The sequence below is a fragment of the Achromobacter sp. FW305-C-13 genome (assembly GCF_058783475.1).
Genome location: NZ_JBYSYN010000004.1, coordinates 789,201 through 873,967 on the forward strand (window position 1 = coordinate 789,201; position 84,767 = coordinate 873,967).

76 protein-coding genes and 3 tRNA genes (1 of these 79 only partly in view) are annotated in these 84,767 nt (G+C 64.5%); 37 read left to right on the top strand and 42 right to left on the bottom strand.

Translation table 11 applies throughout. From position 1 onward, the window contains the following. The 3 genes from AC3WMU_RS27250 to AC3WMU_RS27260 form a co-directional block, all read right to left on the bottom strand. On the bottom strand, positions 1-156 hold the 5' portion of the coding sequence (locus AC3WMU_RS27250) for a hydantoinase B/oxoprolinase family protein (RefSeq protein ID WP_492283241.1). 1,566 nt of this gene lie to the left of the window's left edge; only the first 156 of its 1,722 coding nucleotides appear in the window; its start codon is at positions 154-156; its stop codon lies beyond the left edge, outside the window. Beyond that, positions 153-2,207 carry a hydantoinase/oxoprolinase family protein gene (locus AC3WMU_RS27255; RefSeq protein WP_492283242.1) on the bottom strand — a complete coding sequence of 685 codons (2,055 nt, stop codon included), beginning with the start codon at positions 2,205-2,207 and terminating at the stop codon, positions 153-155. The genes AC3WMU_RS27250 and AC3WMU_RS27255 overlap by 4 nt, the downstream gene beginning before the upstream one ends. Positions 2,208-2,346: 139 nt before the next feature. Beyond that, on the bottom strand, positions 2,347-3,327 hold the full coding sequence (locus AC3WMU_RS27260; RefSeq protein ID WP_424624746.1) for a Bug family tripartite tricarboxylate transporter substrate binding protein: 981 nt from the start codon (positions 3,325-3,327) through the stop codon (positions 2,347-2,349). Between the two features lie 174 nt (positions 3,328-3,501). Between AC3WMU_RS27260 and AC3WMU_RS27265 the strand changes: the two genes are divergently transcribed. Beyond that, positions 3,502-4,383 (top strand): LysR family transcriptional regulator, encoded by an 882-nt coding sequence (locus AC3WMU_RS27265; RefSeq protein WP_006227740.1) that lies wholly within the window; start codon positions 3,502-3,504, stop codon positions 4,381-4,383. A gap of 9 nt (positions 4,384-4,392) precedes the next feature. Here AC3WMU_RS27265 and AC3WMU_RS27270 read toward each other — a convergent pair whose 3' ends face one another. The 9 genes from AC3WMU_RS27270 to AC3WMU_RS27310 all read right to left on the bottom strand — a co-directional run bounded on the left by AC3WMU_RS27270 (position 4,393) and on the right by AC3WMU_RS27310 (position 13,888). Beyond that, positions 4,393-5,226 (bottom strand): AraC family transcriptional regulator, encoded by an 834-nt coding sequence (locus tag AC3WMU_RS27270; RefSeq protein ID WP_492283243.1) that lies wholly within the window; start codon positions 5,224-5,226, stop codon positions 4,393-4,395. Between the two features lie 855 nt (positions 5,227-6,081). After that, the gene (locus AC3WMU_RS27275) at positions 6,082-7,017 is read right to left on the bottom strand and encodes a 2-hydroxyacid dehydrogenase (RefSeq protein ID WP_006227738.1); all 936 of its coding nucleotides are present in this window, start codon (positions 7,015-7,017) and stop codon (positions 6,082-6,084) included. 96 nt (positions 7,018-7,113) lie between these two features. Then, positions 7,114-8,184, bottom strand: a complete 1,071-nt coding sequence (locus tag AC3WMU_RS27280) for an ABC transporter substrate-binding protein (protein WP_035214210.1) — start codon at positions 8,182-8,184, stop codon at positions 7,114-7,116. After that, positions 8,181-9,353 (bottom strand): NAD(P)/FAD-dependent oxidoreductase, encoded by a 1,173-nt coding sequence (locus AC3WMU_RS27285; protein WP_492283244.1) that lies wholly within the window; start codon positions 9,351-9,353, stop codon positions 8,181-8,183. The genes AC3WMU_RS27280 and AC3WMU_RS27285 overlap by 4 nt, the downstream gene beginning before the upstream one ends. Next, on the bottom strand, positions 9,350-10,735 hold the full coding sequence (locus AC3WMU_RS27290) for an FAD/NAD(P)-dependent oxidoreductase (protein WP_424624743.1): 1,386 nt from the start codon (positions 10,733-10,735) through the stop codon (positions 9,350-9,352). Before AC3WMU_RS27290 ends, AC3WMU_RS27285 begins: the two co-directional genes overlap by 4 nt. Then, on the bottom strand, positions 10,732-11,073 hold the full coding sequence (locus tag AC3WMU_RS27295) for a (2Fe-2S)-binding protein (protein WP_088589872.1): 342 nt from the start codon (positions 11,071-11,073) through the stop codon (positions 10,732-10,734). Before AC3WMU_RS27295 ends, AC3WMU_RS27290 begins: the two co-directional genes overlap by 4 nt. A gap of 37 nt (positions 11,074-11,110) precedes the next feature. Further along, the gene (locus AC3WMU_RS27300; protein ID WP_006227733.1) at positions 11,111-11,905 is read right to left on the bottom strand and encodes an ABC transporter permease; all 795 of its coding nucleotides are present in this window, start codon (positions 11,903-11,905) and stop codon (positions 11,111-11,113) included. Between the two features lie 26 nt (positions 11,906-11,931). Beyond that, positions 11,932-12,819 (bottom strand): ABC transporter permease, encoded by an 888-nt coding sequence (locus tag AC3WMU_RS27305; RefSeq protein ID WP_492283245.1) that lies wholly within the window; start codon positions 12,817-12,819, stop codon positions 11,932-11,934. Position 12,820: 1 nt separating this feature from the next. Next, the gene (locus AC3WMU_RS27310; protein WP_006227730.1) at positions 12,821-13,888 is read right to left on the bottom strand and encodes an ABC transporter ATP-binding protein; all 1,068 of its coding nucleotides are present in this window, start codon (positions 13,886-13,888) and stop codon (positions 12,821-12,823) included. A 214-nt stretch (positions 13,889-14,102) separates the two neighbouring features. Here AC3WMU_RS27310 and AC3WMU_RS27315 point away from each other — a divergent pair, with 214 nt between their 5' ends. Next, entirely contained in the window at positions 14,103-14,945 is an 843-nt protein-coding gene (locus AC3WMU_RS27315; RefSeq protein ID WP_006227729.1) for an IclR family transcriptional regulator, read from the top strand. A 138-nt stretch (positions 14,946-15,083) separates the two neighbouring features. Here the strand turns inward: AC3WMU_RS27315 and AC3WMU_RS27320 are convergent, their stop codons facing one another. Beyond that, positions 15,084-16,247 carry an alpha-hydroxy acid oxidase gene (locus tag AC3WMU_RS27320; protein WP_280027097.1) on the bottom strand — a complete coding sequence of 388 codons (1,164 nt, stop codon included), beginning with the start codon at positions 16,245-16,247 and terminating at the stop codon, positions 15,084-15,086. 206 nt (positions 16,248-16,453) lie between these two features. After that, entirely contained in the window at positions 16,454-17,350 is an 897-nt protein-coding gene (locus AC3WMU_RS27325; RefSeq protein WP_088589877.1) for a phytanoyl-CoA dioxygenase family protein, read from the bottom strand. A gap of 161 nt (positions 17,351-17,511) precedes the next feature. Here AC3WMU_RS27325 and AC3WMU_RS27330 point away from each other — a divergent pair, with 161 nt between their 5' ends. After that, a complete protein-coding gene (locus AC3WMU_RS27330; RefSeq protein ID WP_006227726.1) occupies positions 17,512-17,808 on the top strand; it encodes an acylphosphatase in 297 nt (98 codons plus the stop codon). Between the two features lie 72 nt (positions 17,809-17,880). Here the strand turns inward: AC3WMU_RS27330 and AC3WMU_RS27335 are convergent, their stop codons facing one another. From AC3WMU_RS27335 to AC3WMU_RS27360, 6 genes are all read right to left on the bottom strand, one after another. Continuing rightward, positions 17,881-18,786 carry an EamA family transporter gene (locus AC3WMU_RS27335; RefSeq protein WP_035214204.1) on the bottom strand — a complete coding sequence of 302 codons (906 nt, stop codon included), beginning with the start codon at positions 18,784-18,786 and terminating at the stop codon, positions 17,881-17,883. 41 nt (positions 18,787-18,827) lie between these two features. Next, a complete protein-coding gene (locus AC3WMU_RS27340; protein WP_280027094.1) occupies positions 18,828-19,886 on the bottom strand; it encodes a threonine aldolase family protein in 1,059 nt (352 codons plus the stop codon). 5 nt (positions 19,887-19,891) lie between these two features. After that, positions 19,892-20,626 carry an amino acid ABC transporter ATP-binding protein gene (locus AC3WMU_RS27345; protein WP_006227723.1) on the bottom strand — a complete coding sequence of 245 codons (735 nt, stop codon included), beginning with the start codon at positions 20,624-20,626 and terminating at the stop codon, positions 19,892-19,894. Between the two features lie 66 nt (positions 20,627-20,692). After that, positions 20,693-21,382 carry an amino acid ABC transporter permease gene (locus AC3WMU_RS27350; RefSeq protein WP_006227722.1) on the bottom strand — a complete coding sequence of 230 codons (690 nt, stop codon included), beginning with the start codon at positions 21,380-21,382 and terminating at the stop codon, positions 20,693-20,695. A 9-nt stretch (positions 21,383-21,391) separates the two neighbouring features. Continuing rightward, the gene (locus tag AC3WMU_RS27355) at positions 21,392-22,141 is read right to left on the bottom strand and encodes an amino acid ABC transporter permease (protein WP_454675924.1); all 750 of its coding nucleotides are present in this window, start codon (positions 22,139-22,141) and stop codon (positions 21,392-21,394) included. Positions 22,142-22,224: 83 nt separating this feature from the next. Beyond that, positions 22,225-23,136, bottom strand: coding sequence for an amino acid ABC transporter substrate-binding protein (locus AC3WMU_RS27360; RefSeq protein WP_006227720.1), 912 nt, complete (start codon positions 23,134-23,136; stop codon positions 22,225-22,227). Positions 23,137-23,307: 171 nt separating this feature from the next. Between AC3WMU_RS27360 and AC3WMU_RS27365 the strand changes: the two genes are divergently transcribed. Next, complete coding sequence (locus AC3WMU_RS27365; protein ID WP_052017959.1) at positions 23,308-24,240, top strand: LysR substrate-binding domain-containing protein; 933 nt, start codon at positions 23,308-23,310, stop codon at positions 24,238-24,240. A 24-nt stretch (positions 24,241-24,264) separates the two neighbouring features. Here AC3WMU_RS27365 and AC3WMU_RS27370 read toward each other — a convergent pair whose 3' ends face one another. Beyond that, positions 24,265-24,933: a flavin reductase family protein gene (locus AC3WMU_RS27370; RefSeq protein ID WP_006227718.1), complete on the bottom strand. Its 669-nt coding sequence runs from the start codon at positions 24,931-24,933 to the stop codon at positions 24,265-24,267. An 18-nt stretch (positions 24,934-24,951) separates the two neighbouring features. Further along, on the bottom strand, positions 24,952-25,440 hold the full coding sequence (locus tag AC3WMU_RS27375; RefSeq protein WP_492283246.1) for a VOC family protein: 489 nt from the start codon (positions 25,438-25,440) through the stop codon (positions 24,952-24,954). Between the two features lie 163 nt (positions 25,441-25,603). On the opposite strand from AC3WMU_RS27375, the gene AC3WMU_RS27380 reads away from it, so the two are divergent. Continuing rightward, positions 25,604-26,509: a LysR family transcriptional regulator gene (locus AC3WMU_RS27380; protein ID WP_035214206.1), complete on the top strand. Its 906-nt coding sequence runs from the start codon at positions 25,604-25,606 to the stop codon at positions 26,507-26,509. 80 nt (positions 26,510-26,589) lie between these two features. Here AC3WMU_RS27380 and gyrB read toward each other — a convergent pair whose 3' ends face one another. The 3 genes from gyrB to dnaA form a co-directional block, all read right to left on the bottom strand. Then, positions 26,590-29,037, bottom strand: coding sequence for a DNA topoisomerase (ATP-hydrolyzing) subunit B (gene gyrB, locus AC3WMU_RS27385; RefSeq protein WP_006227715.1), 2,448 nt, complete (start codon positions 29,035-29,037; stop codon positions 26,590-26,592). Positions 29,038-29,132: 95 nt separating this feature from the next. After that, positions 29,133-30,242 (bottom strand): DNA polymerase III subunit beta, encoded by a 1,110-nt coding sequence (gene dnaN, locus AC3WMU_RS27390; RefSeq protein ID WP_006227714.1) that lies wholly within the window; start codon positions 30,240-30,242, stop codon positions 29,133-29,135. 2 nt (positions 30,243-30,244) lie between these two features. Next, positions 30,245-31,696 carry a chromosomal replication initiator protein DnaA gene (gene dnaA / locus AC3WMU_RS27395; protein ID WP_006227713.1) on the bottom strand — a complete coding sequence of 484 codons (1,452 nt, stop codon included), beginning with the start codon at positions 31,694-31,696 and terminating at the stop codon, positions 30,245-30,247. A 404-nt stretch (positions 31,697-32,100) separates the two neighbouring features. On the opposite strand from dnaA, the gene rpmH reads away from it, so the two are divergent. The 5 genes from rpmH (at position 32,101) to AC3WMU_RS27420 (ending at position 36,433) form a co-directional block, all read left to right on the top strand. Further along, positions 32,101-32,235, top strand: a complete 135-nt coding sequence (rpmH, locus tag AC3WMU_RS27400) for a 50S ribosomal protein L34 (RefSeq protein WP_006228069.1) — start codon at positions 32,101-32,103, stop codon at positions 32,233-32,235. 111 nt (positions 32,236-32,346) lie between these two features. After that, on the top strand, positions 32,347-32,718 hold the full coding sequence (locus AC3WMU_RS27405) for a ribonuclease P protein component (protein ID WP_088589884.1): 372 nt from the start codon (positions 32,347-32,349) through the stop codon (positions 32,716-32,718). Further along, positions 32,718-32,990, top strand: coding sequence for a membrane protein insertion efficiency factor YidD (yidD, locus tag AC3WMU_RS27410; RefSeq protein WP_081534447.1), 273 nt, complete (start codon positions 32,718-32,720; stop codon positions 32,988-32,990). Before AC3WMU_RS27405 ends, yidD begins: the two co-directional genes overlap by 1 nt. Positions 32,991-33,038: 48 nt before the next feature. Beyond that, positions 33,039-34,718 carry a membrane protein insertase YidC gene (gene yidC / locus AC3WMU_RS27415; RefSeq protein WP_006228066.1) on the top strand — a complete coding sequence of 560 codons (1,680 nt, stop codon included), beginning with the start codon at positions 33,039-33,041 and terminating at the stop codon, positions 34,716-34,718. Positions 34,719-34,987: 269 nt separating this feature from the next. Further along, positions 34,988-36,433, top strand: a complete 1,446-nt coding sequence (locus tag AC3WMU_RS27420; RefSeq protein WP_088589885.1) for a catalase — start codon at positions 34,988-34,990, stop codon at positions 36,431-36,433. Positions 36,434-36,649: 216 nt separating this feature from the next. On the opposite strand, the gene AC3WMU_RS27425 is transcribed toward AC3WMU_RS27420, so the two are convergent. The 10 genes from AC3WMU_RS27425 to AC3WMU_RS27470 all read right to left on the bottom strand — a co-directional run bounded on the left by AC3WMU_RS27425 (position 36,650) and on the right by AC3WMU_RS27470 (position 47,602). Further along, entirely contained in the window at positions 36,650-37,528 is an 879-nt protein-coding gene (locus tag AC3WMU_RS27425; RefSeq protein ID WP_492283247.1) for an ABC transporter permease, read from the bottom strand. 16 nt (positions 37,529-37,544) lie between these two features. Further along, positions 37,545-38,387 carry an ABC transporter ATP-binding protein gene (locus AC3WMU_RS27430; protein WP_492283248.1) on the bottom strand — a complete coding sequence of 281 codons (843 nt, stop codon included), beginning with the start codon at positions 38,385-38,387 and terminating at the stop codon, positions 37,545-37,547. 1 nt (position 38,388) lies between these two features. After that, positions 38,389-39,432: an ABC transporter substrate-binding protein gene (locus tag AC3WMU_RS27435; protein WP_035214318.1), complete on the bottom strand. Its 1,044-nt coding sequence runs from the start codon at positions 39,430-39,432 to the stop codon at positions 38,389-38,391. Positions 39,433-39,478: 46 nt separating this feature from the next. Next, entirely contained in the window at positions 39,479-40,387 is a 909-nt protein-coding gene (locus AC3WMU_RS27440; protein ID WP_492283249.1) for a TauD/TfdA dioxygenase family protein, read from the bottom strand. 198 nt (positions 40,388-40,585) lie between these two features. Beyond that, positions 40,586-41,785, bottom strand: a complete 1,200-nt coding sequence (locus AC3WMU_RS27445; RefSeq protein WP_492283250.1) for a M20 aminoacylase family protein — start codon at positions 41,783-41,785, stop codon at positions 40,586-40,588. 278 nt (positions 41,786-42,063) lie between these two features. Further along, entirely contained in the window at positions 42,064-43,083 is a 1,020-nt protein-coding gene (locus AC3WMU_RS27450; RefSeq protein ID WP_006228059.1) for an ABC transporter ATP-binding protein, read from the bottom strand. Beyond that, on the bottom strand, positions 43,080-44,090 hold the full coding sequence (locus AC3WMU_RS27455) for an ABC transporter ATP-binding protein (protein ID WP_492283251.1): 1,011 nt from the start codon (positions 44,088-44,090) through the stop codon (positions 43,080-43,082). The genes AC3WMU_RS27450 and AC3WMU_RS27455 overlap by 4 nt, the downstream gene beginning before the upstream one ends. 11 nt (positions 44,091-44,101) lie before the next feature. Further along, complete coding sequence (locus tag AC3WMU_RS27460; protein WP_006228057.1) at positions 44,102-45,022, bottom strand: ABC transporter permease; 921 nt, start codon at positions 45,020-45,022, stop codon at positions 44,102-44,104. Continuing rightward, positions 45,019-45,993 carry an ABC transporter permease gene (locus AC3WMU_RS27465; RefSeq protein WP_006228056.1) on the bottom strand — a complete coding sequence of 325 codons (975 nt, stop codon included), beginning with the start codon at positions 45,991-45,993 and terminating at the stop codon, positions 45,019-45,021. Before AC3WMU_RS27465 ends, AC3WMU_RS27460 begins: the two co-directional genes overlap by 4 nt. A 22-nt stretch (positions 45,994-46,015) precedes the next feature. Next, a complete protein-coding gene (locus AC3WMU_RS27470; protein WP_035214317.1) occupies positions 46,016-47,602 on the bottom strand; it encodes an ABC transporter substrate-binding protein in 1,587 nt (528 codons plus the stop codon). Between the two features lie 115 nt (positions 47,603-47,717). On the opposite strand from AC3WMU_RS27470, the gene mnmE reads away from it, so the two are divergent. Both mnmE and AC3WMU_RS27480 read left to right on the top strand, forming a co-directional pair. Then, positions 47,718-49,070, top strand: coding sequence for a tRNA uridine-5-carboxymethylaminomethyl(34) synthesis GTPase MnmE (gene mnmE / locus AC3WMU_RS27475; RefSeq protein ID WP_006228054.1), 1,353 nt, complete (start codon positions 47,718-47,720; stop codon positions 49,068-49,070). Position 49,071: 1 nt separating this feature from the next. Then, positions 49,072-49,533 (top strand): GNAT family N-acetyltransferase, encoded by a 462-nt coding sequence (locus tag AC3WMU_RS27480; RefSeq protein ID WP_280027055.1) that lies wholly within the window; start codon positions 49,072-49,074, stop codon positions 49,531-49,533. 10 nt (positions 49,534-49,543) lie between these two features. Here AC3WMU_RS27480 and AC3WMU_RS27485 read toward each other — a convergent pair whose 3' ends face one another. After that, positions 49,544-50,920 carry a ClcB-like voltage-gated chloride channel protein gene (locus AC3WMU_RS27485; protein ID WP_315140119.1) on the bottom strand — a complete coding sequence of 459 codons (1,377 nt, stop codon included), beginning with the start codon at positions 50,918-50,920 and terminating at the stop codon, positions 49,544-49,546. 489 nt (positions 50,921-51,409) lie between these two features. Here AC3WMU_RS27485 and AC3WMU_RS27490 point away from each other — a divergent pair, with 489 nt between their 5' ends. The 5 genes from AC3WMU_RS27490 to AC3WMU_RS27510 all read left to right on the top strand — a co-directional run bounded on the left by AC3WMU_RS27490 (position 51,410) and on the right by AC3WMU_RS27510 (position 56,755). Then, positions 51,410-52,087 carry a response regulator gene (locus AC3WMU_RS27490; RefSeq protein ID WP_088589892.1) on the top strand — a complete coding sequence of 226 codons (678 nt, stop codon included), beginning with the start codon at positions 51,410-51,412 and terminating at the stop codon, positions 52,085-52,087. Beyond that, on the top strand, positions 52,077-53,561 hold the full coding sequence (locus AC3WMU_RS27495; protein ID WP_492283252.1) for a sensor histidine kinase: 1,485 nt from the start codon (positions 52,077-52,079) through the stop codon (positions 53,559-53,561). Before AC3WMU_RS27490 ends, AC3WMU_RS27495 begins: the two co-directional genes overlap by 11 nt. 139 nt (positions 53,562-53,700) lie before the next feature. Then, complete coding sequence (locus AC3WMU_RS27500) at positions 53,701-54,675, top strand: Bug family tripartite tricarboxylate transporter substrate binding protein (protein WP_085946979.1); 975 nt, start codon at positions 53,701-53,703, stop codon at positions 54,673-54,675. Between the two features lie 119 nt (positions 54,676-54,794). Further along, the gene (locus AC3WMU_RS27505) at positions 54,795-55,232 is read left to right on the top strand and encodes a tripartite tricarboxylate transporter TctB family protein (RefSeq protein WP_006227190.1); all 438 of its coding nucleotides are present in this window, start codon (positions 54,795-54,797) and stop codon (positions 55,230-55,232) included. After that, on the top strand, positions 55,229-56,755 hold the full coding sequence (locus AC3WMU_RS27510) for a tripartite tricarboxylate transporter permease (RefSeq protein ID WP_424624731.1): 1,527 nt from the start codon (positions 55,229-55,231) through the stop codon (positions 56,753-56,755). The genes AC3WMU_RS27505 and AC3WMU_RS27510 overlap by 4 nt, the downstream gene beginning before the upstream one ends. 132 nt (positions 56,756-56,887) lie before the next feature. Here the strand turns inward: AC3WMU_RS27510 and AC3WMU_RS27515 are convergent, their stop codons facing one another. Further along, a complete protein-coding gene (locus tag AC3WMU_RS27515; protein WP_424624730.1) occupies positions 56,888-58,054 on the bottom strand; it encodes a pyridoxal phosphate-dependent aminotransferase in 1,167 nt (388 codons plus the stop codon). An 84-nt stretch (positions 58,055-58,138) separates the two neighbouring features. Here AC3WMU_RS27515 and AC3WMU_RS27520 point away from each other — a divergent pair, with 84 nt between their 5' ends. The 8 genes from AC3WMU_RS27520 to AC3WMU_RS27555 all read left to right on the top strand — a co-directional run bounded on the left by AC3WMU_RS27520 (position 58,139) and on the right by AC3WMU_RS27555 (position 68,664). Next, positions 58,139-59,203, top strand: coding sequence for an AbrB family transcriptional regulator (locus tag AC3WMU_RS27520; RefSeq protein ID WP_424624729.1), 1,065 nt, complete (start codon positions 58,139-58,141; stop codon positions 59,201-59,203). Positions 59,204-59,437: 234 nt separating this feature from the next. Beyond that, complete coding sequence (locus AC3WMU_RS27525) at positions 59,438-59,644, top strand: cold-shock protein (RefSeq protein ID WP_006216596.1); 207 nt, start codon at positions 59,438-59,440, stop codon at positions 59,642-59,644. Between the two features lie 2,796 nt (positions 59,645-62,440). Continuing rightward, positions 62,441-64,360 carry a tRNA uridine-5-carboxymethylaminomethyl(34) synthesis enzyme MnmG gene (gene mnmG / locus AC3WMU_RS27530; RefSeq protein ID WP_424624818.1) on the top strand — a complete coding sequence of 640 codons (1,920 nt, stop codon included), beginning with the start codon at positions 62,441-62,443 and terminating at the stop codon, positions 64,358-64,360. Beyond that, the gene (gene rsmG / locus AC3WMU_RS27535; RefSeq protein WP_006227952.1) at positions 64,357-65,070 is read left to right on the top strand and encodes a 16S rRNA (guanine(527)-N(7))-methyltransferase RsmG; all 714 of its coding nucleotides are present in this window, start codon (positions 64,357-64,359) and stop codon (positions 65,068-65,070) included. Before mnmG ends, rsmG begins: the two co-directional genes overlap by 4 nt. Further along, positions 65,067-65,867 carry a ParA family protein gene (locus tag AC3WMU_RS27540; protein ID WP_006227953.1) on the top strand — a complete coding sequence of 267 codons (801 nt, stop codon included), beginning with the start codon at positions 65,067-65,069 and terminating at the stop codon, positions 65,865-65,867. The genes rsmG and AC3WMU_RS27540 overlap by 4 nt, the downstream gene beginning before the upstream one ends. 8 nt (positions 65,868-65,875) lie before the next feature. Further along, on the top strand, positions 65,876-66,700 hold the full coding sequence (locus AC3WMU_RS27545; protein ID WP_492283253.1) for a GNAT family N-acetyltransferase: 825 nt from the start codon (positions 65,876-65,878) through the stop codon (positions 66,698-66,700). A 43-nt stretch (positions 66,701-66,743) separates the two neighbouring features. After that, positions 66,744-67,667 (top strand): ParB/RepB/Spo0J family partition protein, encoded by a 924-nt coding sequence (locus tag AC3WMU_RS27550; protein WP_006227955.1) that lies wholly within the window; start codon positions 66,744-66,746, stop codon positions 67,665-67,667. Next, on the top strand, positions 67,660-68,664 hold the full coding sequence (locus AC3WMU_RS27555; RefSeq protein ID WP_492283254.1) for an asparaginase: 1,005 nt from the start codon (positions 67,660-67,662) through the stop codon (positions 68,662-68,664). Before AC3WMU_RS27550 ends, AC3WMU_RS27555 begins: the two co-directional genes overlap by 8 nt. Here AC3WMU_RS27555 and AC3WMU_RS27560 read toward each other — a convergent pair. Further along, positions 68,658-69,551: a LysR substrate-binding domain-containing protein gene (locus tag AC3WMU_RS27560; RefSeq protein WP_006227957.1), complete on the bottom strand. Its 894-nt coding sequence runs from the start codon at positions 69,549-69,551 to the stop codon at positions 68,658-68,660. The two genes, AC3WMU_RS27555 and AC3WMU_RS27560, sit on opposite strands and share 7 nt — an antisense overlap. A 117-nt stretch (positions 69,552-69,668) precedes the next feature. Between AC3WMU_RS27560 and AC3WMU_RS27565 the strand changes: the two genes are divergently transcribed. The 4 genes from AC3WMU_RS27565 (at position 69,669) to AC3WMU_RS27580 (ending at position 74,235) form a co-directional block, all read left to right on the top strand. Further along, positions 69,669-70,256 carry a cysteine dioxygenase family protein gene (locus AC3WMU_RS27565; RefSeq protein WP_006227958.1) on the top strand — a complete coding sequence of 196 codons (588 nt, stop codon included), beginning with the start codon at positions 69,669-69,671 and terminating at the stop codon, positions 70,254-70,256. 2 nt (positions 70,257-70,258) lie between these two features. After that, positions 70,259-71,449 carry a cystathionine beta-lyase gene (metC, locus tag AC3WMU_RS27570; RefSeq protein WP_006227959.1) on the top strand — a complete coding sequence of 397 codons (1,191 nt, stop codon included), beginning with the start codon at positions 70,259-70,261 and terminating at the stop codon, positions 71,447-71,449. Then, positions 71,446-73,044 carry a rhodanese-like domain-containing protein gene (locus tag AC3WMU_RS27575; protein WP_006227960.1) on the top strand — a complete coding sequence of 533 codons (1,599 nt, stop codon included), beginning with the start codon at positions 71,446-71,448 and terminating at the stop codon, positions 73,042-73,044. The genes metC and AC3WMU_RS27575 overlap by 4 nt, the downstream gene beginning before the upstream one ends. 195 nt (positions 73,045-73,239) lie before the next feature. Continuing rightward, on the top strand, positions 73,240-74,235 hold the full coding sequence (locus AC3WMU_RS27580; RefSeq protein ID WP_006227961.1) for a Bug family tripartite tricarboxylate transporter substrate binding protein: 996 nt from the start codon (positions 73,240-73,242) through the stop codon (positions 74,233-74,235). A gap of 32 nt (positions 74,236-74,267) precedes the next feature. On the opposite strand, the gene AC3WMU_RS27585 is transcribed toward AC3WMU_RS27580, so the two are convergent. The 4 genes from AC3WMU_RS27585 to AC3WMU_RS27600 are packed head-to-tail and all read right to left on the bottom strand — an operon-like array spanning position 74,268 to position 78,818. Next, on the bottom strand, positions 74,268-75,029 hold the full coding sequence (locus AC3WMU_RS27585; protein WP_006227962.1) for a DeoR/GlpR family DNA-binding transcription regulator: 762 nt from the start codon (positions 75,027-75,029) through the stop codon (positions 74,268-74,270). A 17-nt stretch (positions 75,030-75,046) separates the two neighbouring features. Continuing rightward, on the bottom strand, positions 75,047-76,729 hold the full coding sequence (locus AC3WMU_RS27590; RefSeq protein WP_424624667.1) for an ABC transporter permease subunit: 1,683 nt from the start codon (positions 76,727-76,729) through the stop codon (positions 75,047-75,049). 22 nt (positions 76,730-76,751) lie between these two features. After that, complete coding sequence (locus tag AC3WMU_RS27595; RefSeq protein ID WP_006227964.1) at positions 76,752-77,759, bottom strand: ABC transporter ATP-binding protein; 1,008 nt, start codon at positions 77,757-77,759, stop codon at positions 76,752-76,754. Between the two features lie 48 nt (positions 77,760-77,807). Beyond that, entirely contained in the window at positions 77,808-78,818 is a 1,011-nt protein-coding gene (locus AC3WMU_RS27600; RefSeq protein WP_424624666.1) for an ABC transporter substrate-binding protein, read from the bottom strand. A gap of 149 nt (positions 78,819-78,967) precedes the next feature. Here AC3WMU_RS27600 and hisN point away from each other — a divergent pair, with 149 nt between their 5' ends. The 8 genes from hisN to AC3WMU_RS27640 all read left to right on the top strand — a co-directional run. Next, positions 78,968-79,774: a histidinol-phosphatase gene (gene hisN, locus AC3WMU_RS27605; RefSeq protein WP_006227966.1), complete on the top strand. Its 807-nt coding sequence runs from the start codon at positions 78,968-78,970 to the stop codon at positions 79,772-79,774. 58 nt (positions 79,775-79,832) lie between these two features. Next, the gene (locus AC3WMU_RS27610) at positions 79,833-81,218 is read left to right on the top strand and encodes a glutamine synthetase family protein (protein ID WP_424624665.1); all 1,386 of its coding nucleotides are present in this window, start codon (positions 79,833-79,835) and stop codon (positions 81,216-81,218) included. A gap of 29 nt (positions 81,219-81,247) precedes the next feature. Further along, a complete protein-coding gene (locus AC3WMU_RS27615; protein WP_424624664.1) occupies positions 81,248-82,636 on the top strand; it encodes an aldehyde dehydrogenase family protein in 1,389 nt (462 codons plus the stop codon). A gap of 24 nt (positions 82,637-82,660) precedes the next feature. Continuing rightward, on the top strand, positions 82,661-83,824 hold the full coding sequence (locus tag AC3WMU_RS27620; protein WP_280027039.1) for an iron-containing alcohol dehydrogenase: 1,164 nt from the start codon (positions 82,661-82,663) through the stop codon (positions 83,822-83,824). 112 nt (positions 83,825-83,936) lie between these two features. After that, a tRNA-Tyr gene (locus AC3WMU_RS27625) sits at positions 83,937-84,023 on the top strand. Between the two features lie 144 nt (positions 84,024-84,167). Beyond that, positions 84,168-84,241, top strand: a tRNA-Gly gene (locus AC3WMU_RS27630). 12 nt (positions 84,242-84,253) lie between these two features. Next, positions 84,254-84,328 (top strand) — tRNA-Thr (locus AC3WMU_RS27635). Positions 84,329-84,384: 56 nt separating this feature from the next. Then, positions 84,385-84,767 (top strand): GTP-binding protein (locus AC3WMU_RS27640; protein WP_492283260.1); only part of this gene is annotated, 383 nt, incomplete at its 3' end.

Sequence of the window (84,767 nt, forward strand, 5' to 3'; positions counted from 1 at the left end):
GCAGTCCTTGCGCTCTTTGATGTTGGTCGAGAACGAGGCGCGCACCAGCGTGTTGTTCATGTCCTCGGTGATGGACAGCAGGCGGTTGCAGAACACCTCCATGCCGATGGGGTCGGCCAGCGCGATGCTGGAGCCGGAATGATCGGGCGTAGTCATGCGTCGCCTCCTTGCAAACGGATGATCAGGTTGCCGTAGTCGTCCACGCTTGCGTGCTGGCCGACGCCGACAACGGTCGTGGAACTCATTTCCTCAAGCAGGGCAGGGCCGGTGAAGCGCGCGCCGGTGGGCACGCGGTCGCGGTCGTACACGGGCGTCTCCCGCCAGCCGTGCACCGGACCGAAGTAGGCCTTGCGCTGGCCCAGCCGGGCGTCTTCCAGCGCGCCGCCGATATGGCGCGGCGAAAGCGGCGCCTTCACCACCTGGCCCACGGCCTGCATGCGGCAGTTGATGATCTGCACCTTGCGGTCATCCACTGTGTAGCCGTATTCGCGTTCGTGCGCGTCGGCGAAGCGGCGCGCGAATTCCGCGTGGCCGCCGGCGCCCGTGTCGTCCAGGCTGACCTGCACTTCAAAGTTCTGGCCCTCGTAACGCGCGTCAATGGCGCTATGGCACACGCGCAGCGCGGGGTCCACGCGCTCCTCGGCCAACCAGCTTTCGGCCTGCGCGCGCAGCCCCTCGAAGATGGCCGCGATCGCGGGCCACGTGTCTTCGCCCGCCAGCGAGATCTCGCTACGCACGAAGTCGAACGAGATGTCGCTAAGCAGGATGCCGCGCGCGCACATGGTGCCCGGTTCCTGCGGCACGATCACGATCGGGATGCCGCATTCCTCCGCGACTTCCACCGCGTGCAAGGGCCCTGCGCCGCCGTAGGCATACAGCGCGAAGTTCGACAGGTCGTAGCCGCGCTCGGTGGACACCGCACGAATCGCGCGACTCATGTTCGCCGCCGCGATGCGCAATATTCCTTCGGCCGCGGATTCCAGATCCAGGCCCAGCGGCTTGGCCACGCGCTGCTCGATCACCTGCCGCGCCGCCTCCGCGTGCACCGGCATGCGGCCGTTCAGCAGCGCCACCGGGTTCAGCCGCTGCAAGGCGATCTCGGCGTCGGTGATGGTTGGCTCCTGGCCGCCGCGGCCATAGCCCACCGGTCCGGGAACCGCGCCCGCGCTGTGCGGGCCCACTTTCAGCGCGCCGGCATCGTCCAGCCACGCAATGCTGCCGCCGCCCGCGCCGATCACATGGATGTCCACCATCGGCGTCTTCACGGGATAGCCCGCCACGTGGCGATGCGAGGTGAACAGCGGGCGGCCATCACACACCAGCGACACGTCCGTGCTGGTGCCGCCCACGTCGAAGGTAACCAGGTTCAGGCTGCCGATGGCGCGCCCCACGGCGGCCGCGCCCACCACGCCCGCCGCCGGCCCGGACAGGCAGGTCCGTACCGGATACTGGCGCACCGTGGCGATCGACATCAGGCCGCCGTTGGAGTGGATGGTGTGCGGTTCGTGGCCGATGTCCAGGTCGCGCACCCGCTGCAGGAAGCGTTCCAGATAACGCGCCATCTTCGGTCCCACCGCGGCGTTGAGCACCGTGGTGGACAGGCGCTCGTATTCGCGGAATTCTGGCAGCACGTCGGATGACTGGCTGATGTAGACGCCAGGCATGGCGTCGGCCACGATCTGCGCAGCGCGGCGCTCGTGTTCAGGATTGCGGTATGCATGCAGGAAGCAGATCGTCACGGCCTCGATGCCGGCCGCAGCGAACTGGCGCGCCGCCGCCAGCACCTGCGCAGCGTCCAGTGGCGTCAGCACTTCGCCCGCCGCATTGACCCGCTCGTCGACTTCGATGCGGAATTCGCGCGGCACGGCCACGGGCGGCTTGCCCACGCTGTAGTCGTACAGATGCGGCCGGGTCTGACGGCCGATCTCCAGCACGTCGCGAAAGCCACGCGTGGTGATCAGCCCGACGCGTGCGCCCTTGCGTTCGATGATGAGGTTGGTGGCAACCGTCGTGCCGTGCCCCACGTGCGACACCTGCGACGGCGGCACGCCGTGGTCGGCGAGCATCTGCCCGATGCCCGTGGCGATGGCTTCCGAGGGATCGTGCGGCGTGGACGGCACCTTGTGAAAGTGCACCACGCCAGCGTCCTCGTCGATCATCGTGAAATCGGTAAACGTGCCTCCGACGTCTATCCCTATGCGATACATATCGTTCATTCCAAAAAGAGTCTTGCCATGCCACCCGGACAAACCGCGCGGCAACAGAAGTCCCGACCGCCGCGCGTGCCGGCGGGTCTGATGCCCCGGCGCGTGTTGACTACCGGCGGCGCAAACGGGTCGGGAAGGGTCAGTCCAGGCGAATATCGGCCTTCTTCACCACCTGGCACCACTTGCTGATTTCGTCCTTGATCATCGTGCCGAAAGCCGGTCCCGCCACGTCCGAGACCTGGGCGCCTTGCTGCTCCAGATAAGTCTTCATGGCGGGCGCGTGCAGGGTCTGCACCAGGCCGTCGGTAAGCTTTGCGCGCAGCGGTTCGGGCAGGCCGGCTGGCGCCAGCATGCCGAACCACACCATGGCCTCGTAGCCCGGATAGCCGGATTCCGCCACGGTCGGCACATCGGGCAACATCGGCGAACGCTGCGGCGAGGTCACCGCCAGCGCCTTGATCTTGCCGTCCTTGATGTAGGGGTAGGACGTCATCACCACGTCCACCATCATGTTGATCTGGCCGCCGACCAGATCGATCAGCGCCGGGCCCGAACCGCGGTAGGGCACGTGCACCATGGACACGCCGGCGGTGGTCTTGAAGAGTTCGGCCGCAAGGTGGTTGGACGTGCCCTGGCCATTGGACGCGAAGGAGTACTTCTCGGGGTCCTTCTTCAACAGCGCCACGAACTCCGGCAAGGTGTTGGCGGGCACCGACTGGTTGACCGACATCACGTTGGGAATCGTGGCCACCACGGTCAGCGGCGTGAAGTCCTTCACCGCGTCGTAAGGCAGCTTGGAATACACGCACGGCGCGCTGCCGTGCGTGCTGACCGAGCCCATCAGGATGGTGTAGCCGTCGGCCGGCTGCCGGGCGACGTACTCGGTGCCCACGGTGCCGCCTGCGCCGGGTCGGTTTTCGACGATGACGTTGGCGGACAGGCGCTGGGCCAGTCCTTCGGCCACCTTGCGCGCGATCAGGTCGGTGGACCCGCCGGCCGCGAACGGCACCACGATGCGAATCACTTTATCCGGCCAGGCGGCGCTGGCCGATCCGGCTGCCGCAAACAACGCGACCCCGGCGGCAATGCGACAGCAACTGCGTATCAGCCCTTGGTTCATGGCTTGGTTTCCCCTTGTTGATAGAACTTCCTTGTGGCCGGATCATGCGTGTCCGGCCTTGGTTCGCTGCAACAACAAGGCCATGCTAGGCCTGCCGGTTCAATGACAGCAGCCCTACAGGTTTATATTTGTATAACTGCCATTTATAGGTGCGCGGCCGTGAAGAATCCGGACTTGAATCTGCTTCTGCATTTCGATGCCCTGATGGCGTGCCGCAACGTGTCACGGGCGGCCGAGCAACTGAACATCAGCCAGCCGGCGATGAGCGCGGCGATGAACCGGCTGCGCCAGCTGTTCGGCGACCCCTTGCTGGTGCGCGAGGGCGGCGCGTGGCAGCCCACGTTGCGGGCGATGGAGCTGCATCAGAATTTCAAGCCGTTCCTGGAAAGCTGGCACCGGGCCACGCGCACCCGCGAGGCCTTCGACCCGGCGCACTCGTCGCGCACGCTGACGTTCTATGCCACGGACTATGTGCAGTTCACGCTGTTGCCCAAGCTGATCCCGCGGCTGGCGGTGGACGCGCCGCATTTCCAGTTGCAGATCGTGCCGGCGCGCCCGCAGCACGGCCTGAGCATGCTGGACACGAATCACGTGGAATTGATCGCAGGCTATTTTCCGGATCCGGCCCCGGATCTGCGCACGCGTTTCCTGTACCAGGAGCCGGCGGTCTGCATCGTGCGCGAAGGGCATCCGTGCCTGAGAAAGCGTTGGAACCTGGATGCCTATCTGCGCTATGGCCACCTGGACCTGGCGGCGCACACGCGCTATTTCAGCACCGCGATAGACCGCATCCTGATGGGACAGAACCGCAGCCGCAAGATCGTGGCGACGTTGTCCAGCTATCTGGTCTGCCCGTTCATCGTGGAAGGTTCGGACCTGATCGCGACGATGCCGGTCAGCATCGCGCGTGCGATGACGGGCGCGGCACGCATCGTCACGTTGAAGGTACCGCTGACACTGCCGCCGATCGCCGTGTCGCTGTACTGGCACGAGCGCTATCAGGACGATCCCGCGCACGCCTGGCTCAGGCAGTACCTGGCCGGCGTGCTGGGGTAGGCGCGGCGCCTATTTCAGCGGCAGGCAGATGCGCGTCTGCAATTGCGCGGGCGGGGTGGTACGGGGGTCGTTCATGTATTGCTCGAACATGGGGAAGTCGGCCGGCACCATGCCGCTGGCGGGCAGCCATTCCGAGAACAGCCAGTTATAGGGCTTGCCCATTTCGTTGTAGGGGCCGGTGTAGGTAAGCATCGCGCAGCGGCCGGCCGGGATCTCGAAGCGTTCCAGCTCACTGCCCAATTCCGCATCGGGTGCGACCGGCATGCCGGCCAACGAACGCAGCTGGCTTTCCGGCACTTGTTCGGGGTCGTCGAAGTACACGCCGAAGCCGACGGTCGCCGGGTTGGCGATGCCCCGGCCGATGGCCAGCATGAAGGCGCGGCTGAAGACGGTACCAATTTCTTGATAGCTGCCGCGGTGCGGCAGCGCGGCCAGCGTGACGCCGGGGAAGTGTTCGATGGCAACGGGGTACATGGCAAGCTCCTGGGAGTCGAAGGGTTGGGAGCGCGCCGCCCGATACCGGCCCGGCGGAATGCCGAAGACGGCGCCGAACGCCCGGTTGAACGCAGCGTCGGATTCGTAGCCGGCGCGTTGCGCAACGTCCCTCAACGGTGCCTGCGACCCCGCCAGCGCAACCGCGGCGCGATGCATGCGGATGCGCTGAACGGTGGCATTGACGGTTTCCCCCATCATGGCGCGGTAAACGCGATGGAAGTGATAGGGGGACAGGCAGGCCAGGTCAGCCAGACGGTGCAGGTCAGGGTCGGCGTCCGGGTGAGAGGCCAGCCAGCGCAGGACGGGGTCGAGGCGTTGAGAGTAGAGGGTTCGGGTTTCGGGCTTCATGCTTGCTCCTTGGAGGGCAATGTAGCTTTGGGGGGTTTGCAGATTTTGCGGTTTTTCTTGGAGGAATTGTTGTAGTTGTTTTGGTGCGTGACTTGGGGTTCTTTTGACGTCTGGTGGGGTGTGGTGGGGTCGGGGAGGGGTGTGTTCTTGTGACGCCTGGGGAGTGGTCTCGGAAAGGGGTGTGTTCTTGTGACGCCTGGGGAGTGGTCTCGGAAAGGGGTGTGTTCTTGTGACGCCTGGCGTGGTGGCTGCCGGCGGGGCGCGGGTCAACGATTGCGGTCCGGAGCCTCCGCTCCGGACTGCCCCGTCGTCATCTTCGTTGTTGCCTGCGGCAACTGCCTTCAGATTCCCTCGGGCTGATCGACTCCCCGCGCCCCGCCGGCAGCCACCACACCAGGCTCCGTCAATGGCAATCTCGCGTCAGCTGGGACGGATTTCTTGCTTGGGGTTCTCACCACGAACGGGGGATGGTGGAGGATCTTGCGGGGCCCGCCCCAGGCCGGCCGCCCGGGCGGCCTTTTGGGGCTTACGCGGTGTCTTGCGTCGGAGGGATGCGGGTACGTGCCCTCGAAGGCCGTTGGGTGTCCTGGGTCGTTGAGTTGTTGGACCGTTGAATCGTTGATTCGTCGCTGGGTTGATCCGTTGACTCGTCGCTGCGTTGATCCGTCGACCCGTCGTTGCGTCGATCCGTTGCCCCATCGTTACGTCGATCCGTCGACCCGCCGCTGCGTCGAATCGTTGCTCGGTCGATCCGTTCACCCGTAGGATGGGTGGAGCGCGTTCCGGTCGGGTTACTGCGACGATGCGGAACGCGCGTAACCCATCATGCTTGCGGGATCAACATCCGCCGCACAATCAATACCCGCGCTGCGGGTCGTAGATGTTCGGCAATGCTTCGCCGCGCTCGTTGGCCTCGATCAGCAATGCCGTGTGTCTCGCACGTTCCTTGCGATCGGGGATCGCGGCGCAATGCGGCGTGATGATGATGCCCGGGTGGGTCCACAGCGGGGAGTCTTCGGCCAGCGGCTCTTGTTCGAAGACGTCGAGCACGGCTTGCTGCAGTTGGCCGCTGTCCAGGGCGTCGATGACGTCTTGGGTGACCATGTGCGATCCGCGGCCGGCGTTGATCAGGCTGGCGCCGCGGGGCAATTGCGATAGCGTGGCGGTGTTGAGGATGCCCTTGGTGGCGTCCGTGGCGGGCAGCAGGCAGACGAGGAGGTCGGTGCCTGCCAGGAATTCGCCGAACTGCTCCTGGCCGGCGTAGGAGGGCAGGCCTTCCAGCGTGCTGGCGCCGCGTGACCAGCCGGTGACGGGGAAGCCGACGCGGGTCAGGAGTTGGGCGGCGGCGACGCCCAGGTGGCCCAGGCCCATGATGCCCACGCGCATGTCGGCGGCAACGCGCAGGGAGTCGAACAGCTCCCAGTGGCGGCGCGCCTGGTTGTCCACAACCCGCTTGATGTCGCGCGTCAGCATCAGCGCGGAGGTCAGCACGAACTCGGCCATTTCCGTGCGGGTGCGGGCCGTGACCATGCGGGCGATGGACAGGTGGCGCGGCAGGTGCGGGTCGGCCAGGATATGGTCGACGCCGGCGCCGGCGCTGATGATGAGTTTCAGGTGGGTGAAGGTGGCCAGACGGCCGGCGTCGGGGGCCCAGACCAGCGCGTAGTCGACGGTGGCGGGGTCGATGTCTTCATGCCAGCCCACCACGTCCAGGTCGGGTGCGAACGCGCGGAACTGCTCGCGCCACGCGTCGATCGCGGATGGGCCGCCGGAATTGATGATGAGCCGCATGCGGATCTTTCCCCTGTCTGCGGGCGCGCCAGGCGCCCAGGCTGTGCGCGGTGCGCACCTGCGGTTTATCCACAGGCGGCGCGCCGCAAGATCTTATCAACGTTCGACAGTCCGGTTCCAGCGCGCGTTGAATGCGGGCCGAGTCGTGTTGATCTGATCCCAGTCCAGGATCTTGGCATTTTCCATATAGCCCTGGAAGCGCTTGAGCGCGTCGGCGTTATCCGCCTGCGCCTGGACGTTCTTGTTGGACGGGAAGTGCCCGCCCATTTCCAGCGCCTTCGCCTGGGCGCTGGCCGACAACAGGTACAGCGCCAGTTTCTGCGACAGTTCGGGCTCGCTGTTCTTGGCGATGACGCATTCGCCCACCATCAGGATCACCGAGCCTTCCTTGGGCTGCGCGTATTCCACCGGGATGTCGCGCTTCTTCAAGCGGGCGATCGCCGTGGGCGTCAGCGGGAAGATGGCGGCCTCGTTGGACTGGATCATCTCGGCCAGCTTGGCCGAATTGGGGATGTATTCCAGCACGTTGGGGCCGATGGTCTCGGGCCACTTCTTGAAGCCCGGCTCGTAGTTCTTGTCGTCGCCGCCCTGGATGCGGTTGAACATCAGGAAGCCGTGCAGGCCGAAGGTGCTGCCGGAGGCGGACTGGAACACGACCTTGCCCTTGTACTTCGGGTCAGCCAGGTCCATCCACGACGTGGGCGGCGCCCAGCCGCGGTCGGCGAACATCTTGGTGTTGTAGCCCAGGCCCGTCATGCCGATGTCGATGCCGGCCGCCATGCGATCCTTCATCACGGCGGTGGGGTACAGCTCTTTCAGCACGGGATCGTCGTTCAGCTGTTCGCACAGGCCCATCGAGATCGCGCGCGCCATGATGCCGTCATCCAGGAACATGACGTGCATCTGCGGCTTGTCCTTGTAGGCCTGCGCTTTCGCCAGCACGTCCGTCGAAGTGCCCGGCACCACGACGATCTTCACGTTGTTGGCTTTCTCGAAATCCGGGAACACGTACTGCGTGAAGGCGCGCTCCATGTCGCCGCCGTTCATGCCGACGTACAGCGTCTTCTGCTGCGCCATGGCGCCCGCGGACAGCAACGTCATCATCGCCGCGCCCAGCAGCCACTTCCCCTTGCTCAGGCGCGATGCGCCCTGTTTCTTATCCATCATGGTGACTCCAGCGTTTGCTCACGAACACTCTCAGGCCGGCCCGCGGCGCCGTGAGCGGCGGCCGTGTACCGTTCAATGCGGAAGGCATCGATAGAAATGGAGGACTGGCCGCGCACGACCAGTTCGGACAGCACTTCGCCCACGGCGGGGCCGATCTGGAAACCCGCCCCCGACAGCCCGAAGGCGTGGAACAGGCCGGGCACGGTGGCGCTCGGCCCCAGCACCGGGTTGTGGTCGGGCATGTTTCCCTCCACGCCCGTCCAGAACCGGATGACTTGCGCACCGCGCAACACGGGCAGCAGCTTCGTGGCGTTGGCCATCAGCGTGCCCAGCCCGGCACGGCCCGGCCGCGCGAAATCGGGATCGGACGACACGCCGCGGCCCCCGCCGATGATGCAGTTGCCGCGCGCCACCTGGCGCGCATAGATGCCGCCGCCCTGTATGCCCAGGCTGACGCTCATGAACACCGGCAACGGTTCGGTGACCATCATCAGCGGATGAATGGAGGTTTCGGGCACGGGCTCGCCGAAGCCTTCGGCAAAGCGTCCGGCCCACGCCCCCGCGCAATTGAGCAAGAAGCGCGACCGCACTTCCAGCCCGTCGTCCGTGCGCAGGATGAAGCGCGCGCCATCATGTTCCGCGGACGCTACGCGTACGCCCTCGCGCACGTCCGCGCCCAGGGCCCCGGCCGCGCGCCCGAAGGCGGGCGACACCAGACGCGGATTCGCATGACCGTCGTCGGGGCAGAACGACCCGCCCGCAACATGCTCGCCCAGCCAGCCGAAGCGGCGCGCCAGGGCGCGGCGGTCCAGCATTTCCAGATGCATGCCAAAGCCCCGCGTGCGTTCGCGGTAGGCCTCCAGCAATGCCATGTCGGCCTCCGACGCCGCCAGCTTCAAATGGCCCGAACGCACGTACTCGCCGTCGATGCCGATCAACGCCGGCAACTGGCCCCAGAGTTCGTGCGCGCGCTGCGTCAGCGGCATCTGCTCGATCCCGCGGCCCTGGCGGCGCACACCGCCGTAGTTCACGCCGCTGGCGCGTGCGCCGCACAGCCCGGCTTCCAGCAGCACGACGGGCACGCCTTGGCGGCGCAGGAACAGCGCCGCGCTGCCGCCGACGATGCCCCCGCCGATGATGGCGACTTCGGTATCGATACGCTGCGTCATGACGGCACCTTTTCCCGGCGTTCCAGGCACACGACGCGTACCGGCACGGGCTTGACGGGCGGCTGGTTGCGCAGGCGCCCGACCTCGGCAGGTGAACGCCCGCAAGCATGGGCCAGCACCTCGGCCGCGGCCGCGCCGCACATGCGGCCCTGGCAGCGTCCCATGCCCACGCGCGTCAGCGCCTTCAAGCGGTTCAGTTCCTGCGCGGCCGTGTCGTTGACGGCCTGGCGCAACGTGCCGGCCGTGACTTCCTCGCAGCGGCAAACGACGGTGTCGTCGGCAATGCCTTGGGCCCAATCTTCGGGAAAGGGGAACGCGCGCTCCAGCGCCGTGCGCAGGCGGCTGTTGGCAGCCAGCTGCGCCTCCAGACCGCGGGCGCGCTGCGCATCATGCGGGTGATCGATATCTTCCAGCAGCGCCAGCGCAGCGCGTTCGCCCGCCAGTTCCGCGGCATCCGCCCCGGCGATCGCGGCGCCGTCGCCCGCCACGTACACGCCCGGCACGCTGCTGCGGCCGGCGGCGTCGCGGCGCGGTGTCCAGTTCCGGTCACGCGTGTTGAATTCGAATTCGCAGCCGGCAAGGCTGGCCAACTGGGTTTCGGAACGCAATGCCAGCCCGTAGGCCAGGGCATCGCATTCGACCGTGTGCGTGCGTGCGCCCTGGCGATAGGTCAGCCCCGTCACGCGTTCCTTGCCTTGCACCGCTACCGGCCGCACGCCGCTACGCAACGGCACGCCATGCGCGCGCAGCCACGCCATGTAATACAGCCCCTTGGCCAGCAGGCCGGGTGCACGCAGCATGCCCGGCACGGCGGCACGGCGGTCGGCCGCGCGCGACGTGTCCAGCACCGCCGCCACCTGCGCACCGGCCTTGGCATACTGATACGCCACCAGATACAGCAAAGGGCCCGTGCCCAGGAAGACGACGCGCGCGCCGATGGCGCAGCCCTGGTACTTCAAGGCCACCTGCGATCCGCCCAGGGTGTAGACGCCTGGGGTCAGCCAACCGGGAAAGGGCAGCACGCGGTCGGTGGCGCCCGTGGCCAGGATCAGGTGCGTGTACGGTACTGCCGTGCTGACCCCGTCCTGCAGGACGTCCAGCGTCTTGCCGTCCACGTTCCACACCAGGCTGCCGGGGCGGTAGTCCACCTGCGGCAGCAAGGCGGCCATGGCGCGGTGGACGGCGTCGGCCTTGCGGTGCTCGAAACCGTACAGTTCCTGCTTGGAGCGTTGGAATCCCTGGGGCGGCTGTCGGTAGATCTGGCCGCCTGCGCGCGGCGCTTCATCCAGGACCACGGGCCGCAGGCCCTGCGCCACCAGCGCTTCGGCCGCGCGCACGCCTGCCGGTCCGGCGCCGACGATAACGGGCATCACCATGCTCATGGCGCGTCGTCCTCGGGCCACGCCGCGGCGGCCAGCGTGCCGGGCGCCGCAGCGGGCGCGAGCGGCGTGGTCTGCAGGCGCATGCCCGGCTCGATCAACGTGGAACACGCGCGCACGCGCGACCCGTCTTCCAGCTGCATCCAGCAGTCCTGGCAGGCGCCCATCATGCAAAAGCCCGCGCGTGGGGCGCCGCCAAATTCCGAATGGCGTACGCGGTCGGCTTGCGTCAGCACGGCGGTCAGCACCGTGTCACCGGCCAGGGCCGTACAGGCCTGGCCGTCCAGCGTGAACGGAACGGGGGGCCGGGCCGTTTCGGCCAGGCGTTTCAGTATTGCCATGATGCCGGCGCCTCTCTCTTCGCCGTAAGCGGACGCTTCATTTCTGCCCCACCAGCACACGGTCCAGGCCATACACGCGGTCCAGCAGCAGCATGGTGACCGCGGTCAGCCCGATGACCAGCGCGGATACGGCCGCCATCATCGGGTCGATGGATTCGGTGGCGTACATGTACATGCGCACGGGCAGCGTGATGGTCGACGGCGCGGTAATGAACACCGACATCGTCAGTTCATCGAAACTGTTGATGAAGGCCAGCAACCAGCCGCCCGACACGCCCGGAATGATCAGCGGCAGCGTCACCTGGAAGAACACCGTGGCGCGGCTGGCCCCCAGCGACAGCGCGGCGTGTTCGATGGACCGGTCAAAGCCGACCAGCGCGCCGATCACGAGCCGCATGACGTACGGCGTGATGACCACGACGTGCGCGGCCACCAGCCACGGGAAGCTGCCTGCCATGCCCATCAGCGCGAAAAAGCGCAGCAAAGCCACGCCCAGCACCAGATGCGGGATCATCAGCGGCGACAGGAACAGGCCGTTCAGCACGTCGCGCCCGGGAAAGCGGTAGCGCGTGATGGCAATCGCCGCGGGCACCGCCAGGCACACCGCGATGGTGGCCGACAGGAACGCCAGCCACAGGCTGTTCTGGAAGGCCTGCATGAAATTGGGGTGGTCGAACACGGCGCGGAACCAGCGCAGTGAAAAGCTCGTGGTCGGCACCGTGAGCGTCGTGTCCGGCGTGAACGCCACGAGGCACACGATGACCAGCGGCGCCAGCACGAACGCCACCACCAGGAAATTGAACGCCAGCGCGATAGGACCGTTCTTCTGCATGTCGATGCTTTCCGTGTTGACGGGCCCTAGCCCAGGCTGCGGCGGTAGGAGCGTTCCACGACGCGGTTGTACGCCATCATGATGATCACGTTCACCACCAGCAGCACGATCGCGATGGCCGCGCCCAGCGGCCAGTTCAGCTCGGTCAGGAATTCGTCGTACACGACGGTTGCCACCATCTTCAGGCGGCGTCCGCCCAGCAACGCGGGAATCGCGAATGAGCTTGCCGACAGGCCGAACACGATCAGGCTGCCCGACAGGATGCCCGGCATCGCCTGCGGCAGCACGATGCGCGTCAGCGTCTGGAAGCGCGACGCGTTCAGCGACAGCGCGGCGTGTTCCACCGTGGGGTCCAGCTTCTGCAGGGACGTCCAGATGGGGATGACCATGAAGGGCAACATGACGTGCACCAGGCCGATGATGACGGCGGTGGGCGTGTACAGCAGCGGCCCCATCCCCAACGCGGCGGCCGCGCGGCCGATGGCCCCGCTCGGACCCAGCAGCATGCTCCAGCCGAAGGCGCGCACCACCAGCGAAATCAATAGCGGTGACAGCACGACCAGCAGGAAGATCGAACGCCAGGGCTTGCCCATGCGCGACAGGATGTAGGCCTCGGGTGCGCCGATCAGCACGCAGATCAGCGTGGTGACGCCCGCGATCCAGAACGTGCGCCAGAAGATTTCCAGGAAATAGCTGTCGGTGACGACCGCCAGATAGTGTTCGATGGTCAGGCCGGGCAGGACGCCCGCGCCATAATCGAACGGGCGGAAAGACAGCACGAAGGTCAGCGCCAGCGGCGTCAGCACCAGCGTCAAAAAGACGATGGCCAGCGGGATGGAGCCCAGGATGGCAAGCAGCCCTTCATTGCGCGGCTTGGGCCCGGTGGCGGCGCCCGGTTGCGTCAGCGTCGCCATGTCAGGCCTCTTCCTGCGCGGGCGCGCGCAGCACGCGCAAGACGCCTTCGGCCCAGTCCAGGCCGATGGCCTCGCCGTCGTCGTGCGGACGGCGGCCGTCGTTGGGCGTGAGCACGGTCAGTGCGCCCACCGGCGAATCCAGGTCGTACATCCACTGGCTGCCCAGGAAATAGCGCGTGTTGACGACACAGGACAGCTTGCCTTGGCCCGCCGGCACCGGCACCAGCTTTTCGGGGCGCAGCGACAGCTGCACGTTATCCCCATGGCGCAGGCCTTCGCCGTCCACCACGACGCGCAGGGCGCCGGTCTCGATTTCGGCCTGCGCGCCGCAGCGCGTGACGCGGCCCGCCAGCAGATTGGTCTTGCCCACGAAACGCGAAATGAACTCGGTCTGCGGATGCTCGTACATGCGGAAGGGCGCATCCACCTGCGTGGCGCGGCCGTCCTGCATCACCACGACGCGGTCGCTGATCGACAGCGCTTCGGCCTGGTCATGCGTGACCATCACCGTCGTCGTGCCGATCTTCTTCTGGATGCTGCGCAGTTCAAACTGCATCTCTTCGCGCAGCTTGGCGTCCAGGTTGGACAACGGTTCGTCCAGCAGCAGCACGGGCGGCCGGATGACCAGCGCGCGCGCCAGCGCCACCCGTTGGCGCTGGCCGCCGGAAAGCTCGCGCGGAAAGCGGTCGGCATGCTTGTCCAGCTTCACCAGCGCCAGCGCTTCGCGCACGCGCGCCTGGCGCTCGGCGCGTTCGACGTTGCGCATCTTCAGGCCAAAGGCCACGTTGTCGGTGACGGTCAGGTGGGGGAACAGCGCGTAGCTCTGGAAAACGATCCCCAGGCCACGCGTGTTCGGCTTGGCGTGGGTGATGTCGCGCCCGTCCAGCGTGATGGTGCCCCGGGTCACGTCGGCAAAGCCGGCGATCATCTGCAACGTCGTCGTCTTGCCGCAACCGGACGGCCCCAGCAGCGAGACGAACTCGCCTTGTTCAACCGCCAGGCTCAAGTCGGAAACGACGCGCAGGTCGCCATAGTTCTTGGAGACGTTGTCCAGCCGCAGAAATGACATATTCCAAACCCCGTAGCCCGTCGCAGGCCGTGCGCCCCAGGGTGGCCCCTTCACGGGCGCCCTGGCGGCTTATTCGATGAGGCAGTCTAGGTTTGGCCAAAACCTGGGGTCAATTAGGGTTTTCCGAAGAATCGAATTTTTTATCTAACAATTCCATTCAATCGAATTTCTTGATAAAAACATGGCTAGTAATTTTGATTATCGGAACCCAAGAATGAAGAAATCAGAAACCAGCGACGATTCCGCCGGCCAGGGCGTCTTGCAGCGGGCCTTTGCCGTCTTGCGCGTGCTGGCCGACGCCAAAGGGGAAAAGCTGCGCCTGACCGACATCGCCGCCCGCACCGGCCAGGCGCAGGCAACGGTGCATCGCGTGCTGCAGGGGTTGATGCAGGAAGGCGTGGTGGAGCAGCCCGCCCAAAGCAAGGGTTACCAGCTCAGCGTGGCGTTCTTCTCGCTGGCGGCAGCTGCCGGCACGCACCAGTCCAGCCTGCGCTCGCTGTACCGGCCTGCCTTGCTGCGCTTGTCGGGCATGCTGAACGACACGATCTTCCTGTTGGTGCGCAGCGGTTTCGACGCGGTCTGCGTGGACCGCGTCGACGGCGCCTTCCCGGTGCGCTCGCACACGGGCGACATCGGTGGTCGCGTGCCGCTGGGCATGGGTCAGGGCGGCCTGGTACTGCTGGCCGGCCTGCCCGAAGCCGAACGCGAAGAGGTCATCCGCTTCAACATCCCTCGGCTGCACCACCTGGGTTTCGTGGACGAGATCTCGATGCGCGTGCGCATCCGCGAATGCCTGGAGCTTCGATACGCGCGCAGCCAAGGGCAGGGCGTGTTCCCCAACATCGCCGGGCTGGCGGTGCCGGTCTACGACGCCAATGGCGTGACCGTGGCGGCGCTGAGCGTGGCCGCGCCCATCGAACGCATCAATGACGAGCGCCTGCCGCTGATCGTGGAAATGCTGCGCCGCGAGGCCGATGCCATCGGCGCGCAGATCAACCCGTTCGACCCGGCGCTACGGCGCCCGAGCCAGTTCCTGGGTGCGGGAAACGCCGGGTGAGGGGGGGTCGCGAAGGCGCCGACGCTGACCGGTAGGATGGGTGAAGCGCGAGACTCTTTAAGCAAGAATATCGCTGCCCCCCACGCGTAACCCATCAAGCGGAATCCGGAATCCGGCACGCCGCGCGCAGGCCCCGGTTCAGGTCGGATACGTGCCCGGCAACAGGATGCTGCGGTCGCCCGGTGCAATATTGCGGCGGCCGCACAGCGCCATCGTCGTATCCATTTCCTTGTACAGCAGCTCCAACACGCGGGTCACGCCCGCCTGGCCGTAAGCGCCCAGGCCGTACAGGAAGGCGCGGCCGATCATCGCGCCGCGCGCACCCAGCGCCACGGCCTTCAGGATGTCCTGGCCGGAACGGATGCCGCCATCCATCCAGACTTCGATCTTCGAGCCCACCGCGTCGGCAATCGACGGCAGCGCCGCAATCGACGACATCGCGCCGTCCAGCTGGCGCCCGCCGTGGTTGCTGACGATCAGCGCGTCGGCGCCGCTATTGGCGGCCATCTGCGCATCTTCCACATCCAGGATGCCCTTGATGATCAGCTTGCCACCCCAGCGCTGCTTGATCCATTCCACGTCGTCCCAGCTCAGGCGCGGGTCGAATTGTTCGGCCGTCCACGCCGACAGCGACGACAGGTCGCTCACGCCCTTGGCATGGCCCACGATGTTGCCGAAGGTGCGGCGCTTGGTGCCAAGCATGCCCATGCACCAGCGCGGCTTGGTCGCCAGGTTGATCAGGTTGCGCAGCGTGGGCTTGGGCGGCGTCGACAGGCCGTTCTTGATGTCCTTGTGGCGCTGGCCCAGGATCTGCAGGTCCAGCGTCAGCACCAGCGCGGTGCAGCCTGCGGCCTTGGCGCGGTCGATCAGGTTGGCCACGAATTCGCGGTCGCGCATCACATAGAGCTGGAACCAGAACGGCTTTTTGGTGGCTTCGGCCACGTCTTCCAACGAGCAGATGCTCATCGTGGACAAGGTGAACGGCACGCCGAAATCGGCGGCGGCCTTGGCCGCCAGGATCTCCCCGTCCGCATGCTGCATGCCGGTCAGGCCGGTGGGCGAAATCGCCAGCGGCATCACGACGTCATGGCCCACCAGGGTGGTGCGCAGCGACCGGCCTTCCATATTCACCGCCACGCGCTGGCGCAGCTTGATCTTCTGGAAGTCGCTTTCATTGGCGCGGTACGTGCCTTCGGTCCAGGCGCCGGAATCGGCGTAGTCGTAGAACATGCGCGGCACGCGCTTTTGCGCAATGGCGCGCAAATCTTCGATGCAGGTGATCGTAGAAAGGTTAGCGGTCATGGGAGGTCTGAGGAGTGATAGAGGTGCGCCAGCTGCGTTTCGTTTTTCTAGAGTCTGGTGCCGCCGGCTGCGGCGGCTTCGCCACTGCGCAGGGGCGGCAACGCCCCGCGGCGCCGCCCAGTATACGCGCCGAGGCCGGCAAGCGTCGCTTGCCGGCCTCGTTCGCCCCCCTCGGACCGGAGCTCTGCGGCCCCTGTCCACCCAAGCTATCTCGGCCAGACCTTGCTGACCGCCCGGATCGTCGCCCACGCCACCCAACGCGGGCTGGTCAGCCGCGCGCCCGGCAGGCGCCGCATCACGTCCACGGCCAGCCCGCCGCGCTTATGCCATTGCTTCTTGCGGGTCTGGCTGTCGGTCCAGCGGCCTTCCAGCCACGGGAATTCGCGCCGTCCCGGCTTGTAGACGGGCGGGGTGTTGTAGATGAGGATGTACGCCAGCCGCGGCGACGGCGAGGTATTCGGACCGGTGAAGTGCAGCGTGCGGGCGTCGTGCACGGTGATGCCGCCGGGGTCCAGCGGTTCCGCCACGGCCTGGTCGCGCGCAAAGTCGCCGCAGCACTCCAGCGGATGCAGCGTCTTGTCGCCGCCGGGCGAACGGTGCTCCAGCACGTCCCATTTGTTCGAGCCCGGGATGAACTGCATGCACCCGTTCTCGATGGTGGCCGGCTGCAGGGCCAGCCAGATGCTCAGTTCGTTGTAGATGAAATCGGGCGACCGGAACGCCTCGTCCTGGTGCCAGGGCGTTTCCGGGCCGTGGGGGCCGGGCTTGAGCAGCGCGTGTTCGCCGTACAGCGCGGCGTCCTCGCCCAGCAGCTGGCGCGCCAGGTCCAGCGTGCGTTCGTGATAGGCCGTCTTCAGCAGACCAGGGGCATAATGGCGCGGATCGTGCAGGCTGGGAAACTTGGCCGGCTTGGACGGATCGTCCCGGCTGACGAAGTCGTACTGCGCCCCCTCGTTGTATCCGGTCTTGTTCGCAAACAGGTCCAGCAGTGTCCGGCGGATGTACCCGACCTCGTCTTGCGGGCACATGTCCTTCAGGGCCAGGTAGCCCTGGTCCCTGTAACGCGCTGTCTCTGCTTCCGACAACAAACTGGTCTCTTCCATAATGGCTTCTCCAAGCTCTGGTAGCGGGTGTTCCCGTTGGCACGTTTTGACATGAGCTCTAACGTATCGCTTCGATGCCCACCGGGCCTATAGACCATCTGCCGTAGCCACAACCGCCTACGTTCATTGCGTCGGCGGCGCATCATCCGAAGGAAATATCCATGCAAGACCCTCGATCCGACACCCATATCGAAACCGTCCTCGTCACCGTCAGCGGCACGGTGCAAGGCGTGGGCTACCGCCACGCGACCGTACGCCGCGCCCACATGTTGGGTGTGACGGGATGGGTACAGAATCTGCTGGACGGCACGGTCGAAGCCCTGGTGCAGGGCTCGCCCGACCAGGTGGACCACATGCTGGAATGGTTGCGGCGCGGCCCGCCGGGCGCTTCCGTGCAGGAAATCACGACGCGCCGGGAGTACACCGACAAGCGTTACATCCGTTTCGAGCAGGTGTAAGCCCAGCAGCAAACGCCTATCGCCGCCTAGGAGCGATGGCGTAATCCGATCAGCCGAGGGCCAACCGGAAGGTCAGCGGGTGCGCATCCAGCGCCCGCCCACCTGATTGATGACCAGGCCGGCCAGCACGCAGCCCGCCCCGACCCATTGCAGCGGCTGCAGCCGTTCGCCAAAGGCCATGGACGCCGCCCACAGGCCCACCACCGGCACCAGCAGGGAAAACGGGGCGATCTTGGCGGCCGGATGGCGTGTCAGCAACTGCGTCCACAAGGTGTAGGCCACCAGCGTCGCCAGCACCGCCAGGTACAGCACGGACAGAGCCTCGCCCCAGCCCATGCCTGTCACCATGCCCACTACGGGGTCCCAGCCGTCGATCAGCACGGCCAGCCCCAGGAAGGGCAGCACCGGCGCGGCGCTGCTCCAGGCTATGAAAGCGAAGGGGTCGTAGCCGGGCGCCTTGCGGCTGGCCAGGCGCACGATCAGGTTGGAGACCGCCCACATGAACGCGCCGCCCAGCGTCAGCGCAAAGCCCAGCATCGTCATCTGGCCGGGGCCTTCGCCGCGGCCGCCGGCAATCACCGCCAGCCCCACCGCGGCAACACCCAGTCCGATCCAATGATGGCGGCGGGCGCGTTCGCCCAACACGGGCGCGGCCAGCAGCAAGGTGAAGAACGCCTGGGTCTGGATGACCAGCGAGGCCATCCCTGCGGGCATGCCGAATTTCAGCGCGGTGAACAACAGGCCGAATTGCCCCAGCCCCTGCACCAGCCCATAGGCCGCGATCCAGTGCCACGGCAGCTGCGGCCGGCGCACGAAGAGGATCAGGGGGAAGGCCGCCAGCGCAAACCGCAGCGCGCCGAGCATCATGGGGGACAAGCCCCGCATGCCGACCTTCATGACAACAAAATTCAGCCCCCAGATGACCACGACCGCCAATGCGCAGAAATAGTCTTTTCGGGTTAGGTGAGTCGTGGACATCCCTGCATTATCGCATCGCCGGCCCCCTCGGCGGCCCGATCTCAGTGCTTTTTCAACACCGCCGCAAAGGCCTGCACGGCGACGTCGATGTCCTCGTCGTCGATGTGGCGGTGGGTCACGCAGCGCAGGCGCGTACGGCCCCATGGCCGGGTCAGCAGGCCTTGCGCCTGCAGCGCGGCGACCCATTCGGCGTTCGTCATGCCGGTACCGGCGGTCTCGACCTGCACGATGTTGGTCTGCGGCACGGTGGCCGACAGCGCAGGCGCCAGGCCGTTGATGCCGTCGCTCAGCCGGCGGGCACGGGCATGGTCCTCGACCAGCCGTTCGGTCATCGACTGCACGCCTTCAAGCCCGGCCGCCGCCATGATGCCCGACTGGCGCTGCGTGCCGCCCAGCATGCGGCGCAAGGTGCGGGCGCGCGACATCACCGCCTTGCTGCCCGCCAGCACCGCGCCCACGGGCGCGCTCAGCCCCTTGGACAGGCACAGCGACACCGTGTCGGCGTACTGCGTGATCTCGGCCGCCGGCACGCCCAGCGCCACGGCGGCATTGAAGAGGCGCGCGCCGTCCAGGTGCACCGGGATGCCGGCGGCATTCGCCATGCCGTACACGGCCTGCATGTGGTCCAGCGGCAGCACGGCGCCCCCGGCGTTGTTGTGCGAGGTCTCCATCGCCACCAGCGAGGTCTTCAGCCGGTGGCCGCCGGACAGCAACGCGTCGTCCAGCCGGTTCAGGTCCATGGCGCCGTCGGTGCCGGACACGCCCTGGTAGAACAGGCCCGTGAAGGTGGCGGCGCCGCGCTCGGACGTGTACATGTGGGCGGACGACTCCAGCACGACCTGCTCGTTGCGCTGCGTCTGCGCCAGCACGGCCAACAGGTTGGCCATGGTGCAGCTGGGCACGAACAGGCCGGCTTCCTTGCCCAGGCGGGCCGCCACATGCGCTTCCAGCGCACGCACGGAGGGGTCGCCGTCCAGGCCGTCATCGCCGATCGGCGCGGTGCGCATGCGTTCGTACATGGCCGCGGTGGGGTGGGTGACCGTATCGCTGCGCAGGTCGACAGGGGCGCTGGGAAGGTCGGCGGGGGTCCGCTGGGTCATGGCTTTCAGTGCTGCAGAATTTTGGAAAGAAACTGGCGCGTGCGCGGGGCACGCTCCTCCACATTGCCGAAGAACGCGTCTTTCACGCAGTCTTCGACGATCTTGCCGCCGTCCATGAAAATCACACGGTCGGCGACGCGGCGGGCGAATCCCATTTCATGGGTCACCACCATCATCGTCATGCCTTCGCTGGCCAGGTCGGTCATCACGTCCAGCACCTCGTTGACCATCTCGGGGTCAAGCGCCGAGGTCGGCTCGTCAAACAGCATCACCACCGGGTCCATCGACAGCGCGCGCGCGATCGCCACGCGTTGCTGCTGGCCGCCCGACAGTTCGCCGGGGTGCTTGTCCTTGTGCGCCGACAGGCCTACGCGCTCAAGCAGCGACAGCGCCCGCACGCGGGCCTCGTCCTTGCTCCGGCGCAGCACCTTGACCTGGCCCAGGCACAGGTTCTCGGTCACCGACAGGTGCGGGAACAGTTCGAAGTGCTGGAACACCATGCCCGCCACCGACCGCAGCTTGGGCAGGTTGGTGCGGGGATCGCCCACGGAAATGCCGTTGACCACGATGTCGCCCTTCTGGAAGGGCTCCAGCGCGTTCACGGTCTTGATCAGGGTCGACTTGCCGGAGCCCGACGGCCCGCAGACCACCACGACCTCGCCTTTGCCGACCTTCGTCGTGCATTCATCCAGCACCTGGAAGGTGCCGTACCACTTGCTGACCTGGTTGATCTCGATCATCGGAGGCGTCGAAGAGAGTTGCATCGTAGAACCTGTGGATAACGGGTAGGAGCGGGGCCGGGGCGCTTAGCGCAACACCCGGGTGCGCTTTTCCAGCAGCTTGACCAGACGGGATGCCGTGAAGCAGATCACGAAATACACCACCGCCACGAAGAGATAAAGTTCCACCAGCCGGCCGTCGCGCTGGCCGATCTTGGAGGCCGCCCCCAGGAAGTCCGTCAACGACAGCACGTAGACCAGCGACGTGTCCTGGAACAGGATGATCACGCGCGTCAGCAGCGCCGGCACCATGTTGCGGAAGGCCTGCGGCAGCACCACGTAGCGCATGCCCTGCCAGGGCGACAGGCCGATCGCCATGCTGGCCGACACCTGGCCACGCGCAATCGACTGGATGCCCGCGCGCATGATTTCGCAGAAGTACGCGGCCTCGAACATGGTGAACGTGATCACCGCCGAATTGAACGCCCCCACGCGCAACGGCGTGGGCGACCCGACCACCCAGGCGGCGATGTACGGCACCAGGAAGTAGAACCAGAAGATCACCAGCAACAGCGGGATCGACCGCATCACGTTCACGTAGATGCCTGCCGGCACAGACAGGATCTTGAAGCGCGACAACCGCATCATGGCCAGCAGCGTGCCCAGCGCCAGCCCCATCACCGCGGCCAGCACGGTCAATGTCAGGGTGAACGTCATGCCCGTCTGGAACAGATAGGGCAGGGCGGTCCAGATCACATCGAAATCGAATTTACCCATGGCGATCCCCTAGCGACTCTTGCCGGCCGAACCGATCAGCCCGGGAACCGCGACATGGCGTTCAAGCAGGCGCATGCCCAGCACGACAATGCCGTTGATGATCAGGTAGATCACCGTCGCGGCGGAGAACGCCTCGAAGATGTGGAAGCTGAATTCCTGCATGGAGCGCGCCTGGCCGGTCAGCTCCAGCAAGCCGATGGTCAGCGCCACCGACGAATACTTGATGGTGCCCATGAACTCCGACGTCAAGGGCGGCAGCACAATGCGGAACGCCTCGGGCAGGATGATGTAGCGGTACACCTGCACCTCGGTCAGCCCCAGCGCGGTGCCCGCCTGGAACTGGCCGCGCGGCAACGACTGGATGCCCGCACGCAATTGTTCGGCGACCCGCGCCGACCCGTAGAAACCCAGGCACAGCACCGCGGGCACGAACTGCCCCCAGGGCTGCGGCATCTGCTTCATCGCCAGGCCCCACGCATGCGGCAGCAATTCGGGCAGCACGAAATACCAGAGAAACATCTGCACCAGCAGCGGCACGTTGCGGAAGATCTCCACGTACGTCGCGCCCACCACGTTCATCAGCCGGGACTGCGCCGTGCGCATCACGCCCAGCCAAGATCCCAGCAGCAGCGAAAAGACCCACGCCGTCAGCGCCAGCGCCAGCGTCCAGCCCACGCCGATCAGGATCGTTTCCAGGAAGGTATGCACGCCGTCAGGCGACATCTCCAGGAAAACGCTCCAACTCCAGTTGTAATTCATGCCTGTGCCCTAGATCGGCGCCGGCCGCGGCGCCTTGCCCCAAACCGCCGCGGGACGCGCCTGGCGTCCCGCGGACAACCTGCTTACTCGTATGCCTTGGGGTCGCCCGAATCCGTCGGGTTGGCCAGCGCACGCTTCAAGGCGTCGCTCATCGGATACTTCAGGTTGATCTGCTTGGGCGGGATCGGCGAATTGAAGTACTTGTCATAGATCGCGGCGACTTTGCCGGTCTTGATCAGGTCCAGCACGGCGTCGTCCACCACCTTCTTGAAGGCGGGGTCGTCCTTGGGCTCCATGATGCCGTAGGGCGCCATTTCCAGGCCCTTCTTGCCGATCACGAACGCGTCCGGGTTCTTCGACGAGGCCACGGCGCCGTAGGCGATGCCGTCATCGTTGGCCGAACCCGCGGCGCGGCCCGATTCCACCATCAGGATGGTCTCGGCGGTATCCTTCGTGGGCGCCATGGTGATGCCCAGGTTGCCCTTGGCGTTCAGGCCGGAAATCAGGCGGAAGGTCTGGCCGCCAGCCTGGGCCGCGATGGTCTTGCCGCGGAACGATTCCAGGTTGTTGGGATCCACGCCGCCGTCCTTGCGCGCCACCAGCACCACCTGTGCCACGAAGGTCGTGGGCGCGAACGACACCAGCTTGTGGCGGTCCAGGTTATTGGTGGTGTTGCCGCATTCCAGGTCGATGGTGCCGTTGGCCAGCAGCGGGATACGCGTGGCCGAGGTCGTCGGGTTGTAGCGCACGTCCAGCTTGGGCAGCTTCAGCGCGGTTTTCACGTACTGGGCGATTTCCTGGCAGATCTCCACCGTGTAGCCGACCGGCTTCTGGTTACCGTCGAGGTAGGCGAAGGGGACCGAGGTTTCAGGATGGCCGATGGTGATCACGCCGGTTTCCCGGATCTTGTCCAGGCGGCTGGGGCCCTCGGCGTGAACGGTGGCGGCGCTGCCCAGCAGGGCGGCGGCGACGGAGATCGCGGCAAATGCTTTCATCTGATTCCCTTGGCGCCGTGCGTGCGGCGCGTGTTTGTATTCACGATCGGCGGCGCCAGACTGTTTGGCGGCCGCCGCGTCCCGCGATGAGCCCCGCGGCTGGCAAAAAGTATCAACTAGCAGTATGGTTTTATCCAGTTCCAATCAGGTATTCCTCTATACGGATTTGATATGGCCATTCCACGGATGGGCTTAAGACACATCGAGGCCTTCCGAGCCGTCATGATGACCGGCTCGATGACGGCCGCCGCGCGGCGCGTGCATACCTCGCAGCCGCACGTTAGCCGCTTAATAGCGCAATTGGAAGCGATCACCCAGTTTCCCTTGTTCGACCGCAACGGCAGCCGCCTGAGCCCCACGCAGGACGGATCGCGCTTCTTCCAGGAGGTCGAAAAGACCTTCATCGGCCTGGCCGGCCTGGAGTCGGCGGCGGCCAGCATCCGCTCGTTCAGCGCCAGCCGGCTGAGCGTGGCCGCCATGCCGCGGCTGGCCGGCGGCATCCTCGCGCGCATCGTCGCGGCCTTCAAGACGGAATACCCGGACGTGATGGTCTCCATCCATTCCGGCAACGCCAGCGCGGTGCACAACTGGATCAGTTCGGGCTTCTGCGACACGGGGCTGGCCATGCTGTCGGGCGACAGCCCCGGCATCCAGGTCGAGCCGGTGCTCACGATGAGCTGCGTGGCGGTCCTGCCGAAAGGGCACCGGCTGACCAAGCTGAAAAAACTGAAGCCCGCCGACTTCGCGGGCGAGCCCTTCATCTCGTTTCCCAGCGCCACCCCGCTGCGCGAGAAGATCGACGCCGTCTTCAAGGCCGCCAAGGTGGAACGGCAGACGGTGGCCGAGGCCGGGCTGGGTTCGTCGGTGTGCGCGCTGGTGGGCGCCGGGCTGGGCGTGGCCCTGATCAACCCGCTGGCCGCCCGCGAGGAGTACGAGGCCAACGGCGTCGAGGTCCGGCCTTTCAGCCCGTCGGTGCCGGTCACGGTGGCGCTGCTGTATCCGCCGTATCACACCCGCACGCGGCTGGTCAGCGTGTTCTCGCGTTACGCCCATCAACTGATGAACGAAGAAATGGCCGACCTGAAGACGCGGCCGGCACGCTGACGGGACCGGCGCGCGCCGCCTTTCTTATATCAGCGACTGCTCCAGATAGCGGTCCGCTTCGCCGGACTGCTTCAGCGCCTCCCACTGGGCCAGGCTCAGTTGCGGCATCTGGAAGGCGGGCTGCGGGCGGCTGTACCAGCCCGGGTTGTGCAGGCGGGCCAGCAGGTCCATCTTCGGGCCGTCCAGGTACAGGTGTTCCCGGTCCGCCACCAGGTCATCCTGCACGTGCATGGCCACCACGTCGGCCACGACAAGGCTGCGCCCGTCGATGCGCAGCAATTCATGCACCCGGCACTCGAACGCCACGGGCGACTGCATCACCCGTGGCACGCCGATGCGCTCGGATGGCGACAGCACCAGGCCCGCTTCCACCGATTCGTCCACGCCGGCCGGGAAATCCACCGCCGTGACGTTCATCCGGGCCGCCAGCCGTACCGACACCAGGTTGACGGTGAACTCGCCGCGCTCGGCGATGTTGCGGGCAGTGTCCTTGGGCGCGCCGTCGCGCATCCCGATGCCCACGCAGATCAGCGGCGGGTCACCCGACATCAGGTTGAAGAACGAGAAGGGCGCGACGTTCGTCGCCCCCCGTGCGTCGCGCGACACGATCCAGGCGATGGGGCGCGGCACGATCGCCGCGGTCAGCAGCTTGTAGCGGGCCGGGCCCGCCAGCGCATTCAAATCGATGAACATGGCTTGTCCCCGGCCGCCTCAGTCTTGCCCGGCCGATTGGGTCGGCGCCGCACCGGCCGCCGCCTTCTGGTCGGCGAACAGGCGGTCGCTACGCTTGCAGCGGCAGCGGCCGATCTGGTGCAGTTCGATCAGGTTGCCCACCGGGTCGCGCAGGAACAGCTGCATCAGCTCGGGCGCCGCCACGTTGTCCAGCTTCCAGTAGTCCACGCCCTGCCGCTGCAGCTCGGCTTCGGCCTCGGCGATATCGCGCACCGCCAGCGCCACGTGGTTTTCCACCGGGTCGCAGCCGGGCCCTTGGGAATAGGGCGAGGGGCCGTCGCTGCCCAGCAGATGGATCTGGCAATCGTTGCCCAGGTCCAGGAAGTACCCCGCGATGCCCGGGATTTCCCAGCGGCCCTTATCCGTGTCCAGGCCCAGCACGTCTCCATAGAACGCGCCCATGGCCGCCACCTTGCCCAGCGGCATGCGCACCGCGTGATGATGCAGCTCCAGTACGTCCAGCGCCATTTGTCTCTCCTTGGTTTGTCCGGCTGGCGCCCATGCACCGCCAGGTGCGCCATGGTGGCGTCCGCTCCCGTCACGGGGAATGCCGGCACAGGCAATCCACGATTGCGTTTTGCGCAACCCTGGGCGCGCCGCCGTACCGCGCGTGCACGCTATGCTTGGCGGCATGAATACGCCAGACCTCAACCTGCTGCTGACCCTGGACGTCTTGATCCAGGAAGGCAGCGTCGCCGGCGCCGCGCGCCGGCTCAACCTGAGCACGCCGGCCATGAGCCGCACCCTGGCCCGCATCCGCGAAGCGGTGGGAGATCCGGTGCTGGTACGGTCAGGCCGGGGCCTGGCGCCCACGCCGCGCGCGCTTGAACTGCGCGACCAGGTGCGCAGCGTGGTCGAACAGGCGCAAACCGTGTTCTCCGCCTTCAGCCAGGACGTCAACCTGGGCACGTTGACGCGCGTCTTCACCTTGCGCGCCAATGACGTGTTCGTGGGAGCCTTCGGCGGCCGCCTGCGGGAGCACCTGCGCCGTTACGCGCCGCACAGCGTGTTGCGCTTCCTTTCCGAAGCTGAAGACGACAGCGACGCGTTGAGCGGCGACGCCGACCTCTACATTGGTTCGTCCCAGAAGTTCGGCGCGGACATCAAGGTGCAGACGCTCTTCACCACATCGTTCTGCGGCCTGGCGCGCGCCGAGCACGCCATCTTCAAAGGCGCCATCACCCCGCAGCGCCTGACGGCCTACGACCACATCAGCGTGTCGCGCCGCGGCCGGGCGCAAGGGCCCATCGACCTGGCGCTGGCCGATCTGAGCCTGACCCGCCGCGTCGCGCTGATCACCCCCACCTTCCACGCCGCCATCTTCGCCCTGGCCGATTCCGACCTGATCCTGCCGTCCATGCCGCAGCATCTGATGCCGGGGATTGAACGGCTGGGATTGGCACTGCGCAGCTTTCCCGTGCCGTTGCCGACGCCGCCCGTGCGGGTCGTGCAGGCCTGGCCGCCGCGCCTGGACAGCGACCCGGCGCACCGGTGGTTGCGGCAGACCATCAAGCAGGTGTGCGACGTGGCGATGTAGCGCCCGGCAATACGCCTAGAACAGAAAAAACAAAGGCCAGCCCGTCAAGGCTGGCCTTCGCTACGACACAGCGGCCGCGATCAAGCGTCGATATTGCCCGCCGACAGCGCGTTCCTTTCGATGAAGGCGCGGCGCGGTTCCACGTCGTCGCCCATCAGCGTCGTGAAGACCTCGTCGGCCGCGATGGCGTCTTCGATCTGCACGCGCAACAGACGGCGCACCTTCGGGTCCATCGTGGTTTCCCACAGCTGTTCCGGGTTCATTTCACCCAGACCCTTGTAGCGCTGCTTCGAGATGCTGCGGTCGGCTTCGCTGCGCAGCCACTGCATGGCTTCGCGGAAGTCGGACACAGTCTGTTCCTTGCGCTTGTCGCCTTCGCCGCGGGCGGCCAGCGACCGCGAACCGACCTTGCCCAGGAAGCTCTTGGCAGCCTTGGACAGGATGCCGTAGTCCGAACCGTTGACGAAGTCGGCGTCGATGATGCTGACGCGCACGTTGCCGTGGTGCATGCGCTGCACCGACAAACGATGGCGCTCGGTGGCTTCATCAAACTGCGGCACCACTTCCACGCCGTTGCCGCTGACCGGATCACGCATGGCGTCAGCCAGGCGCTTGGCGGAATCGGCGGTGGACTCGGCCGTTTCCAGATTGATCTCAACGCCTTCGGCCATGGCCGACAGGGCGCCCACGTCGAACACCTTCGCCAAACGCGCGATGACGCCGTCGGCGGCCACGTACTGGCTGGCCAGATCGGTAAGCTCTTCACCGCGGATGATGTTGCCGCCCGAGATGATCTCGGCATCCTTCAGCGCCAGTTGCAGCATGAACTGCGCTTCTTCCTGGTCGTCCTTCAGATAGCGTTCTTCGCGGCCAACCTTCACCTTGTACAGCGGCGGTTGCGCGATATACACGTAGCCGCGCTGCACCAGCTCAGGCATCTGGCGGTACAGCAGCGTCAGCAGCAGGGTGCGGATGTGCGCGCCGTCCACGTCCGCGTCAGTCATGATGATCAGGCGGTGGTAGCGCAGCTTGTCCACGTTGAAATCGGGGCCGATGCTCGTGCCCAGCGCCGTGATCAGCGTGGCGATCTGTTCGCTGGCGATCAGGCGGTCAAAACGGGCCTTCTCCACGTTCAGCACCTTGCCGCGCAGCGGCAGGATGGCCTGGAACTTGCGGTCACGGCCTTGCTTGGCCGAGCCGCCTGCGGAGTCACCCTCGACGATGTACAGCTCGCACAGCGCCGGATCCTTTTCCTGGCAGTCAGCCAGCTTGCCGGGCAGGCCAGCGCCTTCCAGCACGCTCTTGCGGCGCGTCATCTCGCGCGCCTTGCGGGCGGCTTCGCGGGCACGGGCGGCTTCGACGATCTTGTTGCACAGCGCCTTGGCGTCGTTCGGGTTCTCAAGCAGCCAGGTTTCCAGCGTGCGGGCCACGGCTTCTTCAACAGCCGGACGCACTTCGCTGGAGACCAGCTTGTCCTTGGTCTGGCTGCTGAACTTGGGCTCGGGCACCTTCACCGACAGCACGCAGGCCAGGCCTTCGCGCATGTCGTCGCCGGACGTCTCGACCTTGGCTTTCTTGGCCAGTTCGTTGTCGGCGATGTACTTGTTCAGGATGCGGGTCATGGCCGCGCGCAGGCCGGTCAAGTGCGAACCGCCGTCGCGCTGCGGGATGTTGTTGGTGAAGCACAGCACGCTTTCGCTGTAGCTGTCGTTCCACTGCATCGCCACTTCAACGCCCACCGACACGCCGCCGGCGGCGGACTCGGTGGTGACCGAAAACACGTTCGGGTGCAGCACGGTCTTGGTGCGGTTGATGTATTCGACGAAGCCCTTCACGCCGCCCGAGAACGCGAAGTTCTCTTCCTTGCCCTGGCGCTGGTCAACCAGGCGGATCTTCACGCCGTTGTTCAGGAACGAGAGCTCGCGCAAGCGCTTGGAGAGGATCTCGTAGTGGTATTCGATGTTGTTGAAGATGATCGGGTCGGCCAGGAAGCGCACTTCCGTGCCGCGCATGTCCGTCGTGCCCGTCACCGCCAGGGGCGCAACACGCGCGCCTTGGCGGAATTCCATCTGGTGGACCTGGCCGTTGCGGCGGATGGTCAGGCGCAGCCATTCAGACAGCGCGTTCACGCAGGACACGCCCACGCCGTGCAGGCCGCCAGACACCTTGTACGAGTTCTGGTCGAACTTGCCGCCGGCGTGCAGTTCGGTCATGACGATTTCCGCCGCGCTGCGGTGGAATTCGTCTTCCTTGTGGATATCGGTCGGGATGCCGCGGCCGTTATCCGTGACCGAGATCGAGTTGTCGGTATGGATCGTGACGACGATATCGTCGCAATGGCCGGCCAGGGCTTCGTCGATGGCGTTATCCACGACTTCGAACACCATGTGGTGCAAGCCGGTGCCGTCGGACGTGTCGCCGATGTACATGCCGGGGCGCTTGCGCACGGCCTCCAGCCCCTTGAGCATCTTGATCGAGTCAGCGCCGTAGCCGCTGTTCTCGGGAGTGGTGTTCTGCTGATCTGACATGTCTGTATCGATAACGCTTTAAAGAACGGCCTGGCGGCCGGACCGCCCGCAGGCCTAGGCCCGCAAGCGGCACAAACCCACAAATGGGGCGCGGATCAGATCCGCATGGGCATGACGACGTACTTGAACTGGTCGTCTTCGGGCAAGGTGATGAGCGCCGACGCGTTCGCATCGGGCATGACCGACCACTGGATGTTGTCGACCTTCACGTTGGCCAGCACGTCGAGCAGGTAGCCCACGTTGAAGCCCACGTCCAGGGCTTCATGGCCGTAATCGATGTCGATTTCTTCCTGCGCCTCTTCCTGCTCGGCGTTGGAGGACGAGATCTTCATCTGGTTCTGCGCCAGTTGCAGGCGCACGCCCTTGAACTTGTCGGTGGTCAGGATGGCGGCGCGCTGCAGGCTGCCCTGGAGCGCTTCGCGGCCCACCATGAAGTGGCGCGTGTAGTTCGTGGGAATCACACGCGTGAAATCGGGGAACTTGCCTTCAACCAGCTTGGACACCAGTTCCACGTCGCCGAAACGGAAACGGATCTGGCCCGGCGCCACATCGATGGAGACCACCTCGTCGGAGTCTTCCAGCAGGCGCTGCATTTCCAGCACGGTCTTGCGCGGCACGATCACTTCGTGGCGTTCGGCAATGCCGTCGGCCTCGGTCGAGCAATGCGCCAGGCGGTGGCCATCGGTGGCGACGGCGCGCACACGACCCGGTTCAAACACCAGCAGCATGCCGTTCAGGTAATAGCGGATGTCCTGTTGCGCCATGGCGAAGTGCACCATGTTGAACAGGTGGCGCAGCGTGCGTTGCGGCATGGTGAGCGAGACGTCCCACTGCTCGGGCTGAGCGACGGTGGGGAACTCGCTGGCGGCCAGCGTCTGCAACGCGAAGCGGCTCTTGGCCGACTGCACCGACAGCTTGTTGCTGGCCAGCGCCAGGCGCACGTCGCCGGTGTCCGGCAACGCCTTCAGGATGTCCAGCAGCTTGCGCGCCGCGACCGTGGTGGACTCGTTGTCCTGGCCCACGCCGAAGTCGGCGTGCGTGGTGATCTGTACTTCGAGGTCGGTCGCAATGAAAGCAACTTTGTTGCCTTCCTTGCGCATCAGGATGTTCGCCAGGATGGGCAGGGTATGGCGTCTTTCGACGATGCCCGCCACGGTCGACAGCGGTTTCAGCAATGCATCGCGTGTGGTTTGTACGAGTTGCATGTTCATCCTTTTAGAGTTTGTTCCAACACGTGCAGGGTATGGTTGAGCTCCGCTTGCTTTGCGCGGGCGTCGGAAATTTTGCGGACGGCGTGCAGGACGGTGGTGTGATCACGGCCACCGAACAGATCGCCGATTTCCGGCAGGCTTTTCTGGGTCAGCTCCTTGGCCAGGTACATCGCAACCTGGCGCGGCAACGCGATATTGGCGGGCCGGCGTTTCGAGTACATGTCGGCGACCTTGATCTTGTAGAAATCCGCAACCGTCTTCTGGATGTTTTCCACAGTGATCTGGCCGTTGGACACGGACAGCAGGTCCTTCAGGGCTTCCTTGCAGACATCCACCGTCAGCACGTCGCGGCCGTGGAAGCGGGCGTAGGCCAGGACCTTGCGCAGCGCGCCTTCCAGTTCGCGCACGTTGCTGCGCAGATGCTTGGCGATGAAGAAGGCCACTTCCTCGGGCATGGGCACGCCTTCGGATTCCGCCTTGCGCAGCAGAATCGCCACGCGCATCTCCAGCTCCGGCGGCTCGATCGCCACCGTCAGGCCGGAATCAAAGCGCGAGATCAGGCGGCTGTCGATGCCCGACAGTTCCTTCGGATACGTATCGCTGGTGATGATGATCTGCTTGCGCTGGGCCACCATCGCTTCGAACGCGTAGAAGAACTCTTCCTGCGTGCGGTTCTTGCCGGAGAAGAACTGGATATCGTCGATCAGCAGCAGATCCAGCGAATGGTAATAGCGCTTGAAGTCGTCGAACGCCTTGCGCTGGTACGCCTTCACCACGTCGGAGACGTATTGGTCGGCATGCACATAGCGCACGCGCACCCCGGTGCCCGCCGCGACCATGGCGTTGCCGATGGCGTGGATCAAGTGGGTCTTGCCCAGGCCCACGCCGCCGTACAGGAACAGCGGGTTGTACGAGGTGCCCGGGTTCTCGGCCACCTGCAGCGCGGCGGCGCGCGCCAGCTGGTTGGCCTTACCCGTCACGAAGTTCTCGAACGTCAGGTCCGTGTTCAGCCGCGAGCGCTCGTACACGATGTTGGCCGCGTCGGCCGTCACCGCCTGCGCCGCCACGGTCGTGGCGGGAGGGGCGGCCGGTGCCGCGGCCTGCATGGGCGGCGCGCCGCCTGAGGGCTGAGCAGCGGACAGGTGCGTTTGTTCCGGCGGCTGCGCACGCACGGGAGCGACCGGCATACGCGGCGCGGCTCCGTGGGACGGCAACTCGAACAAGACCTGTACCGGTCGCTTGAACCACTCCGCGGCCAACGCTTCGATCTGGTGGGAAAAGTTCTTACGCACCCAATCCAGCTTGAAGCGGTTGGGCGCGGCAACGCGCAGCACCGCCTGCGTTTCGTCGTACGCAAGCGGGACCAGCGGTCGTATCCACGCGCTGATTTGTTGGGGGGGGAGTTCCTGCTCAAGACGACTGACGCAGGTCTGCCAGAATTCTTTCATGTCGCTCTTATTCAAACCTCGATTCTACCTTGCCTGAGCACGGGTTATCCACAGGGTAGGACATAAGCGTCTACACTGCCCAGGCTTAACTGTTTGACAAGACAGGGAAAACTTGCTGAAATGGTGGGCTTTTCCGAATTCTGTCTGTCAGAAGGTTTCACAGAGAGCTTAGCCGGAGTTGTGGCAAGTACCCTCCTTTCATAGGTCGGGGCGCTTTCCGCACTGTCCGGTTTTTAGCTTTGCTGAATAGGTCGCCTGGGAAGAAATTCCCAGTCCAGAGCCCCGTCTACGAGTTGTTTTTGCACCTGTTGCAAAAATGCTCACTAGATACCCGCTTCTGAATGCGCGACCTGGAACCCTCCGGGCAGGTCCCTTCTGACTTTTGTTCTTTTTGTGGATCGTCCATGAAACGTACCTACCAACCTTCCGTTACCCGCCGCAAGCGCACCCATGGCTTTCGCGTGCGCATGAAAACCCGCGCTGGCCGCGCCATCCTGAGCGCCCGTCGCGCCAAGGGCCGCAAGCGTCTGGCCGTCTAAGTCCGGGATTTCCGGTTTTTCCGGAAACCTGACTATTTGCACGGACCGGCCATATTGCAAGACCTCTCGCAATCTCGTTCCGGTTCCGCGCAAACGCCTGACCCGCAGTCCATGCCGCGCTCCACGCTTCCCCCGGAGGCGCGGCTGCATCGCCCCTCCGAGTTCGCCGCTGCCCTAAAAGGCCGGCGTCTTGCCCGAGGGGCGTTATTCATTGTGACTTCAGCTCCCAATGATCTGCCCCCCGGCCAGGATGCCTGTGCGCGCTTGGGACTCATCATTGCCAAGCGGTTCGCCGCCCACGCCAGTACGCGCAACGCCATCAAGCGGGTCATCCGCGAAGCGTTCCGCCACCGGCGCCTGGCGCTGCCCGCCAAGGATTACGTCGTGCGCCTGCATAGCAAGGTCGCTCCCACCACGCTCACCTCGCTTAAACGCTTGGCTAGAGCCGAAGTGGATGCTCACTTTGAGCGGATCGCGCGATGATTTTCAAAGCACTGCTCATCGCCCCCATCCGGTTCTACAGGTTCTTCCTGAGTCCCTGGATAGGCAGGCAGTGCCGCTTCACCCCGACTTGCTCGGCGTACGCGATTGAAGCAATCGAACGCCACGGCGCCTGGCGCGGCTTCTGGCTGGGCGTCCGGCGCATTGGCCGATGCCATCCGTGGTCGCCCGGCGGCTGGGATCCGGTTCCACCGGCCCCGGGAACCAAAGGCACCCCGTGCTGCTCCCACAGCCACCGCACCGAGCACGATTGACGCTAAACTGGCGGGCTTTGCTGGCCCGTATTCACTTCAGTAGGCACCATGGATATCCGACGTACCGTCCTCTGGATGATTTTTTCCTTTTCGCTGTTGCTCCTTTGGAACAACTGGCAAATCCATAACGGCAAGCCGTCGCTGTTCGGGGGGCCCACGCCCGCGGCCAGCACGACGGATCCGCAGGCCGGCGCCAATAACGCCACGCCTTCGGTGCCCAGCGCGCCCGCAACCGCGGCCACCGCGCCGTCGGCGGTCCCTGGCGCCGCCACGCCCGCTGCCGCGCGCTCGGAAGAAGTCGTCATCACCACCGACGTGCTGCGCCTGACGTTCGACACGATGGGCGCCCAGCTGGTGCGCGCCGAACTGCTGAAGTACCCGGCAACCGGCCAGCCGGACAAGCCCACGGTTCTGCTGGATCGTTCGGCCGGCCTGAACTACGTCGTGCAGTCCGGGGTGGTCGGCGCGCCCAACGGCCAAAGTTTCCCCACGCACCAGACGCCTTTCCGCCTGGTGACGTCGGAGCGCCAGCTGACCGGCGACAACCTGGTCGTCTCGTTCGAAGGCGAATCGGGTGGCGTGAAGGTCACCAAGTCGTTCACCCTGCACAAGGGCCGCTACGACATCGACGTGCGCCACGACCTGGCCAACGTCGGTTCCGCCCCCGTGACGCCCGCGCTGTATCTGCAGCTTGAGCGCGACGGCAACGACCCGGCCGACACGTCCAGCTTCTATCACACGTTCACCGGCTTCGCCGTCTACTCCGAGCAGGACAAGTTCCAAAAGAGCACGTTCAGCGATATCGAGAAGAAGAAGGCCAACTACATCAAGCAGGCGGACAACGGGTGGATCGCCGTGGTGCAGCATTACTTCGCCACCGCCTGGGTGCCACCGCAAGGCAAGCCGCGCACGAACGAACTGCTGGAAGTGCAGAAGAACCTGTACGCCGCCCGCAGCATCGAAGCCGTCGGCGAAATCGCCCCCGGCGCCGCGTCACGCGTTGACTCGCACCTGTGGGTCGGTCCGCAAGACCAGAAGGCCATGGCGGCGCTCGCCCCTGGCCTGGAACTGGTGGTGGACTATGGCTGGCTGACCATCATCGCCAAGCCGCTGTTCACGCTGATGACCTGGCTGCATTCGCTCCTGGGCAACTGGGGCTGGACCATCGTTGCGCTGACCGTGCTGATCAAGGCCATCTTCTACCCGCTGGCCGCCGCGAGCTACCGCTCGATGGCCCGCATGAAGCAAGTGGCCCCGCGCCTGCAGGCCCTGAAGGAAAAGTACGGCGACGACAAGCAGAAGCTCAACGCCGCCATGATGGAGATGTACCGCACCGAAAAGATCAACCCGCTGGGCGGCTGCTTGCCGATGGTGGTACAGATCCCGGTGTTCATCTCGCTGTACTGGGTGCTGCTGGCCAGCGTGGAAATGCGCGGCGCGCCGTGGATCCTGTGGGTCCATGACCTGTCGATCCGCGACCCGTTCTTCATTCTGCCCGCCATCATGATGGCCACCATGTTCCTGCAGATCAAACTGAACCCGACGCCTCCGGACCCCATCCAGGCCAAGGTCATGATGATCATGCCGCTGGTGTTCGGTGGGATGATGTTCTTCTTCCCGGCCGGCCTGGTGCTGTACTGGTGCGTCAACAACACCTTGTCGATCGCCCAGCAGTGGTCCATCACCCGCGCCATGCAGCGCAAGACGGAAGCCTTGGCGAACCGCTGAGCCTAACGTTGCAAGTATGAAGAACCGGCCCTCAGGGGCCGGTTTTTTTACGCCCGCGGCAGCCGGCGCGCCTCGCATCCTGCTGCCGCATCGAGCGTTGATAATAGATAAATACTATTGAATTTGACATATCAATCAACTTCACAAGTGCAACCATGACCCCTATGATGTGTCGGACATATTCCCCAGGCGGCGACGCAGGGGGTATGCACGACACGGCGCGGGCCTACCAGGGCACGCGCATTCCAGAATCACGTAGGGAGTGTGCTATGACCGACAAGAAGCATCTGACCACCGCAGCAGGCGCGCCGGTGGCGGACAATAACAACACGCTGACCGCCGGCCCCCGCGGTCCCGCGCTGTTGCAGGACTTCTGGCTGATTGAAAAGCTTGCCCACTTCGACCGCGAACGCATCCCGGAACGCGTGGTCCACGCCAAAGGCTCGGGCGCTTACGGCACGTTCACCGTCACGCATGACATCACGCGCTACACGCGCGCCAACATCTTTTCGCAGGTCGGTAAGCAAACCCCGCTGTTTTTGCGCTTTTCCACGGTTGCCGGCGAACGCGGCGCGGCCGACGCCGAACGCGACGTGCGCGGCTTCGCCATCAAGTTCTATACCGATGAAGGCAACTGGGACCTGGTGGGCAACAACACCCCCGTCTTCTTCATCCGTGATCCGCTGAAGTTTCCCGACTTTATCCACACCCAGAAACGCGACCCCAAGACCAACCTGCGCAGCGCCACCGCCGCCTGGGACTTCTGGTCGCTCAGCCCCGAATCGCTGCACCAGGTGACGACCCTGATGAGCGATCGCGGCATCCCGGCCAACCTGCGCCAGCAGCATGGTTTCGGCTCGCACACGTTCAGCTTCGTCAACAGCAACAACGAACGCTTCTACGTGAAATTCCACTTCAAGTCGCAGCAAGGCATCGCCTGTCTGACCGACGAGGAAGCGGCGCAAGTGGTCGCTCACGACCGCGAAAGCTCGCAGCGCGACCTGTTCAACAACATCGCGCAGGGCAACTTCCCGAAGTGGACGCTGAAGGTGCAGATCATGCCCGAGGCCGAAGCCGAGACCTATCACATCAACCCGTTCGACCTGACCAAGGTGTGGCCGCACGGCGACTACCCGCTGATTGAAGTGGGCGTGCTGGAACTGAACAAGAACCCCGAGAACTATTTCGCGGAAGTGGAGCAAGCCGCCTTCACGCCCGCCAATATCGTCCCCGGCATCGATTTCTCGCCGGACAAAATGCTGCAAGGGCGCCTGTTCTCGTACGGGGACACGCACCGCTACCGCCTGGGCATCAATCACCACCAAATCCCGGTGAACGCTGCGCGCTGCCCCGTCCACAGCTACCACCGCGACGGCGCCAGCCGCGTCGACGGCAACGCCGGCGGCACATTGAACTACGAGCCCAACAGCGCAGGGGAGTGGAAGGAAACCCCGTCCGCCGGCGAACCGCCGCTGGCCCTGGACGGCCAGGCCGCCGCGCGCTGGAACCACCGCGTGGATGACGACTACTACTCGCAACCGGGCGCCTTGTTCCGCCTGATGACGCCGGCCCAGCAGGAACTGCTGTTCGGCAACATCGGCCGGCACATGGCGGGCGTGCCCGAAGAAATCCAGCGCCGCCAGCTGGAACACTTCAGGAAGGCCGACCCGGCCTATGCCGCCGGCGTGGCAAAGGCGCTGGGACTGAAGATCTAGGCGACTCGTCGCTCGAAAGGAAAGCGGCCCCTTCTTGGGGCCGCTTTTTTTTGGGTGGTTCGGGTAATGGGTTGCGCGCGCTGAGCGGCCGCTTGCGGGCAAACACTGCCGCGCGCTCCACCCATCCTACAACGCACGATCAACCTTCGTAGGATGGGTGAAGCGCGGCAATGCCGCCCAAAGCCGGCAAACGCCAAACGCGCGCAACCCATCACCTCAACGCTGCATCCCCCAGCGCCGCACCGTCAAACGCTCCAGATTGTCGAATCCCAGGTTTTCCACAAGCAGGCCGATGATGACCACCGCGGCCAGCCCCGCGAACACGCGGTCTGTGTATAACTCGTTGCGGTTCTGGAAGATGTACCAGCCGAGACCTCCCTTGCCGCTGGACGCCCCGAACACCAGTTCCGCGGCGATCAGGGTACGCCAGGCGAAGGCCCAGCCGATTTTCAAGCCCGCCAGGATGGCCGGCAGCGCGGCCGGCACCAGGACCTGCAGCACGTAGCGCAAGCCCGTCAGCCCATAGTTGCGGCCCGCCATGCGCAGGGTCTCCGACACGCCCAGAAAGCCCGCGTACATGTTCAGCGCCAGCGCCCACAGCACGGAATGGATCAACACGAACACCAGGCTGCCTTCGCCCAGCCCGAACCACAGCAAGGCCAGCGGCAGCAGGGCGATAGCCGGCAGCGGGTTGAACATGGCGGTCAGCGTGGACAGCAGGTCTCGGCCGAAGCGCGTGGATACCGCCAGCGTGGTCAGCACGAACGCGAGCGCGACGCCGGCCAGATACCCCTGCACCAGCACGCGCAGCGACTGTCCGGCGCGCGCCGGCAGCTCGCCATTGGCGATGCCCTGCACAAAAGCCTGCGCCGTCTGCCACGCGCCCGGCAGCAACAGGTCATTGTCGGTGTAGCGCGCCGCCAGCTCCCACAAGGCAGCCAGCAGCGCCAGGATCACCAGCTTGCGCAGGCTGGCGTGCTGCCATAGCCGTTCGTGCCACGGCAGCGGCGTTTCCGCCGCCTGCGTCGGCAAGGGCGGCAGCTCGTACTCGACTTCGGGACGAATGGGGGGCGAGGCGGGGTAGGCGGTGCTCATGGGGGGGTACTCATACTCAAGCCGCCGCGCGCTCGGCCTGTGCGGAATCGGACAGAGGCAGAGGCGACTCGAACAACAGGTCATGGATGCGCTTGGCCGCCGATTGGAAGGCGGCGGATCCCTGGCTGTGCAAGCCGAAGGCGTGCGCGTTCAGTTCGGCGCGCACGCGGCCGGGATGCGGCGACAGCAGCAGCACGCGGCTACCCAGCACCAGCGCCTCTTCGATCGAATGCGTGACGAACAGCAGGGTGAAGCGCACGTCTTCCCACAAGGCCATCAGCTCTTCCTGCATGCGGCGGCGGGTCAGGGCATCCAGGGCGGCAAAGGGCTCGTCCATCAACAGCACGCGCGGCTGCATGGCCAGTGCGCGCGCAATCGCCACGCGCTGCTTCATGCCGCCGGAAAGCGTGTGGGGATAGGCGTCCGCGAAGGCGGCCAGGCCCACCTTGTCTAGATAGTGCATGGCGCGCTCATCCGCTTCGCGCCGGCCCAGCTTGCGCGAGGCCAGCAGCGGAAACGCCACGTTCTGCCGCAGCGTCTTCCACGGCGGCAACTGGTCGAATTCCTGGAACACGACGATACGGTCCGGACCCGGGCCCTGCACCGTCTGCCCATCGATCGCGATGCGTCCTTCGGTGGGCGGCAGAAAGCCGGCCACGGCCTTGAGCAGCGTGGATTTACCGCAGCCGGAGGGTCCCAGCAGGATGAAACGGTCCGCGCCGTGGACTTCAAAACTGACCTGATGCGTGGCGCGAACCCGCCTTTCACGCGTCTTATATTCGATCGTCACCTTATCCACAGCCAGCAGCGGCGACGCCTGGTCAATGTTATCCACAGGCCTGGCGGCGGTCATCGACATATCAGCTGCCTTGCGCCGTCAGCGGATCATCGAAGAAGTAGTCGCGCCAGCTGGCCGGCGCGTTCTTGATGGCGCCCACCTTGTGCATGAACTCGGCCAGCGCAAAGGTGTTCTGCGGCTCCAGCTTGAATTGCACGTCGGGATTCTTGATCACTTTGATCAGGAAGTCGCGGTCCTGCTTGGCGCCGGTGACGCGCAGGTAGATGTCGGCGGCCTGCTCCGGATTGGCGGCGGCAAAGGCGGCGGCTTCCTTCAGCGCTTCCTGGAACGCCTTGTAGGTCTTCGGGTTTTCCTTGCGGAATTTCTCGGTCGCAAACAGCACGGTGGATGAACTGGGGCCGCCCAGCACATCGTACGAATTCAGCACGATGCGGGCCTTGGGGTTCTCGGCCAGTTCTTGCTCCTGGAACGGCGGATTGCCGAAATGGCCCGTGATTTCCGTGCCGCCGGCAATGATCGCCGCCGCCGCGTCCGGGTGCGGTAGCGCCACCGAGATCTTGTCCAGCTTGTTGAATTGCGCGTCGCCCCACAGCTTGGCCGACGCCAGCTGGAGCACGCGCGACTGCACCGACACGCCCACGGCCGGCACCGCGATGCGGTCCTTGTCCGTGAAGTCCGCAATGGTCTTCACATTGGGGTTGTTCGTGACGAGGTAATAAGGAAAGTTGCCCAGCGATGCCACGCCTTTCACGTTCTGCTTGCCGTGCGTGCGGTCCCAGATCGTCAGCAGCGGTCCGACGCCCGCCCCCGCGATATCCACAGCCCCCGACAACAGCGCATCGTTCACGGCAGATCCACCGGACAGCTTGGCCCACTCGACCGAGATATCCACACCTTCGGCCTTGCCGTGTTTTTCGATCAACTGCTGGTCGCGCGCCACGTTCAGCAGCAGGTAAACGATGCCGTATTGTTCCGCGATGCGGATGCGCCCTTCGGCCAAGGCGGGCGTGGGCGACGCCAGCGCCAACACCCCCAGAATCAACGCCAGGGCGGCGCCGGTAACGGTTTGGACCAATCGGTCCCGTAGTGCGGAGGACATACGCATGGTGTTCCCTGTGGATAAGTGCTTTGCGTCAGAAACCGCGTGTTTTTCAGAAAGGCGTATCGCCTTCGATGGTGGTCCGGTACAACTTGCGCCGCAGATGATCCGGCGTGCCGCCGGCAAGATGGATCAGCGAACGGTTGTCCCAGAACACCAGGTCGTGCGGCTGCCAGCGATGGCGATAGATGTTCTCGGCGCGCACGCTGTGCGCGAACAATTCGGCCAGCAGTGCGCGGCTTTCGTCTTCCGGCACATCGACGATGCGCGTCGTGAAGCCTTCACTCACGAACAACGCGCGGCGGCCGTTTTCGGGGTGCGTACGCACCACCGGATGCACCACTTCCTGCACCTGCGCGATCTGCTGGGCGCTCAGGTTGGGGCGCCAGTTGCCTTCCTTCTGCAACTGCCCGTACTGGGCCAGATAGGAATGCACGGCGCGCTTGCCCTCGATCGCGTTTCGCAGCGCGGCGGGCAACGTGTCGTAGGCCAGATGCATGTTTGCGAACAAGGTGTCGCCGCCTTCGGCCGGCAGCTCCTGCGCGTGCAGCAGCGAACCCAGGCTGGGCAGTTCCTTGTACGAAATATCCGAATGCCAGTACTTGCCCGCGTCGCCCAAGCCGAGCGGCTTGCCGTCTTCCACGATGTTGGAGACGATCAGAATTTCGGGGTGATCAGCCAGGTGGAATTGGTGCAGCACGTGGATCATCAAGCGGCCAAAACGGCGGCTGAAATCGATATGCTGCTGCGGCGTGATGCGCTGGTCGCGAAATACCAGCAAGTGATGGTCCAGATGCGCCTGATGCACGCGGGCGAAATCGGCCGCCGTCAGGTCTCGCGACAGGTCCAGGCCGATGATTTCGGCGCCCACGGGGCCGGGCAGGGGGCGCAGTTCAAAGGACTGCGCGTGGGGGACGTGGGCGGCATCTACTTCGCGCCGCAAGGCGTTACTCTGGGACATCGATCGCTCCGGTTCGCCTTGCGGCATGTCTGGAACGATCGATTATGGAAAGCGCGCCTTGTATCTCAAACGAAGTTATTGGCGTTTGAACAAAGCTTCACGTCATATAGAAAAGGCCGCGAGGGAAACCCCGCGGCCTCATGCCAAACACCTATAAGCAAATAGCGTATCGGTGTTAAGCGCTGGTTTCCAATGCGGTCAGGCAGCCGGCAGATACGCCTCGACCAACTTCACCCAATACGTCGCGCCCACCGGCAGCAGGGCGTCATTGAAGTCGTAATTCGGGTTGTGCAACTGGCAAGGGCCCATGCCGTGATAGCTCTCCATTCGGTGGTCGCCGTCGCCGTTGCCCAGGAACAGATACGCGCCGGGGATCGCTTCCAGGAAGAAGGAAAAATCTTCTGCCCCCATGAACGGCGGCATGTCGCGCAGCACGTTCTCGGCGCCGAACGTGTCTTCGGCGACTTTGGCCGCAAAGGCCGTTTCCTTTTCCCAGTTGACCAGCGGCGGATAGGCGCGCACGAAGTCGAGTTCGCCCGTGCCGCCGTATACCTGGGGCAGGGTGGTGGCAATGCGCCGCATGTCCGATTCGATCTTGTCCAGCGTTTCCACGGAATACGTGCGCACCGTGCCGCGCAGCACCGCTTCGCCCGGAATCACGTTGTAGGCGTCGCCCGCATGAATCTGCGTGATCGACAGCACCGCCTGATCCAGCGGGTTCTTGCTGCGCGAAATCACGGTCTGCAGGGCATGCACCATGTCGGCCGCCACGATGATGGGGTCGACCGATGCATGGGGCTGCGCCGCGTGGCCGCCCACGCCCTTGATGACGATGTCCCAGCGGTTGCTGGACGCCATCGTCGGCCCGGCGCGGAAGCCGAACTGGTTGACCGGCATGCCCGGCATATTGTGGATGCCGAACACGGCATCGCAAGGGAATTTGTCGAACAACCCGTCCCGCATCATGGCGCGTGCGCCGGCATTACCGCCTTCTTCGGCGGGCTGGAAGATGAACACAACGGTGCCATCGAAATTGCGGTGCGTGGACAGGTATTGCGCTGCGCCCAGCAGCATCGCGGTATGGCCGTCATGGCCACAGCCGTGCATCCGGCCGCTGATGGTGGACTTGTGCGCGAAACGGTTGTGCTCGGGCATGGGCAGCGCATCCATGTCGGCGCGCAGGCCGATGGTTGCCTTGCCGCTGCCGGCGCGCAACACGCCCACCACGCCGGTCTTGCCCAGCCCCGTGTGGACTTCCAGGCCCCATTCACGCAGGCGTTCGGCCACCAGGTTCGACGTGCGCGTCTCCTGGAAGGCCAGTTCGGGATTGGCATGGATATCCCGGCGCAACGCGGTCAGTTCCGGGTGCGCGCGTTCGATTTCGGCGATAGTTTTCATGGCGTGGATAAAAATTGGAGTTCAGTGATGGCGAAAAACTTCACACGTAGGATGGGTGAAGCGCGGCAACATCCCAGCAAAAATATCAAGCTCCAGCGCGCGCAACCCATCAAGCAGCATTGAATCCTTAGCGAATTTCGCCACAACACAACCGTCAATTGATGGGTTGCGCGCGCTGGATCCTTGCGTTCTTACCCAGGGATTCTCGCGCTTCACCCATCCTGCGTCCAGTGCCCACGCAACATCGATCAACCGTCCAACGGCCCTGCGAATGACGCCTACGCCGCATCATTCAAATGGCAGGCGCTGTGCTGGCCCGGCGCGATCTCGCGCAACAGCGGCCGTTCCGTCTTGCAGCGCGGCATGGCGTGTGGGCAACGCGGGTGGAACGCGCAACCGGTGGGCGGGTCCAGGGGCGACGGCAGTTCGCCCTTGATCGGCTGGTAGTTGCGCCGCCCCGGCGTCAGCGTCGGCAATTCTTTCAGCAGCGCCTGCGTGTAGGGATGGTTGGCGCGCTGGAACACGGTGTCGGTGGGCGCAAGTTCCACCACGCGGCCCAGATACATGATGGCCACGCGGTCCGAGATGTGGCTGACCACGCTCAGGTTGTGGCTGATGAAGAGATACGTCAGGTCCAGATCGTCGCGCAGCTGTTCGAAGAGATTTAACACCTGGGCCTGGATGGATACGTCCAGCGCGGCCACGGCCTCGTCACAAACGATCACCGAGGGCTTCAGTGCCAAGGCCCGTGCGATCCCAATGCGCTGGCGCTGCCCGCCCGAGAATTGATGCGGATAGCGTTGCGCAAAAGCCGGGTCCAGCCCCACCTGACGCATCAGTCCCGCCACGTACTCCGCCTTGTCGCGCGCACGGATCAGGCCATGCGCCACCGGCGCCTCGCCGATGATCTCGCGCACCCGCATGCGTGGGTTAAGGGACGCGTACGGATCCTGGAAGATCATCTGCACGCCCAGCTCGTAGGCACGCCGTTCGGCGCCGGTCATGGCCTTCACCGCCTTGCCCTGGTAGTGCACGTCGCCCGACGAAGGCGGCAATATGCCCGACACGATGCGGCCCAACGTGGACTTTCCACAGCCGGATTCGCCAACAATGCCGATCACTTCGCCGCGCTGCACTTCCAGGTCCACACCACCCACGGCGTGCACCACCTGCGTCTTCAGGCCCGCCCCCAACAGGTTCGCAATGCGTCCGGCCAGGTCCACGGGCTGCACGAAGCGCAGTTCCACGCCTCGCAGGGACAGGATGGGGGCGGCCGCGCCGCGTTCTGCTGCGCTCATTTGATGTCTGGGACTCCGGCATGCCAGCAGCGCACCCATTGCGCCGGGCGGACTTCAACAGGCTGCGGTTCGATCAGACAGGCGTCGGTGGCGCGCGGGCAACGCCCGCGGAACGCACAGCCCTGCGGCAGGTTCAAGAGCGACGGCGTCATGCCTGGAATGGGCACCAGCGGCCTGCCACGCGATTCCGGCGTGGGGATGGACGCAATGAGCCCATGCGTATACGGATGCATGGGATGGGTGATTACGTCGCGCGTGCTGCCGGTCTCGACAACGCGGCCGGCGTACATCACCGACACGCGGTCCGCCAGGCCCGCCACGACCGCCAGGTCGTGCGTGATCCAGATCAGGCCCGTGCCCGTCTCGCGGCACAGCTTCTGCACTTCAAAAAGGATCTGCCCCTGGATCGTCACGTCCAGCGCCGTCGTGGGCTCATCCGCGATGATCAGGCGGGGCGAATTCAACAGCGCGATGGCGATCGCTACGCGCTGCCGCATGCCGCCCGACAATTGGTGCGGATAGGTGCGCAGGCGTTCCTGCGGCGACGGGATGCCCACCATCGTCAGCGTCTGCAAGGCGCGCTGGCGCGCCTGTTCGCGCGACACCTTATGGTGCGCCTGCACGGCCTCGATCATCTGCGTGTCCACACGCAGCACCGGATTCAGCGTCATCATCGGGTCCTGGAAGATCATCGCGATCTCCTGGCCCCGCAACTGGCGCCACCGCGCCGGCGTAGCGCCGCGCAGGTCTTCGCCGTTTAAGCGCAACTGGCCGTCCACGATGCGGCCCGGCTCGTCCAACAAGCCCATCAACGAGAATCCCGTGATGCTTTTTCCGGACCCCGATTCCCCCACCAGCCCCAGGATCTCGCCTTCGGCGAGCGTCAGGTCCACGCCGTCCACCGCCTTGACGATGCCGTTGCGCGTGAAGAAATGCGTCTTCAGGCCCTGCACTTGAAGAATGGTCGGCGGCGTGGCCAGCGGCTTGTCCACAACGGGCGTCTGCATCGCGTCCGCCCTCAATTCGCGTGGCGCGGGTTGAGCACATCGCGCAAGTGGTCGCCCACCAGGTTGATGGCGATGATGGCCAGCGCCAACGCGATGCCGGGAAAGAACGATATCCAGTACTGGCCCGACAACAGGTATTCGAACCCGTTGTAGATCAACATGCCCAGCGACGGTTCGGTCACGGGCACGCCTACGCCCAGGAACGACAACGTGGCCTCCAGCGCGATCGCGTGCGCCAGGTCGATCGTGGCGATCACGATGAGCGGCGGCATACAGTTGGGCAACACGTGGCGGAACAGCACGCGTCCCCAAGACAGGGACATGCAGCGCGCAGCCTCCACATATTCCTTGCCACGCTCTACCAGCGCCGCGCCGCGCGCCGCGCGGGCGAAATACGCCCATTGCACGACGATCAGCGCGATGATCACCTTATCCACACCCTTGCCCAGAATCGCCAGCAACATCAGCGCCACGAGAATGGCGGGAAACGACAACTGGATATCCACAATCCGCATCAGCAGCGCATCGATCCGACCGCCGAAATAGGCGGCGATCAATCCCACGGTGGCGCCGATGCCAAACGCCGCCAGCACCGACACGGTGGCCACCAGCAGGCTGGTGCGCATGCCGTAAAGGATGGCCGAAAACAAGTCGCGCGCTTGCCCGTCGGTGCCCAGCAGATAGTGCATGGAGCCGTCGCCGCTTTCGCTGCCCGGCTTGAGCTTGGAATCCATGATGTCCAGCGACGCCAGGTCATACGGATTCTGCGGCGCGATCCACGGCGCCAGCAAGGCGGCGCCCACGATCACGACAAGCATCACCAGGCCCAGCGTGGCCAGTTTGCTGGCGAAGAAATCCGATACGAAACGCCGCCAGGGCGTCTGTTCCTTGATTGCCGCGGCAGGCGCGGCAGCGGTGGCAGGGCTGTTCATCGGCGGCTATCCAAACGTACGCGGGGGTCCAGCACCGTGTAGATGATGTCCACCACCAGATTCAACATGACCAGGAAGAACACAATCAGCAGCAGATACGCGACCACCACCGGACGATCCAGGTTGATGATGGAATCGATCAGCAGCTTGCCCATCCCAGGCCACGAAAACACCGTTTCCGTCACGACGGCAAACGCCATCACCTGTCCGAATTCCAGCCCGGCGACGGTCACCACCGGAATCAGGATGTTCTTCAACAGATGCACGCCAAGCACGCGCTTTTCCGACAACCCCTTGGCCCGCGCGAACTTGATGTAGTCCATGGGCAGCGCCTCGCGCGTGGCCGCGCGAGTCACGCGAATGATCATCGCGCACTTGGCAAACGCGATGGTGGCGGCAGGCAGGGCCAGGCTAAGCCAGCCGTTGAGCGTCAGCACGCTCAGCTCCAGCGAGCCGATGCTGACTGTCTTGCCACGCCCGCCGGCCGGCACCCAGCCCAGTATCACGGCGAACACCATGATCAGCATCAGGCCGACCCAGAAGTTGGGCAGCGAGAACCCCAGCACCGAGCCCGTCATGATGGCGCGCGAGCCTGGCGCTTGCGGCTTGAGCCCCGCCAGGATGCCCAGCGGCACGCCGATCAGCACCGACAGCAGCATGGCCACACAGGCCAGCTCCACAGTGGCCGGCATGCGCTCCAGGATCAGGTGCATGGCCGGCTCGCCGGTCAGGAAACTGTTGCCGAAATCACCGCGCACCGCCTGGCCCATGAAGATCAGGTATTGCCGCCACAGCGGCTGGTCCAGGCCCAACGATGCGCTTATCGCGGCGCGTTGTGCCTCGGTCGCCTCGGGGCTGGCCAGCATCGACACCGGATCGCCCACCATGTAGATGCCTGCAAAGACCAACGCCGACATGACGAGCATGACGACGATGGTTTGCAGCAGCCTTCTTACGATTGTTGCCAGCACTAGGGACCGCCCGCGTTGCGCGTTACTTCTTCAGGGTTGCGAACTGCGCAAGCGTGACCTGGTCGGGGCGGCCCTGATAACGGATGTCGCCCTTCATGGCCCAGACCGACAGCTCGAAGTGCACCGGCAGCATGGCGTAATCGTCCATGGCGATATTGCTGGCCTTCGCCAGCAGGTCGGCGCGCTTGGCATCGTCCATCGTGGACGAGGCTTCCTTCACCAGTTCGTCCATCTTCGGGTTGGAATAGCGGCTGCGGTTGGTCGTGCCCAGGCCTGCTTCCGGATTGCGCGTCACCAGCAGGGAAGTCAGCGCGTTCGACATCTCGCCGCTGGTCACCGACCAGCCGGCCAGATAGGCCGAGAACGCGTAGCTGTCGCGGTTCTTGAAGAACACCGGGGGCGCCATCGCGTCCACGCTGGTCTTCACACCGATGCGGGTCCACATCGACGCGATGGCCTGCGCCACTTTCGAATCATTCACGTAGCGGCCCGAAGGGGAACCCAGCGTGATCGAAAACCCGTTGGGATAGCCCGCTTCCTTCAGCAAAGCCTTGGCCTTCTCAACATCGGCCTTCGGCGCCTTGGAATGTTCCTTGCTGGAGCCGACCATGGGGTAGGGCAGCAGGTTGCCGGCCGGCAGCGCCACCCCGCCCATCACGCGTTCGACCAGCGCGTCGCGGTTGATGGCCAGCGACAGCGCTTCACGCACCCGCTTGTCCTTCATCGGATTCTTGTCCGTACCCTGGATGCCGGGCGAAGGTTCCGCATACTGGTCCAGCGCCACGTACACGACGCGCACCGACGGCGTTTCCTCGACGTACAGCTTCTTGTCGCCCTTGAGCTTGGGCAGGTCGTCGGTGGGGGGATCTTCGATCATGTCCACGTCGCCGGCCAATAGTGCAGCCACGCGAGCGGCGGCATTGCTGATCGGGCGATAGACCACGCGGTCCCACTCGGGCTTCTTGCCCCAGTAATTGTCATTGCGCGCCAGCACGAATTCCGCGCCGCGCTTCCACGACACGAACTTGTACGGGCCCGTTCCCACCAACCCATCGCCGCTGTTCAGTTCAGTGGTGGTCTTGCCTTCCGCCGCGGGGCCGGAGGCGGCCTTCTTCGACATGATGGGCAATTGCGCCAGGTTCACCAGCAGGTTCGGCGCGACTTCCTTGGTGGTGATGCGCACGGTCATCGGGTCGACCGCTTCCGTCTTGGCCACTGAACCCAGGTACAGCGTGAAGGGCGACGGGCTGTTCGGCACCTTGGGCACGCGGTCATAGGTGAACACCACGTCTTCAGCGGTGAACGGCGTGCCATCCGAGAACTTCACGCCAGGACGCAGCTTGAACGTCCAGACCTTGCCGTCCACGGTCCACGATTCCGCCAGCCCGGGCTGCGGCTTCAGTTGCGCGTCGGTGGCGACCAGCGTATCGAATATGGTTTGGGAGATCTGCGTATTCGGCGTCAGCGCGTGATACTGCGGATCCATCGATGAGGGCTCGGTCTTCAGGGCGATCACCAGATCGCGAGCCATTGCGGAACTGAATGTGCCAAAGGCCAACATCACCGCGGCTGAGCCGCAGGCCAAGACACGCGAAAACCGAGATGCCATCGTGATCTCCCAGAGTTGTTTCGGGTTTTGAACCTCTGGGGCACATTAACCAGCAAACAAGGAGCCGCGCAACAGTTATATTCCCCTATTGTTCTCGCATCTCCCCCGTTCAGATATGTCCGCTTACTCCCCCATTACCGCCATTGCCACCGCCCCGGGACGAGGCGGCATCGGCGTCGTGCGCGTTTCTGGTGCGGACCTGTCCGAATTGGTGCGCCGCCTGTTCCAGCGCGAACTCACGCCACGCCACGCGCACTACCTGCCGTTCAAATCGGTGGACGGCGAACTGCTGGACGAAGGCATCGCAATCTACTTCCGCGCCCCCCATTCCTATACCGGCGAAGACGTGCTGGAATTGCAAGGCCACGGCGGCCCGGCCGTGTTGCGCCGCGTGCTCGATAGCTGCCTTGCCGCCGGCCGCGACCTGGGCTTGCGCCTGGCCGAACCCGGCGAATTCACACGCCGCGCCTTCCTGAATGACCGGATGGACCTGGCCCAGGCCGAAGCCGTCGCGGACCTGATCGAAGCCTCGTCGGTGGCGGCCGCGCGCGGCGCGGTCGCCTCGTTGTCCGGCGAATTTTCGGCGCGCGTGAACGACCTGTCCGACCGCATCATCCATCTGCGCATGCTGGTTGAGGCGACACTGGATTTCCCCGAAGAAGAGATCGACTTTCTTGAGAAATATCAGGCCCGTCCGACGCTGGACGCGCTGACCGCGGACCTGTCCAACCTGATTGCGCAAGCACGCCAGGGCGTCATCCTGCGCGAAGGACTGCACGTGGTGCTGGCCGGCCAGCCCAACGTCGGCAAATCCAGCCTGCTCAACGCGCTGGCGGGCGACGATATCGCCATCGTCACGCCGATTGCGGGCACGACACGCGACAAAGTGGTGCAGGAAATCCATATCGACGGCGTACCGCTGCATATTGTGGACACGGCCGGCCTTCGGGAAACCGAAGACACCGTCGAGAGCATCGGCATTGCCCGCACCTGGCAAGAAATCGAACGCGCCGACGTCATCCTGCACTTGCAGGACGCCACCCAGCCGGGCGACGAGCTGGACGCGCAGATCACCGCGCGCCTGCCGCCGCGCACGCCGGTGCTGAAAGTGTTCAACAAGGTGGACCTGTTATCCACAGCTTTCACGCCGGCGCCGGGCGAACTGGGTATTTCCGCCAAGCGCGGCGCAGGCCTGGACGCGCTGCGCGCTGAACTGCTGAACATCGCGGGCTGGAACCCGGGCGCCGAATCGCCCTGGCTGGCGCGCGAACGCCACCTGCACGCCCTGCAGGACGCGGCCGAACATCTGGCACTTGCGGGCGAACACGCCGGCCAGGACGACCGGGTGCTGGACCTGTTCGCGGAAGAGCTTCGGCTGGCGCATGACAGCCTGTCCAGCATCACCGGAAAGTTCACCAGCGACGATCTGCTGGGCGAAATTTTTTCCAGCTTCTGCATCGGAAAATAAGGTGATACGGCCTGCCACGCCCGACGACGTTCCCGTTATTGAACGGATCGTCGCGGATGCCTACACGCCGTACATCGCGCGCATTGGCGCGACGCCCGGCCCCATGCGCGACGATTATGCGGCGCGTGTCGCAGAAGGCGTGGTGCATGTCTTGCAGGAAGACGGTGCCATTCAGGCTGTGCTGGTCTTGATCCCCGAGCCGGGCTGTTTGCTGCTGGACAACATCGCGGTCTCGCCCTCTGCGCAAGGCAAGGGATATGGCCGCGTCCTGATGCAATACGCGGAAGAGGTCGCGCGCCTGGCAGGGTACTCCAGCATCCGCTTGTACACGCAAGAGAAGATGACGGAGAACATCGCCATCTATCTGCGATACGGCTACGTGGAAACGCACCGCGCAACAGAGCTGGGTTTGCATCGCGTCTTCATGACCAAGCCCCTGCGCCAACAAGCGCAACCTGAATAAAAGCGAGTCTTTACTCGCTTTTATTTTTGCTGCCTTCGGATACGGCTTGCTGCGCGCGGCGGTTGTTCGCCAGTGATTTCGCATACACCGACTCCGGCCGTATGCGATGCGCAATCACGTAGCCGGTGATGCACGCGAGCATCAGCGGCAGCATCACTTCATAGCTGAGCGTCATCTCGAAAATCATCAGAATCGACATCAGCGGCGCATAGGTCGTTGCGGCCAACAGCGCCCCCATGCCCACGACGGCGTAGCTGGAAATCGCCGACACATCGCCCGCCGGCAGCACGGCCTGCAGCCCGCTTGCGTAAAGCGCGCCCAATGCCGCCCCCACGAACAGCGTCGGCGTGAACACGCCGCCCACCGCCCCCGACCCGACGCTTGCGCCCGTAGCCACAATCTTCATCAGCAGGATGGCGGCCACCGCCTGCCATGCCCACGGGTTGTGCAGCAAGCTGTTGACGACGCTATAGCCGTTGCCCCAGACCTCGGGGTTGAGCACTGACAACGCACCGACGACCAGTCCCCCCAGCGCCATGCGGATCCAAAGGGGGAAGGGCAGCCGGGAAAAGGCGGCGCGCGACACGTCCAGGAAACGCAGGAATTGCGGCGCGACCAGGCCGGCGGCCACGCCCAGCCCCAGGTAGTTCACGACTTCCCATCCGGACACGAATTCGAAGTGCGGCATATGGAAGACCGCGTCGTAGTGCAGGATCTGGCGCGTGACGATGTTGGCCACCACCGATGACACCACCAGCGGCACTAGCGTGGCCGACGAAATCACGCCAAACACGATTTCCGAGATGAACAGCGCGCCCGCGATCGGCGCGTTATAGGCGGATGTGATGCCCGCCGTGGCCCCGCAGGCCACCAATAGCCGCAAATGGCGGGGCGGCAACAGCAGGAATCGCCCGGTCAGCGAGGAAAACATGGCCGCCAACTGCACCATCGGGCCCTCCCGGCCGATGGAGGCGCCCGAGCTGATGGAAAAAATGGACGACAGGCTGCGCGCAAGCGTCTGGCGCAGGCCGATGACGCCCCGGCCGACCGATATCGCTTCCATATAGTCTGCCGCACCCCGTTTCGGCAGCCATCTTGCAGCCATTTGCAGCACAACACCGGCTATCGCACCGCCAACAGCGGGCATCAGCAAACGCTGCCAGGGGTCCAGGCCACGGGCCAACGACACCATGCCGTGGGGAACGTCTTCCCCGGCCAGCAGCATTTGTGTCCATCCCAGCAGTTCCCGGAACACCACCGTCGCCAACGCGCCGAACAGTCCCATCAGTGCCGCCGCGCACAAGGTTGCGGGCAGGTTGTCGGCCAATAAACGGCTTCTCAAGCCCTTCGCCCAGCCCAATTTCCTGATTCTGATTTCTGTAGCCATGGCCGGATTCTACGGCGGAAGTTGCTCACTTTTTGTTCAGTCCCCTGTCAAGAAAGCCCGGTGATGGCCCCTCGAATCCCTGGTTTCGCGAACGCCTCAGAGGGCGTTTTGGGGCCTCTGCAATGGCAAAAAACCGGGTAGGCAACAGGCGGTTTTTCGGGGTAAAAGTGCCGCTTTCCCACCCCGATTCCAGAAATCGCCCTGTGGATAACTCCTAAGTAGCCAGGTTGTGCACATTGTGTGGAGGCAAGTTGAACAAGCGGGGGTTTTTGGGGGTGGCCGAAATGTTGTCCAACTTCAACTTTTTTCCCACACAGAGTTCTTGCACAGGCAAAAACGGCTGCAAGCTGATGAAAAGAATGAGGTTTTCAAGGTTAAGGTAGTTATCCACAGGCCTTATTAATCATTAGTCTTTATATAAAGAGAAATAAAGGAAAAGCCAAACATGCTTTCCCATTCCGCCCAGCCACTCCCCCCCGGACTCCGTCCATGCGCATCCTCCTGATAGAAGACGAAGCCGAACTTGCCCGTTGGCTTTCCAGAAGCCTGGCCAGACATGCGGGCTTTGTCGTTGAATGGGCTGACGACGGACTTGTCGCCGAAAGAAGGTTGGCAATCGAAGAATTCGATGCGGTCATCCTCGATTTGGGACTTCCCGGCATGGATGGCCATACTTTGCTGGCGAAGATTCGCGCGCGAGACGACCGTACGCCGGTGCTGGTCTTGACCGCGCGCGATTCACTAGCCGAAAGAATCGGAACACTTCACCAGGGAGCGGACGATTTCCTGCCGAAACCGTTTGTTGTGGAAGAGTTGGAAGCGCGTTTGATCGCACTGATTCGGCGTAGCCGTGGACGCGAACATCCGCGTTTGGCTCTGGGAAACCTGGTTTTTGAGTCTGCAGCGCAAAAATTCACGGTCTCGGGACAGACTTTGCAGTTATCCCCACGTGAACACGCGGTACTTCGGGTGTTGATCCAGAAAAGTGGCGAACCCATCAACAAGCAGCAGATCCTTGACCGCATCCTGACCGACGATGCGGACATCAACCTGGAAGCCATCGAGGTCCTGGTTCACCGTTTGCGCAAAAAATTGGCGGAAACCGGTGTGCAGATCGTGACCATGCGAGGCATGGGCTACTGCCTGGAGAACCTTGTTGACAACTAGAAGTCCAAAAAAAATCGCTTTTTTCGCCGCAAAAAAAAGTAATCGGACGCTGAAAACGCAGTTGCTCTGGTGGCTGATCCCCACCCTGGTATTCGTGATGATGGCTGCGCTGTGGCTATCGAACCACCAGCTGCGCAACCAGGTCGACATTGCCTACGACCGCTCGCTCTCCGGGGCGCTTCGCGCGATCGACCACAACATATCCACAGCCAGCGGTGGATTAGCCATGGAACAGCCCTACCTGATGCTGGAATTTTTCGAGCTGACGGCCAATGGCAGCGTGTTCTACCGGGTGGCCACAGAGGACGGGCTGGCGGAAATCGGGCATCCGGAGCTGCCCATGCCGGACCAACCGCTTGTCTCTGGCGAACCGCGCTTTTTCTACGCGACCTATCAAGGGGCGCCCGTCAGGGTTGCGGCGCTAGCGCGCCCGATGGATCCCCCGCTGTACGCGAATAAAGGGGGACGCGTTATCGTGCAGGTCGCCGAGGGCCTGGAAAGCCGGCAGGCCTTCCTGCACAAGGTGCTGGTGCGCTCGGTAGAGCGCGACCTGGCGGTGATCCTGATCAGCGTGCTGGTGATCATCCTGGGGGTTTTTATGGCTTTACGCCCCCTTGTCCGGCTGCGCCAAGAGGTGGAAGGGCGTTCTGGAGACGATTTAAGCCCCGTCAGCGCGTCGGAGATGCCAGGTGAGGTCCTGCCCCTGGTTGCCGCGGTAAACCTCCACATGGCCCGTTTTGCGGCTCAGGCGAGGGTGCAGAGCCAGTTCCTGGACGACGCCTCCCATCAATTGCGCACTCCGTTGTCGGTTTTGCGGACCCAGACGGCCTATGCCTTGCGCGAAACAGACCCCCAGGAGGTCCGTACCGCCCTTCTGGCGATGCAAGAGGGGTTGGACAGGGCCGTGCGCACCACCAACCAGATGCTCGCTCTGGCGCGCGCTAAGGACGCTTCCCTGGCCGAAGGCGGGTTCACCGCGGAAGTTGTCGACCTGGTGGACCTGGCCGACGGGGTGATCCGGGGCTTGTTGCCCGCCGCCCGTGTCCGCCAGCTGGACATAGGCCTGGAGGCGGCGGTTCGCCCGGTCCTGGTCAGCGGCACCGAGTGGCTGCTGCGCGAAGCCGCCACCAACCTGGTCGACAACGCCATCCGCTACGCCTCGACGGCGGGCGAGGTTACGGTGACCGTGCAGGCAGGCGACGGCCTGGCCCGCCTGATCGTCGAAGACGACGGTCCCGGCATGTCGGCCGAGGACATCGCCCGGGCCTGCGTCCGCTTTCGGCGAGGCGCGGCAGGCAAGAACAAGCCCGGCGCAGGCCTGGGGTTGGCCATCGTGGGCACCATCGCCGATATCCTGGGGGCCAGGCTGGTCCTGGAGAACCGCGCCCCCTTGCCCGGGCTGCGGGCGGCGTTGGTGTTTTCCCTTGATCCCATGCCGGATGCTGCGCCGCATCACGAAAACGGCCGGTTTTGAAAGGTGTTGGAAAGCTTCGGTTTTGTACGGTAGCGTCCGCTGGGCCCGATCAGGCGTCACCGCGCCGCTCGACGACTCAGCCAGACCAAGACCTATAAAACTCGGAGACGCAAGAATGCAGACCAGCCTGAAGCTGCGCATGGCCGCCTTGGCGGCGCTTGGCGCGATTACCCTTTCCCTGGGCGCCGCCCATGCGGCAGACGAGCCGCGCCGCCCGGAATGCATCGCGCCGGCCCAGCCCGGCGGCGGTTTCGACCTGACCTGCCGCCTGGCCACCGAGGGGCTCAAGCAAAGCGGGGCGCTCAAGAGCACCATGCGCATCGTCTACATGCCCGGCGGCATCGGCGCGGTGGCCTACAACAACATCGTCGCCCAGCATCCCAACGAACCCGGCACCATCGTCGCGTTCTCGGGCGGGTCGCTCTTGAACCTCGCCCAAGGCAAGTTCGGCAAGTACAACGTCGACGACGTGCGCTGGCTGGCCGCCATCGGCACCGACTACGGCGTGGCCGTGGTGCGCAACGATTCTCCCTATACCGACCTGAAGAGCCTGATGGACGCCTTCAAGCAGGATCCAACCAAGATCGTGCTGGGCGCCGGCGGCACCGTGGGCAGTCAGGACTGGATGAAGGCCGCGCTGACCGCCAAGGCCGCCGGCGTGGATTTCAAGAAGATGCGTTTCGTGGCGTTTGAAGGCGGCGGCGAAGCCGTCACCGCGTTGCGCGGCGGCCATATCCAGGCCTATATGGGCGATGCGGCGGAAGCCTTCACCATGCTGGAAGGCGGCGCCCCCATCCGCGTGCTGGCCGTGTTCAACGACCAGCGCCTCCCGGGCAAGCTGGGCACCGTGCCCACCGCCAAGGAGCAGGGCTACGACATCGTCTGGCCGATCATCCGCGGCTTCTATGTGGGCCCGAAGGTGTCCGACAACGACTACCAGTTCTGGGTCAAGGCGTTCAACACCGCCACCGCCTCGCCCGAGTTCGACAAGCTGCGCCAGCAACAGGGCCTGTTCCCGTTCAACAAGACGGGACCTGAACTGGATGCCTACGTGAAGAACCAGGTGAAGGTCTACGGCGAACTGGCCGATTCCTTCGGCCTGGTCAAGAAGTAAGCCGGCCGCAAGGCTTTCCCTCCCGATCGCGCCCGCCCGGGCACCCCTGCCGCCGGCTTGCGCCGAGCGGCGGCGGGGACGGTTGCGCCGCGCGGTCCCACCACAACGGAAGATGGATCATGAATGATCGAATCCTGGGCGTAGGCGCGCTGGCGCTGGCCGCCTTCATGACGGCGGCGGGGTGGGGCATCGAAGCCCCCTTCGCCTACGAACCCGTAGGCCCGCGCGCCTTTCCCCTGCTGCTGGCCGGCATCATCGGCCTGTGCGGCCTGTGGCTGGTCTACAAGGGCGGCCATGCGGTCGAAGCCAACCCGCCGGGCGCCAACGGACGCATCGCGCTGATGATGGCGTTTACCGTGGCCTACGCCTTCCTGTTCCAGTGGCTGGGTTTCGTGATCGCGACATCGTTGATGACGGTGTTCGTCGGCCGCCTGTTCGGCGGCGGCTGGGTGAAGTGCGCCATCGGCGGCGTCGTCATGAGCCTTTTCTTTTTCGTGCTGTTCGACAAGGTGCTGGACGTGGTCCTGCCGGGCGGACTGTTGGAGGTCCTGATATGAGCAGCATTCTTGATCATCTGTCGATCGGCTTTGGCGTTGCCTTTTCGCTGACGAACATCCTGGTGGCCATGATCGGCTCGTTCATCGGCACCATGGTCGGCGTCTTGCCGGGCCTGGGTCCCGTGAACGGGGTCGCGATGCTGATACCGATCGCCTTCGCGATGAACCTGCCGCCGGAGACGGCGCTGATCCTGCTGGCGGCCGTCTACGTGGGCGCCGAGTACGGCGGCCGCATCACGGCCATCCTGCTGAATGTGCCGGGCGAGGCCAGCGCCATCATGACGACGCTGGACGGCTACCCGCTGGCGCGGCAGGGCATGGCGAACGTGGCCTTGTCGCTGTCGGCGTGGTCGGCGTTCTTCGGCGCCATCGTGTCGGTGGTGGGCATCATCCTGCTTGCGCCGATGCTAGCCAAATGGGCGCTGGCCTTTGGCCCCGCCGAATACTTCGTGCTGATGATCTTCGCGTTCTGCTGCCTGACCAGCCTGCTGGGCAAGCAGCCCGTCAAGGGCGTCCTGGCCGCGATGATCGGGTTGTCGATCTCGGTGGTCGGAGTGGACGCGAACTCGGGCGTATACCGCTATACGTTCGAATCGGTGCACCTGGCCGACGGTATCGATTTCGTGGTGGTGGTGATCGCGTTGTTCGCGGTCAGCGAAATGCTGGAGATGCTGGAAAAAGTGATGGCGGGCCACAGCGTCGAGGTCAAGCCCAGCGGACGCAAGCTCTTCAACCTGAAAGAGATGGCGTTCACGTGGTGGAGCGTGGTGCGCAGCGCGTTGGTGGGTTTCGGCGTGGGCGTGCTGCCGGGCGCGGGCGCCAGCGTGGCCGCGGCTGTCGCGTACTCGCAGGAAAAGCGCATCATCGAAGCCAAGGATCCGAACGCCAAGTTCGGCAAGGGCGACATGCGCGGACTGGTCGCGCCGGAAGCCGCGGCCACCGCATCGGCCATCGGTTCTTTCGTGCCCATGCTGACGCTGGGCGTGCCGGGTTCGGGCACCACTGCGGTCATGATGGGCGCGCTGACGCTCTACAACATCACGCCGGGCCCGGTGCTGTTTGAAACCAAGCCGGAGCTGGTGTGGGGTTTGATCGCATCGCTCTTTGTCGCCAACGTGCTGCTGTTCATCATGAACGTGCCGCTGGTTCGATTCTTCTCGAAGGTGCTGTCAGTTCCGGGCTGGTTGATGGTGCCTGGCATCCTGTGCATCAGCTACATCGGCGTCTACGCCATCAACGCGGGCACGTTCGACCTGTTGCTGGTGGCCGGCATCGGCGCGCTGGGCTACTTCCTGCGCAAGTTCGGCGTGCCGATGGCGCCGCTGGTGCTGGGCGTGGTCTTGGGCAACATGATGGAGCAGAACCTGCGCCGTGCGTTGTCGATGACTGATGGCGATGTGGGTGTGTTGTTCGCAAGCCCGGTTTCGATGTCGTTGTGGGCAGGCGCTGCCGCCGTGGTGGTGGTGCCGCAGCTGTTGCGCCGGTTGCGTCGCGCCAGGAAGGTTGCCGCTGGTCCGGCTTGATGCGCTGCGGTGGGGGCGGGCCGCAAGGCTTGCCGCTCGCAAGCGGCTTGGCCGGAAATTGCAAGGGGCGCTTCGCGGCGCCCCTTTTTTTATTATGAATATGAGTGAATGCTCATATTTTGTTCTTGGGAACTACGCCTGCGCCAGACGCTCCAGCGCGGCATCCAGCGTCGCGTCTTTCTTGGCGAAGCAGAAGCGCACGATGCGGTGGTTGGATTCCGCGGCGTCGGGCTGGCGGTAAAAGGCCGACACGGGAATCACGGTCACGCCATGGTTGACGGTCAGGTCGCGGGCGAAGTCGGCTTCGTTCTGCTTGGATATCTGACTGTAGTCGGCCAGCAGGAAGAAGGTGCCAGGGCTGGGCAACGGACGGAAGCGCGTCTTGGCCAGGCCTTGCGACAAGCGGTCGCGCTTGGCCTGATAGAACGCCGGCAAGTCCAGGTAGGGTTTGGGATCACGCATGAATTCGGCCAACGCGAACTGCATGGGCGAGGGCACGGTGAACACCATGAATTGGTGCACCTTGCGCAGCTCGGCACTCAACTGGCGGGGGGCGCAGCAATAGCCGATCTTCCAGCCGGTGGTGTGATAGGTCTTGCCGAAGGACGAGATCACGAAGGCGTGTTCGGCCAGCAGGGGGCGGCGCGCCACGCTGGCATGCGGCTTGCCGTCGAAGACGATGTGTTCATAGACCTCGTCGGACACCAGCAGCACGCCGGTGTCGCGCACGATGGCTTCCAGCGCGTCCAGGTCGCTTTCTTCAAGCACGGCCCCAGTGGGGTTGTGCGGGAAGTTCAGCATCAGCAGACGCGTCTTGGACGTGATGGCGTCGCGCACACGCTGCCAGTCGATGCGGTAGTAGGGGTCGGCTTCAGTGGGGGCGCGCAGCGGCACAGGCACCGCCGTGCCGCCTGCCAGGCGGATTGCCGGCAGATAGGAGTCGTAGCAGGGTTCGATGACGACCACTTCGTCGCCACTGTTCACCGCGGCCAGCACCGTGGCCATCAGAGCTTCGGTGGCGCCGCTGGTGACGGTGATTTCGGTTTCGGGGTCGTAGGCATGGCCGTACAGTTCGCGCGTCTTGGCGGCGATGGCTTCGCGCAGCGGCGCCACGCCAGGCATGTACGGATACTGATTATGGCCCTCGGCCATCGCGCGGGTCACCAGCGCGCACAGCGCGGGATCCGGATCGAAGTCCGGAAAGCCCTGGCCCAGGTTGATGGCCTTGTGCTCGATGGCCAGGCGGCTCATCACGGTGAAGATGGTGGTGCCGACGTCGGGAAGTTTGGATCGGATCATGGTGGACGCGAGGATGAACGCTGGTAGGCAAAGAAAGTTTTCGTAAGTATCCCACTAACTCATAATTCGTTTTTCGTATTAGCTATGCACGTGGATGGGATCGTGGGTCAAAACATGTTGTTGAGGGTGCTGGGTGGTTTGTCGATTGCGCTGGCGGGCGCCTTGCTGGCGGTGTGGGCGCACATGCCCCTGCCGTGGATGTTGGGCGCGTTGCTGGTGACGGCGGCCACGCGGATCGCGGGGTTGGGCACGGTCTGCCCGCGGCCTGCGCGCAATGGCGGGCAGTGGGTGATCGGCACGTCGCTGGGGCTCTACTTCACGCCGCAGGTGCTTGGTCATATCGGCACCAACGCCGGACCCATCATTGTGGGGATGCTGTTCGCGTTGGCGCTGGCCTTCATGGGTACGGCAATGCTGCGCCGCTTCACGGACGCCGATTTCAAGACCGCCTGGTTCTCGTCGGCGATCGGCGGTGCCAGCGAAATGGCCAGCCTGGCGGAACGGCATGGGGCGCGGATCGATCGCGTTGCCACCGCGCACAGCGTGCGCGTGCTGCTGGTAGTGGTGACGGTGCCGTTCATCTTCCAATGGTGGGGCGTGGCGGGGCTGGATCCCACGGTACCAGGCCCGAAGACCGTGGATGGCGCAGGACTTGCCGCGTTGGTGGCCCTGACCTGCATCGGCGGCCTGTGCTTCATGAAGCTGCGCCTGCCGAATCCCTGGGTGCTGGGGCCCATGCTGGTGGCGATGTTGCTGACCGCGTCAGGCGTGGAACTGTCGGCCTTGCCGGACTACGTGCCGAAGATCGGACAGCTGTTCATCGGCTGGTCGCTGGGCGACCGTTACCGGCCGGATTTCTTCCGCGCCGCACCGCGCTTTATCGCCGTGGTGGCGACGTTCACGGTCGGGGCCTTGGCGTTGGCGTTCGGGCTGGGTGCGCTGCTGTCGTACTGGTCGGTGGCGCCTGTGCCGACCTTGATCCTGGGGACGACGCCGGGCGGTATCGCCGAGATGGCGATCACCGCGAAGGTGCTGCAGTTGGGCGTGCCGGTGGTCACCGCTTTCCATGTCACGCGCATGGTGTTCGTCGTGATCGTCACCGGTCCGATCTACGCGTTTCTGGCGCGCAGGCAGGCAAATTCCGCCTAACGGGACTTCGCTTCCAGTCAGAAAAAAGCGACATTGGGGTAAACAACAATATGAGCCGGTAATGGGGGGTGAGTATGCTGATTCCGCAGTTGATTCAAGCAGCGCGCGGACTCGTTCTGTTGCTTGGCGACGAGCGGGAACGCAGCAGCAACGCAGGTATTTCTACCGGTCGTTCAGTTCTCACGGCGTCCTTGATTCATTGCAATTCGATTCAATTACAGGACGCTAGAAAAAATGGCTCAGAAGGGCAAAGTTAAGTGGTTCAACGCTGACAAGGGTTACGGTTTCATTACGCCGGACGTTGGTGGCACCGACGTTTTCGCACACTTTTCCGCCATCCAGGGCCGCGGCTATCGCAGCCTGAACGAAGGGCAGGAAGTCGAATTCGAAGTTAAGGATGGTCCGAAAGGACCTCAAGCGGCCGAAATTCGCCCGCTCTAAATCGGGAAATCCCAATTTCCCGACCGCCAGGTCCGACCTGGCTACAACGCCCCAAGACTTCCGAGTCTGGGGCGTTGTTTCATTTGGGCCGGAATTTTTCCGTTGTCATCGCTTCCGTTTTCAGCCCGCACAGACACGAGGGTTAGTGTTCACTAACATATCCTCCAGCCTTGGATAAGTCTGTGGATAATTATTTTTGGGAATTTGAATTTCGGTGCGCAGTAATGAAGCACAGGCGTCTTGGCGCGCAAGGTTTTGCACAGATTTTCAGTTTTGCCGAGGCGCAATTCAAACTAGCCGAATTGACGGTGGCCAGCAGGAACCGAGCGCGGCCGCTCTACGTGAAACAGGGCTCTTTCCCAGGGAATACGGGCCTTTCGAGCGTTTTTTCAGGCCACCCCCCAGCCAGACAGGCAAGCATGCCGATTATCGGATGGTGGCGTCCTCAGCCTTTTTGGGGCGCGAATCCGGTGGTTGTTCACAAAGATATCCCCATCCCGGTTATGCACAGATGCACCCCTTGATTTGTCTAAATTGAGGGGCGTTTGCCTGTGGATAGAAATGGGGATAGCGATTATTCGGCGGACGATTTGAGCCGCTTTCAGGTTGCGGTTCGTCCCGCACCTATCGATCTTGGTCGCCGCTCGCGAGAGGGTTTCCCGGATTCCTTTTCGGTGGAATTCGCTCTTGGAAACCGGATATCAGGTTTTCCACAGGGATTCACATGGAATCTGCCGCCTCAGCCAAATGGATGATGGCGCGCCGCCACGGGCTCGAGCAAGATAGTTGTGGTGTCAATGGTCCCGGTGTGGCATAGGCGATGTGCTGCGGTAACTACGCGGGTCACAATGGGCACAGACGATGCGGGATAACTATGTTGATAAACCGCCGCATCGTGAATCGCGGCAATTTGACTGGCCGAAGGCGTGGGAGTTCCCTTGATCCGCAGGCCGGGTTTTGGGGTGATTAAGTAAGGGTTATGGACCCGATAGTCGAATCTTATCCACAAAGTTTTCCACCTCTTTTTGGCGATCTCTGCAGGGCTTGAAAGTGGCACAGCTTTGTCCCTTTCAGATGAACACGGAATTGGACGCCAGGCGCTTTTCTCCTATGAGACGCGTTGGATATTTGTGGGTTTTCGAAGATCTGGGCGATTAGCTTGGGGACTTATTTTCGCGGAATTTTCGCCCGGCCGTTGATGCCGGTTTTCTGAGTTATCCCCAAAGTTGTTCCACGTGAATTCGGGTGTACGGCCTCGCGCGGATGACGGACAGATGTTGATAACTTGAATGCGCTTCTGGCCGGAGAAAATCACGGCGTTTTGGTCTTCACCAAGATATCCACTGCATGCTGTGAATAAACACGAGCGTGTGCAAGCTTGGAATATTTCGGCGGATGCCGCGCAATGATTGCCGGCCGTTGATTGCTTGCTTGTGTGCGCTCCGAGAATTTCGTCGATCCTGGATCTTCGACGACCTCAAACGCTGGCGAACCTTTCACGTGGAACGGCAAAAATTAACGATATTTCCGTCAAGGGGTAGGGTAGGGGTTGGAAAATCGTTTTTTTTTACCTGTCTTCGGGTTCTTAAAGTTTCCGCATTTGCCTTGTTTCTTAGAGCTGGGTCGTCCGCATTCCGTAAATCATGAAGAGAGGGGCACAGATTTCTGGCCACGAGACTCGACATCCGTGTCCCTAAATTTGGTGTGTTTCACGTGGAACGTGCTGAAGGCGAACCCTTAGCGTGTTTCACGAACGACATGCAGGACATGTTTCACGTGGAACAGGGTGCCAGGCTGCGGAAGTTTACGGATTGCACCGACGCTCGAGCGGTGATTTCCCTGCCTCGATGTTCCACGTGGAACATGCCCCGCCGTGTCTAGATCGTCGGCACTTCTGCTGGATGGCAATTTAAGCCGGATGTTTCACGTGGAACACCATGCTCGAACGTGGAGTAACGGTCGCTTCGAGGCGGGCGAATTCCAGAGTCGCGGGGTTCTGATGGGATGTTTCACGTGAAACATCTGATGCGTGCACCATAGGGCACTATCAGGCCATGCCAATGTTCCACGTGAAACATTACTCGTCATGCTCGTAAGAGAGGGATGCAGGTCCCCCTGGCGGATTTGCGCAGTGTTTCACGTGGAACATATCGCCGGTACACACGGGGATGGGTTCGCGCTTCGTTTGCAATCGTAGCTGCCACAGGGAGTTCCACGTGGAACATTTGCTCCTGGCAGGCACCTAGCCCGGTACGGATGGCCCGGGATCAACCGTTCCAGGCGGATCGAGTTTAGGGGGCTGGCCGATGAAAAAGGTGCGACGTTTAACCTGGAACATGCCGTAAGGGGTAAACCTCGCCGTTTGCGACGATCTATTTGGCCATCGACCACACCATGTGCCGCTGATCGGATTCGCACTGAATAGTCGGCAGATTCCGATATTCGCGTCGTGTTCGGAGGAGGGCGCTTGTGGATCCCTGCTCTGCCGCTCAAGGGGGTAGAACTCAGGCGCAGGATGTTCCACGTGAAACATGTGCATGCCCAGAAGCGGTGAGGCGCAGAGAATGGCCACGAGACGACTCCACGCCCCAGCCTGTTCCACGTGAAACATGACAAGCAAAAACACCGGCAGATGCCGACATATTCGCCCCGTACCCTGGACCTTCGTTGCCAAATTCCGACGCGAAGCGGGCAGGGCAGGAAGGTCATCCGCACCCCTATCCATGTTTCACGTGAAACATGCCACCCCTGCCTCTATAATGAGCACCGAACGCTCTCTTATCTCCCCTCCCCATCATGGACTATCCCCGCGAATTCGATGTCATCGTCGTCGGTGGCGGCCACGCCGGCACTGAAGCGGCACTGGCTGCGGCCCGCGCTGGCGCCAAGACGCTGCTGCTGACGCACAACATCGAGACCCTTGGCCAAATGTCTTGCAATCCCTCCATCGGTGGGATCGGCAAGGGCCACCTTGTCAAAGAAGTCGACGCGCTGGGTGGCGCAATGGCTTTGGCAACGGACGAAGCCGGGATTCAGTTCCGTATCCTGAACGGTTCGAAAGGCCCGGCGGTTCGCGCTACCCGCGCTCAAGCCGACCGCGTGCTTTACCGTCAGGCGATCCGGGGCCGCCTCGAGAATCAGCCAAACTTGTGGCTGTTCCAGCAAGCGGTCGAAGATCTGATGGTGGAAGGCGACCGCGTCGTTGGCGCGGTAACCCAGGTAGGCCTGAAGTTTCGTGCCCGGACGGTGGTGCTGACCGCCGGCACGTTCCTGAATGGCTTGATCCACGTGGGCTTGCAGAATTATTCGGGTGGCCGCGCCGGCGATCCTCCGGCGATATCGCTGGGGCAGCGCCTGAAGGAACTGAAGCTTCCGCAGGGCCGCCTGAAGACGGGCACCCCGCCGCGCATCGACGGACGCTCGATCAACTACAGCATTCTGGAAGAGCAGCCCGGCGATCTCGATCCCATCCCCGTGTTTTCGTACATGGGTAACGTGGCCATGCACCCCCGCCAGTTGCCGTGCTGGATCACGCACACCAACGCCCGCACGCACGACATCATCCGCGGCGGCCTGGACCGCTCGCCGATGTACAGCGGCGTCATCGAAGGGGTGGGGCCGCGCTACTGCCCGTCCATCGAAGACAAGATCCATCGCTTTGCCGATAAGGAATCCCATCAGGTGTTCCTGGAACCGGAAGGCCTGGATACGCACGAGGTCTATCCCAACGGCGTGTCGACCAGCTTGCCTTTCGATGTGCAGCTGGACTTGATCCATTCCCTGCGTGGCTTGGAAAACGCGCACATCATGCGCCCGGGCTATGCCATCGAGTACGACTACTTCGATCCACGTGGATTGAGGAGCACGCTCGAAACCAAGGCGATTGCCGGCCTGTTCTTTGCCGGCCAGATCAACGGCACGACGGGATACGAAGAAGCCGCCGCTCAAGGCTTGCTGGCTGGCGTCAACGCCGCGCTGCAGTCGCTGGGCCGCGATCCCTGGACGCCGCGTCGCGACGAAGCCTATCTGGGCGTGCTGGTCGACGACCTGGTCACCCGCGGCGTGACCGAGCCCTATCGCATGTTCACCTCGCGCGCCGAATACCGCCTGAGCCTGCGCGAAGACAATGCCGACCTGCGCCTGACCGAAATCGGCCGCCAGCTGGGCATCGTCGACGACGCACGCTGGGACGCGTTCAACCGCAAGCGCGACGCGGTGGCGGCGGAAGTCGAACGCCTGAAGTCTTCGTGGGTCAATCCGCGGATCCTGCCCGCCGAGATTGCGGAACCGCTGCTGGGCAAGGCAATTGAACGTGAGTACTCACTAGCTGACCTGCTGAAACGCCCGAATGTTTCCTATGAAGCATTGATGGCCACGCGTAATGCCGACGGCTCGCTGCTGGCCGGCCCGGGCGTGGTGGAAGACGAGGTCTTGGCCGAGCAGGTCGAGATCCAGGTGAAGTACGCCGGCTATATCGCGCGCCAGCAGGACGAAGTCCAAAAGCAGATTTCGCACGAGCAACAGCCCATCCCCGCGGATGTGGACTACGACGCCGTGACCAGCCTGTCGTTTGAAGTGCGCCAGAAGTTGAAGACGCATCGCCCGGAGACCGTCGGCCAGGCCGCACGCATCTCCGGCGTGACCCCCGCTGCAATCTCGTTGCTGCTGATCCACCTCAAGCGCCTGCACTACGGCTCGCGCAAGCAAGCCGCATGACCGCCCGTATCGATCAGGCCGGCGCTGACATGGCCGGCCGCCTCTCTCGCGCATGCGAGCAGCTGGGGCTGCCTGCCGATGCCGCCGCGCACGACAAGCTGCTGAACTACCTGTCCCAGATGCAGCGCTGGAACCGGACCTACAACCTCACCGCCATCCGCGATCCCCAGCAGATGCTGATCCAGCATCTGTTCGACAGCCTGGCCGCCGTGGGGCCGTTCAGCGAGGCGCTGGGCGCCGCTGGCGCCCCTGCCAAGGTCTACGACGTCGGATCGGGTGGCGGCCTGCCTGGCGTCGTTCTCGCGATCATGCGGCCCATGTGGTCGGTGACGTGCATCGACGCCGTTGAAAAGAAAACCGCATTCGTGCGCCAGATGAGTGGCGCGCTGGCTTTGCCCAACCTGCAAGCGCGCCATGCGCGCATCGAAACGCTGGAGCCGGCCGAGTGCAACATCGTCACTTCCCGAGCCTTCGCGTCGCTGGACGATTTTGCGCAGCTCGCGGGTCGCCACGTGCGCATCGATGGTACCCTCGTCGCCATGAAGGGCAAGGTCCCCGATGAAGAGATTCAGGCGCTGCATGCGCGCGGGGAATGGCAAGTCGACCATATTCAGCCGCTCCGGGTACCGGAGCTGCAAGCAGAACGCTGCCTGATCTGGATGCGCCGCGGCGAAGAGCGCGGTGAAGGACGCAGTCAAGGAACCCTATGAAGAACTTACCCCCCAGCACAACCGCCCGCGTCTTCTGCATCGCCAACCAAAAGGGTGGTGTGGGCAAGACGACGACCGCCATCAATCTGGCGGCGGGCCTTGCCACGCACAATCAGCGCGTGCTGCTGGTGGACCTCGACCCTCAAGGCAACGCCACGATGGGTAGCGGCATCGACAAGAATGCGCTGGAATCGAACCTGTACCAGGTGCTGATCGGCGAGGCCACCATCGAGCAGGCCCGCGTGAAGTCGGAATCCGGCGGCTATGACGTCCTGCCCGCCAACCGCGAGCTGTCCGGCGCCGAGATCGATCTTGTGCAAATGGACGAGCGCGAACGCCAGTTGAAGGCCGCGCTGGACACCGTTGCCGGCCAATACGATTTCGTGCTGATCGATTGCCCGCCGACGCTGTCCTTGCTGACGCTCAACGGACTGGCCGCCGCCCACGGCGTCATCATCCCGATGCAGTGCGAATACTTCGCGCTGGAAGGCTTGTCCGATCTCGTCAACACCATCAAGCGCGTCCATCGCAACATCAATGACGACCTGCGCGTCATCGGTTTGCTGCGTGTGATGTTCGACCCGCGCATGACGTTGCAACAGCAAGTGTCCGCACAGCTCGAGGCTCACTTCGGCGACAAGGTCTTCAAGACCGTCGTGCCGCGCAACGTGCGCCTTGCCGAAGCACCCAGTTACGGCATGCCGGGTGTCGTGTATGACCGAGCGTCACGCGGCGCGCAGGCCTATATCTCGTTCGGCGCCGAAATGATCGAGCGCGTCAGGAAAGATCTGAAGTAAGCCTTGCCATGTCTGTCGCAGCGCTCTTTTCCCCGACCGCAACGCATGTCTCCCGCACGCCGCCTGCCGACGTGCGCGACAGCCTGCGCGCGCGGCTGGAAGAGGCCGCGCTGAACGCGACGGCGGTCGGCGCGCAGGTGCTCTATGATGGTTGGCTGGTGCGCTTTGCGCATTCAGAAGCCAAGCGTGTGCGCAGCGTCAATGTGCTGGGGTTATCCACACGTCCGCTGGACGAGCGGCTGGCGTATTGTTCTTCGTTGTATGCGCGCCATGGCTTGCCCATGGTGCTGCGCATTACCTCCATCGGCCCAGATTTTTCGCTGGACGCCGAACTGGAGGCCCGCGGCTATACCTTTACCGGTGAGACCCGAGTCATGAGCATGTCGCTCGCCCCCAGGCCCAGCGTCCGGGGCGGCCTGCATTTCAGGAAAGTCGACACCGGGCGCTTCGCGCAGGCGGTCGGGGCCATGCGTGGCTCGGCGCCCGGGCATATCGGGGAACATCAAGCGCGTCTGCAAGGACTGGCTGTGGATAAGCTGCCGGTGCTCGCATTGGACGCGGCGGGTCAGTGTGTTGCCGCGGGCCTGGCCGTCCGCGACGATGACCTCGTGGGCCTGTTCGACATCGTCACCGATCCGGGGCAACGGCGTAAAGGCTACGCCGATGCCCTGGTGGATTACCTATTGACCGAAGGCGCCGCCGGCGGCGCCAGGACGGCGTACCTGCAGGTCGAGCCGGAGAATACAGCCGCGCGGGCCCTGTATGGCCGCTACGGTTTCAAAGACTGTTACGCGTATTGGTACCGTCTGCCCGCCGAGCAGACGGACGCCTGAGCCTGGCTCGGGATACAAAAACAGAAGGAAAGAGGATTTAACTATGGCCACCAAGAAACCCAAGGGATTGGGTCGCGGACTGGACGCCTTGCTGGGCGCAGACGCGCCGGCGATCGACAACATCGGCAAGGCCGTCGCGGCCAAGCCCGAGGGTCCGCCATCCACCTTGCCCATCTCGAAGATGCGCGCCGGCAAGTATCAGCCGCGCACGCGCATGGACGAGGGCGCCTTGGGTGAGCTGGCCGAGTCGATCCGCACGCAAGGCATCATGCAACCCATTCTTGTGCGCGCGCTGGGCGAAACCGCGCCCGGCAATTACGAGATCATCGCAGGCGAACGACGCTTTCGCGCCGCCCAGCTGGCCGGCTTGAAGGAAGTGCCGGTGCTTGTGCGCGACGTGGCCGACGAAAACGCGGCCGTCATGGCGCTGATCGAAAACATCCAGCGTGAAGACCTGAACCCGCTGGAAGAGGCGCACGGCGTGCGCCGCCTGCTGGACGAATTTGGCCTGACGCACGAGCAGGCCGCGCAAGCGATCGGCCGCTCGCGTTCCGCCACCAGCAACCTGCTGCGCCTGCTGAACCTGGCGGCGCCGGTGCAGACGATGCTGCTGGCCGGCGACGTCGACATGGGCCATGCCCGCGCATTGCTGGCGGTCGATGCCGCCACGCAGATCCAGCTGGCCAACCAGATCATCGCGCGCCGCCTGTCGGTGCGCGAGGCCGAAAAGCTTGTCGCCAAGACCGCCAAGGAAACCGAATCGGCGGCATCGCCCCGCAAGAAGGCCAACGGCGTCTCGCGCGACCTGACGCGCCTGGAAGAGGCCCTGTCCGATCACCTGGGCACGCGGGTCGCCCTGAAAGTGGGCGCCAAGGAAAAGGGCCAGATCGTCATCGACTTCCACGGCTGGGAACACCTGAATTCGCTGCTGGAACGCCAAGGCCTGTCCGGAGTCGTGGATGCCTGAGCACGCGCTGCCGGTCGTCGCGGTGCTGGCCACTGGCGGCACCATTGCAGGTGCGCAGGCGGACGCGACCTCGGCGGGCTACAAGGCCGGTTCGTTCTCCGTCAACGATCTGTTGGCGGCGGTACCGCAGCTGGCCGGCATTGCCGAGATCCGCGCCGAGCAGGTGGCCAACGTCGGCAGCCAGAACATGACGCACGACGTCTGGCGCACGCTGGCCGAACGCGTGGACACGCTGTGCCAGGACGCCTCGGTGGCCGGCATCGTCATCACTCACGGCACGGATACGCTTGAGGAAACCGCGTACTTCCTGAGCCTGGTGATTCAGCACGACAAACCCGTCGTGCTGGTGGGCGCGATGCGTCCGGCCACGGCGCTGGGCGCCGAAGGCCCGGCCAACCTGTACAACGCGGTGGCGCTGGCGCGCCATCCCGACGCGCGCGGCCGCGGGCCGCTCGTCGTCATGAACGAAGACGTGCATTACGCACGCGAGATCCAGAAGATCGCCAGCGCGGGCCTGTGCGCCTTCGCATCGCCCAATCGCGGCCGCGCCGGCGTCATGCATGGCGGCGCGCCGTGCTTCTATTCGCGCAACACCACCACGCACACCACACAAAGCGAGTTTTCACTCGCATTATTGGAGAAGGCCGGCTGGCCGCGCGTGGATGTCGTCTACGCCCATGCCAACCTGCAGGCGGACCTGGTCGATTTCCTGGCCGACGTGGCTGACGGCATCGTGCTGGCCGGGGTGGGCGACGGCAACGCCACCGATCTGGGCATCGACGCCCTGAGTCGGGCGGTCACCGACGGCACGGCCGTCGTGCGCGCCAGCCGCACGGGCAGCGGATTCGTGGCCCGCGACGTGGAACTGGACGACGCCAGCCTGGGCTTCATCGCCGCAGGCGACCTGAATCCGCAAAAGGCGCGCATCCTGCTGATGCTGGGCCTGTCCGTCACGCGTGATCCGGCTGCCCTGCAGGCGATCTTCGACCGCTACTGATCGCGCGGCGGCGCGCTTGCCGCGTCGCCTTGCTGCGCCAGGCCGAGGTTTGCCCGCAGCATGTCGTAGACCTGCCGCGTCAGTGGATTGATCAGATCACGCCTTATCCACAGGAAGTAGGTCACGTCCGGCAAGGGCGGCAGCCCTTCCTTTTCCCCCAGCACCCGCATTTCCGGCCCCAGTAGTTCCACGCTGCGGGCCGTCACGCCCAGCCCGGCGCGCAGCGCGGCTTTGATCCCCACCAGATTCGGCGCCACATAGTTGGTGTGCCACCGCACGCGCGCCTGCTCCAACGCGTTCAGGGCCAGCCGGCGGAAGATGCTGGGCTCGTCGGCCAGCACCAGCGGCACCGGCGCGTGCACGTCATGCACGTAGTCGGCAGAGGCCAGCCAGACGGTGGGGGAGGTGCGCAGCGCCACGCCTTCAAAGTCCTGGTCGAAACGCGTGGAGATCGTCAGGTCGATTTCACCGGCGCGCAACGCATCCATCAGGAACGGGCTGCGGTCCACGCGGATCTCCAGCTTCACGCGCGGCGCTGAGCGCGCGATGTGCGTCAGCAGGGTAGGCAGGATGGTGTCCGCTACGTCCAGCGGCGCACCGAGTCGCAGGTCCCCCTCAAGCGGCCCGTCCTGCAGGGCGCGCAGCGCCTCGTCGTTGATGGCCAGCATGTGGCGCGCGTACTCCACCAGCCGGCGCCCGTGCGACGACAGCACCTTGTTGCGCCCCTGTTTTTCGAAGAGAGGCAGGCCGATGGTGGATTCCAGCCGCTGCATCTGCTGCGTGATGGCCGACTGTGTCTTGTGCAGCCGGTTGGCGGCTTCGGAAAAGGTGTCGTGCTGGGCGATGGCCGTCAGCGTGCGAAGAAGATCCAGATCCAGATTGCGCATGGCGGGCTCTAAAGTATTAGCGTTGCTAATGGAATGTTAAGGCAATTTAAATTGTTGGCGCGGGATGCGGGCGATACAGTAAGTGCAATAACTCATGAAACAAGAGGAAAAGACAAGGTGAGCACTGCACATCCCCATCAGGCCGGCATTGATGCCGCCATCGGAAATATTAAAAAAACTGTAGGAAATAAGGGGCTGAACCGCGACAGCCTGGATGAGGTGCTGCAAGAGCTCGTGAGCTTGGCCAGCCACACCGACTGGTGGGCGGGCGATCGATACGCCGCTCCGGAAGACGGCGAGCGCCAGGCGCGCTACCTGATCGCCGAAGACGACGACAAGAGCTATGCCCTCTATCTGAACGTCATGCGTCCCGGCAACAAGATCGTGCCGCATAACCACACGACCTGGGCCTGTATCGCTGCCGTGGAAGGCGTGGAATACAACTACGTCTATGACCGCACCGACGACGGTTCGGTGCCGGGCGTGGGCCGCCTGGCGAAGACGGGCACGGTCGTGGTCGGCCCTGGCGCCGGCATCGCCTTGATGCCCGACGACATCCACGCCGTCGAGATCCAGGGCGACAGCGTCATCCGTCACCTGCACATGTATGGCCGCGCGCTGGAAACGCTGAACGAACGCCTGGGCTTCGACCTGGAAGCCGGCACCTGCAAGATCATGCCGATCGGCGTGAAGACCCGCCGCTGAACATGAACAAGCCCTACCGGTCCGCAACGCGTTTGCTGCGCGCAGGGCGTCCCCATCAAGGATGGGTGAACACCCCCGTCACGCGCGCCAGCACCTATGTCTTCGACAGCGTCGCCGCTTGGCGCGACACGCGGGAACGCCGCGAACAGGAACGTCTGCCGTCCTACGGCGCGCGCGGCACCGACAGCACGCATGCGCTCGAAGATGCGCTGGTCGAGCTGGAACAGGGCTATCGCGCGGCGCTTTATCCCACCGGCCAGGCCGCCATCGCGACAGTGCTGCTGGCGTATCTGCGGACCGGCGACCATGTTCTGGTGACCGATGCCGTGTATGAACCGGTACGCCGCTTTTGCGTCGAGCATCTGACGCGGATGGGAATCGAATACACGTTCTACCGGCCCGACGGCGCCGGCATCGAAGCCCTGATTCGGCCCAACACCCGCATGATCTATGCGGAGTCGCCCGGGTCGCTGACGTACGACATGCCGGACCTCACCGAGTTATCCACAGCTGCGAAAAAACACGATTGCTGGCTGGCTGTGGATAACACGTGGGCGTCGGGTTTGATATACAAACCGCTGACCTTGGGCGCCGATATCTCCCTGCTGGCGGCAACCAAATACCTGGGCGGCCATGCCGATGTGATGATGGGCGCCGCCGTCGTCAACCGCCGCGCCTGGCGGGCACTGGAACGCGCTTCCATCGATTTTGGCCAGACGGTCGGGGCCGACGACGCATTCCTGGTACTGCGCGGCATGCGTTCGTTGCCGCTGCGCATGGCGCAGCACGCCTGCCATGCGTTGCGGGTAGCGCAATGGCTGCAGGGCCGTCCCGAGATTGCCCGTGTTCTGTGCCCCGCCTTGCCCGGCGATCCGTCGCACGCACGCTGGCAGCGCGATTGCACGGGCGCCAATGGCCTGTTGACGGTCGAGCTGGCTGACGCGTTCGACGCGGCGGATGCCGAGCGGCTGATCGACAGTCTGCGCCTGTTCGGCATCGGCGCGTCGTGGGGCGGCTTCGAAAGCCTGGTGATTCCGGTGCAGCTGAACACGCGCTCGCTGCCGGACCCGACCCCGCGCGGCGCCATGCTGCGCTTGCATATCGGCCTGGAAGATCCCGAAGACCTGATCGGCGACCTTGAACAAGGCTTGTCCGCACTTACCCAATCCCCCCGTTCTCTCCGGATTTCATGATGCATCCCCATTCCGCCCCTTCCGCCGCAGACGTCGACTCGCACACGCTCAAGCAATGGCTGCACGACGGCCGCGAGATCGCCTTGCTGGATGTGCGCGAACACGGCCAATACGGCGAGGCGCACCTGTTCTATGCCGCGCCTGTGCCCTATAGCCGGCTTGAGATCGACATCGTGCGCCTGGCGCCGCGACGCGACGTACGCGTGGTGGTGTACGACAACGGCGGCGGCGACACCACCGCCGAACGCGCCGCCCGCGCATTGGCAGCGCTGGGCTATCGCCACGTGCATCGCCTGGCTGGCGGCATCGCCCAGTGGCAGCAGGACGGCTACGCCGCGTTTGCCGGCGTGAACGTGCCTAGCAAGACCTTCGGCGAATTGGCCGAAGAAGTTTTCCACACGCCGCGCATCGGCGCCCGCGAACTCGCAGAACGCCAGCGGCGCGGCGACGATCTGATCGTCCTGGACGGCCGGCCCTACGCCGAATACCAGAAGATGAGCATTCCCGGCGGCATCTGCTGCCCGAACGGCGAACTGGCGCTGCGCGCCCACACGCTGGCCAAGGACCCCAACACCACGATCGTCATCAACTGCGCGGGCCGCACGCGCAGCATCATCGGCGCGCAGACCCTGATCAACCTGGGCGTGCCCAACCCCGTCTACGCGCTGGAAAACGGCACGCAAGGCTGGTACCTGGAAGACCTGCAACTGGAGCACGGCGCGCGCCGCCGCTATGACGACGGCGTCGCGGCCGACGAGTTGCCGGCGCTGGCCGCCCGCTCGGCGCAACTGGGCGAACGCCACGGCGTGCCGGTGGTTGACGCCGGCACCGTGCAGGCCTGGTTGCAGGATGGATCGCGCAGCACCTTCCTGTGCGATGTGCGCAGCGCCGAAGAATACGCCGCGGGCTCCTTGCCCGGCGCGCAGCACACGCCGGGCGGTCAACTGGTGCAGGCCACCGACCAATACCTGGCCGTGCGTGGCGCCCGCATCGTCGTGTTCGACGCCGAAGGCGTGCGCGCGCCCGTGGTCGCCAGCTGGCTGCGGCAAATGGGCTGGGACGCGTGCGTGCTGCAAGAGGGCGTGCGCGCCGCGTTGACGAACGACGTGACGGCTGCGCACACACCCGCGATCCCGGCGCTGTCCGATGCCGGGCTGGCCGCCGCGTTGGCGCAAGGCGCGCAGGCCGTCGACCTGCGCCCGGGCATGCGCTATCGCGCCAGCCACATCACGGGCGCTGCGTGGTCGATTCGCCCGCGCCTGGACCGCCTGGACCTGGATTCCACCCGCCCCGTCATCCTGCTGGCCGAAGAGGCCGCCGTGGCCGCGTGGGCTGCCGAAGACCTGCGTGCGCAGGGCGTGACGGATATCCAGGTCAACACGGGCACGCCCGCCAGTTGGTCGGCAGCGGGCATCCCCCTGGAATCCACGCCCGCCGTGCCGGCCGACAGCGAGTGCATCGATTACCTCTTCTTCGTGCATGACCGCCACGACGGCAACAAGGCGGCTGCCCGGCAGTACCTGTCCTGGGAGACCAATCTGGTCAAGCAGATCGACGAACGTGAACTGGCGGGCTACCGCTTTCCGGCCGGCTGACGCCGCGCATTGACCCCGCCCATCAAGGGCGCAAGCGCCACCGCGGCCCGCAGAGGCCGTGTGGCGCGATGACAAACGCATCAACCCGATCAATACGCCCCGGCGACACGTGCCGACGGGGTGCGGACGGTTCATGGCGAACCGGAATGCAAAGGACGGCCGAGTATCCGGCCGCCGACACAAGGGGAAATCCAGATGAAGCACCATGCATTGCACGCTTGCGGGACGGCCGCCCTGGCTATTGCCGGTTTGATGGGGAGCGCCAGCGCCCAGACGTTGAAGGCGCCGGCCGACTATCCCAAACAGGCCATCACCGTGGTCTCGCCGTTCCCGCCCGGGGGCGGCAACGATGGGGTGGCGCGGCTGATCGCGCAGGAACTGGGCGCCATCGTCGGCCAGAGCGTCGTGGTGGAGAACCGCTCGGGGGCGGGCGGCAACGTCGGCACCGCGCAGGTGTCGCGCGCCAAGCCGGACGGCTATACCCTCGTGATGTCGCAGACCAGCGTCATGGCCGTCAATCCGCGCCTGTACAAGAACGTGGGCTTTGATCCGGTCAAGGACTTCACGCCGATCTCGCAAATCACGTCCGCGCCGCTCGTGCTGGTGGCGCGGACGGAAAGCCCGTACAAGACGCTGGGCGACTATCTGGAGGCCGCGCGCAAGCAGCCCGGCATCGTCACCTACGCCACGCCCGGCAACGGCACCATGAGCCATCTGATGGGCGCGCTGGTGTCGAAAAAGGCGGGCGTGAATCTGGTGCACGTGCCGTACCGCGGCGCCGCGCCGGCCATTACCGATCTGATGGGCGGCACGGTGGATATGCTGATCACCTCTCCCGCATCGGCCGAACCGATGGTGACGGCGGGCAAGCTGCGCATCCTGGCCCTGAGCCATGAAAACAGCATCGGCGTCTTCAAGGGCGCGCCCACGCTCAAGCAAAGCGGCCTGGATGGCATCACCGCCGACGACTGGTATGGCCTGTTCGCGCCCGCCGGCACGCCGCCCGAGCGCGTCGCCTACCTGGCGCAGGCCGTGGCCCAGGCCATGAAGTCGCCCAATGTGATCGCCAAGATCAACAGCGGCGGCAGCTGGCCGGTGGGCAGCCAGCCCGACGCGTTCAGGGCGCGCCTGCAGGAAGACACGGTGTACTGGGCGGACATGGTGAAGACCGCAGGGGTGTCGCTCGACTGATACGTCCCGGCCGGCCGGGCGGGGGCGCCGGCCTACACCGCCAGCACGTTGCCGACGGCGCTCTTCAGGGCCGCAAAGGCGGGAGACTTCTGCGCGCTGGTGTTGGTCACCAGATGGCCGATGCGGTCCGCGCCGCAAAACGACACGCGACTGCACAGGCCGATCTTGCTGAAGTCGGCCAACAGTACCAGCTGCTTGGCGTTGGCCGTCATCGCGCGCGCGACTTCGGCCTCGCGCAGGTCGTAATTGGTGGCGCCGCACTCCGCATCCACGCCGACTGGCGACAGCAACGCCAGGTCGGCGCGGTAGCGGTGGATCTCAGCGATGGTGATGTCGCCAGCGGTGGCGCAGACCGGGCCGCCCACCGCGCCGCCCAGCATGATCAGCTGGTTGGCGCCATTGCCCGCTGCACCCACTTTCAGCGCGACATCGAACGAATTCGTGATGATGGTCAGGCCGGACAGCTTGGCCAGTTCGTCTGCCAGCACGCTGGTGGTGCTGCCCGCATCCAGGAACAGGGTCTGTCCGCTGGACACGAGGCCGGCCGCCGCGCGCGCGATGGCGCGCTTGTATTTGACGCGCGTGTGCACGCGCTCGGCGATCGGCGGTTCGCTATGTACCGGCACGGCGCCGCCGTGCACGCGGCGCAATTCGCCCATCGCCTCCAGCTCAAGCAGATCGCGCCTGACGGTCTCGCGCGACACACCGAGTTCGCCGACGATGCGGTCGGTCGATACCTGCTGCAATGACGACAGCAGGGCGCGGATTCTCTGATACCGCTCTTCTTGCCACATATCCGATGCTTCCTAATCTATCTCCGCCGCCGCGCCGCACCGGCGATCAACGCGCGCATGGCCAGCAGAGAGCCTCCAACGACCAGCATGATAAGCGTGGAATACGCCGCGGCCTGCGAAACGAACCCGGCCTCGTCCAACCGCAGCACCGATACCGGCGCCACGCTGACGGTGGGCGTCACCAGGAATATCACCGCCGACAGCGTCACCATCGACCGCATGAACAGGAAGAAGAACACGCCCAGCACGGTGGGCGCGATCAGCGGCAGGACCGCATCGCGCAGCACCTGCACCGTGCCTCCGCCCAGGCAGCTCACGGCTTCCTCCAGGGCTTGCGGCACCGCGCGCATCCCCGTCATCATCGTCAGGAACCCTTGCGTGTGATAGTGGTAGAAGTTGCACAGGGCGATCAGCGCCGCGCTGCCGTACAGCGCATATAAGGGCGTGCCGGGCGCATTGAACGCGAAGATGTAGGACAGCCCCAGCACCAGGCCCGGCACCCCGACAGGCAGCACGGAAAGCAGATATACGATCTTGGCCCAGCCCCGTCCGATGCGGCACACGCCAAAACACAGGAAGAACAGCAGCAGCACGCCGCCGCCGGCCGCGGCCAGCGACAGGTACAGCGAAGTCCACAGGGGTGTGTAGCCGCCGCTGACGGTGATGTCGTAGTGCTTGAGCGTCCATTCCATGCGGTACGGCCACAGGCGCATGAAGCTGGCGAACACCACGGTCGCCACCGTCAGGATGATCGTGCCGCAGGCCAGCAGCACCCCAATGCCGAACGCCGCATCGCGCGCCCGCAGAGGCTGGGGCGCCACCCGCAGGCCGCTGGGCGATGCCGATCCGAACTGGCGCTGCGAGGCCACGCGTTCGATCTGCACCGAAATCAACGACGGCAAGAGCAGCAGGATGCCCACCACCGAGCCCATCCCGAAATTCATCTGGCCAGACACCTGGCTGTAGATCTCCGTGGCCAGCACGCGGTAATTGCCGCCGATCACCGCCGCGTTGCCGAAGTCGGTGATGGTGATGACGAACACCACGAACGCGGCGCTCAGCAGGCCGAACTTGCAGTTGGGCAGGGTGATGTCGAAGAACTGCCGCGTGCCGGAGGCGCCCATGACTTCGGCCGCGTCGTAGTAGCGGGCGTCCATGTTGCGCAACGCGGCCTGCAGGATCAGCACGGCCTGGGGCAGGGCGTAGAACACGTTCGAGATCAGCAGCCCCCAGAAGCCGTAGATGTCGATCTCCCAGCCCGTCCACCGGTGCACCAGCCCGTTGCGCCCCAGGATGAAGATCAGCCCCAGGCCTTGCACCAGCGACGGCGCCAGCAACGGCAGCACCAGCGCCAACCGCACGATCGCCTTGCCGCGCATGCAACTGCGGTCCAGGCCATAGGCGATGGCGAATCCCAGCAAGATGCTGACGGCGGTGGTCGCGGCGCTCATCGCGAGGCTGTTGACGGTGGCGGTCAGGATGCCGCGGGTGGCGAACACTTCGGCATAGTTGCCCAGCCCGATCGAACCGTCCTTTTCCACGAGGCTGCGCCACGCCACGGTGGCCAAGGGGTACAGGAAGAACAGCGCCAGGCCCGCCAGCGGAATCGCCACGCAGGTCCACAGCAGCATCCGGTCGGCCGACCAGGGGGCGCGCCCGGCCGGCGCCGCCACGGCCGCGCCCGCGTCCAGCGTGCTCATCGGCAGGCCCTACGCGCGCCGCTCATACGCTGACCCAGGCGCATTGCCCGGGTTCCATGTCCAGGCGCACTGGCGCGCCGCGCGACAGGCCTGCCGCGCCGTGCTGTTCCACTACCAGCTCGCGTCCCAGCCACGCGATACGCAAGCGCGTCAGATTGCCCATGAAGGTCATGTCCTGCACGCGCCCCGCCCCTTGCGCGTCGGCAGCGATGCGCAGGTTTTCCGGGCGCAGGCAGGCTTCATAGCGTTCGCTGGCGCCTTCGGGGCGTGTCGCCATCAGATGGGGCATGGCGTCGCGCACCCAATCGGTGGGCAGCAGATTGCTCAAGCCCACGAAGTTGGCCACGAAGCGCGTGCGGGGCCGCAGGTACAGGTCGGACGGCGATCCCACCTGTTCGATCCGCCCATCGTTCATGCAAACGATCTTGTCGGCCAGTGTCAGCGCTTCCTCCTGGTCGTGCGTGACCATGATCGTGGGGATCTTCAGCCGGCGCTGCACCTCATGGATTTCGGCGCGCATATCGGTGCGTACGCGTGCATCCAACGCCGACAACGGTTCGTCCAGCAGGATCAGCGCCGGGTCCACGGCCAGCGCGCGCGCCAGCGCCACGCGCTGCTGCTGCCCGCCGGACAGCTGATGCGGATAGCGCGACGCATAGTCGGGCAGCTTGATCAGCGTCAGCAGTTCGGCCACGCGCGCAGCAATGCGGTCGCGCGGCTCGCCCCGGATGCGCAGGCCATAGCCCACGTTCTCGGCCACCGTCATGTTGGGAAACAGCGAGTACGACTGGAACACGATGCCAAATCCGCGCTTGCGGGCTGGCAATCCGCTCAGGTCGCGCCCGCCCAGGGTGATGGTGCCGCGGTCGAAAGGCAACAGGCCCGCCACGATGCGCAGCAAGGTCGTCTTGCCGCAACCGCTGGGGCCAAGCAGGCAGACGAATTCGTGTTCGCCGACCGACAGGTCGATGTCCTCCAGCGCCACCGACGCGTCGAAGGTTTTCCGTATCCCGCGCAGTTCCAGATACATGGCGTCTCCCGGACGCTGGAACGACGGGCCTGGCCCGCCGCGCCAGCCTCAACGCTTGATGGTGTCTTGCCAGGTCTTGATCGTGGCGTCGCGCTCGGCCGCGGACTTCTGGAAGTCCACCGGATACAGCACGGCGGTCAGGTCCTTGGGCAGACCCGCAGCCTCGGCCGCCTTGTTGGGGGCGGCGCCGGGCAGGGTGACCAGTTCCTTGTATTTGCTGTAGAGGCCCCCCGCCTGCGCCGACAGCGTCCAATCCAGGAAGCGCTTGGCGTCCGCGGGGTTCTTGGCCGTCTTCATCAGGCCCGAGGCCTCAAGCTCGTACCCCACCCATTGCTTGGGGATCACCATCTTGACGGGGTAGCCTTCCTCGATCGACTGCATGGCGGGGAAGGCGAACGAGACGCCAATCGCGTATTCGCCGGCGCGCGCCATCTTGCAGGGGCGGGACCCCGATGGCGTGTACTGCGCCACGTTCTTGTCCAGGTCCTTCAGCAGCGCCCACCCTTTTTCTTTGCCCAGGCCCTGCAGCAGCGCGACGATCTGCAGGTAACCCGTGCCCGAGGCGGCGGGGCTCGGAATGACGATCTCGCCCTTGTAGGCGGGGTTGGCCAGGTCTTCCCACGACGTGGGCATGGACAGGTTCTTGGATTTCAGCCGGTCGGTGTTCACACAGAAGGCGGCGACGTAGCCGGTGGCGGCGAACCACTTGTTGTCCGCGCCCTTGTACTGGGCGGGCAGGGCGTCGATGCCCTTGGCCGCATAGGGCTCCAGCAGGTTCTGCAGGCGCGGGTCCAGCATGTTGCTGACGGCAAAGCCCCAGATCACATCCTGCTGCGGGTTCGCGGCCTCGGCAATCAGCCGGGCGCCCAGGTCGCCGGTGGACAGGCGCAGCACGTTGACCTTCACGTCCGGCATGGCCGCGTTGGCCGCCTTCAGGTACGCCGCGATCTCGTCTTCCTCCAGCGCGGTGTAGACCGTGATGGGCCCGGCCTGGGCAGCCTGTGCATAACTTAGGGAAATTACTGCAACCACAACGCTAAGCTTCTTCATACATTGCATGATGGAACTCCGGTGGGAATACACGGCAACGGTGTGAGCTACTGATGCGGACGGCGACCTTCCTGGATAAGGGTCAGGTTGCAGTTTTAGGTATATTTGCAAATTTGGGGCAACGTGTCTAGACTGGAAAAACCCCTGGGAGCACTGTGATGCAAACCTCCGCCGCGCTGCCGGCGCAGCAATTGGCCGAATATTCCTCGTTCGCGCAAACCCTCGCGGACCGCGTCCGGCCCTTGTCACGCAAGTGGTTCCGGCACCCGCTGTCCATCGATACCAAGGCGGACGAAAGCCCCGTCACGCAGGCCGACCGCGAAGTCGAGGCCGCGCTGCGCGAGGCCATCGCGCAGCACTACCCCCAGCACGGCATCTTCGGTGAAGAGTTCGGCGCCTTGCACACCGAGGCCGAACTCGTCTGGTCGCTGGACCCCATCGACGGCACGCGCGCGTTCATTTCGGGCAACCCCTTGTGGGGCACCTTGCTGGCGCTGCTTCACCGGGGCCGGCCCGTACTGGGCCTGATCGATATCCCCATGCTGCAGGAACGCTGGATCGGCGCGGCCGATTCCCCGGCACGGCTGAACGGCGAGATCTGCCAGGCCAGCGCCTGTACCGAGCTTCGCAACGCCATCCTGTACGCCACGTCGCCGGACATCTTCGAAGGCGCCGAGCTGGCCGCCTTCGACGCCTTGACGGATGCAGCGCGCATGCGCCGCTACGGGGGCGATTGCTACAGCTACGGACTGCTGGCCAGCGGCCACGTCGACCTGGTGGTCGAGGCCGGCCTGCAGCCCTATGACTACCTGGCGCTGATGCCCGTGATCGAAGGCGCGGGCGGCGTCATAACCGATTGGTCGGGGCAGCCGCTCAGCCTCGAATCCCAGGGCCGCGTCGTCGCGGCCGCCACGCCGCAGCTGCATCGCCAGGCGATGCGGGTGCTGGGGGCGGCCATGACCTGAACGCCGCGCCGCCCGCCCGCAGGTCAACGCAACGCTTCAGCCACAAAGGTGAACGAGCATGCATGCACTAGGGGTAGCAACGGTGGAAGACGCAGAGCGGCTGGTGCAAGCCAGCCCGCTCTCGCATATCAAGGTGGGCTTGTCCGACATCGACGGCGTCATGCTGGGCAAGTACCTGCGACGCGACAAGTTCCTGGGCGCGCTGCGCTCCGGCCTGGCGTTCTGCGACGTGGTGTTCGGCTGGGACCTCGATGACCAGCTCTACGACAACACCAAGTACACCGGCTGGCACACCGCCTACCCCGACGCCAAGTTGCGCATCGTGCCGCAGACCGGGCGCCGGCTGCCGCTTGAACAGGGGCCCGGCGGCGAAGACATGCTGCTGTTCCTGGCGGAATTCGAGGGCGACGCGGGTGCCATCTGTCCGCGCCGGCTGCTGCACCGCACGCTGGACCGGGCCGCAGGCATGGGCTACGACGTCTACGCGGCGCTGGAGTACGAGTTCTTCATGTTCCGCGAAACGCCGCATTCGGTGCGCGCGAAAAACTATCGCAACATGGAAAACTGGACGCCGGGCAACTTCGGCTATTCCATGCTGCGCAGCACGGTCGAGGGCGACTTCTACCGCAAGCTGCTGGACATGTGCGAACGCATGGACATGCCCATTGAAGGCCTGCATACCGAAACGGGGCCGGGCGTGCTGGAAGCGGCCATCGCGGTGGACCAGGCGGCCGCCGCCGGCGACAAGGCTTTCCTCTTCAAGACCTTCACCAAGGCGTTGGCGCAGCAAAACGGGCTGATGGCCACCTTCATGGCCAAATGGTCGCACGACCATCCTGGCCAAAGCGGCCATATCCACCTGTCGCTGCGCGAGAAGAAAAGCGGCCGTTCGGCGTTCTATGACGAATCCCAACCGCATGGCATGAGCGCGGCGCAGACGTCCTTCATGGCGGGCGTGCAGCGCTACCTGCCCGAGTTCATGGCGCTGTACGCGCAGACGATCAACAGCTACTCGCGTCTGGTGCCCGGCTATTGGGCGCCGCTGGACGCCACCTGGGGCATGGAAAACCGCACCACCGCGCTGCGCCTCATCCCGGGCAGCGACAAATCGCAGCGCGTCGAAGTGCGCATCGGCTCCGCAGACGCCAATCCCTACCTGGCGCTGTCGGCCGCGCTGGCTTCGGGCCTGTACGGCATCGAGCAAGGGCTCAAACCCGAACCCATGGTGCAAGGCAACGCCTACACCCAGAAATTTCCAGCACACCTGCACCTGCCCACGACCTTATGGGAGGCCGCGCAGCGTCTGCGCGAATCCGAGGCGGCCCGCCACCTGTTCGGCGACCCGTTCGTGGAGCACTACGCCGCGACCCGCGAGTGGGAAGAACGCCAGTTCCGGCGCCACGTGACCGACTGGGAGCTGGCGCGTTATTTCGAAATCATCTGATTCCGTCCAACTGCTTGCATAGGGCCACCATGACCCAGGAACTCATCACCATCAGTCCCATCGACGGGCGCGAGGTCGTGCGCCGCGCCTATGCCAGCGAAGCGCAGATCGCCCAGGCACTGGCCCAGGCCCAATCCGCGCAAGCCGCCTGGCAGGCGCTGGGCGTGGGCGAACGGGGGCGCATCGTGTCGGCGGCGGTCGACCGTTTCGTCGCGGCCAAGGACGAGATCGCGCGGGCCATCACGATCCAGATGGGACGCCCCTTGCGCTACACGCCGGGCGAAGTCGCTGGCTTTGAAGCGCGTGCGCGCCATATGATCTCGATCGCCGACGCGGCGCTGGCGCCCATCCGCGTGCCCGACCAGGCGGGCTTCACCCGCTTCATCAGCCGTGAACCCATCGGCGTTGCCCTGACCGTCGCGCCGTGGAACTACCCGCTGTTGACGGCCGTGAACAGCATCGTCCCGGCCTTGATGGCAGGCAACACCGTCATCCTGAAGCACTCCGACCAGACCCCCTTGTGCGCCGAGCTGATCGAACGCGCATTCCGCGACGCCGGTGCGCCCAAAGGCGTGTTCCAGTACCTGCATGCCAACCACGACACTGTCCAGCGGCTGATCCGCGCACCCGAGATCGGCTACGTGTCATTTACCGGATCGGTGCGCGGCGGGCGCATCGTCGAGGAAAGCGCGGCGGGGCGCTTTATCGGTGTAGGCCTGGAGCTGGGCGGCAACGATCCGGCCTATGTGCGAGCCGACGCCAAGCTGGACCACGCGGTCGACACCCTGGTCGACGGCGCCTTCTTCAATTCGGGCCAATCCTGCTGCGGCATCCAACGCATCTACGTCGCACGGCCGCTGTACGACGAGTTCGTCGAACGCGCCGTCGCCCTGACGAACGGTTACGTACTGGGCAATCCGCTGCACGCCGATACGACGTTAGGTCCCGTCGTTCGTGCGCGCGCGGCCGCGGATATCCGAGAAGTCATCGCCGAAGCCGCAGCAGCCGGCGCCCAAAACCTGATTGATCCTTCACATTTCGATATTGCGAGTGAAGGCTCGCCTTACGTCGCGCCCGCATTGCTGACGCGAGTAAACCATCGCATGCGAATCATGAACGACGAATGCTTCGGTCCGGTCGTCGGCATCATGCCGGTCGACACTGACGATGAGGCCGTCGCGTTGATGAACGACAGCCCCTACGGACTGACGGCCGCGGTCTTCACGCAGGACGAAGACACCGCCTTGGCGCTGGGCCGGCAAGTGCGCACAGGCACCTTCTTCATGAACCGTTGCGACTACCTGGACCCCGCGCTCGCCTGGACGGGTGTCAAGAACACGGGGCGCGGCGTGTCCTTGTCGGTCGTTGGCTACGAACCGCTCACGCAAGCCAAATCTTTTCATCTTCGCAGCGTCTGACCCGACGCCTTCAGGAATCGAATCATGACTGTGCCAAGCGTCAACTGGAACTTTCCCACCGCCATCAAGGCGGGCCCCGGCCGCGTCAAGGAGCTTGCCGATTGGTGCGCCGAACTCGGTATGCGGCGGCCCTTGCTTGTCACGGATCCCGGCCTTGCCGCATTGCCGATGGTGAGCGACGCCGTGCGCGCCTGCCGCCAGGCAGGCCTGGAGTGCGGCCTCTTCCACGAGGTCAAGGGCAACCCGACGGGCCGCAATGTCGAAGATGGCGTGGCGGCGTACAAGCAGGGCAGGCATGACGGCGTCATCGCTTTCGGTGGCGGCTCGGCGCTGGACGCAGCCAAGGCGATTGCGCTGATGGCGGGCCAGAAGCGGCCGCTGTGGGACTTCGAGGATATCGGCGACAACTATCAGCGCGTAAACGTGGCCGGCATGGCGCCCGTGGTCGCGGTCCCAACCACGGCGGGTACGGGGTCCGAAGTGGGCCGCGCATCGGTCATCACGGACGAGGCCGCACAGGTCAAGCGCATCATCTTCCATGCGCGCATGCTGCCGGCCATCGTCATCCTGGACCCGGAGCTGACGGTGGGGCTGCCGCCGAAGATCACTGCGGCAACCGGCATGGACGCGCTGTCGCACAACCTGGAAGCCTACTGTTCACCGTTCTTTCATCCGATGGCAGCCGGCATCGCCATCGAAGGCATGCGCCTCGTCAAGGAATACCTGCCGCAAGCCGTGGCCGATGGCAGCGACCTGCAAGCCCGTCAGCAGATGCTCGTGGCTTCAAGCATGGGCGCCACGGCCTTCCAGCGCGGGTTAGGCGCTATGCACGCGCTGGCGCATCCGCTGGGTGCGCTGTACGACGCGCATCACGGCATGCTGAACGCGATCCTGATGCCGTATGTGCTGAAAGCCAACCAGCACGCGGTGGCACCCCGGCTCGAGGCGCTGGCCCGTTACCTGGATTTGCCCGCCACGGGCCCCGGGGCGGTCCTGGACTGGGTGCTGCATCTGCGCGAGACCGTGGGCATTCCCCATACCCTGGCCGAAATCGGCATCGACGAGGGCCAGGCCGAGCGGGTAGGGCGCATGGCCAGCGAGGATCCCTCAGGGGGAACCAACCCCATTATTTTCACGGCCGACGACTATTCACAACTTTTGCGTGCATCAATTCGCGGAAACCTGTAAGCTTCGCCCCCTCTGCGCGGAAACGCGTGTGGTTGAACGAAAGTTTTGAATATTTTCATCCGAAGGGTTTGACACCGGATTCGAAAGTGTTCATAATCTCAAGTTCTCCGCTGGAGGGGTGCCCGAGTGGTTAAAGGGGGCAGACTGTAAATCTGTTGGCCTTGCGCCTACATTGGTTCGAATCCAATCTCCTCCACCAGAGACCCAACTCTGAATCCAGGCGATGTCTGCCTGGATTTTAAAATTAGGCCTAGGGAACTGGGCGACCTTCGCAAAGAAGGTTGTAAGGTTCCCCAGGCCTTGATTTTGAAAGGTTTGGGAAAGAGAAGGTGATGGGTATGCCGCGGGTGTAGCTCAATGGTAGAGCAGAAGCCTTCCAAGCTTACGACGAGGGTTCGATTCCCTTCACCCGCTCCAAGATTTTTAAATGCCCATGTGGCTCAGTGGTAGAGCACTCCCTTGGTAAGGGAGAGGTCGCGCGTTCGATCCGCGCCATGGGCACCACAAATTTCCAAGTTCTTTTCTTCAGTCTGAAGCGCAATCCAGGTCAGGAGTCAGCCATGGCAAAAGGCAAGTTTGAACGTACCAAGCCGCACGTGAACGTGGGTACGATTGGTCACGTTGACCACGGCAAAACGACGTTGACGGCAGCTATCACGACCGTTCTGTCGAACAAGTTCGGTGGCGAAGCCAAGGGCTACGACCAGATCGATGCGACTCCTGAAGAAAAGGCTCGCGGCATCACGATCAACACCGCCCACGTCGAGTACGAAACGGAAGCGCGTCACTACGCGCACGTTGACTGCCCGGGCCACGCTGACTATGTGAAGAACATGATCACGGGCGCCGCGCAAATGGACGGCGCGATCCTGGTGGTTTCGGCCGCTGACGGCCCGATGCCGCAAACGCGTGAACACATCCTGCTGAGCCGCCAAGTTGGCGT

Excerpts from the sequence above, each read along its gene's own strand:
- AC3WMU_RS27255 (WP_492283242.1), bottom strand. The coding sequence starts at position 2,207 with ATGTATCGCATAGGGATAGACGTCGGAGGCACGTTTACCGATTTCACG.
- AC3WMU_RS27260 (WP_424624746.1), bottom strand. The coding sequence starts at position 3,327 with ATGAACCAAGGGCTGATACGCAGTTGCTGTCGCATTGCCGCCGGGGTC.
- AC3WMU_RS27270 (WP_492283243.1), bottom strand. The coding sequence starts at position 5,226 with ATGAAGCCCGAAACCCGAACCCTCTACTCTCAACGCCTCGACCCCGTC.
- AC3WMU_RS27275 (WP_006227738.1), bottom strand. The coding sequence starts at position 7,017 with ATGCGGCTCATCATCAATTCCGGCGGCCCATCCGCGATCGACGCGTGG.
- AC3WMU_RS27280 (WP_035214210.1), bottom strand. The coding sequence starts at position 8,184 with ATGATGGATAAGAAACAGGGCGCATCGCGCCTGAGCAAGGGGAAGTGG.
- AC3WMU_RS27285 (WP_492283244.1), bottom strand. The coding sequence starts at position 9,353 with ATGACGCAGCGTATCGATACCGAAGTCGCCATCATCGGCGGGGGCATC.
- AC3WMU_RS27290 (WP_424624743.1), bottom strand. The coding sequence starts at position 10,735 with ATGAGCATGGTGATGCCCGTTATCGTCGGCGCCGGACCGGCAGGCGTG.
- AC3WMU_RS27295 (WP_088589872.1), bottom strand. The coding sequence starts at position 11,073 with ATGGCAATACTGAAACGCCTGGCCGAAACGGCCCGGCCCCCCGTTCCG.
- AC3WMU_RS27300 (WP_006227733.1), bottom strand. The coding sequence starts at position 11,905 with ATGCAGAAGAACGGTCCTATCGCGCTGGCGTTCAATTTCCTGGTGGTG.
- AC3WMU_RS27305 (WP_492283245.1), bottom strand. The coding sequence starts at position 12,819 with ATGGCGACGCTGACGCAACCGGGCGCCGCCACCGGGCCCAAGCCGCGC.
- AC3WMU_RS27310 (WP_006227730.1), bottom strand. The coding sequence starts at position 13,888 with ATGTCATTTCTGCGGCTGGACAACGTCTCCAAGAACTATGGCGACCTG.
- AC3WMU_RS27315 (WP_006227729.1), top strand. The coding sequence starts at position 14,103 with ATGAAGAAATCAGAAACCAGCGACGATTCCGCCGGCCAGGGCGTCTTG.
- AC3WMU_RS27320 (WP_280027097.1), bottom strand. The coding sequence starts at position 16,247 with ATGACCGCTAACCTTTCTACGATCACCTGCATCGAAGATTTGCGCGCC.
- AC3WMU_RS27325 (WP_088589877.1), bottom strand. The coding sequence starts at position 17,350 with ATGGAAGAGACCAGTTTGTTGTCGGAAGCAGAGACAGCGCGTTACAGG.
- AC3WMU_RS27330 (WP_006227726.1), top strand. The coding sequence starts at position 17,512 with ATGCAAGACCCTCGATCCGACACCCATATCGAAACCGTCCTCGTCACC.
- AC3WMU_RS27335 (WP_035214204.1), bottom strand. The coding sequence starts at position 18,786 with ATGTCCACGACTCACCTAACCCGAAAAGACTATTTCTGCGCATTGGCG.
- AC3WMU_RS27340 (WP_280027094.1), bottom strand. The coding sequence starts at position 19,886 with ATGACCCAGCGGACCCCCGCCGACCTTCCCAGCGCCCCTGTCGACCTG.
- AC3WMU_RS27345 (WP_006227723.1), bottom strand. The coding sequence starts at position 20,626 with ATGATCGAGATCAACCAGGTCAGCAAGTGGTACGGCACCTTCCAGGTG.
- AC3WMU_RS27350 (WP_006227722.1), bottom strand. The coding sequence starts at position 21,382 with ATGGGTAAATTCGATTTCGATGTGATCTGGACCGCCCTGCCCTATCTG.
- AC3WMU_RS27355 (WP_454675924.1), bottom strand. The coding sequence starts at position 22,141 with ATGAATTACAACTGGAGTTGGAGCGTTTTCCTGGAGATGTCGCCTGAC.
- AC3WMU_RS27360 (WP_006227720.1), bottom strand. The coding sequence starts at position 23,136 with ATGAAAGCATTTGCCGCGATCTCCGTCGCCGCCGCCCTGCTGGGCAGC.
- AC3WMU_RS27365 (WP_052017959.1), top strand. The coding sequence starts at position 23,308 with ATGGCCATTCCACGGATGGGCTTAAGACACATCGAGGCCTTCCGAGCC.
- AC3WMU_RS27370 (WP_006227718.1), bottom strand. The coding sequence starts at position 24,933 with ATGTTCATCGATTTGAATGCGCTGGCGGGCCCGGCCCGCTACAAGCTG.
- AC3WMU_RS27375 (WP_492283246.1), bottom strand. The coding sequence starts at position 25,440 with ATGGCGCTGGACGTACTGGAGCTGCATCATCACGCGGTGCGCATGCCG.
- AC3WMU_RS27380 (WP_035214206.1), top strand. The coding sequence starts at position 25,604 with ATGAATACGCCAGACCTCAACCTGCTGCTGACCCTGGACGTCTTGATC.
- gyrB (WP_006227715.1), bottom strand. The coding sequence starts at position 29,037 with ATGTCAGATCAGCAGAACACCACTCCCGAGAACAGCGGCTACGGCGCT.
- dnaN (WP_006227714.1), bottom strand. The coding sequence starts at position 30,242 with ATGCAACTCGTACAAACCACACGCGATGCATTGCTGAAACCGCTGTCG.
- dnaA (WP_006227713.1), bottom strand. The coding sequence starts at position 31,696 with ATGAAAGAATTCTGGCAGACCTGCGTCAGTCGTCTTGAGCAGGAACTC.
- rpmH (WP_006228069.1), top strand. The coding sequence starts at position 32,101 with ATGAAACGTACCTACCAACCTTCCGTTACCCGCCGCAAGCGCACCCAT.
- AC3WMU_RS27405 (WP_088589884.1), top strand. The coding sequence starts at position 32,347 with ATGCCGCGCTCCACGCTTCCCCCGGAGGCGCGGCTGCATCGCCCCTCC.
- yidC (WP_006228066.1), top strand. The coding sequence starts at position 33,039 with ATGGATATCCGACGTACCGTCCTCTGGATGATTTTTTCCTTTTCGCTG.
- AC3WMU_RS27420 (WP_088589885.1), top strand. The coding sequence starts at position 34,988 with ATGACCGACAAGAAGCATCTGACCACCGCAGCAGGCGCGCCGGTGGCG.
- AC3WMU_RS27425 (WP_492283247.1), bottom strand. The coding sequence starts at position 37,528 with ATGAGCACCGCCTACCCCGCCTCGCCCCCCATTCGTCCCGAAGTCGAG.
- AC3WMU_RS27430 (WP_492283248.1), bottom strand. The coding sequence starts at position 38,387 with ATGTCGATGACCGCCGCCAGGCCTGTGGATAACATTGACCAGGCGTCG.
- AC3WMU_RS27435 (WP_035214318.1), bottom strand. The coding sequence starts at position 39,432 with ATGCGTATGTCCTCCGCACTACGGGACCGATTGGTCCAAACCGTTACC.
- AC3WMU_RS27440 (WP_492283249.1), bottom strand. The coding sequence starts at position 40,387 with ATGTCCCAGAGTAACGCCTTGCGGCGCGAAGTAGATGCCGCCCACGTC.
- AC3WMU_RS27445 (WP_492283250.1), bottom strand. The coding sequence starts at position 41,785 with ATGAAAACTATCGCCGAAATCGAACGCGCGCACCCGGAACTGACCGCG.
- AC3WMU_RS27450 (WP_006228059.1), bottom strand. The coding sequence starts at position 43,083 with ATGAGCGCAGCAGAACGCGGCGCGGCCGCCCCCATCCTGTCCCTGCGA.
- AC3WMU_RS27455 (WP_492283251.1), bottom strand. The coding sequence starts at position 44,090 with ATGCAGACGCCCGTTGTGGACAAGCCGCTGGCCACGCCGCCGACCATT.
- AC3WMU_RS27460 (WP_006228057.1), bottom strand. The coding sequence starts at position 45,022 with ATGAACAGCCCTGCCACCGCTGCCGCGCCTGCCGCGGCAATCAAGGAA.
- AC3WMU_RS27470 (WP_035214317.1), bottom strand. The coding sequence starts at position 47,602 with ATGGCATCTCGGTTTTCGCGTGTCTTGGCCTGCGGCTCAGCCGCGGTG.
- mnmE (WP_006228054.1), top strand. The coding sequence starts at position 47,718 with ATGTCCGCTTACTCCCCCATTACCGCCATTGCCACCGCCCCGGGACGA.
- AC3WMU_RS27485 (WP_315140119.1), bottom strand. The coding sequence starts at position 50,920 with ATGGCTACAGAAATCAGAATCAGGAAATTGGGCTGGGCGAAGGGCTTG.
- AC3WMU_RS27490 (WP_088589892.1), top strand. The coding sequence starts at position 51,410 with ATGCGCATCCTCCTGATAGAAGACGAAGCCGAACTTGCCCGTTGGCTT.
- AC3WMU_RS27500 (WP_085946979.1), top strand. The coding sequence starts at position 53,701 with ATGGCCGCCTTGGCGGCGCTTGGCGCGATTACCCTTTCCCTGGGCGCC.
- AC3WMU_RS27505 (WP_006227190.1), top strand. The coding sequence starts at position 54,795 with ATGAATGATCGAATCCTGGGCGTAGGCGCGCTGGCGCTGGCCGCCTTC.
- AC3WMU_RS27510 (WP_424624731.1), top strand. The coding sequence starts at position 55,229 with ATGAGCAGCATTCTTGATCATCTGTCGATCGGCTTTGGCGTTGCCTTT.
- AC3WMU_RS27515 (WP_424624730.1), bottom strand. The coding sequence starts at position 58,054 with ATGATCCGATCCAAACTTCCCGACGTCGGCACCACCATCTTCACCGTG.
- AC3WMU_RS27520 (WP_424624729.1), top strand. The coding sequence starts at position 58,139 with ATGCACGTGGATGGGATCGTGGGTCAAAACATGTTGTTGAGGGTGCTG.
- AC3WMU_RS27525 (WP_006216596.1), top strand. The coding sequence starts at position 59,438 with ATGGCTCAGAAGGGCAAAGTTAAGTGGTTCAACGCTGACAAGGGTTAC.
- mnmG (WP_424624818.1), top strand. The coding sequence starts at position 62,441 with ATGGACTATCCCCGCGAATTCGATGTCATCGTCGTCGGTGGCGGCCAC.
- rsmG (WP_006227952.1), top strand. The coding sequence starts at position 64,357 with ATGACCGCCCGTATCGATCAGGCCGGCGCTGACATGGCCGGCCGCCTC.
- AC3WMU_RS27540 (WP_006227953.1), top strand. The coding sequence starts at position 65,067 with ATGAAGAACTTACCCCCCAGCACAACCGCCCGCGTCTTCTGCATCGCC.
- AC3WMU_RS27545 (WP_492283253.1), top strand. The coding sequence starts at position 65,876 with ATGTCTGTCGCAGCGCTCTTTTCCCCGACCGCAACGCATGTCTCCCGC.
- AC3WMU_RS27550 (WP_006227955.1), top strand. The coding sequence starts at position 66,744 with ATGGCCACCAAGAAACCCAAGGGATTGGGTCGCGGACTGGACGCCTTG.
- AC3WMU_RS27555 (WP_492283254.1), top strand. The coding sequence starts at position 67,660 with ATGCCTGAGCACGCGCTGCCGGTCGTCGCGGTGCTGGCCACTGGCGGC.
- AC3WMU_RS27560 (WP_006227957.1), bottom strand. The coding sequence starts at position 69,551 with ATGCGCAATCTGGATCTGGATCTTCTTCGCACGCTGACGGCCATCGCC.
- metC (WP_006227959.1), top strand. The coding sequence starts at position 70,259 with ATGAACAAGCCCTACCGGTCCGCAACGCGTTTGCTGCGCGCAGGGCGT.
- AC3WMU_RS27575 (WP_006227960.1), top strand. The coding sequence starts at position 71,446 with ATGATGCATCCCCATTCCGCCCCTTCCGCCGCAGACGTCGACTCGCAC.
- AC3WMU_RS27580 (WP_006227961.1), top strand. The coding sequence starts at position 73,240 with ATGAAGCACCATGCATTGCACGCTTGCGGGACGGCCGCCCTGGCTATT.
- AC3WMU_RS27585 (WP_006227962.1), bottom strand. The coding sequence starts at position 75,029 with ATGTGGCAAGAAGAGCGGTATCAGAGAATCCGCGCCCTGCTGTCGTCA.
- AC3WMU_RS27590 (WP_424624667.1), bottom strand. The coding sequence starts at position 76,729 with ATGAGCACGCTGGACGCGGGCGCGGCCGTGGCGGCGCCGGCCGGGCGC.
- AC3WMU_RS27595 (WP_006227964.1), bottom strand. The coding sequence starts at position 77,759 with ATGTATCTGGAACTGCGCGGGATACGGAAAACCTTCGACGCGTCGGTG.
- AC3WMU_RS27600 (WP_424624666.1), bottom strand. The coding sequence starts at position 78,818 with ATGCAATGTATGAAGAAGCTTAGCGTTGTGGTTGCAGTAATTTCCCTA.
- hisN (WP_006227966.1), top strand. The coding sequence starts at position 78,968 with ATGCAAACCTCCGCCGCGCTGCCGGCGCAGCAATTGGCCGAATATTCC.
- AC3WMU_RS27610 (WP_424624665.1), top strand. The coding sequence starts at position 79,833 with ATGCATGCACTAGGGGTAGCAACGGTGGAAGACGCAGAGCGGCTGGTG.
- AC3WMU_RS27615 (WP_424624664.1), top strand. The coding sequence starts at position 81,248 with ATGACCCAGGAACTCATCACCATCAGTCCCATCGACGGGCGCGAGGTC.
- AC3WMU_RS27620 (WP_280027039.1), top strand. The coding sequence starts at position 82,661 with ATGACTGTGCCAAGCGTCAACTGGAACTTTCCCACCGCCATCAAGGCG.